At 65.3% G+C, this 87285-nt stretch carries 80 protein-coding genes, 1 tRNA gene and 4 pseudogenes; 40 read left to right on the forward strand and 45 right to left on the reverse strand.

The features are described from left to right. From E4K65_RS48280 to mtaB, 3 genes are all read left to right on the forward strand, one after another. Positions 1 to 257 (forward strand): hypothetical protein (locus E4K65_RS48280; RefSeq protein WP_209312134.1); only part of this gene is annotated, 257 nt, incomplete at its 5' end. A gap of 230 nt (positions 258 to 487) precedes the next feature. Continuing rightward, complete coding sequence (gene dapF / locus E4K65_RS40055; protein WP_135178795.1) at positions 488 to 1363, forward strand: diaminopimelate epimerase; 876 nt, start codon at positions 488 to 490, stop codon at positions 1361 to 1363. After that, the gene (gene mtaB / locus E4K65_RS40060) at positions 1363 to 2616 is read left to right on the forward strand and encodes a tRNA (N(6)-L-threonylcarbamoyladenosine(37)-C(2))-methylthiotransferase MtaB (protein ID WP_135178796.1); all 1254 of its coding nucleotides are present in this window, start codon (positions 1363 to 1365) and stop codon (positions 2614 to 2616) included. Before dapF ends, mtaB begins: the two co-directional genes overlap by 1 nt. Positions 2617 to 2831: 215 nt before the next feature. Here the strand turns inward: mtaB and E4K65_RS40065 are convergent, their stop codons facing one another. After that, positions 2832 to 3941 (reverse strand): DUF2336 domain-containing protein, encoded by a 1110-nt coding sequence (locus tag E4K65_RS40065; RefSeq protein WP_135178797.1) that lies wholly within the window; start codon positions 3939 to 3941, stop codon positions 2832 to 2834. A gap of 229 nt (positions 3942 to 4170) precedes the next feature. Further along, positions 4171 to 4872 carry an RluA family pseudouridine synthase gene (locus tag E4K65_RS40070; protein ID WP_167771547.1) on the reverse strand — a complete coding sequence of 234 codons (702 nt, stop codon included), beginning with the start codon at positions 4870 to 4872 and terminating at the stop codon, positions 4171 to 4173. 61 nt (positions 4873 to 4933) lie between these two features. Here E4K65_RS40070 and ftsY point away from each other — a divergent pair, with 61 nt between their 5' ends. Together ftsY and E4K65_RS40080 are read left to right on the forward strand one after the other, a co-directional pair. Next, positions 4934 to 5878 (forward strand): signal recognition particle-docking protein FtsY, encoded by a 945-nt coding sequence (gene ftsY, locus E4K65_RS40075; protein WP_135178798.1) that lies wholly within the window; start codon positions 4934 to 4936, stop codon positions 5876 to 5878. A gap of 122 nt (positions 5879 to 6000) precedes the next feature. After that, the gene (locus tag E4K65_RS40080) at positions 6001 to 6603 is read left to right on the forward strand and encodes a septation protein A (RefSeq protein ID WP_135178799.1); all 603 of its coding nucleotides are present in this window, start codon (positions 6001 to 6003) and stop codon (positions 6601 to 6603) included. A gap of 139 nt (positions 6604 to 6742) precedes the next feature. Here the strand turns inward: E4K65_RS40080 and E4K65_RS40085 are convergent, their stop codons facing one another. From E4K65_RS40085 to ccmA, 5 genes are all read right to left on the reverse strand, one after another. Further along, positions 6743 to 7336 (reverse strand): DsbE family thiol:disulfide interchange protein, encoded by a 594-nt coding sequence (locus tag E4K65_RS40085; protein WP_135178800.1) that lies wholly within the window; start codon positions 7334 to 7336, stop codon positions 6743 to 6745. Beyond that, positions 7333 to 7518: a heme exporter protein CcmD gene (ccmD, locus tag E4K65_RS40090; RefSeq protein ID WP_025576631.1), complete on the reverse strand. Its 186-nt coding sequence runs from the start codon at positions 7516 to 7518 to the stop codon at positions 7333 to 7335. The genes E4K65_RS40085 and ccmD overlap by 4 nt, the downstream gene beginning before the upstream one ends. Then, on the reverse strand, positions 7515 to 8306 hold the full coding sequence (locus E4K65_RS40095; RefSeq protein ID WP_135178849.1) for a heme ABC transporter permease: 792 nt from the start codon (positions 8304 to 8306) through the stop codon (positions 7515 to 7517). The genes ccmD and E4K65_RS40095 overlap by 4 nt, the downstream gene beginning before the upstream one ends. Positions 8307 to 8397: 91 nt before the next feature. Beyond that, complete coding sequence (ccmB, locus tag E4K65_RS40100) at positions 8398 to 9066, reverse strand: heme exporter protein CcmB (protein ID WP_011083299.1); 669 nt, start codon at positions 9064 to 9066, stop codon at positions 8398 to 8400. A gap of 286 nt (positions 9067 to 9352) precedes the next feature. After that, entirely contained in the window at positions 9353 to 9955 is a 603-nt protein-coding gene (ccmA, locus tag E4K65_RS40110) for a heme ABC exporter ATP-binding protein CcmA (RefSeq protein ID WP_135178801.1), read from the reverse strand. A gap of 242 nt (positions 9956 to 10197) precedes the next feature. On the opposite strand from ccmA, the gene acnA reads away from it, so the two are divergent. From acnA to E4K65_RS40125, 3 genes are all read left to right on the forward strand, one after another. Then, positions 10198 to 12918, forward strand: coding sequence for an aconitate hydratase AcnA (gene acnA, locus E4K65_RS40115; protein WP_135178802.1), 2721 nt, complete (start codon positions 10198 to 10200; stop codon positions 12916 to 12918). A gap of 221 nt (positions 12919 to 13139) precedes the next feature. After that, on the forward strand, positions 13140 to 13916 hold the full coding sequence (locus E4K65_RS40120; RefSeq protein ID WP_027543950.1) for a DUF1223 domain-containing protein: 777 nt from the start codon (positions 13140 to 13142) through the stop codon (positions 13914 to 13916). 726 nt (positions 13917 to 14642) lie between these two features. Next, complete coding sequence (locus E4K65_RS40125) at positions 14643 to 15014, forward strand: DUF2794 domain-containing protein (RefSeq protein WP_135178803.1); 372 nt, start codon at positions 14643 to 14645, stop codon at positions 15012 to 15014. A 123-nt stretch (positions 15015 to 15137) separates the two neighbouring features. Here E4K65_RS40125 and E4K65_RS40130 read toward each other — a convergent pair whose 3' ends face one another. The 4 genes from E4K65_RS40130 to E4K65_RS40145 form a co-directional block, all read right to left on the reverse strand. Further along, positions 15138 to 15668 (reverse strand): GNAT family N-acetyltransferase, encoded by a 531-nt coding sequence (locus E4K65_RS40130; RefSeq protein ID WP_135178804.1) that lies wholly within the window; start codon positions 15666 to 15668, stop codon positions 15138 to 15140. 220 nt (positions 15669 to 15888) lie between these two features. After that, a complete protein-coding gene (locus E4K65_RS40135; protein WP_025575992.1) occupies positions 15889 to 16680 on the reverse strand; it encodes a Bax inhibitor-1/YccA family protein in 792 nt (263 codons plus the stop codon). A 278-nt stretch (positions 16681 to 16958) separates the two neighbouring features. Then, positions 16959 to 19529 carry an ABC transporter permease gene (locus tag E4K65_RS40140; RefSeq protein ID WP_025575990.1) on the reverse strand — a complete coding sequence of 857 codons (2571 nt, stop codon included), beginning with the start codon at positions 19527 to 19529 and terminating at the stop codon, positions 16959 to 16961. Then, entirely contained in the window at positions 19526 to 20248 is a 723-nt protein-coding gene (locus E4K65_RS40145) for an ABC transporter ATP-binding protein (protein ID WP_027547530.1), read from the reverse strand. The genes E4K65_RS40140 and E4K65_RS40145 overlap by 4 nt, the downstream gene beginning before the upstream one ends. Before the next feature lie 55 nt (positions 20249 to 20303). Here E4K65_RS40145 and E4K65_RS40150 point away from each other — a divergent pair, with 55 nt between their 5' ends. The 12 genes from E4K65_RS40150 to E4K65_RS40205 all read left to right on the forward strand — a co-directional run bounded on the left by E4K65_RS40150 (position 20304) and on the right by E4K65_RS40205 (position 34397). Next, on the forward strand, positions 20304 to 20948 hold the full coding sequence (locus E4K65_RS40150) for an arylesterase (protein ID WP_167771548.1): 645 nt from the start codon (positions 20304 to 20306) through the stop codon (positions 20946 to 20948). 174 nt (positions 20949 to 21122) lie between these two features. After that, complete coding sequence (thpR, locus tag E4K65_RS40155; RefSeq protein ID WP_135178806.1) at positions 21123 to 21659, forward strand: RNA 2',3'-cyclic phosphodiesterase; 537 nt, start codon at positions 21123 to 21125, stop codon at positions 21657 to 21659. Positions 21660 to 21845: 186 nt separating this feature from the next. Next, a complete protein-coding gene (gene zapE / locus E4K65_RS40160) occupies positions 21846 to 23030 on the forward strand; it encodes a cell division protein ZapE (RefSeq protein ID WP_135178807.1) in 1185 nt (394 codons plus the stop codon). A 243-nt stretch (positions 23031 to 23273) separates the two neighbouring features. Beyond that, the gene (gene mdh, locus E4K65_RS40165) at positions 23274 to 24242 is read left to right on the forward strand and encodes a malate dehydrogenase (protein ID WP_008145224.1); all 969 of its coding nucleotides are present in this window, start codon (positions 23274 to 23276) and stop codon (positions 24240 to 24242) included. 220 nt (positions 24243 to 24462) lie between these two features. After that, on the forward strand, positions 24463 to 25659 hold the full coding sequence (sucC, locus tag E4K65_RS40170) for an ADP-forming succinate--CoA ligase subunit beta (RefSeq protein ID WP_025575978.1): 1197 nt from the start codon (positions 24463 to 24465) through the stop codon (positions 25657 to 25659). A gap of 4 nt (positions 25660 to 25663) precedes the next feature. Further along, positions 25664 to 26143 carry a DUF1579 family protein gene (locus tag E4K65_RS40175; protein WP_135178808.1) on the forward strand — a complete coding sequence of 160 codons (480 nt, stop codon included), beginning with the start codon at positions 25664 to 25666 and terminating at the stop codon, positions 26141 to 26143. Between the two features lie 34 nt (positions 26144 to 26177). Continuing rightward, positions 26178 to 27062, forward strand: a complete 885-nt coding sequence (sucD, locus tag E4K65_RS40180) for a succinate--CoA ligase subunit alpha (RefSeq protein ID WP_025575976.1) — start codon at positions 26178 to 26180, stop codon at positions 27060 to 27062. A 137-nt stretch (positions 27063 to 27199) separates the two neighbouring features. Continuing rightward, positions 27200 to 30157, forward strand: coding sequence for a 2-oxoglutarate dehydrogenase E1 component (locus tag E4K65_RS40185; protein ID WP_135178809.1), 2958 nt, complete (start codon positions 27200 to 27202; stop codon positions 30155 to 30157). A 178-nt stretch (positions 30158 to 30335) separates the two neighbouring features. After that, a complete protein-coding gene (gene odhB / locus E4K65_RS40190; RefSeq protein WP_135178810.1) occupies positions 30336 to 31577 on the forward strand; it encodes a 2-oxoglutarate dehydrogenase complex dihydrolipoyllysine-residue succinyltransferase in 1242 nt (413 codons plus the stop codon). 67 nt (positions 31578 to 31644) lie between these two features. Beyond that, the gene (locus E4K65_RS40195; protein ID WP_167771541.1) at positions 31645 to 32394 is read left to right on the forward strand and encodes an SDR family oxidoreductase; all 750 of its coding nucleotides are present in this window, start codon (positions 31645 to 31647) and stop codon (positions 32392 to 32394) included. 37 nt (positions 32395 to 32431) lie between these two features. Beyond that, a complete protein-coding gene (lpdA, locus tag E4K65_RS40200) occupies positions 32432 to 33832 on the forward strand; it encodes a dihydrolipoyl dehydrogenase (protein ID WP_135178812.1) in 1401 nt (466 codons plus the stop codon). A 34-nt stretch (positions 33833 to 33866) separates the two neighbouring features. Then, complete coding sequence (locus E4K65_RS40205) at positions 33867 to 34397, forward strand: hypothetical protein (RefSeq protein WP_135178813.1); 531 nt, start codon at positions 33867 to 33869, stop codon at positions 34395 to 34397. Between the two features lie 156 nt (positions 34398 to 34553). Here the strand turns inward: E4K65_RS40205 and E4K65_RS40210 are convergent, their stop codons facing one another. Together E4K65_RS40210 and E4K65_RS40215 are read right to left on the reverse strand one after the other, a co-directional pair. Continuing rightward, positions 34554 to 35144: a DUF4337 domain-containing protein gene (locus tag E4K65_RS40210; RefSeq protein WP_135178814.1), complete on the reverse strand. Its 591-nt coding sequence runs from the start codon at positions 35142 to 35144 to the stop codon at positions 34554 to 34556. Positions 35145 to 35226: 82 nt separating this feature from the next. After that, complete coding sequence (locus E4K65_RS40215) at positions 35227 to 36192, reverse strand: tyrosine recombinase XerC (protein ID WP_135178815.1); 966 nt, start codon at positions 36190 to 36192, stop codon at positions 35227 to 35229. Positions 36193 to 36304: 112 nt separating this feature from the next. Here E4K65_RS40215 and E4K65_RS40220 point away from each other — a divergent pair, with 112 nt between their 5' ends. Continuing rightward, positions 36305 to 38515 (forward strand): primosomal protein N', encoded by a 2211-nt coding sequence (locus E4K65_RS40220; RefSeq protein WP_135178816.1) that lies wholly within the window; start codon positions 36305 to 36307, stop codon positions 38513 to 38515. Positions 38516 to 38652: 137 nt separating this feature from the next. Here the strand turns inward: E4K65_RS40220 and E4K65_RS40225 are convergent, their stop codons facing one another. Further along, the gene (locus tag E4K65_RS40225) at positions 38653 to 39153 is read right to left on the reverse strand and encodes a septal ring lytic transglycosylase RlpA family protein (protein WP_135178817.1); all 501 of its coding nucleotides are present in this window, start codon (positions 39151 to 39153) and stop codon (positions 38653 to 38655) included. Between the two features lie 660 nt (positions 39154 to 39813). On the opposite strand from E4K65_RS40225, the gene E4K65_RS40230 reads away from it, so the two are divergent. The 6 genes from E4K65_RS40230 to E4K65_RS40255 all read left to right on the forward strand — a co-directional run bounded on the left by E4K65_RS40230 (position 39814) and on the right by E4K65_RS40255 (position 46819). Beyond that, entirely contained in the window at positions 39814 to 40374 is a 561-nt protein-coding gene (locus E4K65_RS40230; protein ID WP_135178818.1) for a F0F1 ATP synthase subunit delta, read from the forward strand. Next, entirely contained in the window at positions 40374 to 41903 is a 1530-nt protein-coding gene (gene atpA / locus E4K65_RS40235) for a F0F1 ATP synthase subunit alpha (RefSeq protein WP_135178819.1), read from the forward strand. Before E4K65_RS40230 ends, atpA begins: the two co-directional genes overlap by 1 nt. 175 nt (positions 41904 to 42078) lie before the next feature. Further along, positions 42079 to 42951, forward strand: coding sequence for a F0F1 ATP synthase subunit gamma (locus E4K65_RS40240; protein WP_027547548.1), 873 nt, complete (start codon positions 42079 to 42081; stop codon positions 42949 to 42951). An 82-nt stretch (positions 42952 to 43033) separates the two neighbouring features. Then, positions 43034 to 44467, forward strand: a complete 1434-nt coding sequence (gene atpD / locus E4K65_RS40245) for a F0F1 ATP synthase subunit beta (protein ID WP_011083272.1) — start codon at positions 43034 to 43036, stop codon at positions 44465 to 44467. A 136-nt stretch (positions 44468 to 44603) separates the two neighbouring features. Continuing rightward, entirely contained in the window at positions 44604 to 45011 is a 408-nt protein-coding gene (locus E4K65_RS40250) for a F0F1 ATP synthase subunit epsilon (protein ID WP_135178820.1), read from the forward strand. A 164-nt stretch (positions 45012 to 45175) separates the two neighbouring features. Beyond that, a complete protein-coding gene (locus tag E4K65_RS40255; protein ID WP_135178821.1) occupies positions 45176 to 46819 on the forward strand; it encodes an adenylate/guanylate cyclase domain-containing protein in 1644 nt (547 codons plus the stop codon). Between the two features lie 167 nt (positions 46820 to 46986). Here E4K65_RS40255 and E4K65_RS40260 read toward each other — a convergent pair whose 3' ends face one another. The 10 genes from E4K65_RS40260 to proB form a co-directional block, all read right to left on the reverse strand. Further along, positions 46987 to 47490, reverse strand: coding sequence for an RNA pyrophosphohydrolase (locus E4K65_RS40260; RefSeq protein ID WP_135178822.1), 504 nt, complete (start codon positions 47488 to 47490; stop codon positions 46987 to 46989). Positions 47491 to 47594: 104 nt separating this feature from the next. Then, positions 47595 to 48101 carry an RNA pyrophosphohydrolase gene (locus tag E4K65_RS40265; protein WP_027547553.1) on the reverse strand — a complete coding sequence of 169 codons (507 nt, stop codon included), beginning with the start codon at positions 48099 to 48101 and terminating at the stop codon, positions 47595 to 47597. 76 nt (positions 48102 to 48177) lie between these two features. After that, positions 48178 to 49401, reverse strand: coding sequence for a divergent polysaccharide deacetylase family protein (locus E4K65_RS40270; protein WP_135178823.1), 1224 nt, complete (start codon positions 49399 to 49401; stop codon positions 48178 to 48180). Positions 49402 to 49560: 159 nt separating this feature from the next. Next, entirely contained in the window at positions 49561 to 50916 is a 1356-nt protein-coding gene (locus tag E4K65_RS40275; protein ID WP_027547555.1) for a S41 family peptidase, read from the reverse strand. Next, positions 50913 to 52265, reverse strand: a complete 1353-nt coding sequence (locus tag E4K65_RS40280) for a murein hydrolase activator EnvC family protein (RefSeq protein WP_135178824.1) — start codon at positions 52263 to 52265, stop codon at positions 50913 to 50915. The genes E4K65_RS40275 and E4K65_RS40280 overlap by 4 nt, the downstream gene beginning before the upstream one ends. 33 nt (positions 52266 to 52298) lie before the next feature. After that, entirely contained in the window at positions 52299 to 52781 is a 483-nt protein-coding gene (gene rlmH, locus E4K65_RS40285) for a 23S rRNA (pseudouridine(1915)-N(3))-methyltransferase RlmH (RefSeq protein ID WP_027547557.1), read from the reverse strand. 95 nt (positions 52782 to 52876) lie between these two features. Next, positions 52877 to 53233, reverse strand: a complete 357-nt coding sequence (rsfS, locus tag E4K65_RS40290; protein WP_027547558.1) for a ribosome silencing factor — start codon at positions 53231 to 53233, stop codon at positions 52877 to 52879. Positions 53234 to 53441: 208 nt separating this feature from the next. Further along, positions 53442 to 54086: a nicotinate-nucleotide adenylyltransferase gene (locus tag E4K65_RS40295; protein ID WP_027547559.1), complete on the reverse strand. Its 645-nt coding sequence runs from the start codon at positions 54084 to 54086 to the stop codon at positions 53442 to 53444. Between the two features lie 23 nt (positions 54087 to 54109). Continuing rightward, positions 54110 to 55405 (reverse strand): glutamate-5-semialdehyde dehydrogenase, encoded by a 1296-nt coding sequence (locus E4K65_RS40300; RefSeq protein WP_135178825.1) that lies wholly within the window; start codon positions 55403 to 55405, stop codon positions 54110 to 54112. A gap of 267 nt (positions 55406 to 55672) precedes the next feature. After that, entirely contained in the window at positions 55673 to 56794 is a 1122-nt protein-coding gene (proB, locus tag E4K65_RS40305; RefSeq protein ID WP_027547561.1) for a glutamate 5-kinase, read from the reverse strand. 215 nt (positions 56795 to 57009) lie between these two features. On the opposite strand from proB, the gene E4K65_RS40310 reads away from it, so the two are divergent. Further along, a complete protein-coding gene (locus E4K65_RS40310) occupies positions 57010 to 57987 on the forward strand; it encodes a Bug family tripartite tricarboxylate transporter substrate binding protein (RefSeq protein ID WP_135178826.1) in 978 nt (325 codons plus the stop codon). A 254-nt stretch (positions 57988 to 58241) separates the two neighbouring features. Here E4K65_RS40310 and E4K65_RS40315 read toward each other — a convergent pair whose 3' ends face one another. The 3 genes from E4K65_RS40315 to E4K65_RS40325 all read right to left on the reverse strand — a co-directional run bounded on the left by E4K65_RS40315 (position 58242) and on the right by E4K65_RS40325 (position 61650). Then, positions 58242 to 59876 (reverse strand): alkaline phosphatase family protein, encoded by a 1635-nt coding sequence (locus E4K65_RS40315; protein WP_135178827.1) that lies wholly within the window; start codon positions 59874 to 59876, stop codon positions 58242 to 58244. A gap of 139 nt (positions 59877 to 60015) precedes the next feature. Continuing rightward, a complete protein-coding gene (gene obgE, locus E4K65_RS40320) occupies positions 60016 to 61056 on the reverse strand; it encodes a GTPase ObgE (RefSeq protein ID WP_135178828.1) in 1041 nt (346 codons plus the stop codon). 114 nt (positions 61057 to 61170) lie between these two features. Continuing rightward, entirely contained in the window at positions 61171 to 61650 is a 480-nt protein-coding gene (locus E4K65_RS40325; protein ID WP_167771542.1) for a MaoC family dehydratase, read from the reverse strand. 268 nt (positions 61651 to 61918) lie between these two features. On the opposite strand from E4K65_RS40325, the gene E4K65_RS40330 reads away from it, so the two are divergent. Next, positions 61919 to 62833 carry a DMT family transporter gene (locus E4K65_RS40330; protein ID WP_135178830.1) on the forward strand — a complete coding sequence of 305 codons (915 nt, stop codon included), beginning with the start codon at positions 61919 to 61921 and terminating at the stop codon, positions 62831 to 62833. A gap of 185 nt (positions 62834 to 63018) precedes the next feature. On the opposite strand, the gene E4K65_RS40335 is transcribed toward E4K65_RS40330, so the two are convergent. From E4K65_RS40335 to rplU, 3 genes are all read right to left on the reverse strand, one after another. Beyond that, positions 63019 to 63612, reverse strand: coding sequence for a GNAT family N-acetyltransferase (locus E4K65_RS40335; protein WP_167771543.1), 594 nt, complete (start codon positions 63610 to 63612; stop codon positions 63019 to 63021). 127 nt (positions 63613 to 63739) lie between these two features. After that, positions 63740 to 64009 carry a 50S ribosomal protein L27 gene (rpmA, locus tag E4K65_RS40340; RefSeq protein ID WP_011083253.1) on the reverse strand — a complete coding sequence of 90 codons (270 nt, stop codon included), beginning with the start codon at positions 64007 to 64009 and terminating at the stop codon, positions 63740 to 63742. Positions 64010 to 64106: 97 nt separating this feature from the next. After that, complete coding sequence (gene rplU / locus E4K65_RS40345; RefSeq protein WP_135178832.1) at positions 64107 to 64496, reverse strand: 50S ribosomal protein L21; 390 nt, start codon at positions 64494 to 64496, stop codon at positions 64107 to 64109. Between the two features lie 328 nt (positions 64497 to 64824). Between rplU and E4K65_RS40350 the strand changes: the two genes are divergently transcribed. After that, complete coding sequence (locus E4K65_RS40350) at positions 64825 to 65949, forward strand: ROK family protein (RefSeq protein ID WP_135178833.1); 1125 nt, start codon at positions 64825 to 64827, stop codon at positions 65947 to 65949. A gap of 185 nt (positions 65950 to 66134) precedes the next feature. Here the strand turns inward: E4K65_RS40350 and E4K65_RS40355 are convergent, their stop codons facing one another. Next, positions 66135 to 66998 (reverse strand): alpha/beta fold hydrolase, encoded by an 864-nt coding sequence (locus E4K65_RS40355; RefSeq protein WP_135178834.1) that lies wholly within the window; start codon positions 66996 to 66998, stop codon positions 66135 to 66137. A 134-nt stretch (positions 66999 to 67132) separates the two neighbouring features. Here E4K65_RS40355 and E4K65_RS40360 point away from each other — a divergent pair. Next, positions 67133 to 67222, forward strand: a tRNA-Ser gene (locus E4K65_RS40360). Here E4K65_RS40360 and E4K65_RS40365 read toward each other — a convergent pair. Further along, positions 67190 to 67567, reverse strand: coding sequence for a LysR family transcriptional regulator (locus E4K65_RS40365; protein ID WP_235885937.1), 378 nt, complete (start codon positions 67565 to 67567; stop codon positions 67190 to 67192). The two genes, E4K65_RS40360 and E4K65_RS40365, sit on opposite strands and share 33 nt — an antisense overlap. Before the next feature lie 113 nt (positions 67568 to 67680). Here E4K65_RS40365 and E4K65_RS40370 point away from each other — a divergent pair, with 113 nt between their 5' ends. Continuing rightward, positions 67681 to 69321, forward strand: coding sequence for an FAD-dependent oxidoreductase (locus E4K65_RS40370; protein ID WP_235885938.1), 1641 nt, complete (start codon positions 67681 to 67683; stop codon positions 69319 to 69321). A 79-nt stretch (positions 69322 to 69400) separates the two neighbouring features. Further along, positions 69401 to 70381 (forward strand): Bug family tripartite tricarboxylate transporter substrate binding protein, encoded by a 981-nt coding sequence (locus tag E4K65_RS40375; protein WP_167771544.1) that lies wholly within the window; start codon positions 69401 to 69403, stop codon positions 70379 to 70381. A 78-nt stretch (positions 70382 to 70459) separates the two neighbouring features. Here E4K65_RS40375 and E4K65_RS49615 read toward each other — a convergent pair whose 3' ends face one another. The 4 genes and pseudogenes from E4K65_RS49615 to E4K65_RS40390 form a co-directional block, all read right to left on the reverse strand. Further along, on the reverse strand, positions 70460 to 71056 hold the full coding sequence (locus tag E4K65_RS49615; RefSeq protein ID WP_283813926.1) for a Bug family tripartite tricarboxylate transporter substrate binding protein: 597 nt from the start codon (positions 71054 to 71056) through the stop codon (positions 70460 to 70462). Positions 71057 to 71136: 80 nt separating this feature from the next. Further along, a pseudogene (locus E4K65_RS49620) lies at positions 71137 to 71742 on the reverse strand (Bug family tripartite tricarboxylate transporter substrate binding protein); the annotation flags it as partial. Positions 71743 to 71764: 22 nt separating this feature from the next. Next, entirely contained in the window at positions 71765 to 71941 is a 177-nt protein-coding gene (locus E4K65_RS40385) for a PNPOx family protein (protein WP_235885939.1), read from the reverse strand. A gap of 22 nt (positions 71942 to 71963) precedes the next feature. Beyond that, positions 71964 to 72148: pseudogene (locus E4K65_RS40390) on the reverse strand (LLM class flavin-dependent oxidoreductase); the annotation flags it as partial. Between the two features lie 302 nt (positions 72149 to 72450). Here E4K65_RS40390 and E4K65_RS40395 point away from each other — a divergent pair. After that, positions 72451 to 73722, forward strand: coding sequence for a DUF2157 domain-containing protein (locus E4K65_RS40395; protein WP_135178837.1), 1272 nt, complete (start codon positions 72451 to 72453; stop codon positions 73720 to 73722). Beyond that, positions 73719 to 74324 (forward strand): GDYXXLXY domain-containing protein, encoded by a 606-nt coding sequence (locus tag E4K65_RS40400; RefSeq protein ID WP_135178838.1) that lies wholly within the window; start codon positions 73719 to 73721, stop codon positions 74322 to 74324. The genes E4K65_RS40395 and E4K65_RS40400 overlap by 4 nt, the downstream gene beginning before the upstream one ends. On the opposite strand, the pseudogene E4K65_RS40405 reads toward E4K65_RS40400, so the two are convergent. Beyond that, a pseudogene (locus tag E4K65_RS40405) lies at positions 74321 to 75690 on the reverse strand (aminotransferase-like domain-containing protein). The gene E4K65_RS40400 and the pseudogene E4K65_RS40405 overlap by 4 nt on opposite strands. Positions 75691 to 75851: 161 nt before the next feature. Here E4K65_RS40405 and E4K65_RS40410 point away from each other — a divergent pair. Then, complete coding sequence (locus E4K65_RS40410; RefSeq protein WP_135178839.1) at positions 75852 to 76712, forward strand: DMT family transporter; 861 nt, start codon at positions 75852 to 75854, stop codon at positions 76710 to 76712. A 10-nt stretch (positions 76713 to 76722) separates the two neighbouring features. Here E4K65_RS40410 and E4K65_RS40415 read toward each other — a convergent pair whose 3' ends face one another. Beyond that, entirely contained in the window at positions 76723 to 77664 is a 942-nt protein-coding gene (locus tag E4K65_RS40415; RefSeq protein WP_135178840.1) for a LysR family transcriptional regulator, read from the reverse strand. Positions 77665 to 77757: 93 nt separating this feature from the next. Between E4K65_RS40415 and E4K65_RS40420 the strand changes: the two genes are divergently transcribed. Then, positions 77758 to 78612: an NAD(P)H-dependent oxidoreductase gene (locus E4K65_RS40420; protein ID WP_135178841.1), complete on the forward strand. Its 855-nt coding sequence runs from the start codon at positions 77758 to 77760 to the stop codon at positions 78610 to 78612. Positions 78613 to 78735: 123 nt separating this feature from the next. Here the strand turns inward: E4K65_RS40420 and E4K65_RS40425 are convergent, their stop codons facing one another. From E4K65_RS40425 to E4K65_RS40435, 3 genes are all read right to left on the reverse strand, one after another. Continuing rightward, on the reverse strand, positions 78736 to 79944 hold the full coding sequence (locus E4K65_RS40425) for an EAL domain-containing response regulator (RefSeq protein ID WP_027547581.1): 1209 nt from the start codon (positions 79942 to 79944) through the stop codon (positions 78736 to 78738). A gap of 285 nt (positions 79945 to 80229) precedes the next feature. Further along, positions 80230 to 80655 carry a hypothetical protein gene (locus E4K65_RS40430; RefSeq protein WP_209312135.1) on the reverse strand — a complete coding sequence of 142 codons (426 nt, stop codon included), beginning with the start codon at positions 80653 to 80655 and terminating at the stop codon, positions 80230 to 80232. Positions 80656 to 80991: 336 nt separating this feature from the next. Next, the gene (locus tag E4K65_RS40435) at positions 80992 to 82155 is read right to left on the reverse strand and encodes a hypothetical protein (RefSeq protein WP_135178842.1); all 1164 of its coding nucleotides are present in this window, start codon (positions 82153 to 82155) and stop codon (positions 80992 to 80994) included. Between the two features lie 340 nt (positions 82156 to 82495). On the opposite strand from E4K65_RS40435, the gene E4K65_RS40440 reads away from it, so the two are divergent. Beyond that, a complete protein-coding gene (locus E4K65_RS40440; protein WP_135178843.1) occupies positions 82496 to 83119 on the forward strand; it encodes a helix-turn-helix domain-containing protein in 624 nt (207 codons plus the stop codon). A 54-nt stretch (positions 83120 to 83173) separates the two neighbouring features. Here the strand turns inward: E4K65_RS40440 and E4K65_RS40445 are convergent, their stop codons facing one another. The 4 genes from E4K65_RS40445 to E4K65_RS40460 all read right to left on the reverse strand — a co-directional run bounded on the left by E4K65_RS40445 (position 83174) and on the right by E4K65_RS40460 (position 85654). Further along, the gene (locus tag E4K65_RS40445; RefSeq protein ID WP_135178844.1) at positions 83174 to 83422 is read right to left on the reverse strand and encodes a hypothetical protein; all 249 of its coding nucleotides are present in this window, start codon (positions 83420 to 83422) and stop codon (positions 83174 to 83176) included. Positions 83423 to 83519: 97 nt separating this feature from the next. Then, the gene (locus tag E4K65_RS40450; protein WP_167771549.1) at positions 83520 to 83897 is read right to left on the reverse strand and encodes an Hpt domain-containing protein; all 378 of its coding nucleotides are present in this window, start codon (positions 83895 to 83897) and stop codon (positions 83520 to 83522) included. A gap of 156 nt (positions 83898 to 84053) precedes the next feature. Beyond that, positions 84054 to 84752, reverse strand: coding sequence for a Crp/Fnr family transcriptional regulator (locus tag E4K65_RS40455; protein ID WP_209312136.1), 699 nt, complete (start codon positions 84750 to 84752; stop codon positions 84054 to 84056). A gap of 191 nt (positions 84753 to 84943) precedes the next feature. Then, positions 84944 to 85654, reverse strand: a complete 711-nt coding sequence (locus E4K65_RS40460; protein ID WP_135178847.1) for a Crp/Fnr family transcriptional regulator — start codon at positions 85652 to 85654, stop codon at positions 84944 to 84946. Positions 85655 to 86094: 440 nt separating this feature from the next. On the opposite strand from E4K65_RS40460, the pseudogene E4K65_RS40465 reads away from it, so the two are divergent. Together E4K65_RS40465 and E4K65_RS40470 are read left to right on the forward strand one after the other, a co-directional pair. Further along, positions 86095 to 86572: pseudogene (locus E4K65_RS40465) on the forward strand (response regulator). A gap of 417 nt (positions 86573 to 86989) precedes the next feature. After that, positions 86990 to 87285: Hpt domain-containing protein (locus E4K65_RS40470; protein ID WP_197969154.1), on the forward strand; the 296-nt coding region annotated here is incomplete at its 3' end.

An 87285-nucleotide genomic window follows, 5' to 3' on the forward strand; every position in this document is an offset into this window, starting at 1 on the left:
CGGCCGGGCCGGGTGAGGGCGAGGCGCTGGCCGCCGGCGACGGCGATGCGGCCGGGGCGGGCGAGGCGCTCGCGGCCGGCGACGCCGACGGAGCCGGCGAGGGACTGATCGGAGAAGGACTTGCCGAGGCGGCCGGCGCCGGGCTCGGCGTCTGTGCCAGAGCGCCGGGCAGGCCAAATGACAAGGCCGCTGCCGGGATCAGCGCGGCCAGAGCGAGACGACGAAAGCCAATCATTTTTTTCTCCCCAGGGCCTTAACTCATCAAGCCCTTGGTTCAGCAAGGCCCTAAATTCATCAAGACCTTACCCACCAAGGCCTCAATCCGGCCGCGCGTCCCGGTTGGCGCGAACCGCGCCGTTCTAACACGCGAGCGCCGAATTCGTCCCATGACAGATGCGTCATGGCGGACGTCCCGGCGCCCGGCGGCAAATCACTGGCCAAGCGGCCAAGGATCGCCATATAAGGCAGGCGAAATTCAGGAAATTTCATGAGCGCGCTGGCCAACCACGCATTTGCCAAGATGAACGGCATCGGCAACGAGATCGTCGTTGTCGACATGCGCGATTCCACCTCAAAGGTGACACCGGACGACGCCCGTGCGGTGGCATCCGCGCAGGGCGGCGTGCCCTACGACCAGCTCATGGTGCTTCAGAAGCCGCGGCTCGACGGCACCGAGGCCTTCATCCGCATCTACAACAATGACGGCTCGGAAGCCGGCGCCTGCGGCAACGGCATGCGCTGCGTGGTGCGGCGCATCTTCGAGAAGACCGGGCAGGCCACGGCGACGTTCGAGACTGCGGCCGGCCTGCTCAATGCCTGGCAGGGTCCGGCGCCGGATCTCTACACCGTCGACATGGGCGTGCCCAAGTTCGGCTGGCAGGACATTCCGCTGGCGGAGGAGTTTCGCGACACCCGCTACATCGAATTGCAGATCGGACCGATCGACAATCCGATCCTGCATTCGCCCTCGGTGGTGAGCATGGGCAACCCGCACGCGGTGTTCTGGGTCGACGACGTCAACGCCTATGACCTCGAGCGTTTTGGTCCGCTGCTGGAAAACCATCCGATCTTCCCCGAGCGCGCCAACATCACGCTCGCCCACATCGTCGATCGCGACCACATCACGATCCGCACCTGGGAGCGTGGAGCAGGGCTCACCAGGGCCTGCGGCTCGGCGGCCTGTGCCACGGCCGTCGCGGCGGCGCGGCTGAAGCGCGCCGAGCGCAATGTCGAGATCACGCTACCCGGCGGCAAGCTCGGTATCGAATGGCGCGAGCGCGACGATCACGTGCTGATGACGGGCACCGCGACCTTCGAATATGAGGGCAATTTCGATCCGGCGCTGTTCGCGCCGGTCGGCTGATGTCCGTCGAGATCGTCACCTTCGGCTGTCGCCTCAACGCCTTCGAGGCCGAGGTGATCCGCCGCGAGGCCGAAGGCGCGGGTCTTTCCGACACCATCGTCATCAACAGCTGCGCCGTCACCAACGAGGCGGTGGCGCAGGCGCGGCAGTCGATCCGCAAGCTGAAGCGCGAGCGGCCGGAGGCGCGCATCGTCGTCACCGGTTGCGCCGCGCAGACGCAAAGCCGGATGTTCGCCGATATGGCGGAGGTCGACCGCGTCGTCGGCAATGACGACAAGATGCGCAGCGATGCCTGGCGCGATACGCGCGCTGCCTTCGACATCGGTGCCGGCGAGAAGATCGCCGTCAGCGACATCATGGCCGTGAAGGAGATGGCGCCGCATCTCCTCGACGGCTTCGCGAGCGGCCTGCCGCGCGTGTTCGTGCAGGTGCAGAACGGCTGCGACCACCGCTGCACCTTCTGCATCATCCCGTTCGGCCGCGGCAATTCGCGCTCGGTGCCGATGGGCGCCGTGGTCGAGCAGGTGCGGGCGCTGGTGGAACGCGGTCACGCCGAGATCGTGCTGACCGGTGTGGACCTCACCAGCTATGGTGCCGACCTGCCGGGTGCACCGAAGCTGGGCATGTTGACGAAGCAGATCCTGCGCCATGTGCCGGAGTTGAAGCGCCTGCGCATCTCCTCGATCGATTCGATCGAGGCGGATGGCGATCTGCTGGAAGCCATCGCCGACGATTCACGCCTGATGCCGCATCTGCACCTGTCGCTGCAATCAGGCGACGACATGATTTTGAAGCGCATGAAGCGCCGGCATTTGCGGGGCGATGCGATCGCGTTCTGCGACCAGGTGCGCCGCCTGCGTCCGGACATCGCCTTCGGCGCCGACATCATCGCGGGCTTCCCGACCGAGACCGAGGCGATGTTTTCGCGCTCGCTCGATCTGGTCAGGGAATGCGGCCTGACCTTCCTGCACGTCTTCCCCTATTCCCCGCGCCCCGGCACGCCCGCCGCGCGGATGCCGCAGGTTGCGGGGCCTGAGATCAAGGAACGTGCGCGGCGGCTGCGTGCGGCCGGCGAGGCAGCATTGCGTCAGCGGCTGCAAGCCGAAATTGGCGCAACGCGCGATGTGCTGATCGAGAGCGAGGGGCAGGGCCGCACGGAGCATTATCTGCCGGTGGCGATCGCGGGCGAGCGGGTGGGAAGCGTCGTGCCGCTGCGGATCGGCGGCAGTGACGGCGAGCGGCTGACCACGTAATTCGGCTGCGGGAGTTGCGACGCGCTGTATCTCCAATGTCGTCCCGGCGAAGGCCGGGACCCATACCGCGTGATCTATCGATTACGCGCGGTGCCTGTCCCAACGAAGCAGAGTAACTGCTAGCCGTCGCCGAACTTCTCCCTGTGGGTATGGGTCCCGGCCTTCGCCGGGACGACACTGGGAGTGTGGATGCGGGGTGCCCCAAACGCGCTCCGCTACGACGCCCGCACCTGCCAGAACCGCAGCGTCCGCCGCGCATTCTCCGGCATCATGCGGGCGAAATGGCCCTGTGCTCTTGCGAGATCCGCCGGCTTCATCGCGCCGGTGGCAAAACGGCTTTCGAGCACGGCGGCGGTGGTTTCCCAGCTGAGCTGCGCCGCCTTGCAGGGCACCAGCAGGCCGTCATCGCGCAGGCTCTGCATCAGCGGGCGAATCACTTCGACGGTGGATTGCGACAACGCCGCCAGCGCCGCGACGGTTTCTTCATAGCGCCGCTGCCTGGCAAAGCCGAACAGCATCGCTTCGTTGAGCTGGCCGGTGGCCTTGAGATTGGCGATGGCGCGCTTGGCACCTTCGAAATCGCGGACACCAGACATCTCGCGCTCGACGCCGACTGTGACGACCGCGATCGCGCTCTGGATTTCCTCGAACAGATGCGGCGGCGCGCGTGACAAGAGGCGCGTGCGAACCACATCGGTCGCCGAGCGCAGCAACTGGCGGCGCAGCTCCGATGGCAGGTCGACGCGGACGCCGACGCTGACGGCGAGCTCCGGATCGCTCTCCGCCTGTCCGACGATGACGGCAAATCCGTTTCCGGAGACGCGTGCGCCCGGATTGGCGGCAAGCCGCCGGCTGACGCTGGGATAGCGGCGCGCCAGCAGCGCGTCGGTGACGATCTCCTTCAGCCACCAGCGCCCGGCGACCGCGAGCAGATGCGGCTCGCCCTTGGATGATGCGATCTTCACCAGCTCGCCATCGTCGAGGCGCGCGGATTCCTGGAGCACGGGACCGGCGATGCGGATCTCGTCATTGTTGGCGAGCCGGCGGATCACGGAGGGCGGCGCCTGTGCGATCGGCGCGAGCTGCGCGCTGATCTCGGCCAGCGCCACGCGTGCGCCCATGTCGGCGATGGCGCGCAGCTCGATGGTGCCGATCAGGCGCTCGAGCACCTCGTCGAACAGCGCGATCTGCTCGTCGTCAAAACTGCCGGCGGAGGACAGGAACAGGTCGGTGACGCGGCGGGCCGTATCGAGGCCCTTTTCCGCCGAGCCAATCCGAAGTGCGGATTCGACCTCGTCGATGATCGATAGCTCGGCCTTGGACATGACGCGCGGCTCGTCCTGAGCGGATTGACGGAAGCTTGTTCTAAGCAACCGCTATCATTAGAGGCGAGCCCTGAACGTTTCGTAAACCATGGGGCCGCTTCCTCATCCTGGAGGAGCCCGCAAAGCGGGCGTCTCGAACGATGCAGGCCGAGGTGTAGCAGCGGGGGCTTTCATGGCTCGAGACGGCGCTGACGCGCCTCCTCACCTGAGGGTCTACCGGCTGTGCGGGTTATTCCCCATTCCACCCGCAGGCGCGAAGTTTTTCGTGCATGTGGGGCGGGGCCGGGGCCACAACGCGGATCGGCTCCTTGTTCCGGGAAATCGGCACCACGATCTCGCGGGAATGCAGGTGCAGGCGCGGCTCGCCGAAGCGGGGGCCGTTGCCGTAAATGTTATCGCCGAAGATCGGCCATCCCGTCGCGGCCGAATGCACCCGCAATTGATGGGTCCGCCCGGTCACCGGTTCCATCGCGAGCCAGGTCAGGCCATGTCCCCGGCCCATCACCTTCCAGTTGGTGATGGCTTTCTGCCCCTCGGGATCGGGCTTCTGCCACCAGCCGCGCTCGGCATTGAGCCGGCCGAGCGGCATGTCGATGGTGCCTTCGTCCTCGGAAGGCCCGCCCTCGACCACGGTCCAGTAGGTCTTGCCGATCTTGCCGTGCTTGAACAGCAGGCCGAGCGAGGCTGTGGCTTTCCGATGGCGGCCGAGCACGAGGCAGCCGGAGGTGTCCTTGTCCAGCCGGTGGGCCAGCACCGGCGGCCGCGGCAGGCCGAAACGGAGCGCGTCGAAGGATGCCTCCAGATTGGCGCCGCCCTTGGGGCCGCGATGTACCGGCAGGCCGGCGGGCTTGTCGATGACCAGCATCAATCCGTCGCGATGGAGCACGCGCGCCAGAATTTCATCGGCGGTCAATTCGGGAACATCGAGCAATTGCAAAGGCTTTCGTTCGAGACTTTCGTTTACGGGCCGGAACGGCTAACACACCGCCACCATGAACGATACCACCTCCGAACCCCCCAAGCTGAGCTGGTGGCGCCGCCTGTCCAACGGGCTGAAGCGCACCTCGTCCTCGCTCGGGACCGCGGTCGCCGACCTCGTCACCAAGCGCAAGCTCGACCGCGCCATGCTCGACGACATCGAGGACGTGCTGTTGCGCGCCGATCTCGGCACGCAGGTTGCGGTGCGCATCGCGGACGCCGTCGGCACGGGGCGCTACGACAAGGCGATCTCGGCGGACGAGGTCAAGGATGTCGTTGCGACCGAGGTTGAGAAGGTGCTGTCGCCGGTGGCAAAGCCGCTCGAGATCGATACGGCCAAGAAGCCGTTCGTCATTCTCGTGGTCGGCGTCAACGGCTCCGGCAAGACCACCACCATCGGCAAGCTCTCGCAAAAATTTGCCTCCGAAGGCCGCAAGGTGATGCTGGCCGCCGGCGACACGTTTCGCGCAGCCGCGATCGAGCAGCTCAAGATCTGGGGTGAGCGCACCAGGACGCCTGTCATTGCCGGCGCGCAAGGCTCGGATTCGGCGAGCCTCGCCTTCAACGCGCTGACGGCGGCGAAGGAGCAGGCCATCGACGTGCTCCTGATCGACACCGCCGGGCGGCTTCAGAACAAGGCCGAGCTGATGAACGAGCTCGAAAAGGTCGTGCGCGTCATCCGCAAGGTGGATGACACGGCGCCGCATGCGGTGCTGCTTGTGCTCGACGCCACCGTCGGCCAGAACGCGCTGTCGCAGGTCGAGGCCTTCCATCGCACCGCCGGCGTCACCGGCCTCGTGATGACCAAGCTCGACGGCACTGCGCGTGGCGGCATCCTGGTGGCGCTCGCGGAAAAATTCAAACTGCCGGTGCATTTCATCGGCGTCGGCGAAGGCGTCGACGATCTCGCGCCCTTCACCGCGCGCGACTTCGCCCGCGCGATCGCCGGAATCGAATAGCGTCATCCTTCGAGACGCCGCTTGCGCGGCTCCTCAGGATGAGGTCGTGCCACACATGAGGTCCTCATCCTGAGGAGACCGCGGAGCGGTCGTCTCGAAGGATGGGAGAGACGGAAGAGAGAATGGACAAGACCCAGCCGCATCCGCTGTTCAAGCTTGCGACCGAACTCGGTCCGCTGCTCGTCTTCTTCTTCGTGAATGCGAAGTTCAACCTGTTCGCCGCCACCGGCGCCTTCATGGTCGCGATCGTCGCGGCGATGATCGCCTCCTATGTGGTGACGCGCCATATCCCGATCATGGCGATCGTGACGGGCGTGATCGTGCTGGTGTTCGGCACGCTGACGCTGGTGCTGCACGACGAGACCTTCATCAAGGTCAAGCCCACCATCATCTACGGCCTGTTCGCCGCGATCCTCGGCGGCGGGCTGTTGTTCGGCCGCTCCTTCATCGCCGTCATGTTCGACCAGATGTTCAACCTGACCCCGCAGGGCTGGCGCATCCTGACGCTGCGCTGGGCGCTGTTCTTCGCCGGCATGGCGGTCCTGAACGAGATCGTCTGGCGCACCCAGAGCACGGATTTCTGGGTGAACTTCAAGGTGTTCGGCGTGACGCCGCTGACCATGGTCTTCGCCATCGCCCAGATGCCGCTGACCAAGCGCTACCACCTCGATCCGGTCTCGCTGGAGACGAGCGAGGCGGAAGCGGGGGATGTGAGGAAGGGGTAAATGGTTTCGTGTCCCGGACGCGCGAAGCGCGAGCCGGGACCCAGACCTTTCCAAGAGTGCCGTCGTGGAGACCTGGGCCCCGGCTCAGCAGCGCACCGCTGAAGAAGCGCTGCGCAGCGTCCGGGGCACGAGACCCGTACTAAGATCCCGCCTTCAACGCCCTCTCCATCTGCGGCAGCAGCACACTGCGCAGATTGTCCGGCGTGATCGGGCCGACCAGCTTGTAGACGATGGTGCCCTCACGCCCGACGACGAAGGTCTCCGGCACGCCATAGACACCCCATTCGATCGAGGCGCGGCCGTTGGCGTCCACGCCGACGCGGCCGAACGGGTTGCCGTAGCGGCCGAGGAAGCGCCGCGCATTGTCGGATGCGTCCTTGTAATTGATGCCGACGAGCTGGAAGCGCTTGTCCTTGGCGAACTCGGTCAGGAGCGGCGCCTCGTCGTGGCACGGCACGCACCAGGAGGCCCAGACGTTGACCAGGCTCACCTTGCCCTTGAACGCGGCGGGATCGAGACCCGGCACCTGGACGTTATCGGCCTGCAATCCCTCGAGCGGCGGCAGTGCGGTCTGCGGCGCCGGCCGTCCGATCAGCGCCGAGGGAATCCGCGAGGGATCGCCGCTGCCGAGCCGGAACCAGAACAGCACGGCCAGGCCGATGAAGGCGATCAGTGGCAGCACCATCAGGAAGGTCCGGCGCTGCGGGCTCGCGGAGGTCGTGTGATCGCTCATGGCCGATCCATCGCGCTGCGGCCCGAGCGGCGGGTGATGCCGCTGCGGTCGAGCTCGCGCAGGCGCCGGGTCTGGCTGCGGTAGTCGAGCACGATCCAGCCGATCAGGATCGCGACCACGAGCGCGGCGGCGGCATAGGACGTCACGATGAAGGAGGCATAGGGACCGAGCGACATCGTCATGCGGCCCCAATTTCTTTCGACGCGTTGTCGTGACGCGAACCGGCGCCCATTTCGCTCGAAAACGCGATACGGCTCGCCTGCATCATTTGCAGCGAGCGGACACGGCGGCGCAGGATCTCGTTGCGCATCGCAGCCAGGTGCAGCGTGACGAACAGCAGCGTGAACGCGATTGCCATCACCAGCAGCGGGATCAGGAACGATTTGTCGAGCGACGAGCCCCCCATGCGCATCACGGAAGCGGGCTGGTGCAGCGTGTTCCACCAGTCGACGGAGAACTTGATGATCGGCAGGTTGATCGCGCCGACCAGCGTCAGCACGGCGGCAGCGCGCGCCGCGCGCGAGGGATCCTCGACCGCGCGCCACAGCGCCATCAGGCCGAGATACATCAGGAAGAGAATCAGCACCGAGGTCAGTCGCGCGTCCCATTCCCAATAGGTGCCCCACATCGGCCGGCCCCACAGCGAGCCCGTCAGCAGTGCGAGGAAGGTGAAGGCCGCGCCGATGGGAGCTGCCGCCTTCGCGGCGACGTCGGCGAGCGGATGCCGCCACACCAGCGTGCCGAGCGAGGCGATGCTCATCACGCCCCACACGAACATCGACAGCCAGGCATTGGGCACGTGGATGAACATGATCTTCACGGTCGCGCCCTGCAGGTAGTCGTCGGGCGCAAGAGCGGATTGATAGAGGCCGATCGCGAGCAGGATGACGGTCGCAGCCGCAAGCCACGGCAACACCCGCGTCGTCAGCGCGAGGAACCGTGTCGGGTTGGCGAGGTCGATCAGCGTCATGGTATCCTGATAATCACAGGTCAGCACTCACGCAATCAGCATAAAAGTGGGCAGCGAAAGTTGATCGGGGTCAAGGTCAGTCGAGCTCATCTCAGTCGAGACCATGCCGCAGGCTTGCCGCCGCCGCGAAGGGGCCGATCACGAGGCTGACCAGCGACAGCGCGCACAGGATCGAGAACGGCGCGCCGAACGACATGGGGCCGACGATCACGGCCTGGGAGGCCGCAACCCCGAAGATCAGGACGGGAATCGACAGCGGCAGCACCAGAACCGCCATCAAAAGCCCGCCGCGATGCAGCGTCACCGCCAGCGCGGCGCCGATCATGCCGGTAAAAGTCAGGGCCGGCGTGCCCGCCAGCAGCGTCAGGGCCACCGCGCCGGTCGCGACCATGTCGAGGTTGAGCAGGAGGCCCAGCACGGGGGTTGCGACAATCAGCGGCAGGCCCGCCGCCAGCCAATGCGCCAGCGCTTTCGCCGCGCAGGCGAGTTCCAGCGGCGTTCGGCTCATGGTGATCAGGTCGAGCGAGCCGTCCTCATGGTCGGCCATAAACAGCCGGTCCAGCGTCAGCAGGCTCGCCAGCAGGGCGCCGAGCCAGAGAATGGCCGGCCCCAGCCGCGACAGCAGCGCCAGGTCCGGCCCCACCGCGAACGGCATCAGCACCACCACGGTCAGGAAGAACAGCACGCCGATCAGCGCCCCGCCGCCGACGCGGAGCGCGATCCTGATATCCCGGCGGATGAGGGCGGACAGGGCGGTCATGGCAGACTCCCACCACGGTTGATGCGTCGCTGCACGGCCTGCCCCAGGCACACTGCACTCCCTCCCCCCTTGCGGGGGAGGGCAGGTGAGGGGGGTAGCCCCGGGAGAGATGCGTGTTGGGTCCGGACCGCCCGCAACAGAATTCCCGCTTTCTCAGCGATTGAACCGAGAGAATATGCCGTGTGGCACCCCCCTCCCTGACCCTCCCCCGCAAGGGGGGAGGGAACGGAGAGGCCGGTACCCAGCCACTTGGAAAGCTGAGGGTCCATCGGAATGTCCATCGGAATCATGCCACTGCCCCGATCCGCAACTCGCGTGATTCGATGCCCAGCGCCATGTGGGTCGCGGCGATGATCAGGCCGCCGCGGGCGAGATGGTCGCGCATCAGGGCGCCGAACATGTCCTGGCCGGCCACGTCCAGCGCAGTGGTCGGCTCGTCCAGCAGCCAGACCGGGCGGCGCACCGTCAGCAGCCGGGCCAGCGAGAGCCGGCGGCGCTGGCCGGCCGATAGGAAGGCGGCGGGCAGGTGGGTGGCGTGGTCGAGGCCGACGGTGGCGAGGCTCTCGTGGGCGTCAAGACGCTCGCCGCCCAGAAAATCAGCCCAGAATGACAAATTTTCCGCCACGCTCAGCGCCGGCTTCAGGGCGTCGCGATGACCCAGATAGTGGCATTGCTCAGGCAATGTCAGCTCGGCATCGCCGCCATCGAGCGCGATTGTCCCGCCGGCCGGGATGAGCAGGCCCGCAATCAGCCGCAGCAGGGACGTCTTGCCTGAGCCGTTGCGGCCGACGACCGCCACGGCCTCGCCGGAGGCGGCCTCGAAATCGAGCCCGGCAAACACCTCGCGGCCACCCCGGACACAGATCACCCCACGTCCGGAAAGCTGCATCTTGCCTCGTATCAATCCGTCCAAACCAGGCCTCAGGAAAACTTGGGGTAGCGCATGGGAATTTTTGGCTCGCGAATTGCTGCGGTACGTTTGTGGCTGTGGCGGCGCGGTTAGAAAGCTTCTATAAGCCCGGAACTACTTGATGCAGCAACTCAACCTGCCCCTGCAAGCGACCCAGCCGGATTCGCTGACGGTGTTAAAATACCCCTTGCCGGGTATAACTAACAATTGGGATTTCCTACATGACCTCGCTCGACAGCTTCAAATGCAAAAAGACCCTCAAGGTCGGCGCCAAGACCTATGTCTATTACAGCCTGCCCACGGCCGAGAAGAATGGTCTGAAGGGAATTTCGAAACTCCCCTATTCGATGAAGGTCCTGCTCGAGAACCTCCTGCGCAATGAGGACGGCCGCTCGGTCAAGAAGGCGGACATCGTCGCGGTGTCCAAATGGCTGCGCAAGAAGTCGCTGGAGCACGAGATCGCGTTCCGCCCGGCGCGCGTGCTAATGCAGGACTTCACAGGCGTGCCCGCGGTGGTCGATCTCGCCGCGATGCGCAACGCGATGCAGAAGCTCGGCGGCGATGCCGAGAAGATCAACCCGCTGGTGCCGGTCGATCTCGTCATCGACCATTCCGTGATCGTGAACTTCTTCGGCGACAACAAGGCCTTCGCCAAGAACGTCACCGAGGAATACAAGCAGAACCAGGAGCGCTACGAGTTCCTGAAGTGGGGCCAGGCGGCGTTCTCGAACTTCTCCGTCGTGCCGCCCGGCACCGGCATCTGCCACCAGGTCAATCTCGAATATCTCTCCCAGACGGTCTGGACCAAGAAGGAGAAGATGACGGTCGGCAAGAAGACCGGCACCTTCGAGGTCGCCTATCCCGACTCGCTCGTGGGCACTGACTCCCACACCACCATGGTCAACGGTCTCGCCGTGCTCGGCTGGGGCGTCGGCGGCATCGAGGCGGAAGCCTGCATGCTCGGCCAGCCGCTGTCGATGCTGCTGCCCAACGTCGTCGGCTTCAAGCTGAAAGGCGCGATGAAGGAAGGCGTCACCGCGACCGACCTCGTGCTGACCGTGACGCAGATGCTGCGCAAGCTCGGCGTCGTCGGCAAGTTCGTCGAGTTCTTCGGCCCCGGCCTCGATCATCTCTCCGTCGCCGACAAGGCGACCATCGCCAACATGGCGCCGGAATACGGCGCGACCTGCGGCTTCTTCCCGGTCGACGCTGCCGCGATCGACTACCTCAAGACCTCCGGCCGCGCCGCACCGCGCGTTGCGCTGGTGCAGGCCTATGCCAAGGCGCAGGGGCTGTTCCGCACCGCCAAGTCGGCCGATCCGGTGTTCACGGAAACGCTGACGCTCGATCTCGCCGACGTCGTGCCGTCGATGGCCGGTCCGAAGCGTCCCGAAGGCCGCATCGCGCTTCCCGCGGTCGCCGAAGGCTTCTCGCTCGCGCTCACCAATGAGTACAAGAAGACCGAAGAGCCGGCGAAGCGCTTTGCCGTCGAAGGCAAGAAGTACGAGATCGGCCATGGCGACGTCGTGATCGCCGCCATCACCTCCTGCACCAACACCTCGAACCCGAGCGTTCTGATCGGCGCTGGCCTGCTGGCGCGCAACGCCGCCGCCAAGGGCCTCAAGGCCAAGCCGTGGGTGAAGACCTCGCTTGCCCCGGGCAGCCAGGTGGTCGCGGCCTATCTCGCCGATTCCGGCCTCCAGGCCGATCTCGACAAGGTCGGCTTCAACCTGGTCGGCTTCGGTTGCACCACCTGCATCGGCAATTCCGGTCCGCTGCCGGAAGAGATCTCGAAGTCGATCAACGACAACGGCATCGTCGCCGCCGCCGTGCTCTCCGGCAACCGCAACTTCGAAGGCCGCGTCTCGCCGGACGTGCAGGCGAACTATCTGGCTTCGCCGCCGCTGGTCGTCGCCCACGCGCTTGCCGGCAGCGTCACCAAGAACCTCGCCGTCGAGCCGCTCGGTGAAGGCAAGGACGGCAAGCCGGTGTACCTCAAGGACATCTGGCCGACGACGAAGGAGATCAACGCCTTCATGAAGAAGTTCGTGACCGCGGCGATCTTCAAGAAGAAGTATGCCGACGTGTTCAAGGGCGACACCAACTGGCGCAAGATCAAGACCGTCGAGAGCGAGACCTATCGCTGGAACATGAGCTCGACCTACGTGCAGAACCCGCCCTACTTCGAAGGCATGAAGAAGGAGCCGGAGCCGGTCACCGACATCGTCGAGGCGCGCATCCTCGCCATGTTCGGCGACAAGATCACCACCGACCACATCTCGCCGGCCGGTTCGATCAAGCTCACCTCGCCCGCGGGCAAGTATCTCAGCGAGCACCAGGTGCGTCCCGCCGACTTCAACCAGTACGGTACGCGGCGCGGCAACCATGAAGTGATGATGCGCGGCACCTTCGCCAACATCCGCATCAAGAACTTCATGCTCAAGGGCGCCGACGGCAACATCCCGGAAGGCGGCCTCACCAAGCACTGGCCCGACGGCGAGCAGATGTCGATCTACGACGCCGCGATGAAGTACCAGCAGGAGCAAGTGCCGCTGGTGGTGTTCGCCGGTGCCGAATACGGCAACGGCTCCTCGCGCGACTGGGCGGCGAAGGGCACGCGTCTGCTCGGCGTGCGCGCGGTGATCTGCCAGAGCTTCGAGCGCATCCATCGCTCCAATCTCGTCGGCATGGGCGTGCTGCCGCTGACCTTCGAGGAAGGCACCTCCTGGTCGTCGCTCGGTCTGAAGGGCGACGAGAAGGTCACGCTGCGTGGTCTCGTCGGCGATCTGAAGCCGCGTCAGAAGCTGACCGCGGAGATCGTCTCCGGCGACGGTTCGTTGCAGCGCGTTTCGCTGCTCTGCCGCATCGATACGCTGGACGAGCTCGACTACTACCGGAACGGCGGCATCCTGCACTACGTGCTGCGCAAGCTCGCGGCGTAAGCGCGGATTTGTGAACGGTGGCTCACTGCGAAGTGAGTAGAAGGTTAAACGAAGGCGGCCTATCACAAGGCCGCCTTCGCGCGTTTGCGGCATGCTTCGGATGGGCCCGCCCGGCGGAAATTCCGGCCAGGACGGTTGAGTGTGCCGCGCCCCGTAAGACTACGGTGACCATCAGGCGATAAGATTTCCCTTCCCACGAGCAATGGTGTGCGGCGTTCGACATGACAGCAATGACGGCTTCTCATCCGATTTCACGTTGGTCCGGTGCCCTCTGGTCGGGAGCACTCGGTATCTGCGCGATCGTCGCCGTTATCCGACCCGCCGAGGCTGATCCCCGCGCCGTGGTTGAGCTCTTCACCTCGCAGGGCTGCTCCTCCTGCCCGCCCGCCGACCAGATCATCGGCGATCTCTCCAAAGACCCGTCGATCATCGCGCTGAGCATGCCGATCGATTATTGGGATTATCTCGGCTGGAAGGACACGTTGGCGGATTCGCGCTTCTCGGCGCGGCAGCGCGCCTATTCGCGCATGCGCGGCGACCGCGAGGTCTACACGCCGCAGGTCGTGGTGAATGGCTCGACGCATGTCATCGGCAGCGACCGTGCCGGCATCGAGAGCGCGATCGGCAAGACCGACAAAGGCGCGGGCGTGATGAGCGTGCCGGTGACGATGTCGCTCTCGGGCAAGCAGATCAACGTGTCGGTGGCCGCGAGCAAGGAGCCGGCGATCTCGCACGGCGAGGTCTGGATATGCTCGATCGCGAGGTCGGTGCCGATCGCGATCGCCAAAGGCGAAAATCGCGGACAGCAGATCACCTATCACAACGTGGTGCGCAACCTGCTCAAGGTCGGCGACTGGACCGGTCGTCCGGAAAGCTGGACGGTGCCGATCGAGAACCTGACGCGCGACGGCGTCGACGGCGCGGTGGTCTATGTCCAGGACGGCAGCCGCGAGAAACCGGGCCCGATGCTGGGCGCGGCGTACACGTCGCTGCACTGAAGCGCACGCTTCGCATTCTTCCCGATGTGCGGTCTGGCTCTATCTCCTCATGGTGAGGAGCGCGCCCCTTGCGCGCGTCTCGAACCATGCAGGCCCGGCTGATGCCGCTCGGGCCTCGATCCTTCGAGACGCCGCGCGAAGAGCGCGGCTCCTCAGGATGAGGGGAGAGAGTGTGCTCAAGATCGTTTCGGAAAATCTGGTCTCTCGTCATTTCGGGACGCGCCGCTCCCGGAATCCATTTCTCAAATCGAAAATTCGGATTGATAGATTTCGGGTTTGCACTTCGCGCGCCCCGGAATGACAGCGGGGCAGACACATCCCGACCCAAACAAAAAAGGACCAACTCGCGTTGGTCCTCCTTGTCGCGCGTACAGACCCGATCCTCTCGACCCCGGGGGGCTGGGGGCTGAGGAATCCGGAACCGAAAAGACCGGGTCAACGCACATAAGTCTTTTCGCAATGCAGGGCGGCAGGCGCTGGGCGGAAAAGCGGCGATACTATGATTCCTGCTAACGATCCCGTGACGGTTCGTCGCGACAGAGTTCCACCGTTGCGTGTGTTCCGATTCGCGCAGGATTCGACGGGTTGCACCCAGAGCCCTTCAAAGAGCCCTCGAGAGCCCCTTGCGGCGGGGAACAGTTGGCGCAATCATGCGATTGTCATGATCCGCGGTTCCGGGGACGGTTTTCGCGGGCGCGATCATGTCGTGCGATGAGGAGGCGCCCCATGAGTCTGACGTCGGAGGATGCCGATCCGAGTGAGCAGCGCGCGGCGGCGCGTCCCGTCGCTGCAAATGCGCAGCCGAACCAGGTGACCTTCAACCGGCTCGAACTGCGCCGAATTCTCAACCTCTACGGCCGCATGGTCGCCGACGGCGAGTGGCGCGACTATGCCATCGACTTCCTGAAGGACCGTGCGGTGTTCTCGGTCTATCGCCGCGCCTCGGAAGTGCCGATCTACCGCATCGAGAAGGACCCGCGCCTCGCCCGCAAGCAGGGCATGTACAGCGTAATCTCGGCGACCGGCCTGATCCTGCGCCGCGGCCATGAGCTCGAGCGCGTGCTGCTGGCGATCGATCGCAAGCTGGCGGTGGTTTAGCCCAACGCCGTCATTCCGGGGCGCGACGAAGTCGCGAACCCGGAATCCCGATCCGTATCGCTCGCTTAAAACTTCTGGATTCCGGGTTCGCGCTACGCGCGCCCCGGAATGACCGTGTGAGGCCTACTTCGCCGGCACCGTGCTGGCGCCCTCGCCGAGCTCGCGCTGCATCATCACCGTGTCCAGCCAGCGGCCGAATTTCAGCCCGACATTGGGATGCGTGCCGATCATCCTGAAGCCGCCCTTGGTGTGCACGCCGATCGAGCCGGCATTGGCGGAATCGCCGATCACCGCGATCATCTGGCGGAAGCCGCGCGCCTCGCACTCGGTGATCAGCCGCTCCAGCAGCAACGAGCCGACGCCGCGGCGATGGAAGGAGGGATCGAGATAGATCGAGTTCTCGACCGTGAAGCGATAGGCCGGCCGCGGCCGGTAGGCGCCGGCATAGGCGTAGCCGGCGACGCGCCCGTCGAGGATGGCGACGAAATAGGGATAGCCGCCGTCGACCAGCGCGCGGTAGCGCCGCGTCATCTCGGCAAGATCGGGCGGTTCCAGCTCGAACGTCGCCGTGCCCTCGCGGACGGCCTGCTGGTAAATGGCGGTGATGGCGGGGAGGTCGGCCTCGAGGGTGGGCCTGATTTCAGGTGCGGACATGATGAAAGATTAGAGCCTTCCCGCGGCGGCCGGAAGGGGCTCCGGTGTTGCCCCACCCGTCATTGCGAGCGCAGCGAAGCAATCCAGAAATGCATCTGCGGAGGGACTCTGGATTGCTTCGTCGCAAGAGCTCCTCGCAATGACGCGGGGAGGCAGTGGGGCCCAAACAAAAACCCCGGCCTTGCGGCCGGGGTTGGTGTCCGTTCTCTCGTCGCAGTGCTTAGTCGCGCTGGCCGAGGAGCTGCAGGAGCAGCGTGAACAGGTTGATGAAGTTCAGGTACAGCGACAGTGCGCCGGTGATGGCCGCACGCTCTGCGATGTCACCGCCGGCCGAGGCGTAGCCGTAGATGTAGTCGTTCTTCAGCCGCTGGGTATCCCAGGCGGTGAGGCCCGCGAACACCAGCACGCCGACCACGGACACGATGAACTGCAGCATCGAGCTCGCCAGGAACAGGTTCACCAGGCTGGCGATGATGATGCCGATCAGGCCCATGAACAGGAACGAGCCCATCCCGGTCAGGTCACGCTTGGTGGTGTAGCCGTAGAGGCTGAGCGCACCGAAGGTCGCCGCGGTGATGAAGAACACCCGCACGATCGAGGTGTGCGTGAACACCAGGAAGATCGACGACAGCGAGATGCCCATCAGCGCCGAGAACACCCAGAACAGGATCTGGGCGGTCGAGGGAGCCAGGCGGTTGATGCCCGCCGAGATCACGAACACCATGGCGAGCGGCGCGAGCATGAACAGCCACTTCAGGGGGCTGACGAACATCGCATAGCCGAACGGCGTCAGGAACAGCTTGCCGACGCGGACGGCTTCCGGGGTCGGAACGTCAGTCACGGCAGCCATATAGACGCCGAGTGCGGCAAGGCCCGTGATGGCGAGCCCAATGCTCATGTAGTTGTAGATGCGCAGCATGTAGGCGCGCAGACCGGCGTCGACCGTCGCGGCGTCAACACGCCCGGCGGCCCTGCCGAAAGGAGAAGCGTAGTTACGGTCTAGGTCCGACATGGTCGATTCCCGTTGGTTGGCCGGTCCGGCATGAGGGTCGCCATGCCGCCGGTTCGTCAAATTCTATCTCGGATACCGATGTCTGCCGACTAAATTTTGGCTAACAATCGGGGCTCCGAACCCATTCGATATGTGGGAAACTAACACATCCGCTGCAACCTTCCACGCGCGGCTGAATGTCGCCCTTGGCGGCAATCCTGACGCGAACCTGACGCGCAACGCGGTTAATCGCCGGAATCGTGCGATTTCGCACCCGCGCGGCGTCCCGCTACCTTTTGTCACAAATTCCGCAACACCGTGGCGGGCTTTTTGTTCAACGCCAGGAGCGTGCCGGCGAGCCCGAGCCCGACAGTGACGACCAGGGCGGCCACGACCACGCCGGCTGCGCTGCCGGCCTGCCAGACGAAGCTGAGCGTCATCAGCCGCGTCACGATCATCCAGGCGGCGATGCTGCCGGCGATCACGCCGAAGACGGCGGTGGCGAGCCCGATCAGGAGGTATTCGAGCGCATAGGCTCCGAGCAGCCGCAGCCGCGTCGCGCCCAGCGTCTTCAGGATCACCGCATCGTAGACCCGGTGGCGATGGCCGGCGGCGAGCGCCCCGCCCAGCACCAGGATCGCCGAGATCAGGGTCACGGCGCTGGCGCCGCGGATCGCCAGCGCAAGATTGGTCACGACCGAGCCGACCGTCTCCATCACCTCGCGCACGCGCACGCTCGTCACCATCGGATAGGTGTCGGCGACCTGCTTGATGATCCTGCCGTCGCCTTCGGCGTTGCCGCCGGCTACGGTCAGCGTCGCGATGTGGGTGTGCGGCGCGCCCTTGAAGGCGTTGGGCGAGAACACCAGGACGAAATTGATGCCGAGGCCCTGCCAGTCGATGTTGCGCAGATTGCTGATCTTCGCCGGGATGTCGCGGCCGAGCACGTTGACCACGACCTCGTCGCCGAGCTTGAGGCCGAGCCCGTCGGCGATCTTCTTCTCCATCGAGACCAGCGGCGGGCCGGAATAGTCCGCGCTCCACCACGCGCCCTCGACCACCTTGGAGCCCTTCGGCAGCTCGGCGGTATAGGTGAGGCCGCGGTCGCTTTGCAGCACCCACTCGGAATCGGTCGTCGGCTTGAGCTCTTCGGCGCGGACGCCGCGCGCGGCGACGATGCGCCCGCGCAGCATCGGCACGTCCTCGACCTTGGCGCCGGGCGCGATCTGGCGCAGATAGCCGTCGAACTGCACCGCCTGCGTGCTCGGAATGTCGATGAAGAAGAACGACGGCGCCTGATCGGGCAGGGCCGCGAGGAACTGCCGGCGCAGATTGCCGTCGATCTGGGTGATGGTGACGAGCACGGCGAGCCCGAGGCCGAGCGAGAGCACGACCGAAGGCGTCAGCGCGCCCGGCCGGTGGATGTTGGCGATCGCGAGCCGCAGCATCGGCAGGCGCGTCCGCGGCAGCCGTCGCGCGATCGTCATCAGCAGGGCGGCGATGCCGCGCAGCAGCGCGAACACGACGACCGAGGACGCCACGAACACCGCGGCGATGCGCTTGTCGAAGGACAGGCCGATCACGACCGCGACGAGCAGGGCGATCACGACGCCCATGAACGCGAGATAGCTCCAGCGCGGCCGGTGCCATTCGGAGCTGATGGTGTCGCGGAACAATGCGGCGACCGGCACGTCATGCACCCGTCCGAGCGGCCACAGGCCGAAGGCGAGCGCGGTCAACAGGCCGTAGACGAAGGACAGCGCGAGCTCGTCGGCGTGCACGGCCGGCACCACCGGCAGCGGCAACAGCTTGCCGAACAGCCCGACGATGGCGAAGGGCATGGCGGCGCCGAGCGCAAGCCCGATCACGGACCCGATCGCTGCCAGCAGGACGACCTGGGCGAGATAGATGCCGAACACGTCGCGGCCCGTGGCGCCGACGGCCTTGAAGGCCGCGATCACCTCGAGCTTCCGGTCGATATGGCTCTTCACCGCGTTGGCGACGCCGACACCGCCGACCAGCAGCGCGGCGAGGCCGACCAGGGTCAGGAACTGCGTGAAGCGGCTGATGTTGCGCTCGAGCTGCGGCGAGGCATTGGAGCGGCTGCGGACTTCCCAGCCGGCCTGCGGCGCGGCGTTGCGCGCATCGGCGATGAAGGCGTCGGTGGCGCGCTCGCTGTTGGCGGCGTCAGGCAGCTTCACCCGGTAGACCCAGCGCACCAGGCTGCCGGGCTGGATCAGGCCTGTCGCCCGCAGGGCTGCCTCGCTGATCAGGAAGCGCGGGCCGAAGCCGATGCCGCCGGCGAGCTTGTCGGGCTCGGCTTCGACGGTGCTGCGGATCTGGAAGGTCGCCGCGCCGATGGTGACGCGGTCGCCGGTCTTGAGCGAGAGCCGCGCCAGCAGCGTCGGATCGGCGGCCGCGCCGAACGCACCGTCACGCTCTGCAAGGATCTCGGACATCGGCAGCGGCGGCGCCAGCGTCAATTGGCCGAGCATCGGATAGGTGTCGTCGACCGCCTTCATCTCGACCAGCGCGAGCTTGCCTTCGGCCGAGCGCGCCATGCCGCGCAGGGTCGCGGCGGTCGAGACGGTGCCGCGCGAACGCAGGAAGGCGACTTCCTCAGGCTTGGCCTCGCGCTGGAATAGCACGAAGGAGACGTCGCCGCCGAGCAGCGTGCGGCCTTCGCGGGCGAGACCGTCGGAGAGGCTCGCCGACACCGAGCCGACGCCGGCGATCGCCATCACGCCGAGCGCGATGCAGGCGATGAAGACGTAGAAGCCGCGCAGGCCCCCGCGCAATTCGCGCAGCGCGTAGCGGAGCGACAACGCGGCGGCGTTGGGCCGTACGAACGGTTCGGTCGCGGTGCTCATGCCGGCGCAGACTGCGTGTCGATGCGCCCGGAGCGCAAGCGGATCACGCGATCGCAGCGATGCGCGAGCGAGGAATCGTGCGTGACCAGCACCAGGGTCATGCCGCGCTCGGCATGCTTGGTGAAGAGCAGGTCGACGATCTGTTTTCCGGTCGCCTCGTCGAGATTGCCGGTCGGCTCGTCGGCGACGAGGATGGCGGGATCGGGCGCCAGCGCGCGGGCGAGCGCGACGCGCTGCTGCTCGCCGCCGGAAAGCTGCGTCGGATAATGATGCAGGCGGTCGCCGAGCCCGACCGATTGCAGCTCCTGCGCCGCGCGTATTGCGGCGTCGGGATTGCCGGCAAGCTCGAGCGGCACGGCGACGTTCTCCAGCGCCGTCATGGTCGGGATCAGATGGAAGGACTGGAAGACGATGCCGACCTGGCGGCCGCGGAAGCGGGCGAGCGCGTCCTCGTCGAGGGCATTGAAAGGCGTGCCGTTCACCACCACCTCTCCGCTATCAGGACGCTCCAGCCCCGCCATCACCATCAGCAGCGTGGATTTGCCCGAGCCTGACGGGCCGATCAGGCCAATCGTCTCGCCCGAGGCGACCCGCAAGCTGATATCCTTGAGGATGTGAACGCGTGCCGCGCCCGTACCCAATGAGAGATTGACGTTGGAGATGGCGATGGTGTCCGGCGCGGTGCCGGCGAGCGAAGAGGATTCGATGCGAGTGTCCATGGTCCGGTCATATGGCAACTTCGATAGCGCGGTCGAGAGGCGTTACGGAATGTTCATGCACATAGCCGTGTTGATGCTCGCCTTGATGACAGTTGCGACAGCGGCGTCGGCACAGGCACAGCCGGCCGCCAAACCGATCAAGCTGGTGGTCCTCGGCGATTCCTTGAGCGCGGGCCTTGGCCTTCCGGCCCAGGAGGCGTTCCCCGCAAAACTTAAAAAAGCCTTGCAGGTCAAAGGCATAGCGATTGACATGACCAATGCCGGGGTGTCCGGCGACACCGCCTCCGGCGGCCGCGACCGGCTCGACTGGTCGGTGCCTGAGGGAACCGAGGGCGTGATCGTCGAGCTCGGCGCCAACGACGCGCTACGCGGCATCGATCCTGACCTGGCGCGCACCGCGCTGACGGACATCGTCCAGCGGCTGAAGGCACGCAAGATCGCGGTGATGCTGTGCGGCATGCTGGCGCCGCCGAATTATGGCGCCGATTATGCCGCGCGCTTCAATTCGATTTATCCGGATCTGGCGAAACAATTCGACGTGCCGCTCTATCCGTTCTTTCTCGACGGCGTTGCGGCCGACGCCAAGCTCAACCAGGCCGACGGCATCCATCCGACCGCGGCCGGCGTCGACATCATCGTCGGCAACATGCTGCCCACGGTGGAGGCATTCTTGCGCAACATAAGCGAGCAACGCCGTTGAAAAGCAGGCAATGCTAACCCTAATTCCCAGGGTTTTCCCGGGGTGGCTCGCGCGATGCTTCGCAGAGTCACACAACTGCGATAGGAATCAGGGTACCGGTGATTCGTCGCCGGCTCTAAAATTTGGATATGATCCTGCCCAGGGATCATGCCCAAGCATCGGGAGTGCGAAACGATGCCGCGTTTGTTCACTGGTCTGGAAATCCCGGCCGAGGTCGGCCAGACGCTTTCCAATTTGCGGGGCGGCCTTCCCGGCGCCCGATGGATCGATCCCGAAAATTATCACGTCACCTTGCGCTTCATCGGCGATATCGACGGCATGTCCGCCAACGAGATCGCCTCGATGCTGTTTCGCATCGATCGCAAGCCGTTCGAGGTGAAGGTGCAAGGCTTGCAGAGTTTTGGTGGTCGCAAGCCGCGTGCGGTGGTCGCGACCATCGCGCCGAGCAAGCCGCTGATGGAATTGCAGGCCGAGCTCGAGCGCTTGATGCAGCGGATCGGCCTCGATCCGGAGGGACGCAAGTTCATCCCGCATGTCACGCTGGCCCGGCTGCACGACGCGACCGACCGCGACGTCGCCGACTATCTCTCGCTGCGCGGCTACTTCCCGAGCAAGGCGTTCATGGCCGAACGCTTCGTGCTGTTCTCGTCGCGCGCCTCCACCGGCGGCGGACCGTATGTGGTCGAGGACGCCTACGAGCTGTGTGCGTGACACGGCTCTCGTGCCCCGGCCGGAGAGCCGGGGCTCAGCGTTCCGCAACGGCCGTTATTTGGCGATGAACGAAATAGTGGGTCCCGGCTCTGCGCCGTAGCACAGCGCGTCCGGGACACGAAAGCGCATACCTCCGGCACCAATTCACGGCTTGCAATTTCCGTCCGTCTCTGGCGGTAAAGGGCCATGCTCTCGACCCTCAGTTCCTCATTCCGCGAGGCCTACCAGGCCCAGATCGCCGACGGCGCGATCGAGCCCGATGCCGCGCAGGCCGAAGTCGCCGAAGCCTATGCGGCGCTCGACCAGCGGCTCGCGGCTTACAAGCCGCAGCGCAAGCAGGGCCTGCTCAGCCGTCTGTTCAGCAGCGACAAGGACGAGGCGCCGCGCGGGCTCTACATCCACGGCGAGGTCGGCCGCGGCAAGACCATGCTGATGGATCTGTTCTTCCAGCACGCCTCGGTCGAGCACAAGCGGCGAGCGCATTTCCACGAATTCATGGCCGATGTGCACGAGCGCATCTACGACTATCGCCAGAGCATCGCGCGCGGCGAGATCGCCGACGGCGACGTCATCGCGCTGACCGCGAATGCGATCTTCGAGGAGAGCTGGCTGCTCTGCTTCGACGAATTCCACGTCACCGACATCGCGGACGCGATGATCCTGGGACGCCTGTTCGCCAAATTGTTCGAGCTCGGCACCGTGGTGGTCGCAACCTCCAACGTCGCGCCCGACGATCTCTACAAGGGCGGCCTCAACCGTTCGCTGTTCCTGCCCTTCATCAAGCAGATCACCGATCACATGGATGTCGCGCGGCTCGATGCGCGCACCGACTTCCGGCTGGAGAAGCTTCAGGGCGTGCCGATGTGGCTGACGCCGGCGGACAGCGATGCGGATGCCGCGCTCGACCGCGCCTGGTCGCGGATGTCAGGCGGCGCCAAATGCAAGTCGCGCGATATTTCGATCAAGGGCCGCATCCTGCACGTGCCGTGCTCGGCCCATGGCGTGGCGCGGTTCTCGTTCGCTGATCTCTGCGAGAAGCCGCTCGGCGCATCGGATTACCTCAGGCTCGCGCACGACTATCACACCATCCTGGTCGACCATATTCCAGTGATGGACCTCTCCCAGCGCAACGCCGCCAAGCGTTTCATCACGCTGATCGATACACTCTATGACAATGCCGTGAAGCTGATGGCCTCGGCCGACGCCAACCCGATCTCGCTGTACCTCGCCGACGAGGGCAACGAGGCCAACGAGTTCAAGCGGACCGCCTCGCGCCTGATCGAAATGAGCTCGGAATCCTATCTGGCGCTGGCTCACGGCCGCAAGGATTCCACCGCCAGCGGCTCCACCAAGGGCCTGGTGGAGACTTAAGTCCTATGCGGCCGTATTCCGGGGCGTCGCGAAGCGACGAGCCCGGAATCCATTCATCAGTGTGCTCTGCCGCCCGATGGTTTCAGGGCTCGCGACTTTCGTCGCGCCCCGGAATGACGGGGCTGCGTGCCCGAGGCATCGGCAAGCCCGACAATTGGGCATCCACCGACTTGAACGGGCGAGGCGAAAGGGATAACCACCCTCTCAGTTTTCCCTCCTTACGTGTCTAAAGGACAGGTTCACATGGCGCGCGACAAGATTGCTTTGATTGGCTCCGGTCAGATCGGCGGAACGCTGGCTCACCTCATCGGCCTGAAAGAACTGGGCGACGTCGTGATGTTCGACATCGCCGAGGGCGTGCCGCAGGGCAAGGCGCTCGACATTGCGCAGTCCTCGCCGGTCGACGGTTTTGACGCGCACTACACCGGCGCGAACTCCTACGAGGCGCTCGACAACGCCAAGGTCTGCATCGTCACCGCCGGCGTGCCGCGCAAGCCCGGCATGAGCCGCGACGATCTCCTCTCCATCAACCTCAAGGTCATGGAGCAGGTCGGTGCCGGCATCAAGAAGTACGCCCCCGACGCCTTCGTCATCTGCATCACCAACCCGCTCGACGCCATGGTCTGGGCGCTGCAGAAGGCCTCGGGCCTGCCGCACAAGAAGGTCGTCGGCATGGCCGGCGTGCTGGATTCGGCGCGCTTCCGCTACTTCCTGGCCGACGAGTTCAACGTGTCCGTTGAAGACGTCACAGCCTTCGTGCTCGGCGGTCATGGCGACACCATGGTGCCGCTGGTGAAGTACTCCACCGTCGCGGGCATCCCGCTGCCCGACCTCGTCAAGATGGGCTGGACCTCGCAGGCGCGCCTCGACGAGATCGTCGACCGCACCCGCAACGGCGGCGCCGAGATCGTCAACCTGCTCAAGACCGGCTCGGCCTTCTACGCCCCGGCCGCGTCCGCGATCGCGATGGCCGAGAGCTATCTGCGCGACAAGAAGCGCGTGCTGCCCTCGGCCGCGTACCTGAACGGCGAATATGGCGTGAAGGACATGTATGTCGGCGTGCCCGTCGTGATCGGCTCCAAGGGCGTCGAGCGCGTCGTCGAGATCGAGCTCGCCGGCAAGGACCGCGAGGCCTTCGACAAGTCGGTCGGCGCGGTGCAGGGCCTGGTCGACGCCTGCAAGAAGATCGCCCCCGATCTTCTCGGCCGCTAAGGCAAGACAATTCCCGCCGAAGATCGAAAACCGGTCTTCGGCGGTTTCACTTCCGGGGCCCGGCTGACCGACTTGTCGAAGGCTTGGCGGGTTCCGGTTCAGCAGTCCAGAGATCGATGTCAAAGAATCCGGGTTGCAGTTCCTGTGGTATATGGTATGCCAGCCACAAGACTGAGGTGGGCCTACGAGGTCACCGCCCGCGGGTTCAGGGAGCGACCATATGAATATCCATGAATATCAGGCCAAAGCGCTGCTGAATGAGTTCGGCGTGCCGATCTCCAAGGGCGTTCCGGTCCTGAAGGCCGCCGACGCGGACGCTGCGGCCAAGGCGCTGCCGGGCCCGGTCTGGGTGGTGAAGAGCCAGATCCACGCCGGTGGCCGCGGCAAGGGCAAGTTCAAGGAAGCCTCCGCCGGCGACAAGGGCGGTGTCCGCATCGCCAAGTCGGCCGCCGAGGTCTCCGAATTCGCCAAGCAGATGCTCGGCGCTACGCTGGTGACGATCCAGACCGGCCCCGCCGGCAAGCAGGTCAACCGCCTCTACATCGAGGACGGCTCCGACATCGACAAGGAGTTCTACCTTTCGCTCCTGGTCGACCGCGAGACCTCGCGCGTCTCCTTCGTCGTCTCGACCGAAGGCGGCGTCAACATCGAGGACGTCGCGCACAACACGCCCGAAAAGATCGTCACCTTCTCGGTCGATCCCGCGACCGGCATCATGGGCCATCACGGCCGCACCGTCGCCAACGCGCTGAAGCTCTCCGGCGATCTCGCCAAGCAGGCCGAGAAGCTCACCGCGCAGCTCTACGCGGCGTTCGTCGCCAAGGACATGTCGATGCTGGAGATCAACCCGCTGGTCGTGACCAAGCAGGGCCAGCTCCGCGTGCTCGACGCCAAGGTGTCGTTCGACGACAACGCACTGTTCCGTCATCCCGAAGTGCTCGCGCTGCGCGACGAGACCGAGGAAGACGCCAAGGAAATCGAGGCGTCCAAGTACGACCTCAACTACGTCACCCTCGATGGCAACATCGGCTGCATGGTCAACGGCGCCGGTCTCGCCATGGCGACGATGGACATCATCAAGCTCTACGGCATGGCGCCGGCGAACTTCCTCGACGTCGGCGGCAGCGCCAGCAAGGAGAAGGTCGCGGCCGCCTTCAAGATCATCACCGCCGATCCCAACGTGAAGGGCATCCTGGTCAACATCTTCGGCGGCATCATGAAGTGCGACGTGATCGCCGAAGGCGTCACGGCCGCCGTGCGCGAGGTCGGCCTCAGCGTGCCGCTGGTGGTTCGCCTCGAAGGCACCAATGTCGAGCTGGGCAAGAAGATCATCCGTGAATCCGGTCTGAACGTGGTGCCGGCCGACAATCTCGACGACGCCGCGCAGAAGATCGTGAAGGCCGTCAAGGGAGGCTAAGGCCATGGCCCAAGACCATCTCGCCGCATCATCTCCGCTTGCAGAGCACACGCGCCTCGCCGCGTTCGCCGGCGAATGGGATGGCGAAGAGGTGGTCTTCCCGTCGCGCTGGACGGCGGGCGGGCCGGCCACCTCGCACGTCGTCGCGCGCATGGACTTGAACGGGTTCTACCTGATCCAGGACGCAATCCAGATGCGCGACGGCAAGCAGATCTTCGCCACCCACGGCCTCTTCACCTACGACCGCGAGGACCGGACCTACAAATTGTTCTGGTACGACTCGCTCGGATACACGCCGCCCTCGCCCGCCTCCGGCGGGTGGGTCGGCAAGACCCTGACGCTGGTGCGCGGCTCGCTCCGCGGCAATGCGCGCCACGTCTACGAGATCATCGACGACAATTCCTACTCGTTGAAGATCCAGTTCTCGCCGGACGCGGAAGGCTGGGCTGACGTGCTCACCGGCGTCTACCGCCGCATCCACTGACCTCTCACTCGTTAGTTTCGCGAAAGCAGACCTCATGTCCATCCTGATCGACAAGAACACCAAGGTCATCTGCCAGGGCTTCACCGGCAAGAACGGCACCTTCCACTCGGAGGCCGCGCTTGCCTACGGCACCAAGATGGTCGGCGGCACCTCGCCGGGCAAAGGCGGCGCGACGCATCTGGGCCTACCGGTGTTCGACACGGTGCGCGAGGCGCGTGAGAAGACCGGTGCCGATGCGTCGGTGATCTACGTGCCGCCGCCGGGCGCGGCGGACGCGATCTGCGAAGCCATCGACGCCGAGATCCCGCTGATCGTCTGCATCACCGAAGGCATTCCTGTGATCGACATGGTCCGCGTGAAGCGCTCGCTGGCCGGTTCCAAGTCGCGCCTGATCGGGCCGAACTGCCCGGGCGTCATGACCGCCGGCGAATGCAAGATCGGCATCATGCCGGCCAACATCTTCAAGACCGGCAGCGTCGGCATCGTCTCCCGCTCCGGCACGCTGACCTATGAAGCCGTGTTCCAGACCTCGCAGGAAGGCCTCGGCCAGACCACCGCGGTCGGCATCGGCGGCGACCCGGTCAAGGGAACCGAGTTCATCGACGTGCTGGAAATGCTGCTCGCCGACCCCAAGACCGAATCGATCATCATGATCGGCGAGATCGGCGGTTCCGCCGAGGAGGACGCCGCCCAGTTCCTCAAGGACGAGGCCAAGCGCGGTCGCAAGAAGCCGATGGTCGGCTTCATCGCCGGTGTCACCGCCCCTCCCGGCCGCCGCATGGGCCATGCCGGCGCGATCATTTCGGGCGGCAAGGGCGACGCCGGTTCCAAGACCGACGCGATGAAATCGGCTGGGATTACAGTGTCGCCGTCTCCCGCCCGCCTCGGACACACGCTTGCCGAAAAGTTGAAAGGCTAATTCACTTCTTCGTACTTTTCCGGGCGAAGTTTCGCAGCAAATAGGGTAAATGGTGCCAATCGCGCTGGGCCTCTGCCGGGGAGCCCAGCGCCAGCGCCGTTTGTTATGCGCGAACTGAAATCGCCAGGAACTCAAGTATGTCTCGCCAAGACGCGAACGCAGCCTTTGCCCTCTCCTCCTTTTTGCAGGGCACCAACGCCACCTACATCGACGAAATCTACGCCCGCTACGAAAAGGACCCATCCTCGGTCGACGCCGAGTGGCAGGAGTTCTTCAAGAGCCTGAAGGACCAGCCGGACGACGTCCGCAAGAATGCCGAAGGCCCGTCCTGGGAGCGTGCCAACTGGCCGCTGACGCCGCAGGACGACCTGACCTCCGCCCTCGACGGCAACTGGGCCGAGGTCGAGAAGGCGGTCGGCGCCAAGATCGCCGCCAAGGCGCAGGCCAAGGGTGCCGAGATCTCCTCCGCCGACGTGCTTCAGGCGACGCGCGACTCGGTCCGCGCGCTGATGCTGATCCGCTCCTACCGCATGCGCGGCCACTTCCACGCCAAGCTCGATCCGCTCGGCATCGAAGCTCAGCGCAACCGCGAAGAGCTCGACCCGCGCACCTACGGCTTCAGCGAAGCCGATTTCGACCGTAAGATCTTCCTCGATCACGTGCTGGGCCTCGAATACGCCAACTTGCGCGAGATCACCGCGATCTGCGAGCGCACCTACTGCCAGACGCTCGGCGTCGAGTTCATGCACATCAGCAATGCTGCGCAGAAGGCCTGGATCCAGGAGCGCATCGAGGGGCCGGACAAGGAGATCTCCTTCACCCGCGAAGGTCGCCGCGCCATCCTGATGAAGCTGGTCGAAGCCGAAGGCTTCGAGAAATTCTGCGACACCAAGTTCACTGGCACCAAGCGTTTCGGCCTCGACGGCGGCGAGTCGCTGATCCCCGCGCTGGAGCAGATCATCAAGCGCGGCGGCAATCTCGGCGTGAAGGAAGTCGTGCTCGGCATGCCGCATCGCGGCCGCCTCAACGTGCTGACGCAGGTGATGGGCAAGGCGCACCGCGCCCTGTTCCACGAATTCAAGGGCGGCTCGGCCAACCCTGATGCGGTCGAAGGCTCGGGCGACGTCAAGTATCACCTCGGCGCGTCCTCGGACCGCGAGTTCGACGGCAACCGCATCCATCTGTCGCTGACCGCGAACCCCTCGCATCTCGAGATCGTCGATCCCGTGGTGCTCGGCAAGGTCCGCGCCAAGCAGGACCAGCACGGCGATCCGCCGGACCAGCGCATCTCGGTGATGCCGCTTTTGATGCACGGCGACGCGGCGTTCGCCGGCCAAGGCGTGGTCGCGGAGTGCTTCGGGCTTTCCGACCTGAAGGGCTACCGCACCGGCGGCTCCGTCCACTTCATCGTCAACAACCAGATCGGCTTCACCACCTATCCGCGTTACTCGCGCTCCTCGCCCTATCCGTCGGATGTGGCGAAGATGATCGACGCGCCGATCTTCCATGTGAACGGCGACGATCCGGAAGCGGTGGTGTTCGCAGCCAAGGTCGCGACCGAATTCCGGCAGAAGTTCCACAAGCCGGTCGTCATCGACATGTGGTGCTATCGCCGCTACGGCCACAACGAGGGCGATGAGCCGGCGTTCACCCAGCCGGTCATGTACAAGCGGATCGCGGCCCATCCGTCGACGCTGTCGCTCTATGCCAAGCGCCTGATCGCCGAGGGCGTGGTCACCGAGGGCGAGGTCGACAAGCTGAAGGCTGACTGGCGCTCGCGGCTCGATGCCGAGTTCGAGGCCGGCACCTCCTACAAGCCGAACAAGGCCGACTGGCTCGACGGCAAGTGGGCCGGCTTCAAGATCGCCGACCAGGAAGAGGATGCGCGGCGCGGCGTCACCGGCGTCGACATCACCGCGCTGAAGGATATCGGCCGCAAGATCACCAAGGTGCCGGACGGCTTCCGTGTCCACCGCACCATCCAGCGCTTCCTCGACAACCGCGCCAAGGCGATCGACACCGGCGTGGGCATCGACTGGGCGACCGGCGAGGCACTGGCGTTCTGCTCGTTGCTCAACGAGAACCACCATGTCCGCCTGTCCGGACAGGATTCCGAGCGCGGCACCTTCTCGCAGCGTCACTCGGTCCTGATCGACCAGGAGGACGAGAGCCGCTACACGCCGTTCAACCATCTCGGCCACGAGCAGGGCCATTACGAGGTCATCAACTCGCTGCTGTCGGAAGAAGCGGTGCTCGGCTTCGAATACGGCTACTCGCTCGCCGAGCCGAACACGCTGACGCTGTGGGAAGCCCAGTTCGGCGACTTCGCCAACGGCGCGCAGGTCGTGTTCGACCAGTTCATCTCCTCGGGCGAGCGCAAATGGCTGCGCATGTCCGGCCTCGTCTGCCTGCTGCCGCACGGCTATGAGGGCCAGGGACCGGAGCACTCCTCGGCGCGTCTTGAGCGTTATCTCCAGATGTCCGCCGAAGACAACATGCAGGTGGTCTATCCGACCACGCCGGCCAACTACTTCCACGTGCTGCGCCGGCAGCTGCATCGCGAGATCCGCAAGCCGCTGATCCTGATGACGCCGAAATCGCTGCTGCGTCACAAGCGGGCGGTGTCGCGTCTCGAAGAGCTCGCCAAGGGAACGACCTTCCACCGCATCCTGTACGATGACGCCCAGATGCTGCCGAACGAGGCGATCAAGCTCGTCCCCGACGAGAAGGTCCGCCGCATCGTGCTCTGCTCCGGCAAGGTCTATTACGACCTCTACGAAGAGCGCGAGAAGCGCGGCATCGACGACATCTACCTGATGCGCGTCGAGCAGCTCTATCCGGTGCCGCTGAAGGCGCTGGTGGCCGAGCTGTCGCGCTTCAAGAAGGCCGAAATGGTGTGGTGCCAGGAAGAGCCCCGCAACATGGGTGCCTGGCACTTCATCGAGCCCTATCTGGAATGGGTGCTGAACCAGGTGAACGGTGTGAGCCGGCGTCCGCGTTATGTCGGCCGCGCCGCTTCCGCCGCGACCGCCACGGGTCTGATGTCCAAGCATCAGGCTCAGCTGAAGGCGTTCCTGGACGAAGCACTGAGCTAAGCAACTTTGGACTGAGTCATGCCCCGCGAAGGCGGGGCATCCAGTACTCTGCGGCGTTCGTGCTCATCACCAACGTCTCGGCGTACTGGATTGCCCGCCCCCGTGCGCAACTGCGCACCAGGCGGGCGATGACATATGAAATTTAAGACCGCACCGGCGATCCCTTAAGGAAAAGACCATGACTGAAATTCGTGTGCCGACGCTCGGCGAATCCGTCACCGAGGCCACCATCGGCCGCTGGTTCAAGAAGGCCGGCGACCCCGTCGCCGTCGATGAGCCGTTGGTGGAGCTCGAGACCGACAAGGTCACCATCGAAGTCCCGGCGCCGTCCGCCGGCACGCTGAGCGAGATCATCGCCGCTGACGGCGCGACGGTTGCTGTCGGCGCGCTGCTCGGCCAGATCACCGAAGGCGCCGCTGGCGCGGCCAAGCCGGCCGCTGCTCCCGCCAAGCCCGCTGCCGCTCCCGCCGCCGCGGCTGCTGCCGCACCGGCTCCGGCCGCGAAGGCACCGCCGGCCGACGCGCCGCTCGCTCCCTCCGTGCGCAAGCTCTCGGCCGAGACCGGCATCGACGCTTCGACCGTTCCCGGCTCCGGCAAGGACGGCCGCGTCACCAAGGGCGACATGCTCGCCGCGATCGAGCGCGCCGCCTCCGCGCCGACCCCGGTCAACCAGCCTGCCGCCGCCGTTCAGGTGCGCGCGCCGTCGCCGGCCGATGACGCCGCCCGCGAAGAGCGCGTCAAGATGACCCGGCTGCGCCAGACCATCGCGCGTCGTCTGAAGGACGTGCAGAACACCGCGGCCATGCTGACGACCTTCAACGAGGTCGACATGACCAACGTCATGGCGCTGCGCGCGCACTACAAGGATGCGTTCGAGAAGAAGCATGCCTCGAAGCTCGGCTTCATGGGCTTCTTCACCAAGGCGGTCGTGCAGGCCCTGAAGGACATCCCGGCGGTCAACGCCGAGATCGACGGCACCGACCTGATCTACAAGAACTACTATCACATCGGCGTCGCCGTCGGCACCGACAAGGGCCTCGTCGTGCCCGTGGTGCGCGACTGCGACCACAAGTCGATCGCCGACATCGAGAAGGGCATCGCCGATTTCGGCCGCCGCGCCCGTGACGGCCAGCTCAAGATCGACGAGATGCAGGGCGGCACCTTCACCATCACCAATGGCGGCATCTACGGCTCGCTGATGTCGACCCCGATCCTGAACGCGCCGCAGTCCGGCATCCTCGGCATGCACAAGATCCAGGAGCGGCCGATGGTCGTCGGCGGCAAGATCGAGGTCCGCCCGATGATGTATCTGGCGCTGTCCTACGATCACCGCGTCATCGACGGCAAGGAAGCCGTCACCTTCCTGGTTCGCGTCAAGGAGAGCCTGGAAGATCCGGCGCGGCTGGTGCTCGATCTCTGATCGCTGATGCTCTGCGAGCGCCGTCGCCCTCTCGCGCGACGGCGCGTGTCGAACCATGGAGGGGCGCGTGACGGATAAAGTCGTTGTCATCACCGGCGGCAGCCGCGGCATCGGGCGGGCGACTGCGATCGCGGCGGCCGCACGCGGCTTCCGTGTCGTCGTCGGCTACGCCAGCAACAAGCAGGCTGCCGACGAAGTCGTCGCGCAGATCGCGGCCAGCAACGGCAAGGCCATCGCGGTGAAATGCGATGTCGCCGAGGAAAGCGACATCATCGAACTGTTCAAGCAAGCGGACAAGTTCGGAACGCTCGGCGCCCTCGTCAACAATGGCGGCATCGTCGGCAAGAGCGGCGTGCGCGTCGACGAGATGACGGCCGAGCGCATCCAGCGCGTGATGGCGGTCAACGTCACCGGCTCCATCCTCTGCGCGCGCGAGGCGGTGAAGCGGATGTCGACCAAGCATGGCGGCAAGGGCGGCGTCATCGTCAATCTGTCGTCGGTCGCAGCCCGCCTCGGCGCACCCAACACCTATGTCGATTATGCCGCGTCCAAGGGCGCGATCGATTCCTTCACCGTCGGCCTCGGCTATGAGGTTGCGGGCGAAGGCATTCGCGTTGCCGCGATCCGGCCCGGCCTGATCGACACCGAAATCCACGCTGCCGGCGGCGAGCCCGACCGCGCCCATCGCCTGGCCCATATGGTGCCGATGAAGCGCGTCGGCACCGCCGAGGAAATCGCCAACGCCATCGTCTGGCTGATGTCGGACGATGCCTCCTACGTCACCTCGGCCATTCTCGATGTGTCCGGCGGACGCTGACGCATCTTTCCACGCTAAACTCACGGGACTTTCTCTCATGGCTACCTACGATCTCGTCGTCATCGGCACCGGACCGGGCGGTTATGTCTGCGCGGTGCGCGCCAGCCAGCTCGGCATGAAAGTCGCCGTGGTCGAAAAGAACGCAACCCTCGGCGGCACCTGCCTCAATGTCGGCTGCATGCCCTCGAAGGCGCTGCTGCACGCCTCCGAAATGTTCGAGGAGGCCGCGCATTCCTTCGCCAAGATGGGCGTGTCCGTCTCCACGCCGAAGCTCGAGCTTCCCGCGATGATGAACTTCAAGCAGCAGGGCATCGACGGCAACGTCAAGGGCGTCGAGTTCCTGATGAAGAAGAACAAGATCGACGTGCTCAAGGGCACCGGCAAGATCCTGGGCACCGGCAAGGTCGAAGTCTCCGCCGACGGCAAGTCGCAGGTGATCGAGACCAAGAACATCGTCATCGCCACCGGCTCGGACATCGCGCGTCTCAAGGGCATCGAGATCGACGAGAGGCGCATCGTGTCCTCGACCGGCGCGCTGTCGCTGGACAAGGTCCCGGGCAAGCTGCTGATCGTCGGTGCCGGCGTGATCGGCCTCGAACTCGGTTCGGTGTGGAAGCGGCTCGGCGCCGAAGTCGTCGTCGTCGAGTTCCTGGATCGCATCCTGCCGGGCATGGACGGCGAGATCGCCAAGCAATTCCAGCGCATGCTTGAAAAGCAGGGCTTTGCATTCAAGCTCGGTGCCAAGGTCACTGCGGTCGACACATCAGGCAAGACGCTCAAGGCGACGATCGAGCCCGCGGCCGGCGGCGCTGCGGAGACGCTGGAAGCCGACGTCGTGCTCGTCTGCATCGGCCGCGTGCCCTACACCGATGGCCTCGGCCTGAAGGAAGCCGGCGTTGCGCTCGACACTCGCGGCCGCGTGCAGATCGATCCGCATTTTGCCACCAGCCTCAAGGGCGTCTACGCGATCGGCGACGTCGTCGCCGGTCCGATGCTCGCGCACAAGGCCGAAGATGAAGGCGTTGCGGTTGCGGAGATCATCGCAGGGCAGGCCGGCCACGTGAACTACGACGTTATCCCAGGCGTCGTGTATACCACGCCGGAAGTCTCCGCCGTCGGCAAGACCGAGGAGGAACTGAAGCAGGCGGGCGTGACTTATACCGTCGGGAAGTTTCCCTTTACCGCCAACGGCCGCTCCAAGGTCAACCAGACCACCGATGGCTTTGTGAAGATTCTCGCAGATGCGAAGACCGATCGCGTGCTCGGCGTGCACATTATCGGCCGCGAAGCCGGGGAAATGATCCATGAAGCGTGCGTTCTCATGGAGTTTGGCGGCAGTGCGGAGGATCTCGCACGCACCTGCCACGCGCATCCGACCCGCTCGGAGGCCATCAAGGAAGCCGCGCTTGCAGTCGGCAAGCGGGCCATCCATATGTAGGCCACGCCCCGAGTCTGTTCGGGCGGGACAACAAATGCTGCGCCGCCTTCTTCAACCGGTCTGGGTCCTGCTGGCGATCATCTTTCTGATCGAAGCTTGGCTGTGGGACCATCTCGAACCGATCGTCGCGCGGGTTGTCGCAGCGATTCCGCTCGCGCGCTTCAAGCAATGGCTGACGGAGCGTGTCGATGCGCTGCCACCGGCCATGACGCTGATCGTGTTCGCGGTGCCGATCATTCCGCTGTTTCCGCTCAAGCTGGTCGGCCTGTACCTGCTCACGCATGAATACTGGCTGACCGGCGTATCCACGTTTCTGTTCGCAAAGTTGCTCGGCGTCGGCGTCACCGCCTTCGTGTTCGACGTGACGCGCGACAAGCTCATGGAGATGCACTGGTTCGAGCGGCTCTACGATCTCGTCATGAAGCTGCGCGCCAAGGCCCATGAGCTGGTCGACCCCGTCAAGCAGCGCATCAAGGAGATCATCGGCGGCAACGGCGAAGGCTGGTCCTCCCGCACCCTCCGCCTGATCCAGCGCTTCCGCAAGAGCGTGCACCAGGCGCGCTAGCTGTTCGCCGCTTATCCGGTGTCGTTGCCCGCGAAGGCGGGCAATCCAGTATCCCAGAGACAGCAAGGCGAGAACCGGGAGCCGCGGCGTACTGGATGCCCCGCTTTCGCGGGGCATGACACCATTGGTGTGGCTTCAAGCGCGCGGCTCACTCCCCTAATGCAAATGCACCAGATGCGGCCACCACAGGCCGAGCGCGGTCATGAGGAGGCCGGCCAGCGTCAGGATGCCGCCGACATAGGCCAGCGCGATCATGCCGGTGATGATGGTGGCCGAGGCCAGCACGATGCCGATCTGGAAGGCGGCGGACGCCAGCTCGAAGTGATGGTATTTCGCGGTCGCCTCGTCGCGCTCGTGCTCGGCATGCTTGGCCTTCTCGGCGAGCTGTTCGGTGCCTTCGCCGGTCTCGGGCTCGGAGCGGTAGCGCTGCGCGGTCTTGGTCCAGTCGTCGACCTGCTTCTGCACCGTCGCCTTCATGGCGTCGTCGGTGGCGCCGGCGAGCGTGAGCTTGCCCTGCTCGGCCGCGGTCAGCACCACGGTGCGGCGGATGCTCTTGGCCTGGAAGAACGCCCAGAGATTGGCGGCCTCGACGTTCTTGCTGATCGATTCGGTCTGGGCGCCCTTGCCGAGCGTCTCCGAGATCGCCAGGAACAGCGCCAGCACGGCGATCAGAAGTGCAATCTTCTTGTTCGAGCCGGACGCGTGCTCGGCGTGCTCGGCATGCTCCATGCTTTCATGTGCGCTCATAAATCCCTCCTGCCTCGGTTCCCCACGATTGACCGAACCGCGGGCGACGCGCAAGAGGCAAGGAAGTTATGACGTCAGTGTGTCAGCGCCGCGGATGCGCGCTCGCATAGACTTCCAGCAGCCGCTCGGAATCGATGCCGGTGTAGACCTGCGTGGTCGAGAGCGAGGAATGGCCGAGTAATTCCTGGATCGCGCGCAAATCGCCGCCGCGCGACAGCAGATGCGTGGCGAAGGAATGGCGCAGCGCATGCGGCGTGGCGCTGTCGGGCAGGCCGAGCGCGCCGCGCAGCCGCTCCATCGCGAGCTGGATGATGCGCGGGCTCAAGGGACCGCCGCGCGCGCCGACGAAGATCGGTCCTTCCGCCGGCAGTGGATACGGGCACATCGCAACATATTCCTGCACCAGCGCGAGCACGTTCTGGAGCACCGGCACCATGCGGGTCTTGTTGCCTTTGCCTGTCACGATGAGCACGTCGCCTTCGCCCGGCTTCGGCACCTCGCGGCGCTTGAGCCCGAGCGCTTCGGAGATGCGCAGGCCGGAGCCATACAGCAGCGCCATCACCGCGGCATCGCGCGCCAGAATCCAGGTCTCGCGGTCCTCGCCGGCGCGCTCGTCGGCGTCCGCGAGACGCTTGGCCGACGCCATCGGCAGCGGTTTTGGCAGGCTCTTGGCGACCTTCGGCGCGCGGATCGCCGACAATGCGCCGACCTTGCCCTTGCCCTCGCGTTCGAGGAAGCGGCCGAACGAGCGCAGGCCCGCCAGCGCGCGCATCAGGCTGCGGCCGGCAATATCGTCGGCCCGGCGCATCGCCATGAAGGCGCGCACGTCGGTGGCTTCCAGCGCCGCGAAGCGCTTGAGCGTGACGCGCTCGCCCCAATGGTTGCTGAGGAAATTCAGGCACTGCCGCAAGTCGCGGCCATAGGCCTCCAGCGTCTTCGGCGACAGCCGCCGCTCGGCGCCGAGATGCGACAGCCAGCGCGTCATCTCCTGCGCGATGTCAGGGTCGGCGCTGGCGAGCTCGATGGGTGGGGCGGCCGCTTTGCTCATGCGCTCTGGACGTGGTGATTCCGCACAGTATATCGCATCCCACTCGTTTATCGTTCGCTAAGGCCGCCTCACGGCGCTAGCCTTGAGGCCCCCGGGTTCCGATTCTCAGTTCATGGACCACACGTCCCGCAGCAGCGCCGCCTCCGCCAACGCGACCCGCATGGTCGACGTGCTGGTGCCGGTCGCGCTCGACCAGACCTATTCATACAAGGTGCCGCGCGGGATGGAGCTGAAGGCCGGCGATCTCGTCGGCGTGCCGCTTGGGCCCCGCGAGGTGCTCGCGGTGGTCTGGGCCGAGAACGCCAATCCCGATCCGCGCCTGCACAACCGCCTCAAGGAGGTCAACGAGAAGCTCGACCTCCCGCCACTGAAGCCCGAGCTGCGTTCGGTCGTCGACTGGGTCGCCAATTACACGCTGAGCCCGCGCGGCATGGTGCTGCGCATGTGCCTGCGCATGGGCGAAAACCTCGGCCCCGAGCGGGTGCGCCCCGGCGTGCGCCTGGTCGGCGATGCCCCCAAGCGGCTGACGCCGGCGCGGCAACGCGTGATCGAGGTGCTGTCGGACCGGTTGCTGCACGGCAAGTCCGAGGCGGCCAAGGAGGCGGGCGTCTCGGCCGGCGTGATCGATGGCCTGGTGGACGAAGGCACGCTCACGGTCGAGCCGATGCCGCCGCCTCCGCCGCCGCCGGCCCCCGATCCGGATTTCGGCCGGCCGGACTTCACACCGCTCCAGCGCACCGCCGTCGATACGATGCGCGCGCTCGCGGCCAACGGCACCTTCCACGTCGCGCTGCTCGACGGCGTCACCGGTTCGGGCAAGACCGAGGTGTATTTCGAGGCCGTGGCGGAGGCGATCCGCCGCGGCAGGCAGTCGCTGATCCTGATGCCGGAGATCGCGCTCACCGGCCAGTTCCTCGACCGTTTCGCGCAGCGTTTTGGCGTGCGGCCGATCGAATGGCACTCCGAGCTCACCCCGCGCACCCGCGCGCGCAACTGGGCGGCGATCTCCGAGGGCAGCGCGCCGGTCGTGGTCGGCGCGCGCTCGGCGCTGTTTCTGCCTTACGCCAATCTCGGCCTCATCGTCGTCGATGAAGAGCATGACCAGGCCTACAAGCAGGACGAGGGCGTGCATTACCACGCCCGAGACATGGCGGTGGTGCGCGCGCATATCGCAAAAATTCCGATCGTGCTGGCCTCCGCGACGCCGTCGGTCGAATCCGAGGTCAATGCGCGCAAGAACCGCTATCAGCGCATCGCGCTGCCCTCGCGCTTCGGCGGCCAGCACATGCCGCATATCGAGGCGATCGACATGCGCCGCGAGCTGCCGGCGCGCGGCCGCTTCATCTCGCCGCGCCTGGCCTCCGAGATCAGGACCGCGATCGAGAAGCGCGAGCAGGCGCTCTTGTTCCTCAATCGCCGCGGCTACGCGCCGCTGACCTTGTGCCGTGCCTGCGGCCACCGCTTCGCCTGCACCATCTGCGATGCCTGGCTGGTCGATCACCGCTTCCGCCAGCGCCTGGTCTGTCACCATTGCGGCTTCTCGATGCCGCGCCCGCATATCTGTCCGAATTGTTCGGCGGAGGAATCGCTGGTCGCGGTCGGCCCCGGCGTCGAGCGCCTGCAGGAAGAAGCGGCGGCGCTGTTCCCGGAGGCGCGCACCATGGTGCTGTCGAGCGATCTCATCACCTCGATCGAGACCATGCGCTCCGAACTTGCCGAGATCGCGGAGGGCCGCGTCGACATCATCATCGGCACGCAGCTCGTCGCCAAGGGCCACAATTTCCCGCGGCTCAATCTGGTCGGCGTCGTCGATGCGGATCTCGGCCTGTCCAATGGCGATCCGCGCGCGTCGGAACGCACCTGGCAATTGCTCAACCAGGTGATCGGCCGCGCCGGCCGCGAGCAGGGCCGCGGCGTCGGCTATCTCCAGACCCACCAGCCCGATCATCCCGTGATGAAGGCGCTGATCGCCTGCGACCGCGAGGCCTTCTACGACAGCGAGATCGATCTGCGCGAGCGCACGCTGTATCCGCCGTTCGGTCGGCTCGCGAGCCTGATCATCTCGGCCGGCGACCGTCCGAGCGCGGAAGGCTTTGGCCGCCGCCTCGTCGCGCTCGCGCCGCGCGACGAGCGCGTGGTGGTGCTGGGCCCGGCGGAAGCGCCGCTCGCCGTGATCAAGGGCCGCTACCGCTTCCGTATCCTGGTGAAATCGGCGCGCGGCTTCGATCTGTCGGACTATCTGCGCAACTGGCTCGCCGTCTGCCCGAAGCCGAAGGGCAATCTGAAGTTAGAGGTGGACGTCGATCCCCAGAGCTTTTTGTAGCGATCGGGCACTCTGCACTCCCTCCCCCGCAAGGGGGGAGGGAACGCAGCGGCAAGCTCCACTCACGTCATTACCGACGGCAACAAAAAAGCCCGCCGTCCCCCAAGACGGCGGGCTTGTTTCAAGCGTGATGCGCCCTAGGAGATGACTTCCGCGGTGACGCGGCCGACGCCGGCGCCGGTGAGGCCGATGGCGCGGGCAGCACCCGTGGAGAGATCGAGGACACGGCCGCGAATGAAGGGGCCACGGTCATTGATGGTGACGATGACGCTCGAGCCGCCATGGGTGACGCGCAGCTTGGTGCCGAACGGCAGCGAACGGTGCGCCGCGGTCATGGCGTTCTGGTTGAAGCGCTGGCCCGAAGCGGTCCTGCTGCCGGACTCGTTGCCGTAATAGGAGGCCATGCCGGAGAAGCTGTGCCCGGTGCCCGAGGACGGCGTCATCGCCGCGTTGGCGTTGCGCCAATCCGAGCCGGCATTGGAGTCGTTCTGGGCGGCGTGGTGGCGATGATGGTGCCGGTGATGCCTGGATTTGGCGGACGCTTCGGTGGCGGTTCCGCCAATGAGAAGAGTTGCGGCAATAAAGGCGATCGCCGTGCGCGGCCGGGTCACAGTGCCCAACGTCTTGAAAGACAGCATTTAATGGTCCCTAAGCTAGTATTGCCACATATGTGGCCAGTGGAGCCCCCATCAGGTTGTGAGCGGATTGGCGTTTCCTTTCGCAATGCGGCATGAATTGGGCAGTAAATCTGTTCTTTGTCGTCATGAAATATCTTGTGACCTGTTCTGATATTCAGGCGATATTCCGTAATATTTGGATTTAACGATTCGTTAACTGCAGTATTACTTACGAATACTGTAAAACGAAGTCATAGCTCCCCGTGTTTAGAGTTGGATAAGTATTCGCCGGGTGGAACTGAGGAGGCGGGAATCACGCCTCAGCGATCCGTGTTCATGGCCGCTATGCGCTGAGGGCAGGAACAATCGGGGGCGACGGCGACGTAAGGCTCGCGGCAATTCCGTGGCGCGGCAGGTCGTCGTGCAAGTCGGTGCTCAGCTCGTCGTTTGCGTATCGCCGGCTGCGACGAACTGGCGACAGAACGTCATGCCTTTAATTTGGCGTCATGTTGCACGTGCGCGCCTGCTATGTTAGCAAAGCCGCGATTTTAACGAGCCCGGCACTTCCCGTGCTGGTCGAAAATCGAAGTCCCGCTTGAATTCCAAGGGCTTGGATCGCTAGGCGCCGCTTCGTGGCGACGGTTTTTCCCTTGCGAATTTGACAGCTAAAAGAGCACGTCTGTGGCTGCAGAAGATACCTCCGTTTCCGGTGTGTCCGGCCGTTATGCAACGGCCTTGTTTGAACTGGCCCGCGACCAGAAAGTGGTCGACGAGGTCAAGGCCGACCTCGACAGGTTCGAGGCCATGCTCAGCGAGAGCGCCGATCTGAAGCGCCTCGTCCGCAGCCCGGTGTTTGCGGCCGATGCCCAGTCCAGAGCCCTCACGGCCGTGCTGGACAAGGCCGGCATCGCCGGCATCTCCGCCAATTTCCTGAAAGTGCTGACCGCCAACCGCCGCCTGTTCGTGGTGGCTGACGTCATCCGCGCCTACCGCGCCCTCGTCGCCAAGTTCAAGGGCGAGGCGACCGCGGATGTCACCGTGGCGGAGGCGCTCTCGGACAAGAATCTCGACGCTCTCAAGGTTGCCCTGAAGTCGGTGACCGGCAAGGACGTCGCGCTGAACGTGAAAGTCGATCCCTCGATCATCGGTGGCCTCGTCGTCAAGCTGGGCAGCCGCATGGTGGATGGTTCGCTTCGCACCAAACTCAATTCGATCAAGCACGCGATGAAAGAGGCAGGCTGATGGACATCCGCGCCGCGGAAATTTCCGCGATCCTCAAGGACCAGATCAAGAATTTCGGCCAGGAAGCTGAAGTCTCCGAAGTCGGACAGGTGCTGTCCGTCGGCGACGGTATCGCCCGCGTCTATGGTCTGGACAACGTCCAGGCCGGCGAAATGGTCGAGTTCGAGAACGGCACCCGCGGCATGGCGCTGAACCTCGAAACCGACAACGTCGGTGTCGTTATTTTCGGTGCCGACCGCGAGATCAAGGAAGGCCAGACCGTCAAGCGCACCCGCGCCATCGTGGACGCGCCGGTCGGCAAGGGCCTGCTCGGCCGCGTCGTCGACGCGCTCGGCAATCCGATCGACGGCAAGGGTCCGATCCAGGCCGACAAGCGTATGCGCGTCGACGTTAAGGCACCCGGCATCATTCCGCGCAAGTCGGTGAGCGAGCCGATGGCGACCGGCCTCAAGGCCATCGATGCCCTGATCCCGATCGGCCGCGGCCAGCGCGAGCTGATCATCGGCGACCGTCAGACCGGCAAGACCGCGATCGCGCTCGACACCATCCTGAACCAGAAGCCGCTCAATGCGCAGCCGGACGAGAACATCAAGCTGTACTGCGTCTACGTCGCGGTCGGCCAGAAGCGTTCGACCGTCGCCCAGTTCGTGAAGGTGCTGGAAGAGCAGGGCGCGCTCGAATACTCGATCGTCGTCGCCGCCACCGCGTCGGATCCGGCGCCGATGCAGTACATTGCCCCCTTTACTGCCTGCACCATGGGCGAATTCTTCCGCGACAACGGCATGCACGCCGTCATCATCTATGACGATCTGTCCAAGCAGGCCGTCGCTTACCGCCAGATGTCGCTGCTGCTGCGCCGTCCGCCGGGCCGCGAAGCCTATCCCGGCGACGTGTTCTATCTGCACTCCCGCCTGCTCGAGCGCGCGGCGAAGCTCAGCAAGGACCATGGCTCGGGTTCACTGACCGCACTGCCGATTATCGAAACCCAGGCCAACGACGTGTCGGCCTACATCCCGACCAACGTCATCTCGATCACCGACGGTCAGATCTTCCTGGAAACCGACCTGTTCTTCCAGGGCATCCGTCCCGCGGTGAACGTCGGTCTGTCGGTGTCGCGCGTCGGCTCGTCGGCGCAGACCAAGGCCACCAAGAAGGTCGCCGGCAAGATCAAGGGCGAGCTCGCGCAGTACCGCGAAATGGCGGCGTTCGCGCAGTTCGGCTCCGACCTCGACGCCTCGACCCAGCGCCTGCTCAACCGCGGTTCGCGCCTCACCGAGCTCCTGAAGCAGCCGCAGTTCTCGCCGCTGAAGATGGAAGAGCAGGTTTGCGTGATCTGGGCCGGCACCAACGGCTATCTCGATCCGCTTCCGGTCAACAAGGTGCGCGCGTTCGAGGACGGCCTGCTCTCGCTGCTGCGCGGCAAAAACGTCGAGATCCTCAATTCGATCCGCGACAGCCGCGATCTCTCCGACGACACCGCTGCCAAGCTGAAGTCGGTGGTCGAAGGTTTTGCGAAGAGCTTCGCGTAAGAACCGTCACGGCCGGGCCAAAAGCGCGAAGCGCGTCTTCGCATTTGATATCCCGGCCATCCACGCCTTGCCGCGTGGAAAGACGAAGACGTGGATGCCCGGGACAGGCCCGGGCATGACGACAGAGACAGGCTAGCGGTTTGACCGCGAGGGATCGAACCGTCGGGGACGAAGAATGGCGTCACTTAAAGACATGCGCGTCCGCATCGCCTCCACCAAGGCGACGCAAAAGATCACCAAGGCCATGCAGATGGTCGCGGCCTCGAAGCTGCGCCGCGCGCAGACCGCTGCCGAAGCTGCACGTCCCTATGCCGACAAGATGAGCGCGGTGATCTCCAACATCGCCAGCGCCGCGGCGGGCTCGCCCGGCGCGCCGACGCTGCTGGCCGGCACCGGCAAGGACCAGGTCCACCTGCTGCTGGTCTGCACCGGCGAGCGCGGCCTGTCCGGCGCCTTCAACTCCTCGATCGTGCGTCTCGCCCGCGAGCGCGCTCTGGCGCTGATGGCGCAGGGCAAGGAAGTGAAATTCTTCTGCGTCGGCCGCAAGGGTTACGAGCAGCTGCGCCGCCAGTTCGACAAGCAGATCGTCGAGCATCTCGACCTGCGCAGCGTTCGCCAGCTCGGCTTCGTCAACGCCGAGGACATCGCCAAGAAGGTGCTGGCCCGCTTCGATGCCGGTGAATTCGACGTCTGCACGCTGTTCTATTCGCGCTTCCGCTCGGTGATCGCGCAGATCCCGACCGCCCAGCAGATCATCCCGCTGGTGGTCGAGGAGGGCGCTGCCGCCAGCACGACGTCTTACGAATACGAGCCGGAAGAGGACGAGATCCTCACGCGCCTTCTGCCGCGCAACCTCGCGGTCCAGGTCTTCCGCGCGCTGCTCGAGAACAACGCCTCGTTCTACGGCGCGCAGATGAGCGCGATGGACAACGCGACGCGTAACGCCGGTGAGATGATCCGCAAGCAGACGCTGGTCTACAACCGCACGCGTCAGGCGCAGATCACCAAGGAACTGATCGAAATCATCTCGGGCGCCGAAGCCGTCTAGCAAGGACGCATCGGTACCCGTCAAACGCAACATCCCGGTCGATTGACCGTGGTCTAGAAGTTCGGATCGAAGGAGACATTCAATGGCAGCCCAGTCCGGTCGCGTCACCCAGGTCATCGGCGCCGTCGTCGACGTGCAGTTCGAAGGCCACCTCCCGGCCATTCTCAACTCGCTCGAGACCAAGAACGGCGGCAACCGCCTGGTGCTCGAAGTCGCCCAGCATCTCGGCGAGTCCACCGTGCGCACGATCGCGATGGACACCACCGAAGGTCTCGTCCGCGGTCAGGAAGTGACCGACACCGGTTCGCCGATCCGCGTTCCCGTCGGCGAAGGCACGCTCGGCCGCATTATCAACGTCATCGGCGAGCCGATCGACGAAGCCGGCCCGGTCAAGTCGGAAGGCCTGCGCGCCATCCACCAGGAAGCGCCGACCTACACCGACCAGTCCACCGAAGCTGAAATTCTCGTCACCGGCATCAAGGTCGTCGATCTCCTGGCTCCGTATGCGAAGGGCGGCAAGATCGGCCTGTTCGGCGGCGCCGGCGTCGGCAAGACCGTGCTGATTCAGGAGCTGATCAACAACGTCGCGAAGGCGCACGGCGGTTACTCCGTGTTCGCCGGCGTCGGCGAGCGTACCCGCGAGGGCAACGACCTCTATCACGAGTTCATCGAGTCCAAGGTCAACGCCGATCCGCACAATCCGGATCCGAGCGTGAAGTCGAAGTGCGCGCTGGTGTTCGGCCAGATGAACGAGCCGCCCGGCGCCCGCGCCCGCGTCGCGCTCACCGGTCTGACCATTGCGGAAGACTTCCGCGACAAGGGCCAGGACGTGCTGTTCTTCGTCGACAACATCTTCCGCTTCACCCAGGCCGGCTCGGAAGTGTCGGCGCTGCTCGGCCGTATTCCTTCGGCGGTGGGTTATCAGCCGACGCTCGCGACCGACATGGGCGCGCTGCAGGAGCGCATCACCACCACGCAGAAGGGCTCGATCACCTCGGTGCAGGCCATCTACGTTCCGGCCGACGACTTGACCGACCCGGCGCCCGCGACCTCGTTCGCGCATCTGGACGCGACCACCACGCTGTCGCGCTCGATCGCCGAAAAGGGCATCTACCCGGCGGTGGACCCGCTCGACTCGACCTCGCGCATGCTCTCCCCGCTGGTCGTCGGCGAGGAGCACTACGCGGTCGCTCGTCAGGTCCAGCAGGTGCTCCAGCGCTACAAGGCGCTTCAGGACATCATCGCCATTCTCGGCATGGACGAGCTTTCGGAAGAGGACAAGCTGACCGTGGCCCGCGCCCGCAAGGTCGAGCGCTTCATGTCACAGCCGTTCCACGTCGCCGAAATCTTCACGGGATCGCCGGGCAAGTTCGTCGACCTCGCCGACACCATCAAGGGCTTCAAGGGCCTGGTGGAAGGCAAGTACGACCACCTGCCGGAAGCCGCCTTCTACATGGTCGGCACCATCGAAGAGGCGGTCGAGAAGGGCAAGAAGCTGGCGGCGGAAGCGGCCTAAGCATCTCGTCATCGCCGGGCTACAGCGCGAAGCACGTCTTCGAACTAAAGTCCCGGCGATCCATCGAAAGAGAATTTTGATGGATGGACCCGCGGGTCAGGCCCGCGGGTGACAGGCAAAGCAAGCGGAAACACCCATGGCCACCTTCCACTTCGATCTCGTCTCTCCGGAAAAGCTCGCATTCTCGGGTGAGGTCGACCAGGTCGACATCCCCGGCGTCGAGGGTGACTTCGGCGTGCTGGCGGGGCATGCGCCGGTCGTGGCTGCGATCCGGCCCGGCATCCTCACCGTCACCACCGGCGGCAGGCACGAGAAGATCATCGTGCTCGGCGGTCTTGCCGAAGTCTCGGAGAAGGGCCTGACCGTGCTCGCCGACGTTGCGACCTCGCTGGACGAGCTCGACCGTGCCCAGTTCGCCGAGACCATCGCGGAGATGGAAGAGGGGCTGAAGGAGCACGAAGGCGGCGAACTCGATCAGGCCATCGAGCGGCTCGACCACTTCAAGAGCATTCAGCAGCAGCTCAGCTCGACGGCTATGCATTAAGCCCCGGGGCATCGCTTCGGGGCTCGAACGCGAAATTCCTGCAAGAAATTCCTGAATAAATTCAGCGCTCGTCACGGAAGTGGCGGGCGCTGAAACTTTGTTGCACCGCGCCGCCGATAGCGGCATTCTTCGCCCGCGAATTTTGTTCCGGGGGCCGGTGGCAGATGAAACGCAAGATCGCAGCGATTTTCGCAGCCGATATTGCCGGGTATTCGAGGCTGGTGGCGGAAGACGAGGAGGAGACGCTGCGGCGCCTCGCCTCTTACCGCGAAGTCATCGACGATTTCATCGCAAAGGCGAACGGCCGCATCTTCAATACCGCCGGCGATGCCGTGCTCGCGGAATTTCCGAGCGCGGTGGACGCGGTGCGCTGCGCGATCGACATCCAGGAGTCCTTGCGGACCCGCAACATGGCCTATCCGCCGAGCCGGCAGATGTCGTTCCGCATCGGCATCACCATCGGCGACGTGGTCGAACGCAACGGCGATCTGCTCGGCGACGGCGTCAACATCGCCGCGCGGCTGGAAGGCCTCGCCGAGGTCGGCGGCATCTGCGTCTCCCGTGCCGTGCACGAGCAGGTCGCCAACAAGCTGTCGGTGCAGTTCGCCGATATCGGCGAACAGGAGGTGAAGAACATCCCGACGCCGGTGCACGCCTACATGGTGGCGATGCGGCGCGAGGACGGCACCTATTCGAAGCCGCAGCTGAAGAAGCCCGCCTCCAAGCTGGCCGCCGCACCCGTGTGGATGTGGCCGCTTGTGGTCGCAGTCGTCTCGATCGTCGCCATCGGCGTCACCGGCTTCCTCTACAACACCAAGCTCAAGCAGACGGCGACCGCCGCAGTGACGCCGGCCGCGACACCAAGTGCTGCGCCGAGCCCGACAGCGACCCAGATCGCAAAGGCGCCGATGACACCGATGGCGCCGAACGCCAGCGCGGCGATGGCTCCAATGCCCGCGCCGTCGCCATCCGCCTCGCCGATCTCAGGCAAGTTTGCCGCCGACAGTGTGCCCTTCATCAACGAGCGCGTCCGCAACTACCTGGCTGGCGACTATGCCGCCGCCGGCGACTACAAGGCCTTCGCGCTCAATATCGGCGGCTTCACCGGCTCGGCGTTGAACCAGGCGAACGAGGAGGCCGCGCGCAACGCCGCGCTCGACCAGTGCCAGAAGCGCGCCGATGCCGCGCAATCGCCGCGGCGCTGCGAGCTCTATGCGGTCGGCAACACCGTGGTCTACATCCACGGCAAGCCGCCGATGCCGCCGCAGCCCTGGGTGCGGCACGATGCCATGACCGAGCGGCCGTTCGCGCCGAAGGACTTTCCGATGGTGCGCGATCCCCAGAAAGTCCGGCTCGAGAACATGTTCGTGCCGGCGGCGAAATCCCGCTCGGTCGCGCTCGGCCCGGGCGGACAATATTTCATGGTACTGGGCGCCTCGTCCGCCGACGACGCGGCGCGGCGCTCCCTGGAATCGTGCGGCGCGATCGCGGGCGTCGCCTGCCTGGTCGTCGCGATCGACGACAATTTCGTCGTGCCGATCCCGACCCTGTTCAGGACCACCGGCTTCTTCAATGCCGCTTCCAACGCTTCGATCGTGGCGGACGCGCGTAGCGATGTCGTGCGCAAGCTCGCCGACGCCATGGGCTGGAATGCCATTGCCGTCGGCACCGCGGGCCGTCCCGGCCTTGGCCTGAAGGCCGCCGACGAGCAGACCGCCGTCAATTCCGCGCTGGCCGATTGCGCCCGGCGCGACAGCGACTGCCACGTGATCGCGATCGGCCCGTTCACGGTGGGACCGATCAATTAGCGCTGCTTGAGATTAGGCCCGACTAGTGCCGCGACGGCGGTACGTTCCCTCCCCCTTGCGGGGGAGGGAACGAGAGAATGGTGGATCCCTCACACACAAATCTCCGGCGAAAATCCTCGAATGATTCCAACCCCCACTCTACTGTGCATGGGGTTGTTTTCGACGTTTTAGTTGGCGAAGGGCGCGAACTGCTTCGCCACGGCCTGATAGACCTCGCGGCGGAACGGCACCACGAGATCGGCGACGCGGTCGAGGCGCTCCCAGCGCCACGCGTCGAACTCTGCGGGCTGGTCGTTGCGCGGCGTCAGCGGATCGATCTCGTCATCCTTGCCGGTGAAGCGCAGCGCGAACCACTTTTGGCGCTGGCCGCGGAACTTCGCCAGCCGATGAGTCTGCGGGCCGTCATAGGGCGGGAACTCATAGGTGAGCCAGTCGGTCTCCCCGAGATAGTCGGCGCTGGTCACGCTGGTCTCCTCCCAGAGCTCGCGCATCGCGGTGTCGCGCAAATTCTCGCCTTCATCGACGCCGCCCTGCGGCATCTGCCAGTCGAGGCCCGGCAGGATGATCTCGGGGCCGTCGCCCTTGAAGCGGTGGCAGATCAGCACGCGGCCATCGGCATTGAACAGCGCGATCCCGACATTGGGACGGTAGGGTTTGTTGTCGTTCGACATGCGGTCACTTCTCTGATCGTCATTCCGGGACGGTCCGAAAGACCAGCGCCGGAATTCCGAGATCCCGGGTTCGTGCTTCGCACGCCCCGGAGTGACGGTGCAAACTATTCCTCCGCCAGCGCGGAAAACTCCTTCACCACGCGCTCATAGACCGGGCGTTTGAACGGGATGATCAACCCGGTCAGATTCTTCATCGGCTCCCAGCGCCAGCTGACGAATTCGGCCTTGTGGCCGCCACCGCCGGGGTTTTCGACGTTGATCTCGCTGTCCTTGCCGGTGAAGCGCACCGCGTACCATTTCTGGCGCTGGCCGCGGTAGCGGCCCTTCCAGGCGCGCCCCGCAACCGTGCGCGGGATGTCGTAGATCAGCCAGTCCGGAACCTCGCCGAGCCGCTCGACCGAGCGCACGCTGGTCTCCTCATAGAGCTCGCGCTTGGCGGCCTCCCAGGTGTCCTCGCCGGGATCGACGCCGCCCTGCGGCATCTGCCAGACATGGGCGTCGTCGACATGCTCGATGCCGCCGGCGCGGCGGCCGATGAACACCAGCCCCTTCGTGTTGATCAGCATCACTCCGACGCAGGTCCGGTAGGGCAGATCCTCGTAACGCGCCATTCCGCCAGACCTCTTGCGTGCTCTCGGTAGGGCTTGACCTGCCCCGCCTGGAGCTGTGCCGTACCAATTCGTTGATTTAGCTCGATTTTGATTTCAGCATCGCGGTTGTCAATGGCACCAATAGGATACCCCGGTCGCCCAATGTCCTGGTCCAGGCGCTGATGCGCTCGATCGAGACGGGGAGGGCGGAGGCGGTGCCGATGGCCGCGCCGCGCTCGCGCGCCGCCGATTCGAGCTTGTTCAGCGCACGGTCGATCTCGGCCGGGGTCGGCACCACGTCGATCGCGATGTCGCCCTTGCCGAACGGCATCGCCTGGCTCGCTGCGGCCTGCGGCGCGATGCTGCGGGGCGAGGAGCCGTCGTCGAAGAAGCCGAGGCCGCGCTTGGCCGCTTCGCGGATGATCGGCTGCATCGCCGCGTCCGTCGCCACGAAGCGGGCGCCCATGAAATTGGTGATGCCGGCATAGCCCTGCATCCGGCTCAGGTGCCAGTACAGGCGGTCCATGTTCTGGTCGGCGCTGAGCGAGGTCAGCAGCGTCTGCGGGCCCGGATCGTTGTCCGGGAAGTCGTAGGGCTCCATCGGGATCTGGAGGAAGATCTCGTGGCGCTGCGTGCGGGCCCGCTCGGCGAGCTTGCCGGGATCGGAACCATAAGGCGTGAAGGCCAGCGTCACCGCGGCCGGCAGCTTCATGATCGCGTCGGTGGTCTTGGCGGCACCGACGCCAAGCCCGCCGATCACGATCGCGACCACCGGCATCTTGGCGGCCTTGGCGCGGTCGGCGTCGGCCGCGTAGACGTTGAACGGCTTCAATCCCTCGGTGGCCACCGGGATCATGCCGTAGCGCGATTTCTCCAGCAGCTTGGGGTCGACCCCCGCCATGACGGGCGGCGGTGCGGAGGCCGCCTCGCCCTTGTCGGTGGCCTCGCCGGCGCCGATCACCACGTCGTGGCGCGCACCGGTGGAGCCGTCGATCATTGTGACGGTCTTCTGCTCGCCGGGGGCGGCCTGCTTCGGCGCTTCCCTGGTCTCGTGCTTGCCCTCTTGCTTGCTGTCCTGGCCGTGGCCGGAGGCGGCCGGCTTCTCGTCCGTGGCTTTGGGCTCGCGGATCGCGATCCGGGTCATCGGCTCGCCGCCGAGCGGATCCTTGTTGAAGATGGCGAAGCCGGCAAAGGTGACCAGCAAAAGGCCGAGCAGCGCGGCGAGCGCCTGCATGGCCGTGAACGGCAGCCGCAGCCGCCGTTTCCGGCGCGGCTTGTCCTGTCCGAGCGGGGCGCTCAGATCATCGGCCGTTTCAGTCATGCGCGATCCCGAATCACTCACCAATGACGATACCACGCCGAGGTCAAGCGACGGCAGGCCGGGATAGGCCGGGGATGCCAGGCGTTCCAAGCAAAAAGGGCGGCTCGAGGAGCCGCCCTTTGCGTTGGATCGCGCGGTACGCCGACTTGGTTCGCCGACCTAATTCGCGGCCTTGGGCTTGTCGGTCGCGGCCTTGTCGGCACCCGGTGTGGGCGCTGCGGAGGCGCTGTTCTTGATCCCGTGGAGCAGGTCGTCGGCGAGCTTGAGTGCCTTGTCGTCCTTGGCGTCCGGCGGGACGTAGGACTGCGAGCCGGTCTTCTCGTCGCCGTCGTTCTTGAGATGGCCGCGCAGCGAAGCCTCGCCCTTGGTGTCGGTGCGCGACTTCAGCTCATCCGGCACGTCCTGCAGTACTTCGATGTCGGGGACGATGCCCTTGGCCTGGATCGACTTGCCCGACGGCGTGTAGTAGCGCGCCGTGGTCAGCCGCAGCGCGCCGTTGCCCGAGCCGAGCGGGATGATGGTCTGCACCGAGCCCTTGCCGAACGAGCGCGTGCCGACGATGGTCGCGCGCTTGTGGTCCTGCAGCGCGCCGGCGACGATTTCGGACGCCGAGGCGGAGCCGCCATTGACCAGCACGATGACCGGCTTGCCCTTGGTGAGGTCGCCGGCATGCGCGGTACGGCGCTGGGTTTCCTCGGCGTTGCGACCGCGGGTCGACACGATCTCGCCCTTCTCCAGGAACGAGTCGGAGACGGTAACCGCTTCCTCGAGCAGGCCGCCCGGGTTGTTGCGGAGGTCGATGATGTAGCCCTTCAGCTTGTCGCCGATCTGATTCGAGAGGTTGGCGACCTCGCGCTTCAGGCCTTCGGTGGTCTGCTCGTTGAAGGTGGTGATGCGGATATAGCCGATGTCGTCGGCCTCGATGCGGGCGCGCACCGAGCGGACGCGGATGTTGTCGCGCACCAAGGTGACGTCGAGCGGATTGTCCTGGCCCTTGCGGATGATCTTGAGCTTGATCTTGGTGTTGACCGGACCGCGCATCTTCTCGACCGCCTGGTTCAGGGTCAGGCCCTGCACCGCTTCGTCGTCGAGATTGGTGATGATGTCGTTGGCCATGATGCCGGCGCGCGAGGCCGGCGTGTCGTCGATCGGCGAGACAACCTTGATCAGGCCGTCTTCCATCGTGACCTCGATGCCGAGGCCGCCGAACTCACCGCGGGTCTGCACCTGCATGTCGCGGAAGCTCTTGGCGTCCATGTAGCTCGAATGCGGATCGAGGCCGGTGAGCATGCCGCTGATGGCGGATTCGATCAGCTTGGTGTCGTCGGGCTTCTCGACATAGTCGGAGCGCACGCGCTCGAAGACGTCGCCGAACAGATTGAGCTGGCGATAGGTGTCCGCGGTGGCGGCTCGCGCGCTGGAGCCCATGAAGACCGCGCGCGGCTGGGTCACGAACAGCGTCAGCGCCGCACCGGTGGCGGCGCTGAGGAGGATAACTGAAGTCTTGCGCATCATCCGCGAACCTTCTCGCCTTCATTTGCGGCCCACCATGGGCCTGGATCGATTGGAGTCCCGTCTTTGCGGAACTCGACATACAGCACAGGTTGACTCGCGTTCGTGGCGAGAATGGAGGCGACTTGAGATGTCGACCCCATGGTCGCGACCGGCTCCCCCGTGAGCACAAACTGTCCGATGTTGACCGAAATGCGCTCCATCCCGGCGATCAGGACATGATACCCGCCCCCGGCGTTGAGGATCAAGAGTTGTCCATAGCTGCGGAACGGGCCGGCATAGACCACCCAGCCGTCACACGGCGTCGTGACCTGGGAGCCGGGCTTGGTCGCGAGCGAAATGCCCTTCTGGACCCCGCCGACCCCATCGGAACCGCCAAAATCCCGGATCTTGTTACCGTTAACCGGAAGAGGCAGCAGGCCCTTGGCGGACGCGAAGGCGATTGCGGGGGTGGTCCGGGAGCGGTCCTTGAAAGCGGCCGGGCCGGACTTGGCGCTGGCGGCCGCCTTTGCCTCGGCCTGCCTGGCGGCCTCAGCCGCCTTCTCGGCCGCCTTGGCGGCACTTTGCAGGTCCTGCTCCATTTTGGTGATCAGCCCCTGGAGATCGCCGACCTGCCTTGAAAGCATGATGGCGCGCGAGTTCTCGGCATCCAGGTCCTTTTCGCGCGCGGCCTGCTGGCGCTGCCGCTCGTCGACCAGGGCGGCGAGCCGGCTCTGGTCGTTGCGGACCCTGTCGCGGTCGGAGGCGAGCTGATCGCGTTCGGTGGCGATGTTCTTGCGCAGCGCCACGAGCTCGCCGAGCTCGCTCGCGATCTTTTCGGCGCGGCCGCGCAATTCCGGCACGACGGCGCCGAGCAGCATTGCCGTGCGCAGCGATTGCAGCGCATCTTCGGGCCGCACCAGCAGCGCCGGCGGCGTGCGCCGGCCGGCGCGCTGCAAGGCCGCCAGCACCTCGACGATGTCGGCGCGGCGCGAATCAAGTGACGTGCGCATCTGCTGCTCACGGCCGTTCAGCGTCTTCAGCCGCGCTTCGGCTTCGTCGATCTTGGTCTCGACCGAGCGCACATTGGCGGCGGTGTCGATCAGCTGCTGGTTCAGTTGGGTGCGGTCCTGGCCGAGCGAGGTGATCTCGGCCTTGAGCTTGGCCTGCGCCTCTTCCGCGCTCTTCTGCCTGGCGCGCGCGGCCTCCAGCTCCTGCTCGCGCTGCTTGATCGCATCGGGCGAGACGGCTGCGGTCTGCGGTGCCGGCGGCGTCTGAGCTTGCGCGAGGCTTGCGTCCAAGACACTTGCGTCCAAGACACTTGCGCCCGTGAGGCCAGCGATCAGCAGCAGGTTGAGAACAGGCGCTCGCATCGCTCTAGGCAAAGGTGCTCGTTGTGGCGCGGATCACGCGCGGTGATAGGGGTGGCCGGCCAGGATGGTGGCGGCCCGATAAAGCTGTTCCAGAAGCATGACGCGGACCATTTGGTGCGGCCAGGTCGCAGAGCCGAACGCGATCGCGAGCTTGGCCTTACGGCGCAATTCGGGCGAAAGTCCGTCCGCCCCTCCGATCACGAAGATAGTATGACCGGCACCCTCGTCGCGCCAGCGCCCGAGATGCCGTGCGAATACGGTTGAATCGAGATTCTGGCCGCGTTCGTCCAGCGCCACCAGGATCGACTTGTCCGGGATGTGCGCGGAGATCGCCGCAGCCTCTTCGGCCATCCGCGTCGCGGTGTCGCGCGCGCGGCTCTCGGGGATTTCATGGATCGACAGCTCGCGGAATCCGAGCTTGCGGCCGGCCTCGTCGAACCGCTCGAAATAGCGGTCGGCAAGCTCCCGTTCGGGGCCCTGCTTCAGCCGGCCCACCGCAATGACAGCAACACGCATGATATCTTCAGGGTCGCGTTTTCAAGACCGCGCGCAATATGCGCGCGCACGACGCTAGCATGCGCGTCAGCCGATTCGAAATCGGCTCAGTGAGCCTAGATCGCCTTCGCCGCCCCTGGGCCCTGCGTGTACAATCTCTCGAGATTGTAGAACTCGCGGACCTCGGGTCTGAACACGTGCACGATCACATCGCCGGAATCGATCAGCACCCAGTCGCAATTGGGCAAGCCCTCGACGTGGATGCTCTTGATGCCGTTTTCCTTGAGGCTTTTCGTGACGTTTTCCGCGATCGCGCCGACGTGCCGGTTGGCCCGGCCCGTGGTGACGATCATGTAGTCGGAATACGCCGATTTGCCGCGAAGGTCGATGGTGACCGTCTCTTCCGCCTTCATATCCTCGAGGCGGGAGAGGATCAGGCTCAGCGTCTTGTCGGCGTCGGGTTGCGCCTTCAAGGCCGCAGCTTTGGTCGATGTTTTACGCGTAGGCTTAGCAACCTTGGGTAAAACAGACTTGGACAATACAGATGTGGCCAGGGACCATTCCTTTCACTGTATCGCGAGAGCCGAATCCGGCCCTCACTGGTTACACTACATCATGTGGGGTTAAGGGTTTCAATATGCCAGAGAGCCCCAAGCCCACACTCCATCCACACACTCCGTCTCACTTCGGACCTTTCCAGCTCCCGTCCGGGTTCCGTAAGCCCGTCGAGGACAGGTTCAGCTTCAATCCCGTCAGGAAGACCCAGGCCGGCGCCGGCCGATCCGCAAGCAATGCCGCCTCACTCTCGGGCAGGCGATAGCGCGCAAGCGCCTGAGCGGCGGGCGAGGCGAGGGCACGAAAACTCTGCGGCGGGCGATCGATGACCGCAATCGGCACCTGGTCGGCGATGCGCCGCCAGTGCTGCCAACGGTGGAATTGAGCGAGGTTATCGGCGCCCATGATCCAGACAAAGCGCAAGCCCGAGAGGCGGCGGCGCAAGGTGTTGATCGTGTCGATAGTGTAGCGCGTGCGAATGACGGATTCGAGACAGCTCACCTCGATCCTGGAATCGCTGGCGACGTCGCGCGCGGCCTGCATGCGCGCGCCGAGCTCGTGCAGATTGCCGTTCTCCTTCAGCGGATTGCCCGGCGTCACCAGCCACCAGACGCGATCGAGTTGCAATCGCTTCAGCGCGAACTGGCTGATCGCGCGATGGGCCTGGTGCGGCGGATTGAACGAGCCGCCGAGCAGGCCGACGCGCATGCCTTCGGTGTAGGGCGGAATGGCCTGCGCGAAGAAACGTGGCGCGACGAAATTGTTACTCAATGCCCCACGCCTCGCGACATGACTTACGGCCGCGTCTGACCTGTGCCGTGGACGCGATATTTGAAGCTCGTGAGCTGCTCGGCGCCGACAGGACCGCGGGCGTGGAATCTACCGGTGGCGATGCCGATCTCGGCACCGAAGCCGAACTCGCCGCCATCGGCGAACTGCGTCGAGGCGTTGTGCAGCACGATCGCGGAATCGACCTCGCTCAGGAATTTCTTCGCGGCAGTCTCATCCGCGCTCACGATCGCGTCGGTGTGATGCGAGCCGTGGTTCTGGATATGCGCGATCGCGCCGTCGACGCCGTCCACGACCTTCGCCGCGATGATCGCGTCGAGATATTCGGTGTCCCAATCGTCCTCGCTGGCAGGCTTGACCCGCGCATCGGTCTTCTGCACGGCATCGTCGCCGCGCACTTCGCAGCCGGCCTCGATCAGCATCCCGACCAGCGGCTTCAGGCTCGTTGCGGCAGCCGCGCGATCGACCAGCAGCGTCTCGGCCGCGCCGCAGACGCCGGTACGCCGCATCTTGGCGTTGAGCACGATCGACTTCGCCATGGCGAGGTCGGCGCTGGCATCGACATAGACGTGGTTGACGCCTTCGAGATGCGCGAACACCGGCACGCGCGCCTCCTGCTCGACGCGCGCGACGAGGCTCTTGCCCCCGCGCGGCACGATCACGTCGATCGCGCCGTTCAACCCCGACAGCATCATGCCGACCGCCGCGCGGTCGCGCGTCGGCACCAGCGTGATCGCGGCTTCGGGGAGGCCCGCTTCGCGCAGGCCCTGCGCCAGGCATTCATGGATGGCGCGGCACGAACGAAAACTGTCCGAGCCGCCGCGCAGGATCACGGCATTGCCCGACTTCAGGCACAGCACGCCGGCATCGGCTGCAACGTTCGGCCGGCTTTCGAAGATTACGCCGACGACGCCGAGCGGCACGCGCACGCGCTCGATGGTCATGCCGTTCGGCCGCTGCCAGCTCTCGGTGACGAGTCCGACCGGATCGGCGATGCCGCGCACGATGCCGATACCCTCGGCCATGGATTCGACCCGCGCCGATGTGAGCGTCAGGCGGTCGATGAAGGAGGAGGTCGCATTGCCGGAGGCGCGCGCCTCCGCAACGTCCTCGGCATTGGCGGCGAGAATCGTCGCCGCGTTCGCGCGGATCGCCCGCTCCATGGCCTCGAGCGCCCGGTTCTTCTGCTCCGGCGGCGCCAGCGCCAGCACACGCGCGGCAGCGCGGGCACGGGTGGCGAGATCGGACATCAGCGCCTGGAGATCGGCATTGCCGTCAACGGCTTTGAGGGGGGCGGCCATGGGGTTTTCAACCTTCTGCTAAGGCGGTGTCCTAGCACGGAAATCCCGCTTTTGCGAAGGGCGGGGAGGGTATGGCAGGTCTCCCGATGCCGTGCCGCCTGGGCCACTGGCCTAGCTCACCGGGCGCGGTTCAGCTCCCACGTCGCCCAGCGGCGTCATTCCGGGGCGGTGCGTCAGCACCGAACTATGGTGCGCGGTTGCGCACCTGAGAATCTCGCGATTCCGGGTCTGGTCCTTCGGACCAGCCTGGAATGACGGAGCTATCGCCTACCCGCCCACCACCAGATCGTCGCGGTGGATCATCTCGGCGCGGCCGCTGATGCCGAGGATGGTCATCACGTCCGGAGAGGAGCGGCCCTTGATCCGCTCGGCGTCGTCGGCGTCATAGGCGATCAGGCCGCGGCCGATCTCGCTCATGTCGGGACCGCGCACGATCACGGCATCGCCGCGGGCGAACTGGCCCTCGACCTTGGTCACGCCGGCCGGCAGCAGGCTGGCGCCGGCGCGCAGCGCCGTCACCGCGCCGGCGTCGATCGTCAGCGTGCCCTTCGGCTCCAGCGTGCCCGCGATCCAGCGCTTGCGCGAGGTGATGGGATTGGCCGGCGTCAGGAACCAGGTGCAGCGGCCGCCATCGGCGATCGCCTGGAGCGGGTGCTCGATCTTGCCGGAGGCAATCAGCATATGCGTGCCGCCGGTGGTCGCGATCTTGGCCGCCTCGACCTTGGTGCGCATGCCGCCGCGCGACAGCTCGGACTCGGCGTCTCCCGCCACCGCCTCGATCTCCGAGGAGATGCTGTCGACGACGGGAATGAGCTTTGCGTTCGGGTTGTTCTTCGGCGGAGCGTCGTAGAGCCCGTCGATGTCCGACAGCAGCACCAGGAGGTCGGCGCTCGCCATGGTGGCGACGCGCGCGGCGAGGCGGTCGTTGTCGCCGTAGCGGATCTCGGTGGTCGCGACCGTGTCGTTCTCGTTGATCACCGGGATGGCGCGCCACTCCAGGAGCTTGCCGATGGTGGAGCGCGCATTGAGATAGCGGCGGCGCTCTTCGGTGTCCTGAAGCGTGACCAGGATCTGGCCGGAGTCGATGCCGTGGGCCCCTAACACCTCCGACCAGATCCGCGCCAGCGCGATCTGGCCGACGGCCGCGGCGGCCTGGCTCTCCTCCAGCTTCAGCGGGCCGCGCGGCAGCTTGAGCCGGCTGCGGCCGAGTGCGATCGAGCCCGAGGAGACGACGAGGACGTCGCGTCCCCCCTTGTGCAGCTTGGCCATGTCGTCGGCGAGCGCGGCGAGCCAGGACGTCCGCACCTCGCCCTTGTCGGAATCGACCAGCAGCGCTGAGCCGACCTTGACGACGATGCGGCGGAATTGACTGAGTTCGGGGCTGGCCATGTGTGTATGCGTTGGCGCGTGTGACGAATTGCTCGGTGTGGAACGGCGGAGCAAACAAGCGGCGCCGGTAAGGCCTGCTTTTGCAGCAGGACGATGGCCGGCGCAAGGCGGCGGGGATGGTAAACGGAGCAACCTTGCTTGGTCATCGGCCTTGTCTTGCGCGCCGGCCCGGTTCTAATGCCGGCAACCAAATAATGGGCTGGAAGGGGAAACGCATGGATCGCCGCAAATTCATGGCTGGATGTCTTGGAGGAGGTCTTGGGCTGCCGCTCCTCGCACAAGCGGGCGGGGCGCAAGCGCAGGCCGGGCTTTCAAAAATCATCTTTCCGTTTGCGGCGGGCGCCGGCGGCGACACGCTGTGCCGGCTGATCGCGCAGGAGATGGCGCCGGCACTGCAACGGACCATCGTGGTCGAGAACCGCACCGGCGGCGACGGCCTGATCGGCATCAAGGCGGTGAAGGGCGCGAGCCCCGATGGCAACATGGTGCTGGTGACGACGGGCCCCACCATGTACCTGCTGCCGATGGTGGAGACGACGCCGAGCTTCGACACGGCCAAGGATTTCATGCCGGTGTCGCTGCTGGCGCGGTTCGAGTTCGCCGTTGTGATCGGCCCGGCGATCGATGCTGCCGATTTCAAGTCATTCGTGGCGTGGCTGAAGGCGCATCCGGACAAGACATCGTTCGGGGTGCCAAGCAACGGCACCATTCCGCATTTCATGGGCTCCAAGCTCGAGAAGGATCTCGGCATTCCCTTGACCCGCGTGCCCTATCGCGGCAGCGCACCGATCCTCAATGATCTCATCGGCGGCCATCTGTCGTTCGGCATCGTGACATTGGCCGATGCGCTGCCGCAGCACCGCGCCAAGGGCGTGAAGATCATCGCGGTCTCGAGCCCGGAACGGTCGCCCTTCGCGCCCGAGGTCCCGACGCTGAAGGAGAGCGGCATCGATCTCGTTGCGGACGCCTGGTACGGCATGTGGCTTCCCGCCGGCAGTCCGCCGGAATTCGCCAGCAAGCTCGGCGCCGCCGCGAGCGCCGCGCTCGCCAAGCCCGAGGTGAAGGAGAAGCTCACCGCGATCGGCCTGATCCCGGTCGGTAGCGCTGCGGATGGGCTGACGAAGGAGCTCGCCGCCAACACGGCGTTCTGGCAGCCGATCGTCAAGGCGACAGGATACAAGATCGAGAATTGAGCTGCTGCTCGCGCCACACACTCCGTCGTCATGGCCGGGCTTGACCCGGCCATCCACGTGCTTCAGCGATGGAGGTGAGGCGTGGATGCCCGGGTCAAGCCCCGGGCATGACGAGCTGTGCTTCGCACCTCACTCTATCCCCTCATCCTGAGGAGCTTGCGAAGCAAGCGTCTCGAAGGATGAAAGGCCGAGGTGCGGCAGCGGGGCCTGCATGGTTCGAGACGGCGCGATCGCGCCTCCTCACCATGAGGGTCTCACATCTTCGCGCGCTGCGCGATGCCGTCCTTGATCGCCGCAAGCTCCGTCTCATCCCAGATGCCGATCAAGACGCCGCCCTTCACTTGCAGCTGATTGTCGGCATAGGCCGCGATCTTCTCGCGCGGCGTGGTGATGTGGTCGTTCGGGTGCAGCGCCCAGTCGAACAGCTCGGCCTGAAGGCGCGCGATGATGCCGGCGCATTCGGGATCGTCGCCGCGATCCAAAAACTCTTCCGGATCGGTTTCGAGATCATACAGCATCGGGCGGAAGCCGGAGGCGTGGATGTATTTCCAGCGGCCGTCGAACACCATGAACAGGCGGCAGCGCTCGATCGGCTGGTTCAGCTTCAGCCGCACATCCTGCATGGCGTAGTCGTATTCGGAGAACGCGACCTTGCGCCAGTCGGACGGCGTCGGCCCGCGCAGCAGCGGCAGCAGCGAGCGTCCTTCGAGGATATGGCCCGGTACCTTGCCGCCGAAATAATCGACGAAGGTCGGCGCGAGATCGATGCCTTCCACCAGCGCATCGCTGCGCGTGCCACGCGTGGCGTCGGCCTCCTTCGAGGGATCGATGATGATCAGCGGAATCTTCGCCGACTGCTCGTGGAACAAATCCTTCTCGCCCATCCAGTGATCGCCGAGATAGTCGCCATGATCGGATGTGAACACGATCATGGTGGTGTCCAGCAGGCCGCGTTCTTCCAGGAACTTCATCAGCACGCCCATCTGGTCGTCGATCTGGGTGATCAGGCCCATATAGGTCGGGATCACCTTCTCCCGCGCATCGTCGCGCGCCATGTTGCGGGAGTAGCGCATGTCCATATAGGCGCCGAACACCGGATGCGGGCTCGAGCGCTCGCGCTCGGAGCGGATCACCGGGATCATGTCCGCTGTCGAGTACATGCTGGCATAGGGTTCGGGCGCGATGTAGGGCCAGTGCGGCTTGATGTAGGACAGATGCAGGCACCACGGCTTGCCGTCGATCTCGGCCTCGGTGATGAAATCCATCGCGCGCCGCGTCATGTAGGGCGTTTCGGAATGCTCCTCCGGCACGCGCGCGGCCTTGTCGGCATGCACCAGCAGCCAGCCGTTCTGCAACGAGCCATCCTCCGCTGCGCCGGAATTGGCCCAATGCTCCCAGGGATTGGTCGCTTCGAATCCCTGCTTGTGCAGATACTCATCGTATTTCGGGCGCGGCCGTCCCGTCGGGTGCAGGCCGTCGTCGCGCTCGTAGGGCTCGAAACCGCATTCGGCGACATGCACGCCGATCATCGACTCCGGCGGGATGCCGAGCGCCTTCATGCCTTCGAGGTCGGGCGCCATGTGGGTCTTGCCGACCAGCACGTTGCGCACGCCGATCTTCCTGAGGTGATCGCCGAGCGTGGGCTCGCCGACGCGCAGCGGCCAGCCGTTCCAGTGCGAGCCGTGCGAGCGCATGTAGCGGCCGGTGTAGAACGACATTCGCGAGGGCCCGCAGATCGGCGACTGCACGTAAGCCTTGCTGAAGAGCACGCCGCGCTTCGCCATGGCGTCGATGTTGGGAGTCTTCAGCGTGGGATGGCCGGTGCAGCCGAGATAGTCATAGCGAAGCTGGTCGCACATGATCCAGAGAATGTTCTTCGCGCGCGCCATGCGTCATCCCTGCCGTTTCTTGATTGTTTGATGCTGCGCTATTGGAGCGCCGGTGACAACCTGCCAGTGATGCGAGTACCTGCCGCTCTACATTCCTATGTCGTCCCGGCCTTCGCCGGGACGACCGCGGGGAGACAGTCTAGGCCGACCACGGCTCCGCTTCGGCGGCGCTCTTCGCCTTGGCCGACACCGGGGCCTCTCCGATCACGTCGACAAGCGCGCGCAACGCTTCCTTGACGCCGTCGCCGGTGATGCCGGAGAGCAGCAGCGGTGTCTTCTTGGCGGCGCGCTTCAGCCGGTCCTTCTGCTTCTTGAGCTCGTCCGGCTCGACCGCGTCGATCTTGTTCAGTGCCACGATCTCGATCTTGTCGGTGAGCAGCCCGCCATAGGCATTGAGCTCCGTGCGCACGGTCTTGTAGGCCTTGCCGGCGTGCTCGCAGGTCGCATCGACGAGATGCAAGAGCACGCGGCAGCGTTCGACATGGCCGAGGAAGCGGTCGCCGAGGCCCGCGCCTTCATGCGCGCCCTCGATGAGACCTGGAATGTCGGCCAGCACGAATTCGCGGCCGTCGGCATTCACGACGCCGAGCTGCGGATGCAGCGTGGTGAAGGGATAGTCGGCGATCTTCGGCTTGGCCGCGCTGACCTTGGAGAGGAAGGTGGACTTGCCGGCATTGGGCAGGCCGACGAGGCCGGCGTCGGCAATGAGTTTCAGCCGCAGCCAGATCCAGCGCTCCTCGCCGGGCTGGCCGGGATTGGCGTTGCGCGGCGCGCGGTTGGTCGAGGATTTGAAATGCGCGTTGCCGAAGCCGCCATTGCCGCCCTCGGCGAGCACGAATTTTTCGCCGACATTGGTGAAGTCGTGGATCAGCGTCTCGCGGTCCTCATCGAAGATCTGCGTGCCCATCGGCACCTTCAGCACGATGTTCTTGCCGTTGGCGCCGTGACGGTCCGAGCCGGCGCCATTCTCGCCCTTCTGGGCCTTGAAATGCTGCTGGTAGCGGTAGTCGATCAGCGTGTTCAGCCCGTCGGCGACCTCGATGATGACATTGCCGCCGCGACCGCCATTGCCGCCGGAGGGGCCGCCGAATTCGATGAACTTCTCGCGGCGGAACGCCACGCAGCCGTTCCCACCGTCACCGGAGCGGATATAGACCTTTGCTTCGTCGAGGAATTTCATGGGCCATAGGTAGGCCAGCCGGTCCCCCGCGGCAACCCGGACTTACCCGCAAATCGGCCGAAATTCCGCTAATTTCGCCCCTTGCTTAACCCCAAGACGACTTCCAAGACGACCTCAGAGGGGCCGACGCCGGATCAGGAATTTCTGCGTGCCCTCCAGCACCAGCTCCTTGCGCTGGTTGAACACGGTGCTTTTGAGCGTCACCACGCCGGTCGAGCGTCCCGGCATCAGCTCCGTGACCTCGAGCGCGGGATAGATGGTGTCGTCGGCGAACACGGGCTTGAGGAACCGGCTCGATTGCTCGAGGAAGCCGACCAGGGAGTCCTCGACCATGAAGGGAAACAGGCCGGCGCCGGGCGCGGTGTGGATCAGGGTCTGGAAGCCGTGGGCGAGCAGATGCGGCATGCCGCGGCTGCGGCAATACTCCACGTCGTAATGCACGGGGTGGGTGTCGCCGCTCGCGGTCTGGAACGCCGCGAACACCGCCGAGGTCTGGGTCCGGCTCGGCAGCACGAAGCGTTCGCCGACGACGAAATCCTCAAACCAGCGTTGCGTGGGGATCATGCGGTGCCTGGCTGGATCGAAGTCGGTCATGTCAAAGCTCTCTTTGTCGATGAGGCGCCTATCGCTACCGCGATGCGAAGAGTGCGACAATCCGTTCAATTCGGCGGTGGTGGGCTTGTCCTGGTCGCCCACGTCATTAAAACGACCGCAAGCGACGCTAATCGCCGGCTTTCCGTGCTCTCTCCGCCCGTCATTGCGAGGAGCGAAGCGACGAAGCAATCCAGACTGCCGCGGTGGAGACAGTCTGGATTGCTTCGCTTCGCTCGCAATGACGACCTCTCTCACTCCGACTCGTTCAATGTCCTTCTTCAAGAACCTCTCCGCCTATGACGACCGATCGGCGCGACTGGCCGGCATTGCACTCATGGTGCTGTCGATCTTCATGTTCTCGTTCGGCGATGCCATGGGCAAGTTCCTGGTCGGGACTTATTCGGTGGGGCAGCTGCTGTTCCTGCGCGCCTGCGCGGCGTTGTTGCTGCTGTCGCCGCTGATCTGGCGGCAACGTCACCAGTTCCTGCATCTGGAGCGGCCGCGCTTGCAGCTGTTTCGCGTCGTGCTGTCGACGCTGGAAGTGGCGGCCTTCTTCCTTGCGACGGTCTATCTGCCGCTCGCCGACGTCATCACGTACTATCTCGCCGGCCCCATCTTCGTCACCGCGATGTCGGCGATCTTCCTGGGCGAGAAGGTCGGCTGGCGGCGCTGGACGGCGATTCTGATCGGTTTCTGCGGCGTCGTGATCGCGCTGCGGCCGTCGGCGCAAACCGTCAGCCTGCCGGCGCTGATCGCGCTCGGCGGCAGCCTGTCCTTTGCGACGCTGATGCTGATCACGCGCAGCCTGCGCAAGACCCCCGACATCGTGATGGCGTCCTCGCAATTCGTCGGCACGTTTTCGCTGGGCGCGGTGCTGTCGGCATTCCACTGGGTGCCGCCGACGTCAGGCAGCCTCGTCATCTTCGCGCTGGCCGGATGCATCTCGGTGACGGCGCTGTTCTGCGTCAACCGGTCGCTCAAACTCGCGCCGGCCAGCGTCGTCGTGCCCTATCAATATTCGATGATCGTCTGGGCCGTGATCTTCGGCTTCGTCGTGTTCGGCGACGTGCCGTCGATCGCAACCATCGTCGGCGCCGCCATCATCATCGGCGCCGGGTTCTATATTTATCTGCGCGAGCGCGATCTGGGGCGTGGGGCTGTGGACGTTAATCCGCCGGCGTAGCCACACCCACAACGTCATCCCGGGGCGCGCAAAGCGCGAACCCGGGATCCATACCCACAAGAGGTCGTTTTGCGAAGGCTCGGAGTGGGCGCTTTGCCTCACACTTCTCCCTGGGATTATAGGTCCCGGGCTCGCAACTTCGTCGCGCCCCGGGACGACAGTGGAGAATGTAGCGGCGCTTCTACCTACCTCACGCGCCTCGCGCTGCTCCAGCTCTTCAGCGACGCCCACACGCCGCGCGACAGGCGGAAGCAGTCGACGGGCGTGGAGGAGCCCAGCGCCAGGAAGCGGTGCAGCTGGACGCCGCTCCACTGGAAGCCGCACTTTTCCAGCACCTTGCGCGAGGCGGGGTTGGTGACGCGCGCGCCGGCATAGAGGTGGTCGTCCTCGAACTCCTCGAAGAAGAAGTCGATCGCGCCGCGCGCGGCCTCGGTGGCGAAGCCCTGGCCCCAATGCTCGACGCCGAGCCAGTAGCCGAGCTCGGCATTGTCGGGCTTCGAACAGTCGATCCCGACCATGCCGACCGGTCCGCGGTCGTGCTCGATCAGGAACACGGTCTCGCTGCCGATCTCGGCGGTGGCGCGGACGAATTCGACGGCGTCGTCCAGCGAATATGGATGCGGCAGGCGGCGGGTATTTTCCGCGACACGGCGGTCGTTGGCGAGGTGGGCGATGGTCCTGACATCGGCAAGTGTCGGGCGCCGCAAGGTCAGCCGTTCGGTGGCGACGACGCTCGGTCTCGCCTCCCGCAAGGTGGTGCTCGAAAAATCCTGCAACATGTCCGGCTCCGTCGAAGTCACTAAGACAAAACGAAAGGGGAGGCCGGTTTCCCGCCTCCCCTGGAGCCTACTTGTGGACTCCGCCGGTTTGGTCAGGACCCGGCGGACTCCAAATTTGATCCACCGTCTATTCAGCCGCCTCTGCGATCGGGAGCACCGATACGAACGTGCGGCCGTTGGCTTTGGCTTGGAACGTGACGCGACCCTCGATCTTGGCGAACAAAGTGTGGTCCGTGCCCATGCCGACATTAAGGCCGGGGTGCCAGGTGGTGCCGCGCTGACGCGCAATGATGTTGCCGGGAATCACAACTTCCCCGCCGAACGCCTTGATACCGAGGCGCTTGCCCTTGGAATCGCGACCGTTGCGCGATGAACCGCCTGCTTTTTTGTGAGCCATGGCTCGTCTCCGAAATCCTGAGTAGTTCTAGATCAATTCCTTGACGGAATCATTTCACAATTTCTCACGCATCAATTCGTGAATTGGCGTGATCAATTTATGCGGCGGCGTCTTCCTTGGTCGCTTCCTTGGCGACCTTCTCCCTCTTCGGACGCGGCCCCTTGGTGGGCTTGGCGTTGTCCGTCAGGATCTCGCTGACGCGCAGCACCGTGATCTCGTCGCGGTAGCCACGCTTGCGGCGCGAATTCTTGCGGCGGCGCTTCTTGAACGCGATGACCTTGGGGCCGCGCTTGTGGTCGAGCACCTCGACCGCCACGGACGCACCGGCCACCGTCGGCAGGCCCAGGATCGGCGTGTCGCCGCCGACCACCAGAACTTCATTCAGCTGCACGATCGAGCCGACTTCGCCTTCGATCTTGCCTACTTCCAAGACATCATCCGGAGCGACGCGGTACTGCCGGCCGCCGGTTTTGATGACTGCGAACATCGTTGTTTTCCTTCGTGTTCAATCCCGGCCTCGCGACAGTCTGTCGGGGCCGGCTTTTTGTCAGTCGCTATGGGTTTATGCGAGTTTTGTGCGGGCGGGAGTTATCCCTTTGAAAACCCACGCAAAAACAAGCGGCGCGAGAAACGCCCCGCGCCGGGTGTGGGACTTATAGCCGCCGGACGCCGCAAGTCAAGGAGAACCGCCGAAAAAGGCCCGGATTTGAAGGATTTGGCCGCCCGTCCGCCCGTTAGCCGATTCTCCGCCGGCTTTGCAACCAACGGGTTCCCGCGCCGTTGTCCCAAGATTTCGCAAGCGGGCAAGGGCACCCATGGCAACGGACGAACTGGTCGCGACGACGGGCATTGCGCAGCACGGCGCGAGCCGCCTGCCGTCGGTGGATGTCGACAGTTTCAACCTCGAGATCAAGGACGAGGACGGTTTTCTCGGCGACCGCGCCAGCAAGGGCGCGTTCCGCGACATCCTCGACCGCTGGCGCAAGCCGCTGCGCAAGACCGGCGAGGATCCGTTCGGCAAGGAGCCCTCGGACCAGATCAGCAAGAAGACACTGGATGCGATCCTGATCGGCGACGACACCGAGGCCTCGGCGCTGGTCCACAGCGCGATCGAGGATTTCGCCCAGGAGCTCGCTTATGTCACGCGCCGCTTCCTCAAGACCAAGGCCTGGGCCAAGACCGAGCGCATCATCGTCGGCGGCGGATTTCGGGATTCCAGGCTCGGCGAGCTCGCGATCGCGCGCACCGAGATCATCCTGAAATCCGAGGACTTCAAGATCGACATGCAGCCGATCCGCCATCATCCCGATGAAGCCGGCCTGATCGGTGCGCTGCATCTGGCGCCATCATGGATCTTCGAGGCCCATGACAGCATCCTCGCCGTCGATATCGGCGGCACCAACATCCGCTGTGGCCTCGTGGAAACCAGCTGGAAAAAGGCAAAAGACCTGTCGAAGGCCAAGGTCGTGACATCCGAGCTGTGGCGTCATGCCGATGACGAGCCGACGCGCGAAGGCGCGGTGAAGCGGCTCACCAAGATGCTGAAGGGCCTGATCACCGAGGCCGAGACCGAAGGCTTCAAGCTCGCGCCCTTCATCGGCATCGCCTGTCCCGGCGTGATCTCCGCGGACGGCTCGATCGAGAAGGGTGCGCAGAACCTGCCGGGCAATTGGGAGAGCAGCAAGTTCAACCTGCCGGCGAGCCTGAGCGAGGGCATCCCCGAGATCGGTGAGCACGACACCGCGATCCTGATGCACAATGACGGCGTGGTTCAGGGCCTCTCGGAGGTGCCGTTCATGCAGGACGTCGAGCGCTGGGGCGTGCTCACCATCGGCACAGGCCTCGGCAATGCGCGCTTCACCAACCGCCGCAAGGACAATGGGAAAGACCGTGATTCTACCGAGAATGGGAAGAAAAAGGCCAAGTCTGACAAGGAGTAACCTTGACTGGTTAGGTTAAGGGACGGATTGCGTTGCGGTGCATGGGGCACCCGCTACGGTCGAATTTGTCGCCTCACCTGGCCGGCGAAGCCGCCCTTCCTGGCCAGCATTTCAATGAGCGGCACCGGGACCGCCAGTGTTTACCGCGTCTGGCGGTCCCGACCCCTCTTTCGAGTCATCGAGACTCAGCTCCAGCCGACGCGCTGAAAGAACGCCGCGATCTCCGCGGCCGCGCGATCCGGATCTTCCCGATGCGGGAAGTGACCGGCGCCGGGAAACATCGCGAGATCGAGCGCGCTGAACGTCTCGCCGAGCCGGTCGGTCCACGCATAGGGAAACAGCGGATCGTGCTCGGCCCAGCGCACGCAAGTCGGCACATCGATCGGCGGCAGCAGCAAGGCTTCGCCCTTCATCATCGCGACGCGCCCGGCATGCGAGGCGCGATAATGCGCAAAGCCGCCGGCGAGATTGCCGTCCTTGAAGAAGTTGTCGGCGAAGGCGTCGAGGACGTCGTCGAAGGCGTCTTTTCGATGCGCCCAGCCCTTCAGGAAGTGGCCGATATAGAGGCGGCAGTTTTCGCGGCTGGCGCCGACGAGCGCGGGCGCCATCTCCATCTGGTGGAAGGACTGGTACCAGATGTGGTTGAGCCTATCAGGGGCCGCCATGCGCGCCCCGATGCCGGGATAGACGAAATCGAAGAAAAACAGCCCCGCGAGCCGCTCCGACGCCCGCCGCGCCAAAGGCTGCATGACGGCGCCGCCGACATCGTGGCCGACGACGCCGAATCGGTCGATGCCGAGCCCGTCCATCTGCGCCAGCATGTCGGCGGCATGGCCATCCGGCCCGTAAGGCCCGTCCGGCTTGTCGCTGTCGCCGAAGCCGCGCAGATCGGGCGCGATCAGCGTGAAGCGATCGGCCAGCCGGGCCATCACCGGTTCCCAGGTCAGCCAGAATTCCGGCCAACCATGCAGCAAAAGCAGCGGTTTGCCCTTTCCAGCGCGAACCAGGTGGAAATCGGCGCCATTGGCCTTGATCGTCAGATGCTCCACAGCGGTTCCTCCCGGGCTGAAGGGCGGGGTGAAAGAGGCAGCGGATTTTCCTCCTTCGCGCCTTGTCTGGCCCGCCATCCTCGCCTATTAACGCCCCCAACCACAGGGGCCCTGCTCCTAATATGGCGCCTTCAGGAGAGGTGGCAGAGTGGTTGAATGCACCGCACTCGAAATGCGGCATAGGTGCAAGCCTATCGGGGGTTCGAATCCCTCCCTCTCCGCCATAATAAAACGGCTTCGAGAAAGCCCCGCAAAATCAGCCTGATGTCGTCGACGCCCGCCCGGATTGCCCCGCCTGCACCGTCCGCGCCGTCGCCCATGCGCCGTGACAGGCCCAGCGCATCGCCGAGCATCCGTTCGGCCGCGAGGAAAGCCTCATTGGCGGCCAAGGTCGGCTGCACCGAACGCGTGGAGCGATCGAACAGTTTGACGCCGAGCTGGGTTTCGAGCTGCTGGATCAACAGGCTCGCCGCCGACTGCGTGATCCCGAGCTCGCGCGCGGCCCGCGTGATGCTGCGGGTGCGATAGACGCCGGTGAAGGCTCGCAATTGGCGCAAGGTGACATTCATAGGCAATACTCATGAATTGATGAGTTCTTTCTGGCTTATCTCATAAGCGAGCCTGCAATAAAATGCATGTTGCGCGGGGAGAATCCGCAGCGAGGCGAGCAGTGGAGATGAGCATGAGGACACAGGTGCTGGTCGTGGGCGCCGGGCCGGTGGGACTGACCGCGGCCATGGATCTGGCCTCGCGCGGGATCGACGTCGTCGTCGCGGAGATCCGCCATGCCGGCGATCCGCCCAGCGTCAAATGCAATCACGTCTCGGCGCGCTCGATGGAAGTCTTCCGCCGGCTCGGCGTCGCCGCAAAGCTGCGCGATGCGGGCCTGCCTGCGGACTTCCCGAATGATTGCTCCTACCGGACCACGGCGACCGGCATCGAGCTGTGCCGCATCGACATTCCCTCGCGGGCGCGCCGTTACAGCGCAACCGGCGGCCCGGACACCTGGTGGCCGACGCCCGAGCCGCCGCACCGGATCAACCAGGTCTATCTCGAGCCGATCCTGTTCAGCCATGCCGCCGCTCAAGCGCGCATCACCATTCTGGCGCGCACGGAAATCACCGACATCGAGCAGGGCGACGGCCATGTGATCGCACTGGCGCGCGACCTCGACAGCGGGAGCTCGCTTCGCATCGAAGCGTCCTTCGTGATCGGCTGCGACGGCAGCCGTTCCCTGGTTCGCAAATCGATCGGTGCCAGCCTGTCCGGCACGCCGGTGATCCAGCGCGTGCAGTCGACTTTCATCGAAGCGCCGCAGCTCAAGGAGCTGATGGGCGCGCACAAGCCGGCCTGGATGGTGCTCTCGCTCAACCCGCGACGCTCGGGCACGACGGTTGCGATCGACGGTCACGACCGCTGGCTGATCCACAACCACCTCAAGCCCGACGAGCCCGAGTTCGATTCGGTCGATCGGGACTGGGCGATCCGCGCCATCCTCGGCGTCGACGAGCGCTTCGAATACCGGGTCCTCAGCAAGGAGGACTGGGTCGGGCGCCGGCTGGTGGCCGATCGTTTCCGCGACCGCAGGGTCTTCATCTGCGGCGACGCTGCGCATCTGTGGATGCCCTATGCCGGCTACGGCATGAATGCAGGCATCGCAGATGCCGTCGACCTCTGTTGGCAATTGGCGGCGCATCTGAACGGGTGGGCGCCGGCTTCGATCCTCGACGCTTATGAAGCGGAGCGTCAGCCCATCACCGAGCAGGTGTCGCGCTTCGCGATGGACCATGCGATGAAGATGATGGCGCAGCGCGGCGGCGTGTCGGCGGAGATCGAGGACGACACGCCGCGCGGCCACGCGGCGCGCGCAGCGCTGGCCAAAGCGGCCTACGATCTCAACGTGCAGCAATATTGCTGCGCGGGTCTCAATTTCGGCTACTACTACGATGCCTCGCCGATCATCGCCTATGACGGCGAAACGCCACCGGCTTACGCGATGGGCAGCTTCACGCCTTCCACCGTGCCCGGCGCTCGCGCGCCACATCTGTTTCTGCGCGACGGACGATCGCTCTACGACGCATTCGGAGCCGGCTACACATTGTTGCGGTTCGACCCGGCGATCGACGTGGCGCGGCTGCAGTCCGCCGCAAGGGAGCGCGGCATCCCGCTCGCGCTGGTCGACATCGCGCCTGACGAGGCGAACGGCGCCTATGCCGAGAAGCTGGTGCTGGCGCGGCCCGACCAGCACATCGCCTGGCGCGGGCAGGTCGCGCCGGCGGACCCGCAAGGCTTGCTGGCGCGCATCACCGGCGCTTCGGCGTAAGGCGGCTTGAAGCGGACGGCCCGGCGGCGCAGGCCGCCCGGTCGTGGTTCACAAACAAGAACGTAACGAGGAGGGGAACGTGTTTCACGTTGCAAGGCGCCGCATTCTGGCCGTGCTGACGGCCGCGACTTTCGCCGTGCTGCCGCTGGAGGCGGGCGAAGCCGCTTATCCGGAGCAATTGATCAAGATCGTCGTGACCTTCCCGCCCGGCGGCAGCGCCGATACCGTAATCCGTGCGCTCGAGCCGTTGGTCACCGCCGAGCTCAAGCAGAGCCTGGTGATCGAGAACCGCGCAGGCGCTGGAGGCAATATCGGCATGGCCGCGGTCGCGCAGGCAAGGCCGGACGGCTACACGCTCGGCGTCGCGCCGGCAGGCAGCCTGACGGTGAACCCGCATCTCAATTCGTCGATGCCGTTCGAGCTGAAGGATCTTGCGCCGATCACGTTGCTTGCGGAAATTCCCTTTGTGCTCGTCGCCTCTGCGAACATATCAGCGCACAGCACGGCGGAGACAATCGCGCTCGCCAAGGCAAAGCCGGGTGCGCTGTCGATCGGACATGGCGGCAATTCGACGGCCATGCATCTGACGGCGGCGCTGTTCACGCAGAGGACCGGGATCGCCATGGAGCTGGTCCCGTATCGCGGGACCGCGCCCGCGACGGTCGACGTCCTTGCCGGACATGTCCCCTTCGCGGTGCTGGATATTCCCGCATCGAGGCAACTGATTCTCGAAGGCAAGCTCAACGCGATCGGCGTCTCCTCCGCGCGTCGCCTTTCATCCCTGCCGGATGTGCCGACGCTGGCCGAGGGCGGCATTGCGGGTTTCGAATCCGTCGGCTGGTTCGGGCTGGTTGCGCCGGCCGGCACGCCCGCCGACATCGTCGCCAGGCTGAACGAGGCTTTCACGAAAGCCCTGAAGGACCCGTCGGTGGCCGAGAAGATCAGGACCCTCGGCGCAGAGCCCGCGCCAATGTCGCCGGAGCAGTTCGGTCGCTTCATTCAAAGCGAAAGCGCGAAATGGGGCAAGCTCATCAGCGAAGCCGGCATCAAGGCGAACTAGAACTGGCACTACGATCGGTCGGCGCCACGCCGACGGCCGCTCCCTCGAGTGTGCGATGCCCACAACCGTGCGCCTGAGCTAATGCGCGGCGATGCCCGCGCTCTCGATCACCCGCTTGTAGCGTGCGGTCTCCTCGACGATGAACGGTCCCATCTCGGCCAGCCCCTTGTTGGCAATCGACACCTGGCCGTTGGTGGCGAGGTCCGCGACGATGCCGGGGTCGGCGAGCACCGCGGCCAGCGCCTCAGAGAGCTTGCCCACGATTCTCGGGTCGGTCCCGGCCGGGACCGAGACCCAGGTCGAGCCGACACTGACGGCGTCCGGGTAGCCGGCCTCGAGCACCGTCGGCGCGTCGGGCAACGCGGCCAGCCGCGCCGTGCCGGTGGTGCCGAGCACCTTGACCTTGCCGGTGTCGATCAGCGGCCTGAGCACGGTGAGGTAGTCGAAGGAGACGTCCAGGATGCCCGACATCATGTCGGTCATCTGGCTCGAGCCCGACTTGTAGGGCACATGGGTCAGCTTGATGCCGGCGGCCGCCTGGAACATCTCGCCGGCGAGGTGCTGGGCGGTGCCGGGGCCGGGGGAGCCGAAGTTGACCTTGCCCGGGTTGGCCTTCGCGTAGGCGACGAACTCAGCCAGCGTGCTGTAGGGCGCTGCCCCGGTCGCGACGAGGATCTGGTTTGCCGGCTCACGCCGCGGACGTGGATGTAGCTCTTGAGCGGGTCGTAGTTGAGCTTCGCCAGTCCCAGGTTCGGCTGGATCGTCATAGGCCCGCCGGAGGCGTAGAGCACGGTGTAGCCGTCGGGCTGGGCCCGGGCAACGAACTCTGTCCCGATGGTCCCGCCGGCGCCGGGTCGGTTCTCCACCACCACCGGCTGCCCAAGCCGCGTCCGCAGCAACTCCGCGATCTTGCGCGAGACGAGGTCGGTGACGCCGCCGGCCCCGAACGGCACCACCCAGGTGATCGCGCGGTTCGGCCAGGATTCCGCGGCCGTCTGGGCCCCCGCGGCGCCCGCCTGGAGCGCCAGCGTCGTCGCGGCGACGAGACACAGGAGCGCTCTCCTCACCGTCCCGACCGGGCGACCGCTCAGGCCGCTGCGCGCGCCAAATCCCGCAGGTCCTTGCGGACCGCCGGCATGATCCGCTCCTCCCACGAGTCGCGCTGGCGCAGCACTTGGGCGGCCGAGCAGGGCCGGAACCAGCGCAATGGGAGCGAGGACATTTCCGTCGTCGACAACAATGATCCCGGTCTTCGTCGGCGATTGGATGCCGGCGTTATCTTTCAGCGGCACCTTGAACTTGCGGAAATCAGACGGCTCCGCCAGTTGAACATCGCCTGCAGCCGTACGCTCGCTAATCATTTGCTCATCCCATTCTTAACGATCAAAATTGCGGCAGCGTCCGCAACGAGCCCTGGAAGTTGACCGAGGGATCGCCGTCGCCGCCGCGGGTAGCCGAGGTCACATTGATGCCGAGCAGCAGGCAGGGTGGATCCATGCACGGCGAGGTGACGGAGCTGACCGCCAACCCGCGTCGCGCCTCGCCAACGCCGGTCGCCACGATGGCGACGCCGCTCGCCAGCGAGGCCGGCGCAGTGCGCCACCATCATCAGCGGCGGGGGCACAGGCTGTAATTGTTGAAATGATGCTCAGCATACCAGGCCGTATCGAAACCGGCGGCTTCCGCGGTGACCGTCTGCTCGACAGCGTTGTTGATCACCTGTCGCGAGGTCTGATGATAGCCGCGCTGCTGCGCCAAGAATTCCATGGATGCAGTCCTCCCCCGTTGCAGCGTGGCCGTTTACGGCCATGTTAACCGAAGGCTACAGCCTTGAGTCTCTTCCAACCATTGGCGCAGTCTGAGCATCTCTTTTGCAGAATATGAAAAGATCGATGGATCGCCTCTCGCGGGTGCGCAGGCGATCCGCGAACGGAGCCTTGCCGGCCGACTGCGCAGCAATCGACAACCCGGTGTCCCGCAACCGGAGCAGCGACAGGTTGAACCTGCTACCCTTGCGGCCCGACCAACAGCATCCCGCCCGCCAGCCGGGACCGAGGTGATCCACGACGATGTTCGACAAAACCTACCGGCAGCGCCTCGAAGCTGATCTTGCGCAATGGGAAGCTGACGGCGTGATCGCGCCGGCGGCCGCCGTCTCGATCCGCAATGCGCTGCCGCCGCTGTCGCCCGGCATCAACATCGCCGTGGTCGTCGGCATCGTCGGCGGCCTGCTGATCGCAGCCGCATTCCTCGCCTTCGTCGCGGCGCACTGGACGGAGATCGCACGGCTGCTGCGGTTCGCGATCCTGATTGCCGGCATGGTCGTCGCCGGCGGGCTCGGGGCGTGGTTCGCCAGCACGGGTCGCACGGTTCTCGCCGATCTCTGCGCGAGCATCGGGGCGATCATCTTCGGCGCGGGCATCGCGCTGGTCGGCCAGATGTATCATCTCGGCGACGACTTCGCCGGCGGCATGCTGCTGTGGTCGATCGGCGCATTCGCAGCGGCGCTGCTGACGGAATCGCGCGGCGCGCTTGCGGTCGCCCTCGTGGCCGCCTGCATCTGGACCTGCATGCGGATTTATGATGCGCCGGACGCGCTGCATCTTCCATTCGTGGCGGTCTGGCTCGTCGCCGCCGCTCTGGCCTTTGCCTGGAATTCCCGCGTCGCGGCCCACCTCGTCGCACTTGCGGTGCTTCCCTGGTGGATCGCGACCTCGTTTCGCTTCGAATTCGATGGAGCCCAGCCGTCATTCGTGCTTGCGAACGGCGCGGCCCTGCTGTTCGGCGCCGGGCTCGCGATCGCGGCCGCACCGTCGCCGAGGGCGCTGCGGCTTGGGACCGTCCTGTCGATCTACGGGGCGTTTTCGCTGGCCGCCGTCGCTTTCCTGGAGGTGACGACGGTCGACGACATCATCCGCTTCCGGACCGGTTCTGCGCCAGCTCAACCGCTTTGGGCAATTCTGTGCGGGGGTACCGGCGTGATCCTTGCCCTTGCGTCCGCCGCAATTACCAGGCGCGCAGGTGAAGTTCTGGTGGGATGTTCAATCGGGCTCGTCCTGCTCGCGGCGCCGCTCTGGCCGGCATCCACGGCCGGCGAGCCCTGGTTCGCTTATGCCGCGCTGCTCTGCGCCATGCTGTGCCTCGTCGTGTCAGGCATGCTCGACGAGGTGCGTCCGCGGATCGTTGCCGGCTGGCTCGGGATCGCCGGCGTCATCGCCGGCATCACCTGGGCGGTGAAGGGCTCGCTGCTGCGCCGCTCGGCCTTCCTTGCGGCGGCCGGAATCGTCGCCGTCGCATTTGCAACCGCACTCAATCGCGCGCTGCCGAGGGTGGAGCGATGATGGAGATGGTCGCATCGGTTACAAAACTCTGGCAGCGCATCCCGAAAGCCGTGCTGTTCGGTGTTGCCATCCTGTTTCAATGCGCGCTGCTGGTCCTGATGGTCGCCGATCGCATGCAGATCCTGCGCGACGGCCGCGAGGTGACCTTGCAGACGCAGCCGGTCGATCCTCGCGATCTCCTGCGCGGCGACTATGTCGTGCTGCGCTACGACATCTCGCAGCTGCCGGCAGGCGCGCTCGCCGGCAAGCCGTCCGCCGAGCGCAATTCCGTCGTGTTCGTCAAGCTGGCGCCCAATGCCAACGGGCTTTACGAGGCCGTCTCGGTTCACGCCGAGCCTGTTCCTGTCACGGCTCCGGAAATCCTGATCCGCGGCCGCGTCAGCTATTCCTGCGGTTCGCCAAGCCCCATCTTCTGCGACAAGCTGACCATCAAATACGGTCTCGAAAGCTATTTCGTGCCCGAAGGCGAGGGCAGGAAGCTCGAGCAGGCCCGCAACCAGCAGAAGCTGCGTGTCGTCGCCGCCGTGCTGCCCTCGGGCCGCGCCGCCATCAAGCGCCTGCTGCTCGACGGCGAGCCGGTGTACGAGGAGCCGTTGTACTAGCGGTCGATCTGTTTCGCCTTCAGTGCCCGCCGCAGCACGTCCCACATCCGGGGATCGCTCATCTGCGCCACGTTGAATCGCATGAAGTCCGGCGCCGTCTGCGACACGCTGAACACGTTGCCCGGTGCGAGCACGACATTCTCTTCGAGCGCCGCGCGCGCAACGGACGTAGCATCCTGTCCGCCCGCGAGGCGGCACCAGAGAAAGAAGCCGCCGCGCGGCGTCAGCCAAGGCTCGATGCCCAGCGTCTGGAGCTTGCGTGCCACCTCGCGCCGGGCGCGCGTGAGTCGCTGCCGGACTCGTCCATGTGCTTGCGATAGCTGCCGCCGGCCAAGACCCCGGCGATGATGTCGGTGGCAACCGGGCTCGGACCGCCAAAACTGGTTGCGACCTGGAGATCGACGAGATGCTCGATCCAGTCGGCTCGCCCGGCGATGTAGCCGCAGCGCACCGAGGCCGACAGCGTCTTGGAGAAGCTGCCGATGCGGATCACGCGATTGAGGCCGTCGAGTGCGGCCAGGCGCGGCGAGCGTTCCGGCTCGAAGTCGCCAAAAATGTCGTCCTCGATGATGGTGAGGTCATGCGCCGCGGCCGCGGTCAACAGCCGGTGCGCGGTCTGGAGCGATAGCGTCGCGCCGGTCGGATTGTGCAGCGCTGAATTGGTGATGTAGAGCCGTGGCCGCTCGCGGCCAAGGATCTGCTCGAAGCGCGCGATATCCGGACCCGACGGCGTGTAGGGCACGCCCACGATCCTGGCCTGATGCGCGCGCAGCAATGCGCGGAAGTTGAAGTAGCAGGGATCGTCGACCAGCACCGTGTCGCCGGGGCGAAGCAGGAAACGGCAGACGAGGTCGGTCGCTTGCGTGCCCGAGCCCGTCAGCATCAGCTGGTCGACCGATGCCTCGATCGCGTCTTCCGCAAGGCGCGTCAGCAGCAGCCGGCGCAGTGCGAGAGAGCCGGAGGTCGAACCGTAATTGGTCAATACGCTCGCATCGGTGCGGGCGAGCGCGCGGGCGGCGCGGCGCAGGGCCTCTTCCGGCATCCACTCCGGCGGCAGCCAGCCGCAGCCGGGTTTGAGCACGCTTTCGTCGGCATCGAGCGATTGCCGCGAGACCCAGAACGGGTCGACGGCACGGTCGCGGCGTGGCTCGGCCTCGGTCAGCGCAAGCGGCGGCGTGACGGTCGGCGAGATGTAGAAACCCGATCCACGGCGGGGGCGGATCAAGCCTTCGGCGGCGAGGCGATCATAGGCCTCGACGACGGTCGAGGGTGAAACACCCATCGTCGCGGCAAGGCTGCGGATCGACGGCAGGCGGTCGCCGGCCCCGAGCGCGCGGCCCGCGACCTTGGCGCGGATCGCGCTCATCACGTCAACGGTCCGGGTGCCGCCCCGGCCCTTCGTCAGCGTTCCGCTGTCCAAGGTGTACTGCCTTCCATATCCATACAGTTTGGCTGGATTGTACTGGATTGTGGCTGTTCCTGCTACCGGGGAAGGCCGAGTATCGCCGCTCAAGAAGCGAGGCGGACATGCAGTCTGTGGGCAGCGGCTGGGGCAACGGGCTTCTCGGCGTCATCATCTTCAGCGGCTCGCTGCCGGCGACGCGCGTGGCGGTCGGCGGCTTCTCCGCGCTGTTCCTGACGTCGGCGCGCGCGGTCATCGCCGCGCTGATCGGTGCGGCCGTGCTCGGCCTGCTGCGTCAGGCGCGGCCGCAACGAAACGATCTCGCCTCGCTCGCCATCGTCTCGATCGGCGTGGTGGCCGGCTTCCCCCTGCTGACGGCACTTGCGCTCCAGCACATCACCTCCGCGCATTCGATCGTCTTCATCGGCCTCTTGCCGCTGTCGACCGCCATCTTCGCCGTGTTGCGCGGCGGCGAGCGGCCGCAACCCCTGTTCTGGCTGTTCGCGATCCTCGGCAGCGCCACGGTGGCCGGCTTTGCCCTCTCCAACGGCGGCTCGGCGTCAATCGCCGGCGATCTGCTGATGGTCGCTGCGATCGTCTTGTGCGGGCTCGGCTATGCCGAAGGCGCCGCTTTGTCGCGCCGCCTCGGCGGCTGGCAGGTAATCTCCTGGGCGCTGCTGCTTGCGGTGCCGCTGATGGTGCCGGTGGCGATCCTGACCTTGCCGTCGACATGGAGCGGCATCACTGCGCCGGCCTGGATCGGGCTCGCTTACGTCTCGATCTTCAGCATGTTCGTCGGCTTCATCTTCTGGTACCGCGGCCTTGCGATCGGCGGCATCGCGCGCGTCGGCCAATTGCAGCAGCTCCAGCCGTTCTTCGGTCTCGCGCTCGCCGGCTTGCTGCTGCATGAGCCGGTCGCATGGAGCATGATCGCCGCGACCGCGCTCGTGGTCGCCTGCGTCTTCTTCGCGCGCCGGTTTGCCTGACGACGCCCCATCAGGTCGGCTTGCCGCCGGGCGGCGCCTTTTCGATCCCGGGCAGTCGCGCGATCTGCTCGGCGAGGAAGTCGACCAGCAGCCGCACCCGCGCGATGCCGGACCGCTCCGGCACGATCAGCATGTTCAGTGGAACGGGAGGCGGCGAATAGTCCGGAAGCACGCGTTCGAGTCTGCCGGCCGCAAGAAGGTCCCCGACCAGCCAGAGATGGGCCGGCGCGATGCCGCGACCGGCAGCGAGCGCCTCTCGTGCGGCAAGCCCGTGGTCGACACGCAATCGCCCGGACAAAGGCACCGCATGGCGGCCGCCGCGGCGTCCGTGCAGCACCAGCATGTCGCTGCCGGCGATGTTGGACATCCCCACGGTCTCGTGTTTGGCGAGATCTTGCGGGCGCGCGGGCCTGCCGCGAATGGCCAGATAGTCGGGCGAGGCCACAAGCACCCGGCGCGACCGGCCAAGAGGCTTGAGCTTCATCGAACTGTCGGTGAGCGGGCCCAGTCGGATCGCGACGTCGACACCTTCGCGCACGAGGTCGATCCGTTCGTCCGTCAGGCTGAGATCGACGGACACGTCCGGATAGCGGTCCTGGAAGGCGAAGACAAAACGGCTGACGTGGAGAACGCCGAAGGCCGCGGTGCAGGAGGCGCGTACCGTCCCGGCAGGCGCGCCGCGCGTGCTGCGTGCCTCTTCGCCGGCGTGCTCGACAAGGCGCAGGATCTGTACGCAATCGGCGTAGTAACGGCGCCCCTCGTCGGTCATGGTCACCCTGCGCGTCGTTCGCGTGAGCAGCGGCACGCCGACCGCTTGCTCGAGCTCCCGAATGTGCCGCGTGACGGTGGACTGGCCGAGACCGAGCTCGCGTGCCACCGCGGACAGGTTTCCCCGCTCGGCGACCCGCACGAAGCTGCGCATACGGTCGAGCGAAACCTCCGGTCTATCCATTTTTCGGCATAATCCTATCCATTGCCGATATCTAGCGGATCACGGCCGGCGGGGCTAGTTGCTGTGCGAAATCATCAATCATTGGTGCTGATCATGAAAGTGTTGATCGTCTTCGCCCATCCCGAACCGGGCTCGCTCAATGGCGGGCTGCGCGATGTTGCCGTCAGGTCCCTTGAGGCGCAGGGCCATGAGGTGCGGGTGTCGGATCTTTATGCCCAGCGCTGGAAATCGGATGTCGATCGCGCGGATTTCCCCTCGCTGCCGGCGGACACGCGACTTGCGCCAGCCGCCGCATCCAAGCAGGCGTTCGAGGCCGGCACACTGACCGTCGACGTCAAAGGCGAGATCGAGAAGCTGCTGTGGGCGGATGTGCTGATCCTGCAATTTCCACTGTGGTGGTTCAGCATGCCGGCAATCCTCAAGGGCTGGGTCGACCGCGTGTTCGCCTACGGCTTCGCGTACGGTGTCGGCGAGCACAGCGACAAGCGGTGGGGCGACCGTTACGGAGAGGGGACGTTGGCAGGCAAACGCGCGATGGTGATCGTGACGGCGGGCGGCTGGCAGGAGCATTATTCGGCACGAGGGATCAACGGGCCGATCGACGACCTGCTGTTCCCGATCAATCACGGCATTCTCTATTATCCGGGATATGAGGTTCTTCCGCCGTTCGTGGTCTACAAATCCGACAAGCTCGACGGGGCCGCTTACCAGGCGGTTGCCGAAAGTCTGCGCGAGAGGATGAGAACGCTTGCGACGACCCCGCCCATTCCCTATCGGCGCCAGAATGGCGGCGACTACCTGATTCCGGGCATGCAGCTCCGCGCGGGGCTCGAGTATTCCGCGGCAAGCGGCTTCGCGCTCCATGTCGAGCGGGCCGAGTCGCACGGCTCGCGTGCCGAGCCGGATGCCGTGCGGCCGCCGACGGATGTTCGCGCGGCAACAGCCTAGGTCTGCGGATTGCCTTGCATGACGGCGGACGCGTGCGGGATCACGACACCCGCACGCGGTGCGCCGGAAAGCTTCGAAGCAATCGATCATGCACGGGCGCGAACTCGATCGCCGCGAACGTGCTCACTCCATCACCGTCCGCGTCAGCGTGCTCCTCGCGAATTTCTTCAGCGGCATCGGCTTGCCGAACAGAAAACCCTGCACGAAGTCGAAGCCGAGCTCGTTCGCGGCAACGAGGTCGGCGCGGCTCTCGACGCCTTCGGCGATCGCACACGCGCCATAGCCCTGCGCAAGCTCGACGATGTGCCGGCACACCGTGCGCTTGAGGCGGTCATTGCCGCTGCCGGTGACGAAGTGCCGGTCGGCCTTCAGTTTGATGAAGGGGAGCTTGCCCAGGTCCATCAGCGACGGCCAGTTGGCGCCGAGATTGTCGATCGACAGGCCGATATTGTGCAGGCCCACTTCGCGCGCCACCTCGCCGAGGACATCGAGGTCGCGGATCGCCTCCTCGCTGTCGATCTCGATCGTCAGTCCGCCGAAGGCCGGATGCGTCGGCATGCGACGGCAGAGATCGCGCACGGCCTGCGGCTCCTTCAGATACGAGGCCGGCAGGTTGATCGAGAGATCGACCGGGCTCTGGTGCTCGAGCAGATAGTGCCAGTCCTGCACGGCGCGCTCGATCACGAATTCCGAGAGGTCGCGCAGATGCGGATCGTGCGCCTCGGGAATGAAATAGGCCGGCGGCACCACGCCCCAGGTCGGGTGGCGCATCCGCACCAGCGCCTCGGCGCCGTTGCGGATCAGCGTCCTCGCGTCGATCTTGGGCTGGTACCACAGCTCGAGCCAGCCGGCATGCAGGGCCTCGCCGACATGCACGGCCGGGCTCGGCGCCGGCTCCTCCGGCAGCAGCATCGCGACGCGCTCGCGCAGCGTCTCGGCGGCAAAGGGCGTGGTCAGCGGCGGCAGCATGGCAAGGCCATATTCCTCGCCGACCTGCTGCACGGCCCTGACGATGATCGACTCGCGGGCGCCGACGGCGAGAACCTTGCCGTCGAAGGCCTCGCGCACCAGCGTCTCCAGAAATGTCCCGGGCTCGATGCCGTCGGCGGCGATTCCAAGCAGGATCAGGTCCGGTAATTCGCTCGTCAGCACGGTTTTCAGCTCCTCCGCGCTGGCGCATTCGGTCGTGACGAAGCCGAGATCCTCCAGCACCTCGGCGAGGAAAGCACGCAGATGGCGCTTGCCGTCGGCGACGCAAGCGCGCGGCGTTACCTTTCGCCGCCCGAAGGTTTTGGGCCTTCGTCCGGCGAGTTCTACAATTTGATCGTTCATCTCAAGCCACTCCCGTTCGGCGACGGTGTTAGCGATGGGAGCAGTTTCAAATATGGAAGGCTTCAGTCGATTGTCGGATTATCTGGGTAACGTTAAAGCCCTCATCATTCCTAAAATTGTTCGGATCTCGTTCGGGAAGTCTTTACGTCTGACCGCGTGTGACGGACGCATGACACGGTCATCGCGAGAGATTTTTTGAAAGCTGCGGCCGGTGCGAGAGCAAGGCCGGTGTCCTGCAATTGGACGACGCCGTTCGCGCTTCGCCCAATTGAATAACGATGGCCTTCAATTGTTTGTGGCCTTGTCGTGCTGAGCCATGCCGACCGCCTTGTAGTCATAGGTCGGATAGAACTCGGTGCGGTACGCGCCCCACGCGGTATCCTCGATGACGCGATTGACTTCGCGCAGTCGCGAGGCCGGCAGCCGCAGCGTGATCACCTGGCCGATGCCCATCATCACGTACCAGCTCACGACCTCGATTCCGGGCGGCGGAAACGCCTTGTGGAATCCCTGCTTGTCGAGCTGCGCATTCAGCTCGTTGAGCGGGCGGGACTGGTCGTGCTTGAAGAAGACGGTCAGAAGCACCGCGTTGTCGGCGGTCGGCGCGGCATTGCCTTGCGGCGGCGAGGTCTGCGCCATCGTCGTCGATGTGAGCGCCAACGCGCCCGCAAGCATGGCCGCCATCGTCAATGTCCGTCGGTTCGATCTCATCGCGGAGTCCTTCCCAATGCTCATGCGGTGCATCGGAGAATAGGAGCGACAGCTACGGCCGAAGAACTCATTTTCGCGCGATGCGCGAATGTTCCGCCTCCGCTCGCGACGGTTCTGCGACGATGCGCGCGGCCGCGACGGCGAAAGTGTGAAGCAGATCACATGCGGCTTGCTGCACCTGCGCTATTGCTCGAGGCAGCCGGTGGTGGGCTGTCGAGGATCGCAGCAATGACGACGCGGCGGATATTGTATTGGTGGTTCAGGTTCGTGCTGTCAGGGCGATTTCTCGATCGCTTCCTGTGCCTGCCGCGCGCGCATTGATTGCGCTGCCGAATGTCAGGTCTGTCCGATCAATTTGCGAAACGCTGCCGCGCCGTCCTGCACGGCGTCGCGTCCCTTCCAGGCCAGATAGGACAGCTTGCCGCCGAGCGTGTCGTGGCTGCGTAGCCGGCGCGAGCCGAGAATGTGTCCGACATTGGCCGGGAAGCGGCTCACCTCGGCGGCCACCAGCGCCGCGATCGCGTCCATCAATTGCTGGAGGCGGACGCCCCATTCGCAATGTTCGATGCCGTCGATGCGGACCTTGAGCGCATATTCGGTGTCGTAGATTTCGGCGAGCAGGTCGCGAGCGATCAGCACCCGGTTGTGCCGGAGCGCGATCCTGAGGGCGAGGCGCTTGTCGTCGAGCCGGTCGAGCACCATGGCAACGACGCAGGCATAGGGCGTGGCGGCGACGTCGGCCGCGCTCTTGCTCGCGGCGGCCCTGGTGGCCAGGTGCACCAATTGCCAGGACGTCTTCAGCCGCCGCGCTACCAGCGCCAGCGCGAAGGGCAGCGCCTCGGGATGAGCCTTCTTGAAGGCATCGAGCCGCGCGGTGATCTGGGCGACCTGGCCGTCGTCGAATTTCGCGATCTTCTCGGGCAGCTTTTCGTTGAACTTCGGCAGCGCGGCGCCGGCGCGCAGCACCTGCTGCATCTTCTTGACGTCGTCGAAGGCGCTGCGCGAAGCCGTGTATTGCGCGAGCTTGCCGCGGGCGAACTCGGTGCTCTCCGTCGAGGCGAGGGTGTTCTCGAGGACCTTGACGACCTTGGTCTGGAAGATCGACGCGATCTTCAGCACTTCCTTCGGGTTGTTGGCGGTGACCTGGTCGTTGATCGCCTTGATGTAGTCGCGCGCCATGGTCGGCAGCAGGTCGCGGCAGATCCACTCCCAGATCGGGGTGAGGGTGTTGCGCGAAATTCGCCCCATGTTGGGGTGCTCGGGTGCGCCGTCGATCAGCAGCAGCTCGAGCGGCGCGAAGAAATAACGCGAGGGGCTGGTGGCGCGCGCCTGGGTCGATCCGTCCTTGCGAAACTCGGCGCGCAGGCGGGCCTGGACGTCGGCCGAGCCCGGCATGTCGATGCCGCACAGCTCGAGCCGCTCAAGCTCGCTGAGCAGACAGCTGCGCGACAGCGGCGTCAGCCTCTGCAAGAATTCCGACAGCCGGTCGATCTCGTTCATGGCACGCAATCTTCCGCAACGATTCCAGCAAGCCCACGGGCTCAATGCATGGAGGCATTTGCGCGCTCTCAATCGGATCTAGAGAAGCAAGTCGCCGTTAATTTATCCGTAAAATCCGGGGGCGGCGGACGACCGTCCGGGAGACGGCGGTTAAGGAGACTTCGGCCTATCTGCCCAGGAAGTGGGCGGAGTTCTCAACCCTTGCATGGTCGAGGTCAGCTTCGCGCAAGCATAAATTGTGCCGATGCCGGCGTTTTAGCGCAAAACTGCCAAAATCACCGTAATCTTACGGAGCAAAAAGTTAACCACAGATCGGCCCGGGTTCCGCTAAACAGGTCACATGGGGTCACAGAACGATACGGCGACCGATTCGCGGCCGTCGGAATGGTACGAAAGCAGCACTGCTTCGGCTGAAGAGCTCGACTTCGTCCGCCTGAACGCCGCCCGCGCCAAGGCCGCCGACGAAATGGCCGCCGCCATCGCCCGCGAGCTCAATGGCCCCCTGACTGCGCTCCTGCTCTACATGGGCGAGATCAAGCATCACAGCGATCAGCTCGCGCCGGCTACGGGCGACCGCGCCTATTTGCAGCGGGTGGTGGAGAATGCGCTGACGCAGACCGAGCGCGTTTGCGGCCTGGTCAAGCAGCTTGCCGGTCCCCACAAGGGCGACTCGCCGATCCCTCCCCGGATCGAGGACGCCGAATCGAAGGCCGCCCGTGTGTCGCAGCCGCAGCGCGTGCCGAGCGCCGAACTCCTGGGCCTGTCGGGCCAGAAGCGGCTGACCAAACGCGAACGCGAGGTGCTCCGGCTGATCAGCGAGGGCTATTCGAACAAGCAGGGTGCGCTTCGGATGCAGATCAGTCCGCGCACGTTCGAGAGCCATCGCGCCGAGGCGATGCGCAAGCTCGGTGCGCGCAACACCGCGGACCTCGTCCGCGCGGCGCTGCTGCATTCGATCGATTGAGGTTGTTGTCTTGCGCCGCCGGTCGCGGCGCGGGGCCGGGGCGGCCGATCGCGTTCAGAAGTAGTCTTCCGAGAAGGGGCGCGCGCGAGAGACGGGGCGCAGCGGCTTGATCTCTTCCTTCGGCGCGTTCGGAATGATCGTGATGGTCCAGCGGGGAGGGATGCTCGATTCCTGCTCCAGCACCGAGCGCACGAAGCCGGTCACCGTCGACTCGCCAGCCTTCACCGTCGCCATCCGGCCGTTGAACTGGGCGATGCGAAAGCGACGGACCTCCTTCTGGTCCACAGTCTCGTAGGTGAACATGGAAACCCTCCTGGTTTCCCGCGACTATCACCAGCTATGATTAGCCATCTGTGAAAATCCCAAACCGTAGAAGTACGGCGGGGTTGCATCGGTCTCGTTATGCCTGCGGATCCTGCGCGCGCGCGGCGGCGTAGGCGGCATCCATGCGCTCCAGGAGATCACTGAATTCGGCCTCGCCGAGCGTCTCCGCGGTCTTCTCCAGCCGCAGCGCCAGCGCCGCGAGCCTGAGATAGCCGAACGTCCCGGCCGCGCTCTTCAGCGAATGGGCCTCACGCGCGATTTTGGCGGGGTGATGCGCGAGCGAGAGCGTGCGGAACAGTTGCAGGCGTGCGCAGGTCTCGCCCCAGAACACGGCGCGCACTTCGCCGGCGCCGTCCTCGCCGATCTCGCGCACCAGCGCCGCGTACGCGCCCGGCTCGCGCGCGGGCTCGGCATCGAGCGCTGCCTGAGAAGGCGCAACGGTCATTTCAAGCATGGCTTGGCCTGCCTTGGTCACGGTTCGTTTGTCGCGTAGCGCGTTCGGCGCGCGGATCGGTCCGTGTCTAGGGCATTTGAATTTCAGTTCCGGTAGCAGGACAGCGGGTGTTTGCAGGCCGGCATTAGCCGCAGGTTTACCACGCGGCAGCGCCGGTCAGCGCTGGCCGAGCAGACGGTCGTACTGGGTCTTCACGGTGGCGTAGCATTCGCACGCGGTCTGGCGCAGGCCGTCCAGGTTCAGGATCTGGATGTGCCCGCGGCTGTAGTGGATGAAATTGGCCTGCTGCAAGGTATTGGCGACCAGCGACACGCTGTTGCGCCGCGCCCCGATCATCTGCGCCATGGCCTCCTGGGTCAGCAGCAGCCGATAGTCGCCCGACAGATCATGGGTGTGCAACAGGCAGCGCGACAGCCGCGATTCCACCGGGTGGGCGGCGTTGCAGCCCGCGGTCTGCTGGACCTGCACGTAAACCGCAAGCCCATGGCGCGTGAGCAACGTCCGCAGGGTGCCGCTCTGGTCGGCCGCGATGCGCAGCCGGTCGAGATCCATCATCGACGCGACGCCAGGAATCAGCACGATCGCCGTGTTCAGCGCGCATGCATCGCCCATGGTCGAGAGCGTGCCGAGCAAGCTGTCGCGGCCGATCATCGCGACCTGCACGTGCTCGCCCTTGGCGAACTTCACCACCAGCGAGATGACGCCGCGGTGGGGAAAGAACGCGCGCTTGAGCGTCTCGCCGGCCTCGACCAGAACGGCCTCGTGCGGCAGATCGACCGTGCGCAGGTGCGGGCGGATCAACTCGTAATCGTCCGCCGACAGCGCGGACAGGAAACCGTTGGATGGACGCGCCATCGTTTCCAAAGCTGCCTCCCGTCTCGTCAGGCAGGGACTTGCGAGAGCGAATTTGCCGATCCCAGCACGGGCGGGCTCCATCATGTTCCCGTCGGGATATATAGGCAATTGAGACAAGATGTCCGGGTGCGGCGTCACCCCTGCGAGGCTGTGTGCACCACGGCATGCCGACCGGCCGCCTCGGGCTCTCGTCACCGCGGCGCTCCGAGCAGGCGAGAATGGAAGGCCTTGACCGCCGCATAGCAGTCGCAGGACGTCGTCTCCAGCGCGCGCGGTTCGATGACTTCGATCTGCCCGCGGGTGTAGCGAATGATGCCAGCCCGCTGCAGCGCATGCGCGACGAGCGAAATGGCGTTGCGCCGCACGCCCATCATCTGTGCCAGCGCCTCCTGTGTCAGCGGCAGAATCGAGCCGTCGGAGAGGTCGTGGGCCCGCAAGAGCCAGCGCGCCAACCGGGCCTCGACCGGGTGCAGCGTATTGCAGAGCAACGATTGCTGCGCATGTGCGAGCAGGACCTGCTCATGACGCACCATCAGACTTCGAAACGGCACGCTCGCGGCGGCGATCGTCCGGAAAGCCCCGATTTCAAGCATGGACGCCGTGCCCGGGAAGAGCACGACCGCGTCCGCCAGCGCGATGCCGTCGGTAAGCGCCGCGCCGCCGCCCACGACGCTGTCGCGTCCCAGCATTGCGATCTCGATCATTTGCCCTTCGGACAAGCCCAGCGTGATCGAAACGGACCCGCGGTGCGGGAAGTAGACGTATCTCAGTGCGGCGCCCGCTTCGCCCAAGACAGATTCCCTGACCATTTCGACTGTCGCGAGATGGGGGCGCAGCAGGTCGAAATCCGCAGCATCGAGCATTCGCAGCAATTGATTGGGCGGGGAGCCGCTCGCGGTCATGCAGGATCAATTCCGACGCGTTCAATCTAAGATCGACGCCGCGTCCATTTGTCCGGTCAAGTTGCGTCGCAACAAAGCATATTGTACAGGTTGTGTGGCTGTCCATATACCCGTTAGAGGGCAGACAGGCTGTCGCATTTGCGCCGGAAATAAGTACTGCGCGCTGATTCGCTCGGGAACCTTCGCGCATCCTGCGAGGCTGCGCAGGAAAAAGCGGTAGGGGGGCCTTCATGAGCCGGCAGCACTGCATCCGCGCTGCGATCGGACGCCGGTCAGTCCGCGCAGCCTCGTCCATTGGACGAGCGGTTACCGCAACCGGACATCGCTCCGAACAATGGCGCCGCACGGCTGCAGATTTCGCATCCGTCGTTTCCGTTTCCTGTCTCCGCCAAAGGTGTTTGCGACCGTCAATTCTTCGATCCCAACCAGAGGAGAAAGGCGTGCCCCACGGTTCAATTATTGAATCGCCGAAACTGGAAGCTCAAACGGGGACAGAAAATCTGCGCCATATTCTCGTTGTCGACGACGACCCGATGGTGTGCATGGCCATCGAGGTCTATCTCCAGCGAAACCATTTTCGGGTGACGATTGCCGAAGGAGGCGAGGTCGAACTGCGCGCCCTCGAACACGATCATTTCGATCTGGTGATCATCGACATCTTCATGCCGCACATGCGCGGCTTCGAATCGATCAGGATCTTCCACGAGCGGGCCCACCATTCCGCTGATCGCGATGTCCGGCTACGCTTTCGTAAATCTGAATTCACCCGCTCCCGATTTCCTCCGGATGGCGCTCGAGCTCGGCGCGGCACGCTGTCTGCGCAAGCCGTTCACGCCGCTCGCGTTGCTCGCCGCCATCGAGGATTGCCTCGCGGAGCACCGTTCCGACGACATTATCTCGGCCGCGCGCCTGGGTTAGCGCGGCGCAGGCCGTCGTAGCGGCGGGGTAAGCATCCGTTTACCACAACCGCGGGCCTTACGGATCCCGGCAGGGCGCGATGCGATGGTCGCAAGAGCGCTCCCGATTGCGGGCGATCGGCTTCGATCCCACGCGGGCCGTGCATATCGTCCTTCACGAGCAGAACTTTTCGCGCGTGTTGCCTCGCCGTTATCGGCGCATTTACCTAACGCTTCCTTTCGTGACGGTTCGGTGCCGTTTTGCCGAAAAGTGCCGCAACATGCGGCTGAACCGCAAACTTCTCTTCAATATCCGTATTAGCACGGAGGATGAAATTAACGGGACCGTGAAAGGGGTTGTCTAACGATCCACGCGCGGACTTCCGTCGATGCCAAGCGTGGCTCAGGCGCCGAAGCCCAGCTCAGTAAGGCGTAGCTCATGGATGATCTGTTGCGGGAGTTCTTGACGGAGACCAGCGAGAGCCTGGACACCGTCGACAATCAGCTGGTGAAGTTCGAGCAGGAGCCGAACAACGCCAAGATCCTGGATAACATCTTCCGCCTGGTCCACACCATCAAGGGTACGTGCGGCTTCCTCGGCTTGCCGCGTCTGGAAGCGCTGGCGCATGCCGGCGAGACGCTGATGGGCAAATTCCGTGACGGCATGCCGGTGACGGGGCAGGCGGTGACGGTGATCCTGTCCTCGATCGACCGCATCAAGGAAATCCTCGCCGG

The organism is Bradyrhizobium niftali, assembly GCF_004571025.1.
Taxonomy (GTDB): domain Bacteria; phylum Pseudomonadota; class Alphaproteobacteria; order Rhizobiales; family Xanthobacteraceae; genus Bradyrhizobium; species Bradyrhizobium niftali.

Bases quoted from the DNA above. Each gene is read 5' to 3' on its own strand.
- dapF (WP_135178795.1), top strand. From the start codon at position 488: ATGAGCGCGCTGGCCAACCACGCATTTGCCAAGATGAACGGCATCGGC.
- mtaB (WP_135178796.1), top strand. From the start codon at position 1,363: ATGTCCGTCGAGATCGTCACCTTCGGCTGTCGCCTCAACGCCTTCGAG.
- E4K65_RS40065 (WP_135178797.1), bottom strand. From the start codon at position 3,941: ATGTCCAAGGCCGAGCTATCGATCATCGACGAGGTCGAATCCGCACTT.
- ftsY (WP_135178798.1), top strand. From the start codon at position 4,934: ATGAACGATACCACCTCCGAACCCCCCAAGCTGAGCTGGTGGCGCCGC.
- E4K65_RS40080 (WP_135178799.1), top strand. From the start codon at position 6,001: ATGGACAAGACCCAGCCGCATCCGCTGTTCAAGCTTGCGACCGAACTC.
- E4K65_RS40085 (WP_135178800.1), bottom strand. From the start codon at position 7,336: ATGAGCGATCACACGACCTCCGCGAGCCCGCAGCGCCGGACCTTCCTG.
- ccmD (WP_025576631.1), bottom strand. From the start codon at position 7,518: ATGACGATGTCGCTCGGTCCCTATGCCTCCTTCATCGTGACGTCCTAT.
- E4K65_RS40095 (WP_135178849.1), bottom strand. From the start codon at position 8,306: ATGACGCTGATCGACCTCGCCAACCCGACACGGTTCCTCGCGCTGACG.
- ccmB (WP_011083299.1), bottom strand. From the start codon at position 9,066: ATGACCGCCCTGTCCGCCCTCATCCGCCGGGATATCAGGATCGCGCTC.
- ccmA (WP_135178801.1), bottom strand. From the start codon at position 9,955: ATGCAGCTTTCCGGACGTGGGGTGATCTGTGTCCGGGGTGGCCGCGAG.
- acnA (WP_135178802.1), top strand. From the start codon at position 10,198: ATGACCTCGCTCGACAGCTTCAAATGCAAAAAGACCCTCAAGGTCGGC.
- E4K65_RS40120 (WP_027543950.1), top strand. From the start codon at position 13,140: ATGACAGCAATGACGGCTTCTCATCCGATTTCACGTTGGTCCGGTGCC.
- E4K65_RS40125 (WP_135178803.1), top strand. From the start codon at position 14,643: ATGAGTCTGACGTCGGAGGATGCCGATCCGAGTGAGCAGCGCGCGGCG.
- E4K65_RS40130 (WP_135178804.1), bottom strand. From the start codon at position 15,668: ATGTCCGCACCTGAAATCAGGCCCACCCTCGAGGCCGACCTCCCCGCC.
- E4K65_RS40135 (WP_025575992.1), bottom strand. From the start codon at position 16,680: ATGTCGGACCTAGACCGTAACTACGCTTCTCCTTTCGGCAGGGCCGCC.
- E4K65_RS40140 (WP_025575990.1), bottom strand. From the start codon at position 19,529: ATGAGCACCGCGACCGAACCGTTCGTACGGCCCAACGCCGCCGCGTTG.
- E4K65_RS40145 (WP_027547530.1), bottom strand. From the start codon at position 20,248: ATGGACACTCGCATCGAATCCTCTTCGCTCGCCGGCACCGCGCCGGAC.
- E4K65_RS40150 (WP_167771548.1), top strand. From the start codon at position 20,304: ATGCACATAGCCGTGTTGATGCTCGCCTTGATGACAGTTGCGACAGCG.
- thpR (WP_135178806.1), top strand. From the start codon at position 21,123: ATGCCGCGTTTGTTCACTGGTCTGGAAATCCCGGCCGAGGTCGGCCAG.
- zapE (WP_135178807.1), top strand. From the start codon at position 21,846: ATGCTCTCGACCCTCAGTTCCTCATTCCGCGAGGCCTACCAGGCCCAG.
- mdh (WP_008145224.1), top strand. From the start codon at position 23,274: ATGGCGCGCGACAAGATTGCTTTGATTGGCTCCGGTCAGATCGGCGGA.
- sucC (WP_025575978.1), top strand. From the start codon at position 24,463: ATGAATATCCATGAATATCAGGCCAAAGCGCTGCTGAATGAGTTCGGC.
- E4K65_RS40175 (WP_135178808.1), top strand. From the start codon at position 25,664: ATGGCCCAAGACCATCTCGCCGCATCATCTCCGCTTGCAGAGCACACG.
- sucD (WP_025575976.1), top strand. From the start codon at position 26,178: ATGTCCATCCTGATCGACAAGAACACCAAGGTCATCTGCCAGGGCTTC.
- E4K65_RS40185 (WP_135178809.1), top strand. From the start codon at position 27,200: ATGTCTCGCCAAGACGCGAACGCAGCCTTTGCCCTCTCCTCCTTTTTG.
- odhB (WP_135178810.1), top strand. From the start codon at position 30,336: ATGACTGAAATTCGTGTGCCGACGCTCGGCGAATCCGTCACCGAGGCC.
- lpdA (WP_135178812.1), top strand. From the start codon at position 32,432: ATGGCTACCTACGATCTCGTCGTCATCGGCACCGGACCGGGCGGTTAT.
- E4K65_RS40205 (WP_135178813.1), top strand. From the start codon at position 33,867: ATGCTGCGCCGCCTTCTTCAACCGGTCTGGGTCCTGCTGGCGATCATC.
- E4K65_RS40210 (WP_135178814.1), bottom strand. From the start codon at position 35,144: ATGAGCGCACATGAAAGCATGGAGCATGCCGAGCACGCCGAGCACGCG.
- E4K65_RS40215 (WP_135178815.1), bottom strand. From the start codon at position 36,192: ATGAGCAAAGCGGCCGCCCCACCCATCGAGCTCGCCAGCGCCGACCCT.
- E4K65_RS40220 (WP_135178816.1), top strand. From the start codon at position 36,305: ATGGACCACACGTCCCGCAGCAGCGCCGCCTCCGCCAACGCGACCCGC.
- E4K65_RS40225 (WP_135178817.1), bottom strand. From the start codon at position 39,153: ATGCTGTCTTTCAAGACGTTGGGCACTGTGACCCGGCCGCGCACGGCG.
- atpA (WP_135178819.1), top strand. From the start codon at position 40,374: ATGGACATCCGCGCCGCGGAAATTTCCGCGATCCTCAAGGACCAGATC.
- E4K65_RS40240 (WP_027547548.1), top strand. From the start codon at position 42,079: ATGGCGTCACTTAAAGACATGCGCGTCCGCATCGCCTCCACCAAGGCG.
- atpD (WP_011083272.1), top strand. From the start codon at position 43,034: ATGGCAGCCCAGTCCGGTCGCGTCACCCAGGTCATCGGCGCCGTCGTC.
- E4K65_RS40250 (WP_135178820.1), top strand. From the start codon at position 44,604: ATGGCCACCTTCCACTTCGATCTCGTCTCTCCGGAAAAGCTCGCATTC.
- E4K65_RS40255 (WP_135178821.1), top strand. From the start codon at position 45,176: ATGAAACGCAAGATCGCAGCGATTTTCGCAGCCGATATTGCCGGGTAT.
- E4K65_RS40260 (WP_135178822.1), bottom strand. From the start codon at position 47,490: ATGTCGAACGACAACAAACCCTACCGTCCCAATGTCGGGATCGCGCTG.
- E4K65_RS40265 (WP_027547553.1), bottom strand. From the start codon at position 48,101: ATGGCGCGTTACGAGGATCTGCCCTACCGGACCTGCGTCGGAGTGATG.
- E4K65_RS40270 (WP_135178823.1), bottom strand. From the start codon at position 49,401: ATGACTGAAACGGCCGATGATCTGAGCGCCCCGCTCGGACAGGACAAG.
- E4K65_RS40275 (WP_027547555.1), bottom strand. From the start codon at position 50,916: ATGATGCGCAAGACTTCAGTTATCCTCCTCAGCGCCGCCACCGGTGCG.
- E4K65_RS40280 (WP_135178824.1), bottom strand. From the start codon at position 52,265: ATGCGAGCGCCTGTTCTCAACCTGCTGCTGATCGCTGGCCTCACGGGC.
- rlmH (WP_027547557.1), bottom strand. From the start codon at position 52,781: ATGCGTGTTGCTGTCATTGCGGTGGGCCGGCTGAAGCAGGGCCCCGAA.
- E4K65_RS40300 (WP_135178825.1), bottom strand. From the start codon at position 55,405: ATGGCCGCCCCCCTCAAAGCCGTTGACGGCAATGCCGATCTCCAGGCG.
- proB (WP_027547561.1), bottom strand. From the start codon at position 56,794: ATGGCCAGCCCCGAACTCAGTCAATTCCGCCGCATCGTCGTCAAGGTC.
- E4K65_RS40310 (WP_135178826.1), top strand. From the start codon at position 57,010: ATGGATCGCCGCAAATTCATGGCTGGATGTCTTGGAGGAGGTCTTGGG.
- E4K65_RS40315 (WP_135178827.1), bottom strand. From the start codon at position 59,876: ATGGCGCGCGCGAAGAACATTCTCTGGATCATGTGCGACCAGCTTCGC.
- obgE (WP_135178828.1), bottom strand. From the start codon at position 61,056: ATGAAATTCCTCGACGAAGCAAAGGTCTATATCCGCTCCGGTGACGGT.
- E4K65_RS40325 (WP_167771542.1), bottom strand. From the start codon at position 61,650: ATGACCGACTTCGATCCAGCCAGGCACCGCATGATCCCCACGCAACGC.
- E4K65_RS40330 (WP_135178830.1), top strand. From the start codon at position 61,919: ATGTCCTTCTTCAAGAACCTCTCCGCCTATGACGACCGATCGGCGCGA.
- E4K65_RS40335 (WP_167771543.1), bottom strand. From the start codon at position 63,612: ATGTTGCAGGATTTTTCGAGCACCACCTTGCGGGAGGCGAGACCGAGC.
- rpmA (WP_011083253.1), bottom strand. From the start codon at position 64,009: ATGGCTCACAAAAAAGCAGGCGGTTCATCGCGCAACGGTCGCGATTCC.
- rplU (WP_135178832.1), bottom strand. From the start codon at position 64,496: ATGTTCGCAGTCATCAAAACCGGCGGCCGGCAGTACCGCGTCGCTCCG.
- E4K65_RS40350 (WP_135178833.1), top strand. From the start codon at position 64,825: ATGGCAACGGACGAACTGGTCGCGACGACGGGCATTGCGCAGCACGGC.
- E4K65_RS40365 (WP_235885937.1), bottom strand. From the start codon at position 67,567: ATGAATGTCACCTTGCGCCAATTGCGAGCCTTCACCGGCGTCTATCGC.
- E4K65_RS40370 (WP_235885938.1), top strand. From the start codon at position 67,681: ATGAGGACACAGGTGCTGGTCGTGGGCGCCGGGCCGGTGGGACTGACC.
- E4K65_RS40395 (WP_135178837.1), top strand. From the start codon at position 72,451: ATGTTCGACAAAACCTACCGGCAGCGCCTCGAAGCTGATCTTGCGCAA.
- E4K65_RS40400 (WP_135178838.1), top strand. From the start codon at position 73,719: ATGATGGAGATGGTCGCATCGGTTACAAAACTCTGGCAGCGCATCCCG.
- E4K65_RS40410 (WP_135178839.1), top strand. From the start codon at position 75,852: ATGCAGTCTGTGGGCAGCGGCTGGGGCAACGGGCTTCTCGGCGTCATC.
- E4K65_RS40415 (WP_135178840.1), bottom strand. From the start codon at position 77,664: ATGGATAGACCGGAGGTTTCGCTCGACCGTATGCGCAGCTTCGTGCGG.
- E4K65_RS40420 (WP_135178841.1), top strand. From the start codon at position 77,758: ATGAAAGTGTTGATCGTCTTCGCCCATCCCGAACCGGGCTCGCTCAAT.
- E4K65_RS40425 (WP_027547581.1), bottom strand. From the start codon at position 79,944: ATGAACGATCAAATTGTAGAACTCGCCGGACGAAGGCCCAAAACCTTC.
- E4K65_RS40430 (WP_209312135.1), bottom strand. From the start codon at position 80,655: ATGAGATCGAACCGACGGACATTGACGATGGCGGCCATGCTTGCGGGC.
- E4K65_RS40435 (WP_135178842.1), bottom strand. From the start codon at position 82,155: ATGAACGAGATCGACCGGCTGTCGGAATTCTTGCAGAGGCTGACGCCG.
- E4K65_RS40440 (WP_135178843.1), top strand. From the start codon at position 82,496: ATGGGGTCACAGAACGATACGGCGACCGATTCGCGGCCGTCGGAATGG.
- E4K65_RS40445 (WP_135178844.1), bottom strand. From the start codon at position 83,422: ATGTTCACCTACGAGACTGTGGACCAGAAGGAGGTCCGTCGCTTTCGC.
- E4K65_RS40450 (WP_167771549.1), bottom strand. From the start codon at position 83,897: ATGCTTGAAATGACCGTTGCGCCTTCTCAGGCAGCGCTCGATGCCGAG.
- E4K65_RS40455 (WP_209312136.1), bottom strand. From the start codon at position 84,752: ATGGCGCGTCCATCCAACGGTTTCCTGTCCGCGCTGTCGGCGGACGAT.
- E4K65_RS40460 (WP_135178847.1), bottom strand. From the start codon at position 85,654: ATGACCGCGAGCGGCTCCCCGCCCAATCAATTGCTGCGAATGCTCGAT.